We start from the raw sequence: 109,331 nt of genomic DNA, 5'->3' as shown, positions 1-109,331 counted from the left end.
AATTGTCGAGGCCGCCGATCAGCGCGCGCAGATGCGCGATTGCGGCGTCGAAGCCGGACCGATCGGCAAAATCCTCGCCGAGTCGCATCAGGACATCGGCCTGGCGCAGCGCCAGCTGGTGGCTGTGCTCGGCATCGGCCAATCCGACGATCGCCGCAGCCTCGCCAAGACGCTTGGCAGCCTCGCGGCAGGCCTCGGGCGACAATTCGAGCAGGCTGGCGGCGGCGCGGTCGGCGCGCGCATCGCCGGCGACCCGGCGGCGGTCGTCGGGCATCGCTCCGAGATCGGAAAGGCCGCCGAGAATCTGCAATTCGCTTTGAGCGAGCGCCTTGTCGAGTTCGGCGAACTGGCCGGCTTCGAGCGCTTGCGCCGCAGCAGCGCGCCAGCGCGCCAGCGCGCTGTCGGCAACCGGCTGGGCGAGGCTGCGGCGCAGCTTGAGAAAATCGCCGGCCTTGCGCGAGAGCAGGCGCTCCAGCGCGGCCGGCGACAATGTCGATGGCGTCTTCAGGAAGACGGCGACCATGGCGATCAAGGCCGCCGGAGGCACGCCGTGCCGGCGCGCGACGCGCGCCAGCATCGCAGCGAGATCATCCGGCTTGGTCAAGACATCGCCTCCGGGCCCGATCGCCATTCAGATCATTTCGCGGCGATGACCGCGATTTCGACAGTGAACTGCGGCGCGGCGAGCTTGGCCTCGACCGTGGCGCGGCCCGGCGTGGCGCCGGCGACGACCCACTTGTCCCAGACGCCGTTCATCTCGGCGAAGGTCGACATGTCCGACAGCCAGATATTGACCATCAGGAGCTTGGTCTTGTCGGTGCCGGCCTCGGCGAGCAGGCCGTCGATGATGCCGAGGATCTCTGCGGTCTGTTCGGCGACGCTCTTGCCGGCGGCCTTGTCGCAGACCTGACCGGCGAGATAGACCGTGTCGCCATGGACGACCGCCTTGGACATGCGCGGGCCGACTGCGATGCGCTTGATGCTCATAACTGTAATCTCCAGAAAAAGGGCGCCTGCTCGTAACCCGCGCACAAGCTTTGCGCAAACCTCGTTCACCGGCCGACCGTCCGTCGCGCTGATGTCGAAAGCGTTACCACCTCCGCGGAGAAGGCTTGCGCATATGGCCTATGCCATCTGGCCGATGTCTCAGATGAAAGCCGCCCAGCCCGCCCAGAGCGCGGCGTAACGCCCCGCTTTGCCGATGAAAACCAGCACGACGAAGCGGCCGAGCGGATAGTCGAGCGTGCCGGCCACGAATGTCAGGGGATCGCCGCCGATCGGCAGCCAGGCGAACAGTAGCGAGGGCCAGCCATAGCGCTCGAACCAGCCCTGCGCCTTCGCGAGCCGAACCGGATCGGGCCGCAGCCGGACCGGGAGGCGCTCGACGCCATGGCGGGCGATCAGCCGGCCGAGCCACCAGTTGAGCACCGAGCCCGCCGTATTGGCGACGCTGGCGACCAGGAAAAGCGCCAGTGGATCGACGGTCCGGGCGGCGAGCAGCGCGACGAAGACGGCCTCTGACTGCGCCGGCAGAAGCGTCGCCGCGACGAAGGCCGCGCCCGCCATGCCGGCGAGCGAAGCGAGGGCTTCGATCACGGCAGAATGCCGAAAGGGGGAAACTGGTGTTCGGACGACATCACGCCATCGCCTAAAGCCGCCGCAGCGCGACCTGCTGGATGCGGTGGCTGGCGCCCTTGGTCAGGATCAGGCTGGCGCGCTGGCGGGTCGGCAGGATGTTCTCCTGCAGATTGGGCAGGTTGATGCCGGACCAGAGGTTTTCGGCGATGGACAAAGCCTCGTCCTCGGCGATCTCGGCGTATTTGCGGAAGAACGAACGCGGATCGCGGAAGGCGGTCTGACGCAACGTCATGAAGCGGTTGACGTACCAGCGATGCAGATCGTTCTCGTCGGCGTCGAGATAGACCGAGAAGTCGAAATAGTCGGAGACGAAGGGGATCACCGTGCCGTCCCTGGGCATGCGGCTGGGCTGCAGCACGTTCAGCCCTTCTAGGATCAGGATATCGGGCCGCTCGACCGTGACCTCGCCGCCGGGCACCACGTCATAGACCAGATGCGAATAGACCGGCGCCGAGACCGAGGGCTTGCCCGCCTTGACGTCTGAGAGAAAGCGCAGGAGCGCCGAGCCGTCATAGCTTTCGGGAAAGCCCTTGCGCTGCATCAGTCCGCGCCGCTCGAGCTCGGCATTGGGCAGGAGAAAGCCGTCAGTGGTGACGAGCTCGACTTTCGGCGTGTTGGGCCAGCGCGAAAGCAAGGCCTTGAGTACGCGCGCCGTGGTCGACTTGCCGACCGCGACCGAACCGGCGACGCCGATGATATAGGGAACCTTGACCTGCGCCTCCGCCAATAGAAAACGCTGCGTCGCCTTGAACAGCCCTTGCGTGGCCGCAACATAAAGCGAGAGCAGGCGCGACAGGGGCAGATAGATCGCCACGATCTCGTCGAGCGAGATCGGGTCGTTGATCGACTGCAGCTTGGTGAGATCGTCGACCGAGAGCGTCAGCGGCGTGTCGGCGCGCAGATGCGCCCACTCGTCGCGCGAGAATGTGCGGTAGGGCGAGCCGAGATCGGGGTCGGCCGGGGCGGGGATCAGACGCTGGTCCATGAGGCGACCCGCATTCCAGGCTTCGAGGTTCAACGCAGGACTAGCCTCGACTTCTCAACGGGGTCGCGCGGCCTTCTCGGCGAGGCCGGAGCGCGCCGTGCGGGCCTCAAGCTGGCTCAAGACGTCTCGCAATGCAACATCGCGCGACAAAAGCACGACTAACAGATGATATAGCAGATCGGCGCTCTCGGCGATCAGCTCGTCACGATCCCCCTTAACCGCGGCGATGACGGCCTCGACCGCCTCCTCGCCGAGCTTTTTAGCAGCACGCTCGGGACCGGCGGCGAGGAGCTTGGCCGTCCAGGATTCCTCGGGCGAGGCCTTGGCGCGCTCGGCGATGCGGGCTTCGAGATCGGCGAGGGTGAAATCCGTCATCGCTCAATCCAGCCGCATGGCGAGGCCCGCCGCCGCCATATGCGCCTTGGCCTGTCCGATCGTGTAGGTGCCGAAATGGAAGATCGAGGCCGCCAGCACCGCCGAGGCATGGCCCTCGCGCACGCCATTGACGAGATCGTCGAGGCCGCCGACGCCGCCCGAGGCGATGACCGGCACCGAGACAGCATCCGCGATCGCGCAGGTCAGGCCGAGATCGTAGCCAACCTTGGTGCCGTCGCGGTCCATCGAGGTCAACAGAAGCTCGCCGGCGCCGAGCGAGACGACCTCGCGGGCGAAGGCGACAGCTTCGAGCCCGGTGGCGTTACGCCCGCCATGCGTGAAGATTTCCCAGCGGCCGGGCGAGACCTGCTTGGCGTCGATGGCGACGGTGATGCACTGGGCTCCGAACTTTTCCGCGGCCTCCCTGACGAACTGCCGGTTGGTCACGGCCGCCGTATTGATCGAAACCTTGTCGGCGCCCGCCAGCAGCAGGCCCCGGATGTCCTCGACCTTGCGCACGCCGCCGCCGACGGTGAGCGGCATGAAGCAGGCCTCGGCCGTGCGCGTGACCACGTCGAACAAGATGCCGCGATCCTCGTGGCTGGCGGTGATGTCGAGGAAGCAGAGCTCGTCGGCGCCGGCCGCGTCATAGGCCTTGGCGGCCTCCACGGGATCACCGGCATCGACGAGATCGAGGAATTTCACGCCCTTGACGACGCGGCCGTCCTTGACGTCGAGGCAGGGTATGATGCGTATCTTTAACATGCTCGCTCACCGCTAACAGCCCCGCGCCCATGCCAGCTTTCTCGGATTATGTCATCTATGTCGACGAGAGCGGCGACCACGATCTAACGTCCGTCGCGCAAAGCTATCCGGTTTTTGTTCTCGCGTTCTGCATTTTCAGGAAGGCAGACTACATCCAGATCGTTGTGCCCCAAATCCAGGATTTCAAGTTCCGTTGGTTTGGCCACGACAATATCGTCTTGCACGAACACGAAATCCGCAAGCAACGCCCTCCGTTCAAATTCCTGCAGAACGAGGCGCGACGAGCACTTTTTATGGGCGAGCTTACCGAGATTCTCGAAGCATGCCCGACCACCGTTATTGCTTCTGTTATCGATAAGCCTCGCCTCGCCCGGCGTTACGCCGAGCCGGACAATCCTTATCATATCGCGATGCAGTTCTGCATGGAGCGCACACATCGCTTCTTGGCCGAGCTAGGCCAAATCGGTCGCCTGACGACGGTGATGTTCGAAAAGAGGGGCGACAAGGAAGATGCGAAGCTTGAACTTGAGTTCAGGCGCATCAAGGATGGAGCTAATTTCAGAGGTGCCGCAATGGTGGAACTCGATATTCGTATGGTCGACAAAAAGGCGAATTCCTCAGGACTCCAGATAGCGGATCTCTTTGCCCGCCCGATCGGGATCAAGACATTACGTCCTGATCAGCCGAACCGGGCTTATGAAATCATCCAGACAAAATTCAGAAGAAGTCCGGCAGGAGAGATTCGCGGGTACGGCCTGAAGCTGTTCCCATAAGCGAAAGGCCCCGGTCGAAACCGAGGCCTAGCGCCGACCGAGAACAACCCCCAGTCCATTTAAGCAAGAAATAGCACCCCAAGCCCAAATAATCAAGAAATATCTTGACTCACCCGCCAATTCGAGTCCGCTCGCTGAGTCTTGCCAGTGCCTCGCCTGCGTCGATCCGCCCGTCATACAGCGCGCGCCCGGTGATCGCGCCCTCCAGGATCGCGGCATCGGGCGCGCAGAGCCGCTCGATATCGGCCATCGAGGCCAGGCCGCCCGAGGCGATGACGGGAATCGTCAGCGCATTGGCCAGCGCGATCGTGCCGTCCCAGTTGACGCCCTGCAGCATGCCGTCGCGCGCGATATCGGTGTAGACGATCGCCGCGACGCCGGCATCCTCGAACCGGCGGCCAAGTTCGTCCGCTGCCAGCGCCGAGGTTTCGGCCCAGCCCTCGACCGCCACATAGCCGTCGCGCGCGTCGATGCCGACCGCGACCTGACCCGGAAACGCCTTGGCCGCCTCACGCACGAAGCCGGGATCGCGCACGGCGGCCGTGCCAATGATGACGCGCCTGACCCCCTTGGAGATCCAGCCCTCGACGGTGGCCATGTCGCGGATGCCGCCGCCGAGCTGCACCGGAAAGGCGACGCCGGCCAGAATCGACTCGACGGCTGACGCATTCATCGGCTTGCCGGCAAAGGCGCCGTCGAGATCGACGACATGCAGCCAGTGGAAGCCCTGAGCCTCGAAGGCGGCCGCTTGCGCGGCGGGATCGTCGTTGAACACGGTCGCCCGACCCATGTCGCCCTGCTTCAGGCGCACGCACTGGCCGTTCTTGAGATCGATGGCGGGGAAGAGGATCACGGTGTCCAGCCCAGAAAATTGGCGATCAGCCGGAGGCCGAGCTTCTGGCTCTTTTCGGGGTGGAACTGCGTGCCGGCGATGTTGCCGCGCGCCACCATCGCCGTGACCGGCCCGCCATGGTCGGTCAGCGCCAAAGTATCCTGCGCCTGCTCCGGCACGAGCGCATAGGAATGGACGAAATAGGCGTGCAATCCGTCGGGACCGGTCTCGATGCCGTCGAGCAGAGCGTGCTCGTCCTGCTTGTGCAGGACGTTCCAGCCCATATGCGGAATCTTGAGGTTTTCGCCCTCGGGTACGATCAGCGCGACGTCGCCGGGAATCCAGCCGAGCCCCTGCGTCACCGTATATTCCAGCCCGCGCGAGGCCAGAAGCTGCATGCCGACGCAGATGCCGAGGAAGGGCCGCTGTTTCTCGCGCACGACCTCTTCCAGCGCCTCGACCATGCCGGGCACCGCATCGAGCCCGCGCCGGCAATCGGCGAAGGCGCCGACGCCGGGCAGTACGATGCGGTCGGCGGCGCGGACCTCCGCCGTGTCGCTGGTGACGCGGATCGTCGAACTGAGCCCGGATTCGGCGGCGGCACGCTCGAAGGCCTTCGCAGCCGAGTGGAGGTTGCCCGAGCCGTAATCGATGATGGCGACGCTCTGGCTCATCGCCCCTGCGCCTCGGGAAAGAGCCCGATCACCGGCACCGAACCCGCCGGCAGGGGCCGGCCGGCCGGCAAGGGGGCAAGGCGCGACGGCGGGACGTCGCCCGCCAGCGCGCGCTCGAAATAGCGTCGCTCGGCCTCGGGCAGATCGCGCGCCTCGACCACATCGGCCAGACGCCAGCCCTGCCGCGCCAGCTTGCGGACGATCAGGTTCTGGCCTTCAAGCCCGAGGAAGATGCCGAGCGCCCAATGGGCCAGCAGCAGCGCCCCGCCGCCAAGCCCGAAGCGGTTTTGCGCATAGAACAGCCCGCCCCAGATCAATCCGAGGATCAGGCTCGCCAGCCAGAGCCGTTTGCCCAGGAGCCAGAGCGGGCCGAAGACGAAGGCCGGCCAGGCGAAGCTCTCCGGCAGCAGGCGCGCCTGCTCGATCTCCTCGCGCGGCCCGCCGGAGCCCGGCGGCGGGATCATCACGGTGTAGAATGCCATGCTTTTGGCCCCTCAGAGCGCGCCCTTGGTCGAGGGCACGCGGCCGCCCTCGCGCGGATCGACTTCGAGCGCGATACGAAGCGCCCGCGCCAACCCCTTGAAACAGCTTTCGGCGATGTGGTGGGCATTGTCGCCATAGAGCGTCTCGACATGCAGGGTGATGCCGGCGTTCATCGCGAAGGCCTGGAAGAACTCGCGCACCAATTCGGTGTCGAAGGTTCCGATCTTCTGCGCCTCGAAACGGGTGCGGAAGACGAGAAAGGGCCGGCCGGAGACATCGACCGCGACGCGCGTCAGCGTCTCGTCCATCGGAAGATGCACGTCGGCATAGCGGCGGATGCCCTTCTTGTCGCCGAGCGCCTGCTTCAACGCCTCGCCGAGCGCGATGCCGGCATCCTCGACCGAATGGTGGTCGTCGATATGGGTGTCGCCCTTGACCTTGACGATGGCGTCGATCAGCGAATGGCGGGCGAACAGATCGAGCATATGGTCGAAGAAGCCGACGCCGGTCGAAATCTCGGCCTTGCCCGTGCCGTCGAGCCCGAGCTTCACCGAAATATCGGTCTCGTTGGTGCGGCGCTTCACTTCGCCAGAACGCATGACGGCCTCTGTGCCAGAGCGGATTTGGCGTGGCTTTAGCAGGAGGTTGGCGGGAAGGCCAATGCGATCGCTTGGCCACTGCGTCATGCTCGCCCTTGTGGCGAGCATCCACGTCTTGCGCGTAGCGCTCGACGCAGGAAGGCGTGGATGGTCGGGACAAGCCCGACCATGACGGAGTGTGCCGGGGCTAGCCTTCCGGAGGCGGCCCGAACCGCGCCAGAAATGCCTGCGCGCGCGGCGTCGCGTCATGCAGGAACTGGCCGGGCTCGCGCAGCCAGAGACCGTCATAGGTCTTCGATTTCGCCTCCGAGACCAGCACGTCCCGCGGCAGCGGCACGAGCGTGCCGTCCCAGCCCGGCCACCAGAGCCGGCCCTTGGCCCAGTGATGCGCGACCAGGGCCCGCTCGCAGTGATAACCGTGAAAATCGAAGGCCGTCTCGCCATTCGTGACGAAGACATGGTTTCCCGTGAAACCCGCAGCCGGCCTGATCCAGACCGCGCGGAAACCACGATCGGGATAGGCCTCCAGAAACGCATGAGCGAGGATGTGGCAGGCGCCGCAGGCGAAGAAGACGCGCTCGGAGAGATTCCAGCGTTTGACCGGATCGCTCTTGATACCGGGCTTCAGCCTGAACATGTTGGCGGCTCCCGCTAATTCCTCGACCCGAGCCCGAATCGACATGTCCGAGACTAGCAACGCCCCGGTGATGCACGCGACCACGATCCTGATGGTGCGCAAGGGCGGCAAGGTCGTCATCGGCGGCGACGGGCAGGTCTCGCTCGGCCAGACCATCATGAAGGGCAATGCCCGGAAGGTTCGCCGGCTCGCCAAGGGCGCGGTGATCGCGGGCTTCGCCGGCGCCACCGCCGACGCTTTTACGCTGTTCGAGCGTCTGGAGAGCAAGCTCGAGCAATATCCGACCCAACTCCTGCGGGCCTGCGTCGAACTCGCCAAGGACTGGCGTACCGACCGCTATCTGCGCCGGCTCGAGGCGATGCTGCTCGTCGCCGACAAGGAGGTTTCGCTGCTGATTTCGGGTACCGGCGACGTGCTGGAGCCGGAATCCAGCGAGCACGGCTCGGTCATGGCGATCGGCTCGGGCGGCAATTACGCGCTTTCGGCCGCTCGCGCGCTGATCGATGTCGAGGCCGACCCGGAGGCGATCGTGCGCAAGGCGATGAAGATCGCCGGCGACATCTGCGTCTACACCAACCACAGCCTCGTCATCGAGACGCTGGAGGCGTGATGTTCGAGGATATTCGCTCCGTGGCCGCAGTCGCGCGCGCCGAGCGGATCGTAGATGATAAATTTCGTTCGCTTCCGAAAGCTCGGGAGTGGACCATAACGGTCGTTTTCGGCTTCCTTCTGCTCAGTCTCGCTTTCCAGCTTCAGCAGGATGGCCCAATGGTTCTGGGCATTGGACTGGCCAGCGTCAGCTGGATACTGGCCGAAGTTACGACACGCCTTCTGAGACTGGGTTTGCCGAGCATCCCTCTGCTTGGGGGCTTTTTCGTCGGTAGCCAATTTATCAGCCTTGCAACGCTCAACGAAGGTGTAACGCGGCTAACCGAGCAGCGCGTCGTACTTGCATCGGGAATCGACAACTATGTGGCGCTGAACGTCGCGAGCGTGATGCTGCCGACCGTGATTTTCCTCGCTCTGCACTACTGGCGCTTTCGCGTGCCGCTGACAGTCGCTCTAGGCACCGCCTATCTGATGCTGGGAACGCTCTGCCTTTGCCTGTTCTTCTTCAAAGGCGCTTTCGTCGCGTGGATGGAGCCGCTCTTTTGGGCCAGTGGCATCGCGGTCCTTGGCCTCGCGATCCGCTTCGATCTATCGGATCGGCTTCGGGAAACAACACGAAGCGAGATCGCATTCTGGCTTTACATCCTGGCCGGATTCACAATTCTGCATCCGATTTTGGATGAGTTCCGCAATGCGGCGTCGGTGCCTGCATTAGCAACGCAGGCATGCCTGCTGGTCCTGCTCGTGGCGCTTGCCGTTTGTGCCCTTGCAGTTGATCGACGGATACTGATCTCGGGTGGCCTGTTCTATTCCGGGCTGTCTCTAGCCCATATGGTTTTCAAATCCGGAATCCCCGGCTTCGGCATCCCGCTTGTTCTGCTGATCACGGCCTTCTGCATGCTCGGCTTAGCGCTCTATTGGCCCTCCCTTCGTCGCTGGCTTGTTCTTAGATTGCCATTCCGCAGTTTGCGGGACAGGCTTCCCCCCTTAGATCCCGAGCTGGCGTAAAGCATTGCTCTCGGCCGCCCGACACCTATCACCTTCCAGAAACTGTGACTGAACGAATGACCTCCTTCTCCCCCCGCGAGATCGTCTCCGAACTCGACCGTTTCATCGTCGGCCAGAACGACGCCAAGCGCGCCGTCGCCATCGCGCTGCGCAACCGCTGGCGACGGCAGCAGCTCGAAGGGCCGTTGCGCGAGGAGGTCTCGCCGAAGAACATTTTGATGATCGGGCCGACCGGCTGCGGCAAGACCGAGATCGCGCGGCGGCTGGCAAAGCTGGCGAACGCTCCCTTCCTCAAGGTCGAGGCGACGAAATTCACCGAGGTCGGCTATGTCGGCCGCGACGTCGAATCGATCGTGCGCGATCTCGTCGAGGTCGCGATCGGGCTTACGCGCGAAAGCCGGCGCAAGGACGTGCAGGCAAAAGCCCATGTCGCCGCCGAGGAGCGCGTGCTCGACGCGCTGGTCGGCGCGACGGCTTCGCCCGGCACGCGCGACTCGTTTCGGCGCAAACTCCGCGCCAACGAGCTCGACGAGAAGGAGATCGAGGTCGAGATCGCCTCGGGCGGCGGCTCATCAGCGCCGATGTTCGAGGTGCCCGGCATGCCCGGCGCTTCGATCGGCGCGATCAATCTCGGCGACATGTTCGGCAAGGCTTTTGGCCAGAAGGGCAAGCCGCGGCGCGTGCTGGTCAAGGATGCCTATGGCCCGCTGCTGACCGAGGAGAGCGACAAGCTGATCGACCAGGACGCGATCGTGCAGGCCGCAATCCGCGAGGTCGAGGAGAACGGCATCGTCTTCCTCGACGAAATCGACAAGATCTGCGCCCGCGAGGGCAAGGGCGGCGCGGACGTGTCTCGCGAGGGCGTGCAACGCGACCTGCTGCCGCTGATCGAGGGCACCACGGTGGCGACCAAGCATGGCGCGGTGAAGAGCGACCATATCCTGTTCATCGCGTCGGGCGCGTTCCATGTCTCGCGCCCGTCCGACCTGCTGCCGGAGCTTCAGGGCCGTTTGCCGATCCGGGTCGAATTGCAGCCGCTCGACGTCGAGGATTTCAAGCGCATCCTGACCGAGACCGAAGCCAGCCTGATCAAGCAGACAGTGGCGCTGATGGCCACCGAGGAGGTCGCGGTCACCTTCACGCCAGACGCGATCGACGCCATCGCGCGCATCGCGGTGGATGTGAACTCGACTGTCGAGAACATCGGCGCGCGCCGCCTGCAGACGGTGATCGAACGCATCCTCGACGACATATCCTTCACCGCGCCCGACCGCTCCGGCGAGGCGGTGACGATCGACGCGGCCTATGTCGAGGCGCGCATCGGCGACCTCGCCAAGAACGCCGATCTGAGCCGGTTCATCCTATAGGTCGTCTGACCTCATTGCTCGTCTTCAAATTCTACATATATTGAAGACGCAGCATCCGGAGAATGAGCGATGGCCCGCACGACCACGATGACGGTAAGGCTCAGCGGGCCGCTCCGTGATTTCGTTTCCGCGAGTGTCGGAGAAGAGGGCGAATACGAGAACGTCAGCGAGTATCTGCGCGACCTTGTTCGACGCGACAAGCAGCGCATCGAGCAGGAAAAATTCGAGCGCTTGAGGGCGGAACTCGCTCATGCCTTTGCCGCGCCGGATGACGATTATCTGCCTTTGACGGCGGCCGAGGTCATCGCTCGAAACAAGACCTGATCCGATATGGCTGCCATCCGCGTCCAGAGGGCGGCGTCCCATCGCCTCGACGAGATCTACCGCTCCACGGGGGATCGATGGGGCGTGGAGCAGGCCGACCGCTACGTCGGTGGTTTGTTCGAGACATTCGGTCGAATCGAGGCGCACGCCGTTTTATCGCGTCCTGTCCCCGCCGCTTTCGGCGTCGATGGCTATGTTTGCCGATATGAGCGGCATTTCGTCTATTGGCGCAGGCTGGCGAACGGGGATATCGGCATCGTGACGATCCTGCATGAACGCATGCACCAGATCGAACGCTTCCGCGAGGATTTCGGCCGTTGAGCGACCGACCAAAGCTGCGCCGGTGAGTCCGCACGTGTCGCAACCCTCCCGCCTCGCCCGCGACTCCGCCATCGTCGGGGCGGCGACGATGCTGTCGCGGCTGCTTGGCTTCGCGCGCGACGTGCTGATCGCGCGCCTGCTTGGGGCGGGGCCGGTGGCGGATGCCTTCCTTGCCGCGCTGCGGCTGCCCAATCTGGTCCGGCGCGTGCTCGGAGAGGGCGGGCTGAATGCGCCGTTCGTGCCGCTCTATCTCGCGGTCAAAAGCGAGCAGGGCGGCCAGGTGGCGCAGCGCTTCGCCGGAGAAGCCGCGACGCATCTTGGCCTGCTGCTGCTGGCGATTGTCGGGCTCGGCGAATTGTTCGCGCCGTGGGTCGTGCTGGGGCTCGCCGGTGGCTTTGCAGGCGAGCCGGAGACCTTGGCGCTGGCGGCCCAGTACACAAGGCTGATGCTGCCCTTCCTGTTGCTGACGACGCTGGCCGCCATGCTGGCGGCGTTGCTCAATGCCGAGAAGGATTTCGCGCTGGCGGCGCTCGCGCCCGCGCTGATGAACCTGATCCTGGTCGGTTGCTTGTTCGCCATGCTGGCCGGTGGCAGCGAACCCGCGCCGGCGGCGCGATGGCTTGCCGGTCTGGTCAGCCTGACCGGCCTCGCCCATCTCGCGCTCATCCTGCTGGCGCTGCGCCGGATCGGCGTTCCGCGCCCGAGCCTGCGCTGGTCGCCGGAGATGGGCCGACTCCTGTCGACCGGCGGCGCGACGCTGCTGGCGGCCTCAGCCGCTCAGCTCGTGCTGCTGGTCGCGACGCAGATCGCCTCTTTCGAGCCCGGCGCTGTTTCGGCGCTGTATTATGCCGACCGCGTCTTCCAGCTACCCCTCGGCTTCGTCGGCGTCGCGATGGGCACCGTCGTACTGTCGGAGATGGCCGGCGCGGCCGCGACAGACGATCCCGATGCCGGGCTCGGACAGGCTTTGGCGCTGGGTCTGGCGCTGGCCATTCCCGCTGCCGCCGCGCTGTTCGTGCTGGCCGAGCCGATCGTCTCCGTGCTGTTCGAGCATGGCCGCTTCGGCGCGGAGGATCGCGAGCGCACGGCGACGGCGCTTGCAGGCTTTTCTCTGGGCCTGCCCTTCGCCGTCGCGGCCAAGGTTTTCGGACAGGTCTATTTCGCGCGCAGAACGCCGCGCCTGCCGCTGCTGGCGGGCGTTCTGGCGGTCGCTGTTGCCATTCTGGCGGGGCTGGCGGCGGTACGCACTGGTACAGCGGCAGGGATGGCGGCCCTGGCGGCGAGCCTTGCCTTTATGGTCCAGGCGACAGTGCTGGCCGCCGCCCTGATCCGCGACGGGCTGTGGAAGCCGCGTTTCGTCACCCTGCGCCCGGTCATCGCGGTCGTCTGCGCCAGCGCTACGATGCTGCTCGCGCTGCTTCTGGCTCGGGGCGTCATGGCCCCGGCCCTTGCACCGCAGGAACCGGCGCTCTGGCGCATCGGCGCGTTGGCGGCCTTGTGCGCGGGCGGAGCGGGCGTCTATGGCGCGGCCGGCTGGCTTCTGGGCGCGTTCGGGCCCCGGCCCTTGCGCAAGCCGCGGGCATGAGCCAGAACGCGCCTCCTTTTCCTCTCGTTCGTGACGACGGAGCGCCCCGATGACGGGTTTTCACCAGCGCGTCTTCTCCGGCATGCAGCCGACCTCGACGCTGCATCTCGGCAATTATCTGGGCGCGCTGACCAACTGGGTCGCGATGCAGGAGACGCATGACTGCATCTATTGCGTCGTCGACATGCACGCGATCACCGTCTGGCAGGACCCGACCGACCTGACGCGGGCGATCCGCGAGGTCACGGCGGCCTATGTCGCAGCCGGCATCGACACGAAGCGCAGCATCATCTTCAACCAGAGCCAGGTGCATCAGCACGCCGAACTCGCCTGGGTGTTCAACTGCGTCGCCCGCCTCGGCTGGCTCAACCGCATGACCCAGTTCAAGGAGAAGGCCGGCAAGGACCGCGAGAACGCCTCGATCGGGCTCTATGCCTATCCGGCGCTGATGGCGGCCGACATCCTGCTCTACAAAGGCACGCATGTGCCTGTCGGAGAGGACCAGAAGCAGCATCTCGAACTGGCGCGCGACATCGCGCAGAAGTTCAACAACGACTTTTCCGGCCAGATCGCGGAAAAGGGCCTTGGAACTGGTAATCTCGGCTTCTTCCCGCAGCCGGAGCCGATGATCCAGGGCCCGGCGCCGCGTGTGATGAGCCTGCGCGACGGCACCAAGAAGATGTCGAAATCCGACCCTTCCGATTATTCGCGCATCAACCTGACCGATGACGCCGAGACCATCGCCACCAAGGTGCGCAAGGCCAAGACCGACCCGGAGGCGCTGCCCTCCGAGGAGAAGGGGCTGGAGGGCCGTCCCGAGGCGGAAAACCTCGTCGGCATCTATGCCGGGCTGAGTGGCGCGACGAAGGCCTCGGTGCTGTCCGAATTCGGCGGCGGCCAGTTCTCCGGCTTCAAGGCGGCGCTGGTCGATCTGGCCGTGGCGAAGCTTGCGCCCATCGCCGGCGAAATGCGCCGGCTGCTCGCCGATGTCAGCCATATCGACGCGATTCTCGCCGATGGGGCCGGGCGCGCGCAGGCTATCGCGGCGCCGATCATGAACGACGTCAAGGACATCGTCGGTTTCGTCCGGCGCGGCTGATCTCCGCTTCGGGTGGGCTTGCTTTTCAGGGTGGGCTTGCGCTGACGTTGCGGCGCAGGTCACCATGCTTCTTCCTGGAAGCGGCGACAGGCAGAGCTCATGGTCAAGCGACGGCGGTCCTATGAAACGGGCCATCGCCCGAAATTCCTTGCGGTGGTCGACGACAGCGACGAATGCGCCAAGGCGGTTCGCTTCGCGGCGAGGCGTTGCGCCCGCGTCGGCGCGTCGATCGTGCTGCTCGGCGTGATCACGCCGCCCGAGCACGAGACCTGGCTCGGCGTCGGCGAGGTCATGCAGGCCGAAGCCGAAGCCGAAGCCGAGAAGCTGATCGACGAGGCCGCGGCCTCGGTCAGGGCGCTCGCCGGGCTCGAACCCGAGAAGATCGTGCGCACCGGAGTCAAGGCCGACGAGCTCGTCAAGCTGATCGAGGCCGACGAGGACATCTCCCTGCTTGTGCTGGCCGCCGGCACCAGCCGCGACGGGCCAGGCCCGCTCGTCAGCGCGCTGCTCGGCAAATCGGCGGGAACCTTCCCCATCCCGGTCGCGATCGTGCCGGCGCATCTGGAAGACGAGGAGATCGACGCGCTGGCGTGAGCCACACCGTGATGCTCGCCCTTGCGGCGAGCATCCACGCCTCGACCACAGGTCTCGCCCGGCAAAGACGTGGATGGTCGGGACAAGCCCGGCCATGACGGACAGGACGAGGCGCACTGGCGAGTTCTTCCCGCTGGAATCATTCCAGCGACGCGCCTATATCGGGAGCAGGAACGGCGGCCTTGACCCGCCGGCGCCGGAGGATTTTGCCATGTTTATCCAGACCGAAGCCACGCCCAACCCAGCCACCCTGAAATTCCTGCCCGGACGCACCGTGATGCCGGACGGCACGCTCGAACTGCGCGAGCCAGAGCAGGCGCAGCGTTCGCCGCTGGCCCAGCGCCTGTTCGGCGTCTCCGGCGTCTCCGGCGTCTTCCTCGGCTATGATTTCATCACCGTAACCAAGTCGGACGGTGAATGGCCCCATCTCAAGCCCGCGATCCTCGGCGCGATCATGGAGCATTTCATGTCCGGCGCGCCCGTCCTCTCGGACGGCTCGCAGGCCGATGTCATCGAGGAGGGTGAGTTCTTCGCTCCCGAGGACGCGCAGACCGTCGAGACCATCAAGGATCTGCTCGAAACCCGCATCCGCCCGGCGGTTGCCGGCGATGGCGGCGACATCACCTTCCGCGGCTTCAAGGATGGCACCGTCTATCTCGCGATGAAGGGCTCCTGCTCGGGCTGCCCGTCCTCGACCGCGACGCTGAAGCACGGCATCCAGAACCTGCTGCGCCACTTCCTGCCGGATGTGCGCGAGGTCGAGGCGGTCTGAACGGTCCCCTTTTTGGGCATTTCTCGCACTCTATCCACGCCGTCATTCCGGGCGCGGCGAAGCGAAGACCCGGAATCCATCGTAGAGCACGGCGCTTTGCGATGGATTCCGGATCGGCGCGGCCTCGCCGCTTGTCCGGAATGACGGCGCGTTTCATTTTGCTTCCGACACAACGGGTCCGACCCTGATGCGTATCCTCGCGATCGACACCGCGCTTGGCGCCTGTTCCGCCTGCGTACTCGACGCAGGCGAGGCGCAGCCGCTGGCTGGCGAGCAGACCGCCATGGATCGCGGCCACGCCGAGGCGCTGATGCCGATGATCGAGCGGGTGATGAACGCGGTCGAGGGCGGGTTTTCGTCGCTCGACCGGGTCGCGGTGACTGTCGGGCCCGGCAGCTATACCGGGCTTCGCGTCGGGATCAGCGCTGCCCGCGCGATCGCGCTCGCGGCCGGGATTCCGGCGATCGGCGTGACAACGCTGGCGGCAAGCGCCGCCCCTCTCGTCGGCCGCGAGCCCGGACGCGTGATCGCGGTCGCGCTCGACGCAAGGCATGGCCAGGTCTGGTTCCAGGCGATGAGTTCGCAGGGCAAGCCGCTGGTCTCGGTGCGGCAGGTCAACCACCGTGACGCCGCGCGCGCCATCGGGGCCGGGCCGGTCAGCATCGTGGGGTCGGCGGCGCTTGCCGTCGCCAACGAGGCCTGGGCGATCGGGCTCGACGCGCTGGTTCTCGACGAGAGCCGCGCACCGGACGTGGCGTGGGTGGCGCGTCTGGGCCTGATCGCCGACCCGGAGGCCGCGCCGCCGCGCCCGCTCTACCTGAAGGCGCCGGAGACGACGCCGCAGGATCGGGCGAGGCTGCCCAGACGCTGAAACAGCTTTCGCACTGAACCCCGGTTTCACGCCGATTTCGGCTTGCCTGCAAGCGACTATGTGCCATCAAGCGCCATGAACTGGTTGCGCCGCCTGCTCAGACCCGAATCAGCACCGGCGCGCACCGGCCGCCTCGACGTGACCCATGCCCGCCATGTCGCGGCGCTGCATCATCAGGGCGGCTTCGCGCGTGGCTGGGAGCCCGGCGAATGCGCGGCGCTGATCGCCGATCCCGGAAACGTCACCCAGGGCGTATTTCCTGGCAACGCCCCCCACCCGGCCGGTTTCGTGATCTCGCGCAAGGCGGCCGACGAGGCCGAAATCCTCAGCATCGTGGTGGCCAGCGGCCGGCGCGGCGACGGTCTCGGTCGGGCGCTGCTGCAGTCCCATCTCGGCACGCTCGCGGGCGGCGGCACGCGCCATGTCTATCTCGAAGTCGAGGAGGGCAATGTCGCGGCGCAGCGGCTCTACCGGCATTTCGGCTTCGAGGAGGTCGGGCGTCGCAAAGGCTACTATCCCAAGGCAGACGGCAGCCGCAGCGGGGCGGTGACGATGCGGCTCGATCTCGCGTGACAGCGGCAAACGGCGCGTTCATGAAACCGGCCCAGCCGCCACGGCGTAACCACCGCAAGAGCCCATGACCGGATCAAAGCGCGCATGAACGGCCTTCGTCCCGGCGCGATCCTTCGGCTGATCGCCCTGGCGCTGTGCACGCTCGTCCTGCTGCCGCTGCAGCTTCTGGCGATGCGGCTCGGACCCGGGCGCGGCGCCTTCATCCCGAGACTGTACCACCGCATCATCTGCCGCTGCATGGGCGTGCGCTGCACCGTCATAGGCGAGCCGCCACCGCCCGGTGCGGGCGGGCTGATCGTCTCCAATCATGTCTCCTGGCTCGATATCGCCGTGATCGGGGCGCAGCGCCCGCTCGCCTTCGTCGCCAAGAGCGAGGTGGCGGACTGGCCGGTGATCGGCCTGCTCGCAAAGCTGCAGCGCACGGTCTTCATCGACCGGATGCGGCGCTCCGCCACCGCCGAAGTCGCGACGCAGATGGGTGAGCGGCTCATGGCGGGCGAAGCGATCGTGCTCTTCGCCGAAGGCACGACCGGCGACGGCACGCGCATCCTGCCGCTAAAATCCTCGCTGCTGGGCGCTGCGCATGAAGCGCTGGGCAAGCGTGACGACACCGATATCCCGGTCTATCCGCTGGCGATCACCTATACCGGCTTTCACGGCATGGCGGGCGGGCGGACCGAGCGCACCATGCTGGCCTGGTATGGCGACGAGGAGCTCGCGCCCCATCTCAAGGCGATGCTCGATTCCGGCGCGATCGATGTCGAGCTCGCCTGGGGGGCGCCGATCGGCATGGGCCGGAAGACCTCGCGCAAGGAAGCGACGCGGCTGGCCGAAATCGCGATCCGACAGGCGCGGCAGGAGGCGGTGACCGGGCGGCGAGTGGGCTGATCCGCGAGCCGTCTCTCCGGCCTGTATCGAGACGCGCCAAGCGCGCTGGCGTTTCCGACGGTTTCGTGTATATCCCGCCTCAACCGGCGCAAATGCCGGCTGCGCAACCCCTCCCCGATGAGGCGGCTTGCGGGCTTCGGACCCTGCTGGACGACATCCCGGCTGCGGCCCGCCAGATCAACATCCAACCGAAGGATTTTCACGATGTCGATTACTGCCGAGCGCAAAACCGCGCTCATGAAAGAACACGCCACCAAGCTCAACGACACCGGCTCGCCGGAAGTCCAGGTCGCGATCCTGACGGAGCGCATCAACAACCTGACCGGCCACTTCAAGTCGCATGTCAAGGACAACCACTCGCGTCGCGGCCTGCTCAAGATGGTTTCCCAGCGCCGTTCGCTGCTCGACTATCTCAAGAGCAAGAGCGAGCAGCGCTACAGGACCCTGATCGAGAAGCTCGGCATCCGTCGCTGATCGACCAAACGACCGTTTCACGCCCGGTGCGACCTCGCTCCGGGCGGTTTTGCAAGACCTGAAGTCAAAACCAAATTCGGGACTGGCCGCAATGGGGCGGCGCGTTCCGATGTCAGCGCGGGGCCCGCATGGGGCGGCCTCCCCGCATGACCCGCCGGGCGTCCTTCAACGCCCATGGCAGGATTGCCAAGCGCTCGGGCAGCATTGTCTGGGCCATGATCCGACGGAAAACCGATTTCCACTTTTCCGGATCATGGCTTTCGCACCGAGCTCTTCGTCGTCTTGCCTATGGGCCGCAGAGGCACCGGACGGGTCGCATCCGATCCGAAAGACAAATCCATGTTCGATGTACAGACCGAAGAACTGATCTGGGGCGGGCGCAAGCTCGTGCTCGAAACCGGTAAGATCGCCCGCCAGGCCGACGCCGCCGTGCTCGCCACCTATGGCGAGACCGTCGTGCTCGCGACCGTCGTCTCCGCCAAGTCGCCCAAGGCCGGGATCGATTTCTTCCCGCTGACCGTGAACTACCAGGAAAAGACCTTCGCCGCCGGCCGTATTCCCGGCGGCTATTTCAAGCGCGAGGGACGCCCGACCGAGAAGGAGACGCTGGTCTCGCGCCTGATCGACCGGCCGATCCGCCCGCTCTTCGTCGAGGGCTACCGCAACGAGACGCAGGTCGTCTGCACCGTGCTGCAGCATGACCTCGAGAATGATCCCGACATCGTCGCGATGGTCGCGACCTCGGCTGCCCTGACCCTGTCGGGCGTGCCCTTCATGGGCCCGATCGGGGCTGCCCGCGTCGGCTATTTCGACGGCGCCTACAAGCTCAATCCGCTGGTCGACGAGATCAAGGAATCGCAGCTCGATCTCGTCGTCGCCGGCACCCCCGACGCCGTGCTGATGGTCGAGTCGGAAGCCAAGCAGCTCTCCGAGGAGATCATGCTCGGGGCCGTGATGTTCGGCCACAAGCACTTCCAGCCGGTGATCGACGCGATCATCCGCCTGGCCGAGAAGGCCGCCAAGGAGCCGCGCGACTACACCCCGGCCGACAACTCCGTCGTGCTCGAGGCCGTTCTCAAGCTGGTCGACAAGGACATCCGCGCCGCCTACCAGATCCGCACCAAGGCCGAGCGCTACAAGGCGCTGGACGCCGCCAAGGCCAAGGTCGCGGTGCTGATCTCGGACACGCCTGACGGCAAGAAGACCTTCACCAAGGAGCAGGTCGGCGGCCAGTTCAAGGAGGCGCAGGCCAAGGTCGTGCGCTGGATGATCCTCGACGATGGCGTCCGCATCGACGGCCGCGACCTCAAGACGGTCCGCAAGATCGTCTCGGAAGCCGGCATCCTGCCGCGCACCCACGGCTCGGCGCTGTTCACCCGCGGCGAGACGCAGGCGCTGGTCGTGACCACGCTGGGCACCGGCGACGACGAGCAGTACATCGACTCGCTGGAAGGCACCTACAAGGAGACCTTCCTGCTGCACTACAACTTCCCCCCCTATTCGGTGGGTGAAGCGGGCCGCATGGGTTCGCCCGGCCGTCGCGAAATCGGCCATGGCAAGCTCGCCTGGCGCGCGATCCGGCCGATGCTGCCGGCGAAGTCGGAATTCCCCTATACCATCCGCGTCGTCTCGGAGATCACCGAGTCGAACGGCTCCTCCTCGATGGCCACCGTCTGCGGCACCTCGCTGGCGCTGATGGATGCCGGCGTGCCGCTGAAGGCGCCGGTCGCGGGTATCGCGATGGGCCTGATCCTGGAAGGAAAGCGCTTCGCCGTGCTCTCCGACATCCTGGGTGACGAGGACCATCTCGGCGACATGGACTTCAAGGTCGCGGGCACCGCCGAAGGCATCACCTCGCTGCAGATGGACATCAAGATCGCCGGCATCACCGAGGAGATCATGAAGGTCGCCCTCGACCAGGCCAAGGGCGGTCGCGACTATATTCTGGTCGAGATGAACAAGGCGCTCTCGGTCTCGCGCGGCCAGCTCGGCGAATATGCCCCGCGCATCGAGACGATGAAGATCCCGGTCGACAAGATCCGCGAAGTCATCGGCTCCGGCGGCAAGGTCATCCGCGAAATCGTCGAGAAGACCGGCGCCAAGGTCAACATCGAGGATGACGGCACCATCAAGATCGCCTCGGCCGACGGCAAATCGATCGAAGCGGCGATCAAGTGGATCAAGTCGATCGTCTCCGAAGCCGAGCCGGGCATGATCTATGACGGCACGATCGTGAAGATCATGGAGTTCGGCGCCTTCGTGAACTTCTTCGGCGCCAAGGATGGTCTCGTCCACATCTCCGAACTCGCCGCCGCCCGGGTCCAGAAGGTCTCGGACGTCGTCAAGGAAGGCGACAAGGTCAAGGTCAAGTTCCTCGGCCAGGACGAGCGCGGCAAGATCCGCCTCTCGATGAAGGTCGTCGACCAGACGACCGGCGAGGACCTGACCGAGAAGCTCAAGGCCCAGCGCGACGCCGACAAGACCCGCGAGCGCCAGTCGGCCGAGTAATCTGCCGGCATGTGCGGCTGGCGAATGTGAGGCTTGCGAATGTGAGCCCCGGCTTCACGTGAAACATTGAAACGCCCCGCATCGCAGGATGCGGGGCGTTTTTTTCTGAGCGTTTCCGCCAACGATGTGACGCGTCGCTCCGCTCGGACGCCTGCCGTCATTCCTGGCGAAGCGAAGCGGGGACCGGGGAATCCATCATAGAGCGGCGGTCGCGCCTTATGATGGATTCCGGATCGGCGCGGTTTCGCCGTCTGTCCGGACTGACGCGCGTTCGGGAGAGGCGAGGAACTGCCAGAAATGACAAACGCATGGCTTTGTCACAGATATGGGTAGCGCTGTCGGCTCCGTAGGAATAGTCTAGACTTATACCGACCGGAGTTTTCGCCGTGACCGGATACGCCATCACCTCGCTCGACGACCTCGCGGCGCTCTACCCCAACGCCGCCGCGCCGGCTTCGCTCGCCAAGGAGATCGATCATGTCGACGCGAACTATGCGGCGCTGATTGCGGCGTCGCCGTTTTTCGTGCTCGCGACCAATGGTCCCGACGGTCTGGATTGCTCACCGCGTGGGGATCAGCCGGGCTTCGTCACGGTCCGGGACGCGAAAACGCTGCTCATTCCCGACCGAAAAGGCAATAACCGTCTGGATTCGTTGAAGAATATCCTGTTCGACGCGCGAATCGGAATGCTCTTCCTGGTGCCGGGTTACGGCGAGACGCTGCGCGTCAATGGAACAGCCGAGATTTCCTGCGATCCTGAGTTGTGCGCGACGTTTTCGGTGGCCGGAAGGCCGCCGGCCTGCGTCATCGTGGTTCATGTCGAGAGCGTATACTTCCAGTGCTCGCGCGCGGTGGTCAGGGCCGACCTCTGGAACGCCGGCCGGCATGTCGCCAAGGCGGATCTGCCCAGCCCCGGCACGATCCTGCGCGACATCACGGCGCGCGACGCTAATGTCGAGACGTTCGACGGCGCCGCTTACGACAAGGCTGCCGGAGCGGGTCAGGGCAACGCTGTATTGAGGGGATTACTTCCTTCTCCCCTCGGGGCAGAAGGTGGCATGGCGAAGCCATGACGGATGAGGGCAGCGCCGACTGAAAACAAGAAAGGGCCGCTATCGCGACCCTTCCCTCATCCGTCTCACTGCGTTCGACACCTTCTCCCCCGAGGGGAGAAGGAACAACTCACAGCAACCCGTTATTCCCCGCCAGCACCTTCAGGTTCACATCCGGGCGCGCGCCGACATGGCTGATGATCTCGGCCGCGGCGAGCGCGCCGAGCCGCAGGCAATCGCGAACCTCGCGGTTCGAGGTCAGGCCGAAGAGGAAGCCCGCCGCGAAGAGGTCGCCCGCGCCGGTCGCGTCGACCACACGATCGATCGGAAACACCGGCTCCTCGACGATGCCGTCGGGCGTCACGGCCAGCGCGCCCTTTTCCGAACGCGTCACCACAGCAAGGATGTTCTCGGCCCGCAGCGCCGCCAGCGCATCGTCGAAGGCAGCGGCCTGATACAGGCTCTTCAGCTCATGCTCGTTGGCGAAGACGATGTCGACCATGCGGTTGCGGACCAGGCCGAGGAACTCGTCGCGATAGCGGTCGACGCAGAAGGAGTCCGACAGCGTGATCGCGACCTTGCCGCCGGCCTTGTGGGCGATCTCCGAAGCTTTGCGGAAAGCGTCCTTGGCGGCCGGGGGATCCCAGAGATAGCCTTCGAGATAGACGATGTCGGCGTTCTCGACAGCCCTGGCGTCGACATCGGCCACGGTCAGCCCCTGGCAGGCACCGAGATAGGTGTTCATCGTGCGCTCGCCATCGGGGGTGACGATGATGAAGGAGCGCGCGGTGGCCGGCCCATCGGTCGCAGCAGCCGTGTCGAAGGCGACGCCCAGCGAGGCCAGATCGTGCCGATAGAGCTTGCCGAGTTCGTCGGCCTTGACCTTGCCGATGAAGGCGCCTTTGCCCCCGAAGGAAGCGAGGCCGGCGATGGTGTTGGCGGCCGAACCGCCGGAGATGATTTTGGCCGGACCCATGGCGGCGTAGAGCGCCTCGGCGCGCTCCTCGTCGATCAGCGCCATCGAGCCCTTGGCGAGCGAAAAGCGCTGGAGAAAATCCTCCTCCGCCGTGGCGATGACATCGACGATGGCGTTGCCGAGGGCGAGGACGTCGGTGCGCGCATTGCTCATGAGGCGAAGATCCGGATGTTGTTCTGACAGGAGGCTCGGCGCGCGTGTCGCATCCGCAAACCGTGGGGTCAAGCGGACTTGGCTGCGGTAGCCCGGCGCGTGGCCGCCTCGTCCAGCACGGTGGCGAGGCTGGCGAGTTCGTCCGGCTCCAGCGTGGCGATATCGCGGGCGAGGCGGTTGGCGAACAGGGTCGCGGCCGGCTCGAGGCCCGCCGTGTCGACCGTGACGCGCGGATGCGAGAGATCGGCCAGGCGCACGAGTTCGTCCGCTTCGTCCCAGATCACGCCCAGCACGTGAATGGCGCCCTGGATCAGGGTGAAGGTCGGGCGGCCGCGCTTGCCGTGCTCCAGCGCCGACAGATAGGCCGGGGTGACTCCGAGTCCGTCGGCCATCTCCGCCAGCGTGACGCCGCGCTGCGCCCGCAACTCCCGGACGCGATGTCCGAACGGCGTCACAGGCCGGCCTCGCGGGTGCGGCGCAGGCGGATATAGAGCGCGCCCGAGCCGCCATGGCGCTGCTCGGCCTCCTCGAAGCCGACGACGAGCGGGCGCAGATCGGGCAGCCGCAGCCAGTGCGGCACCATCCTACGCAATACGCCGCGCTCATCACCGAACAGGCTGTCGCCGGCCGCGCCCTTGCCGGTGACGACGAGGGCAAGCTTGGTGCCGCGCGCCTGCTCGCGGCGCAGGAATCCGCGCAAGGCGAGATGGGCCTCGTCCTGGCGCATGCCGTGCAGATCGATCACGGCCTCGACCGATTGCTGYCCGCGTCTCAGCTGCGTGCGCAGGCGGCGCTCCAGCGGCGCCAATGGAGGCGGGGTGGGCTTGTAGGCTGCCGCCTTGGCGATGACGACCAACGCCATCCCCGCCGGCTCCGGAGTCACAGGAGCTATTTTCTCCGGTGACGGCTCAGGCTCGACCGGTGGACGCCCCGGCAAGGGCGTCACCGAACGCGCCACCTCGCGCCAGAGCGCGATGTCGGCCGGCGTCAGGATCTTGCCCCGCCGCGCGCGCATGGTCAGCGCGGCCAGAGTACGGTGAAATCGAAGGGATGGCGCACGAGCCCGGCGCGATGGCCGGCCGCTGCACCCGAGCCGATGAAGAGATCGACCCGCGCAGCCCCCAGAATGGCCGAGCCGGTGTCCTGCGCGATCATCAACCGTGCCAGCCGCTCCATGCCCCCGACGCCATCCGGCACGGTCGCATCGATCCATGCGGGCATGCCATAGGGCCAGACCGTACGGTCGATGGCGAGGCTACGCAGCGGCGTCAGGGTTAGTCCCGCACCACCGATCGGCCCGGCGTCCGCCGGCAGGTCGTCGCGTCTGGCGAAGAAGACGAAGGAGCGGTTGAGGCGGATCAGGTCGCGGGCGAAGCCGGCATCGGCCTTCAGGCGCGCAATCAGTAGGTCCATCGTCATCTGCTGCGGCGGAATGGACTCGCGTTCGCTCAGGACGCGGCCGAGCGAGGTATAGGCGTGGCCGTTGCGGCCGGAATAGACCAGCCGCGTCACCGAACCGTCGGGCAGGCGAATGCGGCCGGAGCCCTGAACCTGCAGCACGAAGCGATCGACGGGATCGCGCATCCAAAGGATTTCGAGGTTCTGCCCGTCGAGCGCGCCGGTCTCGATCGCGGTGCGGTCCGGGAAGGGCTCGAGGCCGCCCGCGGTTCGCCTGGCGGCAGAAAGGGACGCGTCCATGCCCGGCCAGTCGTCACCGGGCATGCGCGTCACCAGATCGGCGGGGCGGTCGTAGAGCGGCGTCGGGAATGCGTCCGACTGCGTCAGCGAACCCTCGAACTCCGGCTCGAAATACGCGGTCATGAAGCCGGTGTCGCTGGCGGCGGGGCGAATACGCCAGAATGAGAAGCTGTCCTCGAAGAAGCGCCGGGCCGTGTCCCGACCAAGCTGCCCAGCCTTTTGCAGCGTGCGCGCGCGCTCGCAGATACGCAGAAGCGCATCGGGCGTCGGTACGGATGCGCGCAAGGGTGGGTTGGTCAGGCAGCCGCGCGCGAAGATCTCGAAAGCGATCAGGTGGTCGTCGGCCGCCCAGCCCGGCAAAGCCTCTGGAGCGATGGTGTCAGCCCTCACACCCGGCGGCAGCGGCGGCGATTGAGCCAGGCTCGGGCTCATGGCCGCGACACAGGCAGCAAGATGGAACGCCAGCACGACACCGGCGCGTCCGATCACGCCGCGGATTCGGTGGCGACCAGCAGCCAGTTCGGATCGCGGCTGCCGAGCTGGCGCGAGAAGGTCCAGATGTCGTTGACCTCGGAGACCGCCTCGGCGCTGCCGTCGACGACGACGCCCTGCGCATCGCGCACGACGCTGATCAGCTGCGAGACGAAGGCGATCGTGACCTGACCTGTCTTGCCCTTGACGTCCACGGCGGTGATCTCGGCCTTGTCGATCGAGACAAAAGACGACTCGGCCTTCTCGCCGCGCTTCTCGCGATCGGTGATCGCCTGCTCGAAGCCGTCATAGACCTCCTTGGCGAGCAGGCCCTTCAGCACCTTGAGGTCGCCACGCGCGAACGCCGTGACGATGGTCTCGTAGGCCGCCTTCGCGCCGCCGAGGAAGTCGCGAGGATCGAAGGACGATTCCTGACGGATGATCGCGTCGATCCCGCCGATAATCGGAGAATCCGGCGGGGCGATATCCTTCCAGCGATCGGCGGCGGGAGCCGCGCTCACCGCAGGGTCATTGGCGGCGCCGGGCAGGCGGATGACGTTGTCGCGCTTGGCCTCGCCGGCCGGTGACGCCTGGTCGGGCCGCATCGGCGGGGCTTCACGGCGCGCGAAGGGGTCGGCCGGCGGCTGTTCCTGGCCGGTTTTCTGACCGAGGACCGAGCGCAGCTTCCACGCGACGAAAACGGCAAGAGCCAGAAAGACGATCGTCGTCATGTCGAAGGAATTTTGCATCGAAACCTGATCCGAAGCTCCAGTGACCATTGTGCATCGGCTTGTCCCCGCAAGGTTTTCAGCCGCCGCGCCTTATATGGTGATCTAGGCTCGTAACATCCACCCCTGCACTTGTGAAGGCGGCTTCTTGTGCCGCGCTGGCGTCCATGATAGCCGACGCCCGCATTGCACCGGAAAGACGGTGCGAAAGTTCCCGATGTCCTCAACCGGCCCGGGACTTCCCCAGTTCAGCCCGCAGATGATGATGGGACCGATGGCCAACGAAATCCCCAACGGCAACGGCGCGCAAGCCGCCGAAGCGGCGCCGAGCATGAGCGCCCTGATCCAGTACATCAAGGATTTCTCGTTCGAGAACCCGAAGGCGCCGCGCGCGCTCAGCCAGCAGGGCCAGCAAGGCCCGCAGATGTCGCTGCAGGTCAACGTCTCCAGCCAGGTGCTCGGCGACAGCGACTACGAGACCGTGCTCCAGCTCGAGGGCAAGGCCGAGCTCGACGGCGAGACGCTGTTTGCCTTCGATCTGAGCTATGGCGGCGTGTTCCGGCTGATCAACATCCCGCAGGAGCACGTCCACCCCGTGCTGGTGATCGATTGCGCCCGGCTGCTGTTCCCGTTCGCACGCCAGATCGTCGCCGAAGCCGTGCAGAATGGCGGCTTCCCGCCCTTCTACGTGCCGCCGATCGACTTCGCGCAGCTCTATCAGCAGCGCATGAACGAGCTTCAGGGCCAGCAGGGCGCGCCCAACGCCTGAGCTCGACCCGTCCAAATGAAATCCGACGAAAGGGCCCGCAAGGGCCCTTTTTCGTTCGCGTCGGACAGGCGCCAGCCCTTGCGGCGCGCCCGTCAAGCCTCCATCTCGCGAGACAGTCGACGGCATCGAACACGCCGCTTGAAGGAGCCGGGATGGACTATCTGATGACGCTTGCCGCCGACCCCACCGTGTGGGCCGCACTCGGGGCATTGATCGCCATGGAAGTCGTTCTCGGCATCGACAACCTGATCTTCATCTCGATCCTGACCAACAAGCTGCCCGAAGAGCAGCGCGCGCGCGGCCGAAAGATCGGCATCGGGCTCGCGCTCATCCTGCGGCTCGGCCTGCTCTCGACGGTCGCCATCATCGTCCAGCTCACCACGCCGGTCTTCTCGATCCTCGGCAAGGCGTTCTCCTGGCGCGATATCATCCTGATCGCCGGCGGCCTGTTCCTGGTCTGGAAGGCGACGAAGGAAATCCATCACAAGGTCGATGTCGACCATGGCCCCGACTTCTTCGACGGCGGCAAGGCGGCCGCCGTCACCTTCGGCGGCGTCATCGTCCAGATCCTGATCCTCGATCTGGTCTTCTCGATCGATTCGATCATCACCGCCGTGGGCATGACCGACCATATCCCGGTGATGGTGATCGCCGTGATCGTCGCCGTGCTGGTGATGCTGCTGGCGGCCGACCCGCTGGCGAATTTCATCGAACGCAACCCGACGATCGTGATGCTGGCGCTCGGCTTCCTGCTGATGATCGGCGGTACGCTGATCGGCGAAGGCTTCGGCGCGCATGTGCCCAAGGGCTACATCTACGCCGCGATGGCGTTCTCGGCCGCGATCGAGGGGCTGAACATGCTGACGCGGCGCAAGAAGAGCTGATCAGGCCTCGTCGCTCAAGCCGAGATAGCCGGCCCAGAGCGGCGTCTTGCCGAGCGAGCGCACGAAGCTCTCATGGGCGGCGACCGTACCGGCGTCGAGGCGGGACGCCAGCGGCCGCTGTCGCCTGGGGCGCTCGACGGCCGCACCCGCAAGGCCGCCGGGCCCGCCACCGACGGTGGCGGCGCCAAGGCCGAGCGAGGTCTGCTTGCCGCCGATCAGCTCGATATAGACCTCGGCCAGGATCTCGGCGTCGAGGAGCGCTCCGTGCTTGGTGCGGCGGCCATTGTCGATGCCATAGCGCGAGCAGAGCGCGTCAAGGCTGTTGGACGCGCCGGGATGCTTTCGGCGCGCCATGGCAAGCGTGTCGACGACGCGGTGCTGCTCGATCGGCCCGCGTTCGAGGCGCTTCAACTCCATGTTGAGGAAGCCGATGTCGAAGGCGGCGTTGTGGATCACCAGCCTTGCATCGCCGATGAATTCCTCGAACGCATCAGCCACCGAGGCGAAGACCGGCTTGTCGGCAAGGAACGCATCGGACAGACCGTGGACCCTGAAGGCCCCGTCAGACATCGGCCGCTGCGGATTGATGTAGCAATGGAAGCTGCGCCCGCTCGGGCAATGATTGACCAGCTCGACGCAGCCGATCTCGACGACACGGTCGCCTGCATTGGCTTCGACGCCGGTGGTTTCGGTATCGAGGACGATCTCACGCATGGTCGGCACCCTCKGGGCGCAACCGGCCGGGCCGGCCGGCGAGCACGCTCAGGATAGAACCGACCTGGCGCTGCGCTGCCAGCAGCCCCCTGCCGGTGTCCACAAGGAAATGGGCATGGTTGCGCTTCTGCGCATCGGGCATCTGGCGGGCGAGGATCGCGGCAAATTTCTCCGCCGTCATCTCCTGCCGGGCGAGCACCCGGTCGCGCTGCACATCGGCTGCTGCCGTGACCACGAGCACGGCGTCGCAGCGCTCCTGTCCGCCAGTCTCCAGCAGCAGCGGCACATCGAGCACCGCAAGACCGTGACCGGCTTTCCGGCACCGATGCAGGAACGCCTGCTCGTCCTGGCGCACCAGCGGATGGATAACGGCCTCGAGGCGCTTCAGTGCTTCTGGCTTGCCAAGCACGGCGGCTGACAGCCTGGCGCGATCGACCGCGCCATCGGCGACGACACCGGGGAAAACCTGTTCGATCGCCGCGACCGCGCGGCCGCGATAGAGCGCATGAACGGCAGCGTCGGCATCGTGGACGGGCACGCCAGCAGCGCGAAAAAAACCCGAGGTGGTCGACTTGCCCATGCCGATCGAGCCGGTCAATCCGAGGATGAAGGTCATGCCAGCCTTGCTTTCCCCGCTCGCTCCAACCCGAATCAGGCCCCTACGATATCCGCTTCGAGCCGCGCCCGCAGCGCTGGCGTGACGCTCGGTACGACCCCGAACCAGCGCGCAAAACCGGGCACGGCCTGATGCAGCAGCATTCCGAGCCCGTCGACGACGACTCCGCCGCGCCTTTGCGCTTCGTCCAGAAGGGCGGTCCGCAGCGGCAGATAGACGATGTCGTCGACGATCGTACCGGGCCGCAAGGCAGCGAGATCGAGATCCAGCGCTGGCTGGCCCTTCATACCCAGCGAGGTCGTGTTGACGATCAGATCGGCGCTGCCGACCAGTTCGTGCCGGAGCGACCACTCCGTCGCTTCCAGCGGCGCGCCGAGCGCCTGCGCCAGCTCGTGCGCCCGCTCCAGGCTGCGATTGGCCAGGATGATCCGGGCGACGCCGCGAGCCTTCAGGCCGTAGGCGATGGCGCGCGCGGCGCCGCCGGAGCCCAGCAGCAGCGCCGTGCCGACGCGAGCCTGCCACTCGGGAACGGTCGTATCGAGATGGCTGATGAAGCCGGCGGCGTCGGTGTTGTCGCCGATCAGGCGGCCGTCCTCGACCCAGAGCGTATTGACCGCGCCCATGGCGCTGGCGACGTCGCTGACATGGTCGAGCAGTGGCAACGCAGCTTGCTTGAGCGGCACCGTGACATTGCCCCCGGTGAATTCCCCGGCCCGGATACGCGCAACGAATTCCGGCAGATCGGCGGGCGCGACGTCGATGCGCTCATAGGAGCCGGCAAGGCCGTGCTGCGCCAGCCAGGTCCCGTGGATCAGCGGCGAGCGGGAATGGGCGATCGGGTGACCGATGACGAAACAGCGGGAAGACATGGAGCAGGCCTTGGTCGATTACTCAGCAAGCAGGCCCTGATCGCGCAATGCCACGAGAACGGCAAGCAGCGGCAGGCCGAGGATGGTGAAATGATCGCCCTCGACCGCCTCGAAGAGCTGCGCGCCGAGACCCTCGATCTGGTAGCCGCCGACGCTCGCCAGTGCAGCGTCACCTGCAAGCGCCACGTAATCGGCGATGAAGCCGGCGCTCAGGCTGCGCATGGTCAGGCGCGCCGTCTGGACGCCTTCCGCAAGCACGACGCCGTCGCGAGCCAGCACGAAGGCCGAATGCAGGACGTGACTGCGGCCAGACAGCGCCGCGATCTGGTCCCGCGCGGCGGCGGCATCTTCCGGCTTGTGAAAGCTCCGGCCATCGCAGGCGAGCGTCTGATCGGCCCCCAGCACGACGCGACCCGACTTTGTGGCGGAGACGGCGAGCGCCTTGGCGCAAGCGAGCGCGGCAGCGATCGCGTCTGAAGACACCCCGTCCCGCTGGAGCGGGCTTTCGACCGCGCGTTCATCGATATCGGCCTTCAGCACCTCGACGGGAATGCCCACCGCCAGCAGCATGTCGCGCCTCGTCGCGCTTCCCGAGGCCAGCAGCAACGGCGCGTCGGACAGCCACAGCGTGGCCGCGCCGGTCATGTCGCGATGAACTTCATGCGGTGGTCGCGCAGCAGATCGAGGATCGCGGCCGCCGTCTCCTCGATCGAGCGGCGGGTGACGTCGATGACGGGCCAGCCCTTGCGGGCACAGAGACGCCGCGATTGCACCACCTCGTCGGCGACGGCGGCTGGATCGACATAGGGCGTCTCGTCATCGGCCTTGAGCGAGAGCAACCGGTTCTGCCTGATCTGGACGATGCGATCGGCGCTGGCGACGAGGCCGACGATCAGCGGCTTTTTCAGCCGCTCCAGCTCGGGCGGCAGCGCGACATTCGGGACGAGGGGAACGTTGGCGGTCTTGATGCCGCGATTGGCGAGATAGATCGAGGTCGGCGTCTTCGAGGTCCGGCTGATGCCGACCAGGATGATATCGGCGCTTTCGAGGTCGCCGCCGAGTTGTCCGTCATCATGCAGGAGCGTGTAGTTCATCGCATCGATGCGACGGAAATACTCGGCATTCAGGACGTGCTGGGCGCCAGGCTTCGGCGCCGAAGCCTGCCCGAGATAGGACTGGAACAGCGAAAGCACGGGCTGCAGCACCGAGAGACACGGGCAACCGAGCTCGCGGCAGAAATTTTCCAGCCGCGCCGACCATTCAGGCTCGACCAGCGTATAGAGTACGACACCGGGCGAGGCCTCGATCTCGGCGAGAACGCGGGCAAGCTGCGCCTCCGAGCGCACCAGCGGATAGACATGCTCGATCGCGGAGACGGTCTCGTACTGGGCCGCGGCGGCGCGGCTGACTGCGATCAGGGTCTCGCCGGTGGCGTCGGAGACAAGATGCAGGTGGAAATAATTGCGGGCCACGGCGGCTCCCGGGTTGGCGGACAGGCCACCTCTAGCGCGCCGGGCAGGCAATGCAAATCGAGCGGATCAGCGCTGCGGGCCCGATTGGGGATTTTGCCGGAGCTGGGGGTTGGTGTGGACAAACGAAGCGGCTTGGCAAGGCCGGCGCCGGGCTCTGTATAACCCCGGGATTCGATCAACAGGCGAGGGGCGGCGAGACGGTGGGCAGTGTTTCACGTGAATCATTTTTGGGTCCGTCGGCCTACCGCGGATTCGAATTGGTTAAGAAAGCCTTAACGATCCCGATTGACCCGCGTCTGGCGCGCGTTCGCCGGCGCAGCCCCTGTGGACAGGTTGTGGACGGGTTTGCGCCGGGCTATTTGCCCCTCTCCAAGAGTCAAAAAAGAAGATTCTCTCTATAATCATATTAAGAGAGATCGGGATGGATTTCAGCGACAGGAGGCCGGAGTAAGCATGGCGACGCGTKAAAAACAGATATTCTTGCGTGCGCTTGGCGGCGAAACGCTTCCCGTTCCTCCGATCTGGATGATGCGGCAGGCAGGGCGCTATCTCCCCGAGTACCGGGAGCTCCGAGCCAAAGCAGGCAGCTTCCTCGATCTCTGTTACAATCCCGCTCTTGCCGCCGAAGTCACACTTCAGCCGATCAGGCGCTTCGGCTTCGACGCCGCCATTCTGTTCTCGGACATCCTGGTGATCCCGCACGCGCTCGGCCAGAAGCTCTGGTTCGTCGAGGGTGAAGGCCCACGGCTGGAGCCGGTTCCAGACGAAGCCCGTTTCCGGGACCTGCTGGAGGAAACCGACCCTGCCGTGCTGGGGCCGGTCTACGAGACCGTGTCCAGGGTCAAGGCGGCACTGCCGCGCGAGACGGCGTTCATCGGCTTCTGCGGGGCTCCCTGGACGGTGGCGACCTATATGGTCGCTGGACGGGGCACGCCCGATCAGGGGCCGGCGAAGGCCCTGTTCTCGCGTGACCCGGCGCTGTTCCAGAAGCTGATCGACCGGATCGTCAGCGCGTCGTCCGACTATCTGTGCAAGCAGATCGAGGCGGGCGTCGATGTGGTGCAGATCTTCGACAGTTGGGCGGGTTCGCTGGGGCCTGAGGACTTTGAACGCTGGTGCATCGCGCCGACGAAGACGATCGTCGCCAATGTACGCGCCCGGCATCCCGATGCACGGGTTATCGGTTTTCCCAGAGGCGCAGGCCGGCTGATTCCGGCCTATGTCAAGGCGACGGGCGTCGATGCGGCCGGGCTCGAAACCGAGATCGACCGCGATTTTGCACGCTTGGAAATCCAGTCGCTGGTGCCGGTGCAGGGGCATCTCGACCCGCTGACGCTGCGCGCCGGCGGGCCGGAGCTCGAAGCCGAGGTAGCGGCGATCAGGGCTGCGTTTGGTGCGCGGCCCTTCATCTTCAACCTCGGCCACGGCATCCTGCCGGACACGCCGATCGCCCATGTCGAGCGGCTTCTCGCCGCCGTCCGAACCTGAAAGACCAGAGCGCATGTATGAGTGGATCAAGGCCTTCCATGTCATGGCGGTCATCGCCTGGATGGCGGCGATGCTCTATCTGCCCCGGCTGATGGTCTATCACGCCGAGGCGCCGGTCGGCTCAGCCCAGTCCGGGACCTTCAAAATCATGGAACGGCGGCTGCTTCGGGGCATCATGACGCCCGCGATGCTGGTGACCTGGGCGCTGGGGCTCTACCTCGCCTGGAGCGCATTCGGCTTCAAGGGCGGCTGGCTGCACGGCAAGCTGCTGCTGGTCTTCATCCTGTCAGGCATCCACGGCTATCTCGCCGGCCGGGTGCGTGCCTTCGCTGAAGACCGGAACGACCGGAGCCCGCGGTTCTATCGTATCCTCAATGAGGTTCCTGCCGTGCTGATGGCGCTGATCGTCATTCTGGTGGTCGTCAAACCCTTCTGAAGGCGGTTTGCGATTCCAGCTTGAGCAGCACGGCGATTCCAGCTATCAGATCGTGGCGCCTCTGTGGTGTCCTTCCCTGTCGTCGTTGATTCGTGGGCCGACTGCCGCTGCAGACGCCCATCGCCACGCGACAGTCACGCGGGTCCGTCCTGGACCTGACGTATCTTCCGACCATGTCCTGATCCCTGCCACACTCGAGCAGGGGCCTTTACGATCCAGGTGCCCCATGCGGGAAATCAAACTCCAAGACCTCAAGGTCAAATCCCCGACCGAACTCCTCGCCTTTTCCGAGGGTCTCGAAGTCGAGAACGCCAGTACGCTGCGCAAGCAGGAGCTGATGTTCGCCATTCTCAAGCAGCTCGCCGCCAAGGATACCGAGATCCTCGGAGAGGGCGTCGTCGAAGTCCTGCCCGACGGCTTCGGCTTCCTGCGCTCGCCCGATTCGAATTATCTGCCCGGCCCCGACGACATCTACGTCTCGCCGACGCAGATCCGGAAGTTCGGTCTGCGCACCGGCGATACCGTCGAGGGGCCGATTCGCGGACCCAAGGACGGCGAGCGCTATTTCGCGCTGCTCAAGGTCAGCACGATCAATTTCGAAGATCCCGAGAAGATCAAGCACAAGATCAATTTCGACAACCTGACGCCGCTCTATCCCGACGAGCGCCTGCGTCTCGAAGTCACCGATCCGACCAAGAAGGACTTCTCGGCTCGCGTCATCGACATCGTCTCGCCGATCGGCAAGGGCCAGCGCGCCCTGATCGTCGCGCCGCCGCGCACCGGCAAGACCGTGCTGCTGCAGAACATCGCGCAGTCGATCACCACCAATCACCCCGAATGCTACCTGATCGTGCTGCTCATCGACGAGCGGCCCGAAGAGGTCACGGACATGCAGCGCTCGGTGAAGGGCGAGGTCGTGTCCTCGACCTTCGACGAACCGGCGACACGCCACGTCCAGGTCGCGGAGATGGTGATCGAGAAGGCCAAGCGTCTGGTCGAGCATGGCCGCGACGTGGTGATCCTGCTCGATTCGATCACGCGTCTGGGCCGCGCCTACAACACTGTCGTGCCATCCTCGGGCAAGGTGCTGACCGGCGGTGTCGACGCCAACGCCCTGCAGCGGCCCAAGCGCTTCTTCGGCGCCGCCCGAAATATCGAGGAGGGCGGCTCGCTCACCATCGTCGCGACCGCGCTGATCGATACCGGCTCGCGCATGGATGAGGTGATCTTCGAGGAGTTCAAGGGTACCGGCAATTCGGAAATCATTCTCGACCGCAAGGTTTCCGACAAGCGCATCTTCCCGGCGATCGACATCCTCAAATCGGGCACCCGCAAGGAAGAGCTCATCACGCCCAAGGACGTGCTGGCCAAGACCTATGTGCTGCGCCGCATCCTGAACCCGATGGGCCCTCAGGACGCGATCGAGTTCCTGATGGACAAGCTGCGCCAGACCAAACAGAACTCGGACTTCTTCGACTCGATGAACACCTGAGGTCGGTTTTCGGTTGGCCAAGGCGAGCTCCGCGTCGATCGATTCGGATCCGTTATGGGCAAAGCCCGGCTGGTGTTTTAGGCTCCGTCGGGGTCCATGGTGGGAAGTCCGCCTCGGTATGACCGGGAATTCCCGGGTTCTTGCGTCAGCCATACCGGAATCGATCCTCCCACCGCGGTAGTGCTGGCTTGGTATGGCCAGGATATTGGCAGCGATGACCGTGACGTCGAGCAATCCGACAATTGTCGCGCTATCGTCCGGCAGCGGACGTTCCGGTGTCGCGGTCATCAGGATATCCGGCCCGCGCGTTCGATTCGTGCTCGAAACGATGACGGCGGGCGTGCCGCCTCCGCGCCAGGCGGCGCTGCGGCGGCTCCGCGCCGACGATGACGATGTCATCGACACCGGGCTCGTCCTGTTCTTTCCGGCGCCTGCGAGCTTCACCGGCGAGGATGTCGCGGAGCTTCAGGTTCACGGCTCGCGGGCCGTGCTCAGCCGCCTGCTCGGCATTCTTACGGCGATGCCGGGCGTCAGGTTTGCCGAGCCGGGCGAATTCACGCGGCGCGCTTTCGAGGCCGGCAAGCTCGACCTTGCTGCCGTTGAAGGTCTGGCCGACCTGATCGATTCGGAAACGGAATGGCAGCGCAAGCAGGCGCTTCGGCAGATGGAAGGCGCTCTCGGCGAAATGGCTGCGCGCTGGCGGCGGGCGCTCATCGAAGCCATGGCGCTGGTGGCGGCCGAGATCGATTTTTCCGACGAAGGCGATGTCTCCGGCCCGCTCGTCGAACAGGCAGGGGCGATCGTCGCGGGCATAGGCGATGAGCTTCGCCGGGCGCTGGGCAGCTTCGAGACGGGCGAGCGCGTCCGCGAAGGCTTCGTGGTCGTGCTGGCTGGTCCGCCCAATGCGGGCAAGTCGAGCCTGCTCAATGCGCTGGCGCGGCGCGAGGTCGCCATCGTCTCTGCAGTGGCTGGAACGACGCGCGACGCGATCGAGGTGCGGCTCGATCTTGCCGGCCTGCCGGTGATTCTGATCGATACCGCCGGATTGCGCGAGAGTAGCGATCCCGTCGAGGCCGAAGGCGTCCGGCGGGCGCTCGGGCTGGTGGCGCGCGCCGATCTCGTGCTGGGCCTGCGCTCAATCGATTCGGAGCCGGAGCGATCCTATCCCGGCCAATCCGTGCTCGCGATCGCGACGAAATGCGATCTGCCGGGCGATCTGCTGCCTGATGAGATGGGTGTATCCGCATTGACGGGGGACGGGCTCGCCCGGCTGCTCGAGACTATCGTCGCGCGGCTTGGCGCCTTTTCCCAGGCGGAGCCGGCCTTGTTGACGCGGCAGCGGCACCGTGTCGCCGTCACCGACGCTCTCGTTGCGCTGGAGCGCGTATCGGCCGCCGCGCACGGGCAGATCGAATTGATCGCCGAGGACGTCCGGCTCGCGGTCGTCGCGCTTGAACGTCTCGTCGGCCGGATCGGCGTCGAGGATGTGCTCGACCAATTATTCTCGGGATTTTGCATCGGAAAGTGAGAAAGGACGGCGCGAAATCACGCGTTCGTCCGATTTCGCGCATAAATCGTTGACCCCGCCACGGGGCTTCGCTAGCCAAACCGCATGTCACATCATCAGGCAGGATACGACGTGATCGTCGTCGGCGGCGGCCATGCCGGCGTCGAGGCTGCGGCGGCGTCCGCCAGGCTTGGTGCGCGCACGGCCTTGCTGACACACCGTCCCGAGACCATTGGCGTGATGTCGTGCAATCCCGCAATCGGCGGGCTCGGCAAGGGCCATCTCGTCCGCGAGATCGACGCGCTCGACGGGTTGATGGCGCGCGCCGCCGACCGGGCCGGCATCCAGTTCCGCATGCTCAATCGCCGCAAGGGCCCCGCCGTGCGCGGGCCAAGGGCGCAGGCGGACCGCAAGCTGTACCGAGAGGCTGTGCAGGATTTGCTGGCCGAGCAGGCCAATCTCGATATCGTCGCCGGCGAAGCCTTCGACATCGAGATCGACGCGGGGCGGGTGAAAGCCGTTCTGCTGGCGGATGGACGTCGATTCGCTACCGGAACGGTCGTGCTGACCACCGGAACCTTTCTGCGTGGCCTGATCCATATCGGCGAAGCGAAGATCCCGGCTGGCCGGGTCGGCGAGGCGCCGTCGCTGGGGCTGTCTGCGACGCTGGAGCGCCATGGTTTTCCGCTGGGCCGACTCAAGACAGGCACGCCACCGCGTCTGGATGGCCGCACGATCGACTGGGCGGTGCTGGAGATGCAGGCGGGCGATGATCCGCCGGAGCCGTTCTCGGCGCTGACTGAGGCGATCACGACGCCGCAGATCTCCTGCGGGATCACGCGCACGACGCTGGCGACGCATGACCTGATCCGGGCGAACCTGCATCGCGCGCCGATGTTCTCCGGCCAGATCGAGGGTCGCGGGCCGCGTTATTGCCCGTCGATCGAGGACAAGGTCGGCCGTTTCGGGGATCGCGACGGGCATCAGGTCTTCCTGGAGCCGGAGGGGCTCGACGATGATACGGTCTATCCCAACGGCATCTCGACCTCGCTGCCGGAGGATGTCCAGCTCGGCGTGCTCAAGACGATTCCGGGCCTGGAGCGCGCGACGATGCTGCGGCCGGGTTATGCGATCGAGTACGATTTCGTCGATCCCCGCGCTCTCAAAAATACACTGGAGACCCGGGCCGTGCGCGGGTTGTTTCTGGCGGGGCAGATCAATGGCACCACTGGCTATGAGGAGGCCGGGGCGCAGGGGCTGTTTGCCGGGCTGAATGCCGCGCGCCACGCCGGTGGCTCCGAGCCGGTCGTGCTGGAGCGCTCGGCGTCCTATATCGGCGTGCTCGTCGACGACCTCGTGACGCAAGGCGTTACGGAGCCGTATCGAATGTTCACGTCGCGGGCCGAATTCCGGCTTTCGCTGCGTGTCGATAACGCCGATGAGCGGCTAACAGGGCTCGGCGTAGGGCTTGGGCTGGTCGGATCGACCCGTCAGCGCCATTTCCAGGCACGCTCCGACGCCATCGCAGAGCTGCAGGCCCGATTGCGCGAATTGTCGCTGACGCCGCAACAGGCCGAGGCCGGTGGTGTTCACGTCAACCGCGACGGCCTGCGCCGCAGCGCCTACCAGCTGCTGTCTTATCCCGACATTGGCTATGAGCGACTTGCCGCGATCTGGCCCGAGCTTGCCGCCTACGCACCTGCGGTCGTCTCGCGGGTCACGGCCGATGCGGTTTATGCCGTGTATCTCGATCGGCAGGCCGCGGAAATCCAGTCCTACAAGCGTGATCAGGCGCTCAAGGTTCCGGAGCACCTCGATTTCGACGGTATTTCAGGGCTGTCCAACGAGCTGAAGCTCAAGCTCGGCGCCGAGCGCCCTGCGGATCTGGCACAGGCGGCCCGGATCGAGGGGATGACGCCGGCGGCGCTGACATTGCTCGCGGCCCATGCCCGACGGAGCAAGCCGGCCCTTGCCGCCGAGCCGATCGCGTGATTCGTGATTGTGGATAACGAAGATCGTGCCAATGCTTTGCGCTTGACGCCTGTTTCACGTGAAACAGAGGAGCGTCTGGCGCTGCTGGTCGCCGAGTTGAGGCGCTGGCAGCTGGCCAAGAATCTGGTCTCCAACGCGACCCTGAGCGATGTCTGGACGCGCCACATCGCCGATTCGCTCCAGCTCTTTGCTCTCGCGCCGGACGCGGAGACCTGGCTCGATCTCGGCTCGGGAGGTGGATTTCCCGGCCTTGTGATCGGTATCTGCCTGGCTGAGCGGAGCCATGGGCATATCCATCTGGTCGAGAGCAACGCCCGGAAATGCGCTTTCCTGCGCCATGCGGCCCGGCTGACGCATGCGCCGGTGACAGTCCATAACGCTCGGATCGAAGATGTCATCGACTATTTCAGCGGTAAAATCGACGTCGTCTGCGCCCGCGCGCTGGCGCCGCTGCCGCTGCTGTTGGACTGGTGCAAAGAGCTGTTGAGAACAGGGGCGCTTGGTCTCTTTCCCAAAGGACAACATCTAGATGCGGAATTGACCGACGCGTCTAAATATTGGAAGATTCAGGCCTCAGCGGTTTCATCCGTGACCGATGCCGCCGCCCGGATCCTGATGGTTCGCGCGGCCGAGAAACAGGCCTGATCCATGACCGATCTTACGCCGATCGCGCTGCCCCGCCGCCCGCGGGTGCTGGCGCTCGCGAATCAGAAGGGCGGCGTCGGCAAGACGACAACGGCGATCAATCTTGGAACGGCGCTGGCCGCGATCGGCGAGAAGGTGCTGATCGTCGACCTCGATCCGCAAGGCAATGCTTCGACCGGGCTCGGGATCGACCGCAAGAGCCGGCGCTCGTCGACCTATGATGTGCTCTGCGGCGATGTCGGCCTCGGCCAGGCCATGCAGGAAACCGCTGTTCCCGGCCTGTTCCTGGCGCCGTCGACGCTCGACCTGCTTGGCGTCGAGCTGGAGATTGCCTCGGCGAAGGACCGCGCCCAACGGTTGAAGCATGCCATCGACGAGCTGGTCTACGACCAGCGCTGCTCGGACCTGACCTATATCCTGATCGACTGCCCACCTTCGCTGAGCCTGATCACGATCAACGCGATGACGGCGGCCGACGCGGTCCTGGTGCCGCTGCAATGCGAATTCTTCGCGCTGGAGGGCTTGAGCCAGTTGCTGAAGACCGTCGAGCAGGTTCGCAACGGCCTCAATCCGCGCCTGATCATTCAGGGCGTGGTGCTGACGATGTACGACCCGCGCAACAATCTTTCCGGGCAGGTCATGGCCGACGTCCGCGATTTCCTTGGCGACAAGGTCTATGAGACCGTGATTCCGCGCAATGTCAGGGTCTCCGAAGCGCCGTCCTACGGCAAGCCGGCCTTGCTCTACGATCTGCGCTGCTCAGGGTCGCAGGCCTACCTCAAACTGGCCTCCGAAGTGATCAAGCGCGAGCGCCTGCTTCGGGCCGCTGCGTAACCACCGATTCAAGACGAGGATTCAAGAGGATGGCGATGGCCGAAGAACAGGGGCGTTCACGCCTGGGCCGTGGTCTGGCGGCGCTGATCGGCGATGTCGGCGAGGAAATCGGCGCGATCGACCGGGCTCGCGGTCAGCGGCGCGTTCCCGTCGAGTTCCTGCGTCCGAGCCAGCGCAACCCGCGCCGCGCCTTCAAGGAGGAGGAACTCGAGGAGCTGACGGCTTCAGTCCGGGAGCGCGGCATCCTGCAGCCGATCATCGTCCGCACGATCAGCGGCATGCTCGATGCCTATGAGATCATCGCCGGCGAAAGGCGCTGGCGCGCGGCGCAGCGCGCCGGGTTGCACGATGTTCCGGTGATTCTGGTCGAGGCCAACGATCGCGAAGCACTTGAGATCGCGATCGTCGAAAATGTCCAACGCGCCGATCTCAATGCCATCGAAGAGGCTGCAGGCTATGAGCGCCTGATCGCCGAGTTCAGCTATACCCAAAACGACCTGGCGCGCGTCATCGGCAAGAGCCGCAGCCATGTCGCCAATACGCTGCGATTGTCGAAGCTGCCCGAAACCGTGCGCAACATGGTCAGCGAAGGCACCGTGTCGGCCGGCCATGCGCGTTCGCTGTTATCTGTTTCGGACCCGGAACTGATGGCGCGCAAGATCGTCGACGAAGGCCTGAGCGTTCGCGATATCGAGCGCATCGTCCAGGGCGAAGCGCGTGGCGAAAGCAAAAGCGTGTCGGGCAAGCCAAAGCTCGACAAGGATCCCGATACGCGGGCCGTCGAGAAGGCGCTGGAGGAGGCGCTTGGGCTTTCGATTTCGATCACACATCGCGCCAATGGCAGCGGCGAGGTCAAGATCGGTTACAAGACGCTCGAACAGCTCGATGCGCTTTGCCGCCGGCTGAAGGCCTGATCAGTCGCCGCGTGCGCCAACTCTCGCCATGCGCGCTAGCGTCCACAGGGCGCGCGCCGCCGTTGGGCGCGCCATTTCACCGTCGCGACGGACGGCGGCCGTGGCCGTCCCAAGCAAGGCAGCGGCTTCGGTCAGCTTCGGCGATGTCCAGGCCGTCAGCGCCGCTTCAGTGGCGGCGACGCGCGGATAGGGTAGCCTCATGCCGGCGACCGTGTCCTTGACGCCCCGCCCGCCATCGATCGCCTGCCGCAGCTTGAGATAGGTTAGTGCCTGGCGCAGGACCGCGCCGAGCATGACGCCGGCGTCGAGACCCTCGCCGCTCAGCTTGGAAAAGGCGAGATCGAGCGCCGGCAGCTTACCGGCGAAGACCGCCTCGACGAGCGCCGCCTGTTCGCGCTGGGCGGTGTCACCGACGATCGCCTCGATATGCTCGTCGGTGATGGCGGCATCGGGGCCGGCATAAAGCAGCAATTTCTCCACCTCGCGCCGCGAGGTCTGGCGATCGCCGCCAAGCAGGCCAGCGAGATGGTCGCGGGCTGTGCGGTCGATCGTCTTGCCGGCGGCTCGGACCATTTCGTCGATGAGCCCGCCGAGATCGCGCGCGCCATCGCCATAGCAGGGCACCGCGAGGGCCGTGCGCGCGCGCTCGCAGGCGGTGCGGAGCGGGTTGGTGCGCTGGAGATCGCCGGCCTCGACGATGACGATAGCGTCGCGAGATGGGGTCGCGAGCAGCGGCTCGACGGCCGCCGTCAAAAGCTTGCCGGTGGGCGAGACCCGAATCGCGCGCCTGCCGCCGAACAGACCGATGGTGTTGGCCTCGTCGACGAGTTTCAGCGGATCGGCGGCAATCTCGTCGCCACTCATCCGGACGAGCTGGAAAGCGTCGTCGGCGTCGTCGACATTGGCCCGGGCGAGCGCTGCGGCACGTTCCGAAACGAGACCTGCGTCGGGGCCATAGAACAGGAACAGCCGCCAGGCCGGGTCGAGCCGGGCCAGCGTGCGATCGGCCTCATGCGCCTTGACGGCTGCCATGCCAGGCGCTTCCGCGTCAGCTGGAGGTGAGGTCGGCGGCGATCTGCCCCTTGATCAGCTGGGCGAGACTCTTGGCCGCCCGGATCTGGGCATCGCGCGCGGCGCGGACCGTGGCGAAACGCTGCGACGAGCGCTCATAGGTGGCGCGCGCGGTGTTCGTGCCGTAGGCGACCGTCTGGCCGTTGTCGATTCGCTTCAGAGTCCAGGTTGCAGTCGCAACGAGGACTGCCGAATCGGCGCGCCCATTGGCGTAATCGACGGTCACGACCTGGATCGATTCGGCGACGGCCGTGTTGAACGTCAGACGCTTCTGCGCATCTGGATCGCCGCCGCCATCAAACTCGAATGCGAGCTCATTGCGCAGATAGTGGCCGACCAGCCCTTTGATCTCGGGGATGTYGATGCTCTTCAGCGCGGAACCGACGCTGCCGCCGATGGCGCTCGTCGTGCTCTCGGCATAAAGCGGCCGCAGACAGCCGCCCGCGAAGGCAGCCGCCAGCAGCGCGCCTACGAGCAACATGCGGCGAGCCGGAACCGGCGCTCGCAAACCCTGCGTTTCGGCGTCAGGCAACGACATTCACGATTCTCCCGGGCACCACAATGATCTTCCGGATCGCCCGGCCGTCGAGCGCCTTGATCACGGCCTCCGACGCACGCACGATCGCCTCGACGACGACAGTATCGGCATCGGCCGGTACGGTCACCTCCGCGCGCTTCTTGCCGTTGAACTGCACGGGCAGCAGCAGGCTGTCATCCTTGAGCAGGGCCTCGTCGGCCACCGGCCAAGCAGCTTCACCGACAAGCTCGGGCTGTCCCAACGCCTGCCAGCAGGATTCGGCGAGGTGCGGCATCATCGGCGCAACAAGCTGCGTTGCGATGATGGCGGATTCATGCAGCGCGAAGGCGACATCGGGTGCAAGCGCGGCCTGCTCGGCAGCGGCGTCGAGCGCTTTGCCGATCGCATTGGTCAGCGTGTAGATATGGGCGACGCAGCGGTTGAAGCCGAGCCTCTCGATATCGCCACCGACGGCATGCAGCGCGCGGTGGCTGGCCTTGCGAAGAGTGAGCGCGGGTTCGCCGATCGCTGCCGGCTTCGCGACAGCATTGCCGGTGCGCTCGGCGATCTCGCCGATCAGCCGCCAGAGCCGCTGGACGAAGCGCGCGGCGCCCTGGACGCCTTCGTCGGTCCAGATCACGTCGCGATCGGGCGGCGAATCCGAGAGCATGAACCAGCGCGCGGTGTCGGCGCCGTATGAAGCAATAATATCGTCGGGATCGACGACATTCTTCTTCGACTTCGACATCTTCTCGATCGCGCCGATCTCGACCGGAGCTCCCGTATCGACATGGAAGCCGCGCCGCTCGGACCCGGTAGCCTCGATGCGGACATCGCCGGGTTCGACCCAGGTCCCATCCACAGCGCGATAGGTCTCGTGTACCACCATGCCCTGCGTGAACATGCCGTCGAAAGGCTCGTCCAGCCCGGCATGGCCGGTCGCCTTCATGGCGCGGGTGAAGAAGCGCGAATAGAGCAGGTGCAGGATCGCGTGCTCGACGCCGCCGATATACTGGTCGACGGGCAGGAAGCGATCGACCACGGTGCGGTCGGTCGGCGTATCCGTCCGCCAGGGGTCGGTGAAGCGGGCGAAATACCAGGACGAATCGACGAAGGTGTCCATCGTGTCCGTCTCGCGGCGCGCATCCTTGCCGCATTGCGGGCAGGTGACATGTTTCCATGTCGGATGGTGGTCGAGCGGGTTGCCCGGCTTCTCGAAGGAGACGTCGTCGGGCAGCGTCACCGGCAGATCGGCGTCGGGCACCGGCAGCGTGCCGCAATCGGCGCAATGGATCACCGGGATCGGGCAACCCCAGTAGCGCTGGCGCGAGACGCCCCAGTCGCGCAGGCGGAAATTGACCTTGCGCTGCGCCACCGGGCGATTGCCGCGCGTCTTGCCTTCGAGCTTCAGTGCGACGTTCTCTTTCGCCTCCGGAATGGTCAAGCCGTCGAGGAAGCGCGAATTGATCATGCGGCCATCGTCAACATAGGCCGTGTCGGTGATGACGAAGCCTGCCGGATCGGCGCCTTCTGGCGCAACGACCGGGAGATTGCCGAGGCCGTATTTGTTGACGAAGTCGAGGTCGCGCTGGTCATGGGCCGGGCAGCCGAAAATCGCGCCGGTGCCATACTCCATCAGGATGAAATTGGCGACATAGACCGGTAATGTCCAAGACTTATCAAGCGGATGCACGGCGCGCAGGCCAGTGTCGAAACCGAGCTTCTCCGCCTTGTCGATCGCCTCCTGGGCGGTGCCGGTGCGCTTGCAATCCTCGATGAAGGCCTGCAGCGCCGGGTTGGTCGCGGCCGCCGCCTTGGCGAGCGGATGGTCGGGCGCCACCGCCATGAACTTCGCGCCAAACAGCGTGTCGGGCCTTGTCGTGTAGATCTCCAGCTCGTCGAAGCCCAAGGCATTCGATTCGAGAGCGAAACGAATCAGCAGCCCCTCCGAGCGGCCGATCCAGTTCTTCTGCATCAGGCGGACCTTGTCGGGCCAACGCGACAGGCCTTCCAGCGCGTCGTGCAGTTCCTGCGCATAGGCGGTGATCCTGAAGAACCACTGCGTCAGCTCGCGGATCTCGACCTGGGCGCCGGAGCGCCAGCCGCGGCCGTCAATGACCTGCTCATTGGCGAGCACGGTCTCGTCGACGGGGTCCCAGTTGACCCGCGCGGTCTTGCGGTCGACCAGCCCGGCCTTGAGAAAATCGAGGAACAGCTTCTGCTGGTGCTTGTAGTAGCTCGGGTCGCAGGTCGCGAGTTCCCGGCTCCAGTCGAGCGACAGGCCCATCGACTGCAATTGCGTGCGCATCGCCGCGATATTGGCGTAGGTCCATTCGCGCGGATGGACCTTGTTGGCCTTGGCGGCGTTCTCCGCCGGCAGCCCGAACGCATCCCAGCCCATCGGATGCAGGACGGCAAAGCCTTTGGCGCGCTTGTAACGCGCGACCACGTCGCCCATCGCATAGTTGCGGACATGACCCATATGGATGCGCCCCGACGGATAGGGGAACATCTCGAGGACGTAATAGCTCGGCCGCGTATCGTCGTTGCGGGTCTCGAAGAGCTTGCGCTCTTCCCAGACGCGGCGCCATTTCGGCTCGGATTCCTTGGGATTGTAGCGTTCGACGGCCATGAGAGCATGCAATTGTTGCGTGAGCGAAGTGAGCCGGACTAGGACACGATTGCGCGCGCGGGGTCAACGCCGCGTGCGGGCTGGAAGGATTGCAGATGAACGACACCGTGCAGCGCCTTGCCGCGACGAAAAGCGCGATCGCGCGAGCGGCCGATGATTTCGGGCGCAAACCCGAAGAGGTCACGCTGATCGCCGTGTCCAAGACCATGCCGGCCGAGGTGATCGAGCCCGCGCTCGCCGCCGGGCAGCGCATCTTCGGCGAAAACTACGTCCAGGAAGCCAAGGCCAAATGGCCGGCCCTGCGCGAGCGTTTCCCCGATGCGCAGGTCCACATGATCGGGCCACTGCAGTCCAACAAGGCGCGCGACGCCGTCGAACTGTTCGATGCGATCCATTCGCTCGACCGAATCAGCCTCGCCAAGGAACTGGCCCGCGAGATCGCGCGCAGCGGCAAGGCCCCGCGCCTCCTCGTCCAGGTCAACACCGGCGACGAGCCTCAGAAAGGCGGCGTGAGTCCTGCCGAAATCGATACCTTTCTCGAGACCTGCCGTGTCCATCACGGCCTCGTCGTCGAAGGTTTGATGTGCATTCCGCCCGCCGATGAGCCGCCATCGCCGCATTTCGCGCTGCTGGCGAAGATCGCGGCGCGCCACGGCCTGCGCGAATTATCGATGGGCATGAGCGCCGACTACGAGGCCGCGATCCAGCTGGGCGCGACCTATGTTCGCGTCGGCAGCGCGATCTTCGGCGCGCGCGGCTAGCCGATCCGCATCGTGCAATGCCGCGCTAGACGCGGCAGCACCTTCGCGAAGACATGGCCCTCGACCGCGACGCAGCCGGCCGTGGGCGTGAAGCCTGGCCGGGCGAGATGCCAGAAGATCGCGCTGCCGCGCCCGCGCCGCACCGGTGCGTCGTTCCAGCCGAGTTCGACGATGACGTCGTAGAGATGGTCCTCGCGCTGGAGCCGTTCCTCGGCCTGCCCCGGCGGGCGGTCTATCAGCCGGTTGTAGCGGCGGTCGGCAGTGTCATCGCACCAGGCGTCGCGGGCGGTGATGGCGCGGACGGGCAGGAGGGTGCGCGGTCGGGGCAGACGTCCGGCGCGATAGAGCACGCTGCGCAGCGGCAGGCGGGCTTGGGGCGTGCCGCCATCGCCCTCGCGCTTGGCGACGACCACACCGGAGCGACCGAGCGCGCAGGGAAAGATCGCATTGCCGGCGATCAGGAAGCCCCGCCTGCGGTCGGTGACGGAGACCACGACGCGCAGCCAGGTCAGCCGGCGTCGGGGCGAGCCGGGTTCCTGCGTGACGGCGCGCTCAACTATTCTCACGGTATTTCCATCCGGCGTGACTTGCGGTCACGAATCAGCGGGCTCATGGTGCCTCACCCGCAACATTTCGATCGATCTTTCATGTCCGCCGTCCATCATATCCTCCTTGTCGACGACGACCAGACATTGCGCGAGGCGCTGGCCGAGCAGCTTTCGCTCTATGACGAGTTCAAGATCTCGACTGCGGGCACCGCGACGTCCGCGGTCAAGGCCGTGCAGGCCGAGCGCATGGACCTCGCGGTGATGGATGTCGGCCTGCCCGACATGGATGGGCGCGAAGCCGTCAAGATCATGCGCAAGAACGGCTTCAAGAGCCCGGTGATCATGTTGACCGGCCAGGGTTCGGACGCCGATACGGTGCTCGGCCTTGAAGCCGGCGCCAACGACTACGTCATCAAGCCGTTCAAGTTCGCCGTGCTGCTGGCGCGGATTCGCGCTCACCTGCGCCAGTACGAGGCGAGCGAAGACGCGGTCTTCCAGGTCGGCCCCTACACCTTCCATCCCGGCTCGAAGCTGCTTGTCAGCGAGAAGGGCTCGAAGACAAAACTGACCGAGAAGGAAACCGCGATCCTGCGCTTCCTCTATCGCGCCGGCCGCAAGCCGATCGCCCGCGAAATCCTGCTCCAGGAGGTCTGGGGCTATAATTCGCAGGTCACGACCCATACGCTCGAGACGCATATCTACCGGCTGCGCCAGAAGATCGAACCCGATCCGGGCAATGCGCGCCTGCTCGTGACGGATGCGGGCGGCTACCGCCTCAATCCCTAGACCTTATGGCGCTTGACGACGATATCGCCCTGCTGGCCCGGCAGCCGCTGCTGGGCCTGATGGAGCGCGATGCTCTGCGGCTCGTCGCCTTCGCCGCCGAAAGCCGCATCCTGCGCGCAGGCGACGTGCTGTTTCGCAGCGGCGACATGTCGGACGGCGCGCTGCTGATCGTTTCGGGCGCTGTCGCGCTGATGACGGGCGATGACGGCGCACCGGCCGACGAGATCGTCGGGCCGGGTGCGCTGATCGGCGAGCTCGCCTTGTTCACCGCGATCCAGCGGCCGCTGACGGCGGTTGCGCGCGAGCCGACGCAGATGATGAAGCTGTCGCGCAGCGTGATGCGGCGGGTGCTGGCCGAATTTCCGGGTTCGGCGCAGGCGCTGGCCGACGCCGTTTCCGACCGGCTGCGTCAGTTCGCGGCCGAACTCGGGCCGATCGGCGACGCGCTGGCGGCGATCGACCGGCCCTGATCGGGGTTCAAAGCTCCAGCGTCACCGTGACGGGCACGTGATCGGAGGGGCGCTCCCATCCGCGCGCCTCGCGCAGGAAGGTGAGATCGCGCAGGGCCGGCTTCAGGCCGTCCGAGAGCCAGATATGGTCGAGGCGGCGGCCGCGATTGGACGCCTCCCAGTCGGCGGCGCGGTAGCTCCACCAGCTGTAGAGTTTTTCCGGCTCGGGGCGCAGCGTGCGGGCGGCGTCGGTCCAGCCGAGCTCGGAGCGCAGCTTCTCCAGCGTCGTGGTCTCGATCGGGGTATGGCTGACCACGTCGAGCAATTGCTTGTGGCTCCAGACATCGTGCTCATAGGGCGCGATGTTGAGGTCGCCGAGCAGGATGCTGGGACGGTTGGTCGGCTTCTTCGTCATGCCCCAGACGCCGATCTCGTCGAGGAAAGCGAGCTTGTGGGCGAATTTGACGTTCTTCTCGGGGTCGGGAATGTCGCCGCCGGCCGGAATGTAGAAATTGTGGATCGCGACGCCGGCAGCCGCGCCCGCGCCCTTGTCGAGCACGACGGTCATGTGGCGTGCGTCGTTCCTGCCGCACATCGCCATCGCGTCCTTCTCGCTGAAGGGCAATTTCGAGACGATGGCGACGCCGTTATAGCCCTTCTGGCCGATAAAAGCCTGATGGACGTAGCCGAGCTTCTCGAACGCTTTTGCGGGATACTGCTCGTCGGGTGTCTTGGTCTCCTGCAGGCACAGGACGTCGGGCGCATGCGTGGTCAGGAATTCTCCGACCATGCCGATGCGGAGCCTGACGGAGTTGATGTTCCAGCTGGTGACGGTGAGTTTCACGCAAGGTTTCCGGGCTCGAAGGGCTGCCGGAAACTGGTTCGGGGCGTGGGGAAAAGCAAGCGTCCTGTCTCTACCCGCGCCGTCATTCCGAACAAGCCGCGCTTCGCCCGGAACGACTACGCGTCAGGGACGAAAGAGCGATTTGACCCGCGCGCCCTACAGAACCCGCTCGTAGTTGATCACGAAGTTCTTCGGGTCGGGCCGGCGCTGGGTGTCGAGATTGTAGAGCGAGACCGAGGTCTCGTAGCCCTGCGGGTCGATCACCACCCATTGCCGGAGTTCGTTGGCGGCGAGGTCGTAGTTCAGCGTGATTTTCGAGGTTCCGCCCAGCGTCGAGCGGTCCTCGATCTTGACCGAGAGCATGTCGCCCTTGGTGCTGACGCCGGTGACGATCGAATCGCGCGACAGATCCATGCGTTCCTTGAGCAGGAACTTCAGCGGGGTCTGGCCGATCGAATAGAGATCCTGCGTCGCCAGCTTCTTGTCGCGGATGGCGACGGAGGTGCCGTCGGCGATCACCTCCATGGTCACCGGCGGGCGATATTCGAAGCGCATCTTGCCGGGGCGCTGGATGTAGAGCTTGCCCTCGAAGCGGCGGCCATCGGCGGCGAACTGGATGAAATCACCCTGCAGATTGGCAAAGCCGTTGAAATAGCCGTTCAGCTTCTCGACCGCGTCGGCCTGCGACAGCGGCGTCGACGAGCGCGCGGCCGGCTTGGCCGGTGCGGCCGCGACCCGGACCGGTTCGGCGGCCGCGGTCTGGACCGGGGCGTCTTGCGCCGAAGCCGTGGCGCTGCGCGGCAGGCCGAGCCCTTCCGGGCGGACAGGTGGCAGTCGCGCACCGCGCAGCGCCGTGGGCTTGGCAGCCGCGATCGCCTGCTTCGACGGCTGCAGATTGAGCGGCTGGGCCGAGAGCCCGCCGGCGGACGCGGCGAGGCCAAGCACGACAAGCGCGCTGAGCCTGGTCCGCATCGAGGATTTGCTGGTCATGAGCATGAAGCTCCAGTGCTTTCGGCCAGTCCGGCCCTGATCATCACGCCTTTGCGGGCGCATCGCAACGTATGGGGTCGTGGAACGAACCCGCCGCTCCGGTCAACGCGCCGCGAAGCCCCGAGGTTGCAGCGCCGTCGTGGCAATTTGAGGACGGGCCCGTCGCTGTTCTGGCGCGGGCCTCCGATCGCGCTCAATCCTCGTCCTCGCGGGCGCGGCCGGTCTCGACCAGGATCTCGCGCTTGCCGGCATGGTTGGCCGGGCCGACGATGCCCTCGTTCTCCATCCGCTCCATGATCGACGCCGCGCGGTTGTAGCCGATCTGGAGGCGGCGCTGGATATAGGAGGTCGAGGCCTTCTTGTCGCGCAGCACGACCGCGACGGCCTGGTCGTAGGGGTCGTCGCTCTCGGCCTGGCCCATACCGGTCTTGTCGAAGACCGCGCCGTCCTCGGCCTCCTCGCCTGCCGGCTCCTCCTCGGAGGTGACGGCTTCGAGATATTGCGGGCGTCCCTGCGTCTTCAGATGCGCGACGACCTTCTCGACCTCGGCGTCCGAGACGAAGGGGCCGTGGACGCGGGTGATGCGTCCGCCGCCGGCCATGTAGAGCATGTCGCCCTGGCCGAGCAGCTGCTCGGCGCCCTGCTCGCCGAGGATCGTGCGCGAATCGATCTTGGAAGTGACCTGGAAGGAAATCCGGGTCGGGAAATTCGCCTTGATCGTGCCGGTGATGACGTCGACCGAGGGCCGCTGCGTTGCCAGCACGACATGAATGCCGGCCGCGCGCGCCATCTGGGCGAGGCGCTGGATCGTGCCCTCGATCTCCTTGCCGGCGACCATCATCAGATCGGCCATCTCGTCGACGATGACGACGATGTAGGGCAACGGATCGAGGTCCATGACCTCTTCCTCGTAGATCGCCTCGCCGGAATGCTTGTCGAAGCCGGTCTGGACGGTCCGGGTGATGACTTCGCCCGCCGCCTTGGCCTCGCCGACGCGGGTGTTGAAGCCGTCGATGTTGCGGACGCCGACCTTCGACATCTTCTTGTAGCGCTCCTCCATCTCGCGCACGGCCCATTTCAGGGCGACGACCGCCTTCTTCGGGTCGGTGACGACGGGGGTGAGGAGGTGCGGGATGCCGTCATAGACGGAGAGTTCGAGCATTTTTGGATCGACCATGATCAGCCGGCATTCCTCCGGCTTCAGCCGGTAGAGCAGCGACAGGATCATGGTGTTGATCGCGACCGACTTGCCCGAGCCGGTAGTGCCGGCGACGAGCAGATGCGGCATCTTGGCGAGATCGACGATCACCGGCTCGCCGCCGATGGTCTTGCCCAGCCCGAGTGCGAGCTTGTGCTTGGAGCTCTCGAAATCCTGGCTCGCCAGCAATTCGCGCAGGAAGACGGTTTCGCGCTTGGCGTTGGGCAGTTCGATGCCGATGGCGTTCTTGCCGGGAATGACGGCGACTCGCGCTGCGATCGCGCTCATCGAGCGGGCGATGTCGTCGGCGAGCGAAATCACGCGCGAGGATTTGGTTCCGGGCGCGGGTTCGAGCTCGTAAAGCGTCACGACCGGGCCGGGCCGGACCTGCGTGATCTCGCCGCGCACGCCAAAATCCTCGAGCACGCCTTCGAGCAGCGTCGCGTTCTGCTCCAGCGCGTCGGTCGAGATCGCGTTGGCGGGCAGCTTCTTGGGCTCGGCGAGATAGGTCAGGGGCGGCAACTCGAACGCGTCGCGGTCGAGCAGCGAGGGCTGCGCCTCGCGCAGGATGCGCTTGCCGGGCTTGGGTGCGACCGGCATGGCGGTGACGCGCGGCGCGTTCAGATCGCGCAGATCGGTCGGCTCGTCGTCGTCCTCGGGGAAATCGGCGGGTTCGGGCCGCGCTGCGCGGGACACGGGCAGCGGCTCCGGTGCAAACGGCGCCATGGCTGGCGCGCGCGCCGAGGGCTCGGCGAATTGCGGCTCGCGGCGTACGCGACCCGCGGCAGGCGCCGCGCCCGCCGATCCGGCGTTGGTGACGGGTTCGGGAGCCTGGGGCAGGCGGCGCAGGATCATGCCCCGCAGCGCCATTGCGCCATGGGCGAGCCAGCCGATCAGGATGACGGCGATGCCGGGCTCGTCATTGCGCCGGTCCTCGCTCTCATTCCAGGATTCGTCGTCGCTCTCGGCTTCGGCGACCGGGTCCTCGTCGGTGACGAAGCCGAAGCCGGCGGCAGCCGTGACCGCGAGAATGGCGATGCCGGCATAGAGGAAGCCGACAAGGCCGCCGAGCGCATTGCCGGCTATGCCGGCGAGGTTACGTGTGCCGAACAGGAGCCCATCGCCGATGACGCCGCCCATGCCGGTCGGCAGGGGCCAGCGCGGCGTGGCGGGCAGGGCGCTGGCGACGGCCGCGGTCGCGGCGATGCCGACGATCCAGAGGCCGAGCTTGAGCGCGCCACGATCGAACAGGTGAATCCGGACCAGCCGCAGCGCCCAGGTCAGTGGCGGAAACAGCATCGCGACGACGCCAAGGCCGAGCAGCTGCATGGCGAGGTCGGCGACCATCGCGCCGGGTCGGCCGAGCCAGTTCCTGACCGCGCCGCTGGTGGCGTTGTTGATGCTGGGGTCGTCGACTGACCAGGTCGCAAGCGAGACGGCGACGGCCGCAGTCAGGGCAAGCAGGCCAAGGCCTGTGAGTTCGGCGGCGCGACGCGACAGGAACTCCCGCACCGGATCGGGCAGGCGGTCCATCAACGAGGAGGAACGTCTTGTCGTGCGCATGCAGGGTGCCGTGTTTCGCAACGTCGGGCCGCAACGGTCCGGCCCGTCCGGTCACGTTAGGAAGCGCAGGTTAAGACCCGCTTAACCTTGGCCTGTGCGGCGCATCCGATACCGGCTCCGCAATGAAAAACCCCGGCGGTTGCCCGCCGGGGTCGATGTTTCACGTGAGACGTTGAGCGAGGCTGGCTCAGTCGTGATAGGCGCGCTCGCCATGCTCCGCGATATCCAGACCTTCGCGCTCCTGATCGGGCGTGACGCGCAGGCCGACGATGACGTCAACGATCTTGTACAGGATCAGCGAGCCGACGCCGCTGAAGACCAGCGTGACCAGCACCGCCTTGACCTGGGACAAGAATGCGTCTCCCAGCACATAGGCGCCGACGGCGAGCTCGCCGGGCTTGGTCGAATAGTCGGGGATGCCGACGCCGCCGAGATCGACGTTGACGAGGATGCCGGTCGCGAGCGCGCCGATGATGCCGCCGATGCAGTGGATGCCGAAGACATCGAGCGAGTCGTCATAGCCGAGCGCATTCTTGACGCTGGAGCAGAAGACGAAGCAGACGATGCCGACGACGAGGCCGAGCACGATCGAGCCCATCGGGCCGGCAAAGCCCGAGGCCGGCGTGACCGCGACGAGGCCGGCGACCGCGCCCGAGACCATGCCGAGCATCGAGGGCTTGCCCTTGACCGCCCATTCGACGAAGAGCCAGGCAACCGCCGCCGCCGCGGTGGCGACGAAGGTATTGACCATGGCGAGCACTGCGGTGCCGTTGGCCTCGAGGTTCGAGCCGGCATTGAAGCCGAACCAGCCGACCCAGAGCAGCGCGCCGCCGATCAGGGTCATGGTCAGGGAGTGCGGAGCCATCAGCTCCTTGCCGAAGCCGATGCGCTTGCCGAGCAACAGGCAGCCGACCAGGCCGGCGATGCCGGCATTGATGTGCACGACCGTGCCGCCGGCGAAGTCGAGCGCGCCCCACTTGAACAGCAGGCCGGCATCGGCGTTGACGGCGTCGAGCGCCGCCTGGGCCGCGGCCTTGCCATCGGCGGGAGCCTCAGCCAGCGCCTTGGCGGCGGCGCCGACGGCGTCCGGGCCGCCCCAGTACCAGACCATATGGGCCATCGGGAAATAGATGAAGGTGACCCAGAGCACGGTGAAGAGCAGCAGCGCCGAGAATTTCATGCGCTCGGCGAAAGCGCCGACGATGAGGGCCGGCGTGATGCAGGCGAAGGTCATCTGGAAGCAGATGTAGAGCAGCTCGKGGATGACGACGCCGTTGGAGAAGGTCGCGGCTGTCGAGTTCGGGTCGATGCCCTTCAGGAAGGCCTTGGAGAAGCCGCCGACATAGTCGTTCAGGCCGCCGCCATTGGTGAAGGCGAGCGAGTAGCCGTAGATCACCCAGATCAGGCAGACGATGCTGACGATGGCGAAGACCTGCGTCAGGACGGAGAGCATGTTCTTGGTGCGCACGAGGCCGCCATAGAACAGCGCCAGGCCCGGAATGGTCATGAGCAGGACGAGGACCGTCGAGCTCATCATGAAGGCGACGTCGCCCTTGTTGGGCACGAGCGCGGGGGGCGTTGCAGGCGCCGCTGCGGTCTGGGCGAGCGCGGCGCCGGCGACCGCGGCAAGCGCGAGCCCCGCAAGTCCGGCCCGGCTGAGGGTCTTGAAATTCATTGCTGGAAACTCCTGAAGGATCGCTGGCTCAAAGGGCGTCGCTGTCGGTTTCGCCGGTGCGGATGCGCACGGCTTTCTCGATCGACGAAACGAAGATCTTGCCGTCGCCGATCTGGCCGGTCCTGGCTGCCGCCGTGATCGCCTCGATCACCTTGGCGACGAGTTCGTCGGACACGGCGACCTCGATCTTGATCTTCGGCAGGAAGCTCACGGCGTATTCGGCGCCACGGTAGATTTCCGTGTGGCCCTTCTGGCGGCCATAGCCCTTCACTTCGGTCACGGTCAGGCCGTGCACGCCGATGGCGGTGAGCCCGTCGCGCACCTCCTCCAGCTTGAACGGCTTGATGATAGCCATCACGATCTTCATTGCAGGGTTTCCCCGTTTACGCCGCCCGGAAGTCAGCCCCGGCGATCTTGTTGCGCCTCGCGCACCTGTCGGAAGCCGGCGCGCGTCGTGGGTCGTCAATTCAAGGCGCGTGCCAACTGCCGCATTGCAGCATCAGCGGTTGAATCGCCGAATCAGTGCCGACGCCCGACGTTGAACAGTCGGGCGCGCTCAAGGATTGTGCAAATGGCTAATGATTGAGCGGATGCTTAGAAAGCATTCAGCCCCGGTCGGGCCGTGGCCGGATCAGGCCTTCCTGCGCCACGGACGCGACAAGCCGTCCCTGCCTGTCGAAGACCAGCCCGCGCGAAAAGCCGCGCGCGCCCGAGCTGGAAGGGCTGTCCTGCGAATAGAGCAGCCAGTCGTCGGCGCGGAAGGGGCGGTGGAACCAGAGCGCGTGGTCGAGGCTGGCGCCCTGGATCGTCTTGTCGAAGACGGTGGTGCCGTGCGCGATCAGGCTGGAATCGAGCAGCATCAGGTCCGACGCATAGGCGAGTACGCTCTGGTGGATCGCGGGCTCGTCCGGTAAGGGCTGCATCGCCTTGATCCAGACATTGAACTTCGGCTCCATCTTGCCGCCGGTGATGTAGCGCTCGATCTCGACAGGCCTGAGCTCGATAGGCCGTTCGCGCTCGTAATAGGCCCGTACGAGCGCGGGCATGTGCGGCAGCACGCTGCGTTTCATCTCCTCGCGGTCGGGCAAATCCTCGGGCATCGGCACGTCGGGCATGGGCATCTGGTGCTCATAACCCTCCTCCGCGACCTGGAACGAGGCCGACATCGCAAAGATCGCCTCGCCCTTCTGGATCGCCAGTACGCGCCGCGTCGTGAACGAGCGGCCGTCGCGCAGCCGGTCGACCTCGTAGACGATCGGGATCTGCGGATCGCCCGGCAGCAGGAAATAGGCGTGCAGCGAATGCGGCTCGCGTCCCTCGACCGTCTTGCAGGCGGCGTAGAGCGCCTGGCCGATGACCTGTCCGCCGAAGACGCGGCTCCAGCCGACATCGGGGCTGCGACCACGGAACAGATTGCGTTCGAGCGGCTCGAGGTCGAGAATCGACATCAGGGAGTCGCTGATCTGGGACATGTTCCGGAGGCTCGTTGACGGGCTGGCCGAAAGGCCTGACCGCATCAGCACCAACGCGCCGGGCGTCGTCAAGCCGTTGCGGCTGCGGAGGCCGTCATCGGCTGGGGAGTGTGAAGACATGGGATCTCGGGCGGATTTGCCGCGCAACCGGATCGTGATCGCGGGCGGCGGCATTGCCGGCCTCTCGCTGGCGCTGGCGCTGAAGCAGGCGCTGGGCGAAGCGTTCGACATCGTGCTGGCCGATCCGGCGCTGGCTGGTCCGGTTGCTGCTCCGCCGCGCCCCGACAACCGCGCCTATGCTGTCGCCGCCGCGGCGCAGAGGATGCTGCAGTCGCTGGGAATCTGGGAGGCGATTGCCGCCACCGCGCAACCGATGACGCAGATGCTCGTCACCGACAGCCGCGGCACGGATGTGGTGCGCCCGGTCTTCCTGACCTTCGACGGCGAGGTCGAGCCCGGTCAGCCTTTCGCCCATATGGTCGAGAACGCCGCGCTTCTGGCGGCGCTGCTCGAAGCCTGCCGCGCAGCCGGGGTGGTGTTGCGGCCCGAGGGCGTCAGGCGCTTCGAGAGCGGGGAAGCGCAGGTCGATCTGCTGTTCGCCGGCGGCGAGCGCTTGCAGGCGGCGCTGCTCGTCGCTGCCGATGGGGCGCGCTCGAAACTGCGAGAACAGGCGGGCATAGGCTGGGTCGGCTGGGCCTATGAGCAATCGGGGCTGGTTGCGACGCTTGGCCACGAGCGGCCCCATGGCGGCCGCGCCATCGAGCATTTCCTGCCGTCGGGACCGTTCGCGATCCTGCCGCTCAGCGATGGCGGCAGCCTTGGTCACCGCTCATCGATCGTCTGGACCGAACGCACGGAGAATGTCCCGGCGCTGCTCTCGCTTGATGACGCCGACATGATGGAGGAAATCGAGCGTCGCTTCGGGCTCGAACTCGGCGAAATCGCGCTTGAAAGCCGCGTCCAGGCGCTGCCGCTCGGTTTTGGGGTGGCGCGGCGCTTCGCTGGAGAGCGGCTGGCGCTGCTCGGCGACGCGGCGCATGTCATCCACCCGATCGCGGGCCAGGGCCTCAATCTCGGCCTCAAGGACGTCGCGGCGCTGGCCGAGGCGATCGTCGACGCCGCCCGGCTCGGGCTCGATGTCGGCGCGGCTGATGTGCTTGAAGACTATGAGCGGGCGAGACGCTTCGACACGGTCGCCATGGGCGCGGTGACCGATGGGCTCAACCGGCTGTTTTCAAACGACGCGACGCCGCTCAGGCTGGCGCGCGATCTCGGCCTCGGCCTGGTCGACCGTCTGCCGGGGCTGAAGCGTTTCTTCATCCGCGAGGCGGCGGGAATCGCGGGCGAAACGCCACGACTGCTGCGCGGCGAGGCGCTGTGAGCGCGCATTTTGCAACAACTTCGCCGTCATCCCGGGCTTGACCCGGGATGACGGCGTGTTTCCGCGTTAAACTTCCAGCGCCCTTGCTTCTTCCGGCAGCATGATCGGGATGCCGTCACGGATCGGATAGGCGAGTTTCGCCGCCCGGCTGATCAGTTCCTGCGCGGCTGCGTCATATTCCAGCGTGGTCTTGGTCACCGGGCAGACCAGGATTTCCAGCAGTTTCGGGTCGATGCGGGTCGAAATCGATTCGGATCCGGTGTCTGTCATGACGTTGTCTGGCCTTGGTTTCGTCTGGGTCAGGTCTTCCTGCGCGGCAGGTCGGCGAGCATGCCGGCGGCCACCATCAGCTTTGGCAGGGACAGGCCGGACATGGCAATGGCCTGCACGGTCGCGCGGGTGCGCTGGGCCTCGTCGCCGCGCTGCTCCAGCCAGCTGTCGAGCGTGCCCTTGCCGGCGGCGGCCCCGGCGATCTCCTGCGTCAGGCCGGCATGGGCGTCGACCAGCGTCTCGACGGCGCGCTCGCGGGCGAGGCGTTCGTAATCGTCCGTCGCCGGCACGGCCGCGGCGGAGTCTGCCAGGCTCGACAGGCCGAAAACCGAATCGACTCCGAAATGAATCTGCGCGACCTCGGCAATCCCGCGCTTGGTGCGTTCGGCGATGTCGACGATGTCGGTCGCCTGCGACAGCGCCGGCAGGCTGGCGATGCGGGCGGCCAGCACGTCCGGTACGCCCTCCGAGACCAGCACCGCGATGCGGGCCGTGCGCGCCTGCGCGACGGCATCGGGCAGGAGGCCATCGAGTTGGGCCGAGAGCGCGGCGACGCCCTTTGCGTAATGCGCGATCGTCTGTTCGATTGCGCCCGGTTTGGCGACGCCACGGCGCAGGAACCAGCTCATCCGGTCGGTGACGAGCTCCTGCGCCGCGCCGTAGAGCCCGAGCTGCGTCTTGCCGGGCACCTTTGCATCGAGCGCATCGATCGCGCCGTTCAGCGCGATCAGGTCGAAAGAATCGCGCGCGATCGCATAGGCTGCGGCAATGGCCGGCGCCTCGGCGCGGGTCTGGTCCTTCAGGGTCGAGACGATGGCTGGGCCGCCACGGTTGACGATGGCGTTGGCGAGCTGGGTCGCGACGATTTCACGGCGCAGCTTGTGGGCGGCGATTTCGGGTCCGTAACCGTCACGCAGCGCCTTGGGGAAATAACGGACCAATTCGCTGTTGAGGTAGAGATCGTCTGGCACGGGCGAATCGAGCAGCGCGTCGTGCAATGCGAGCTTGGCATAGGCGAGCAGGACGGAGAGTTCCGGCCGGGTCAGGCCCTCGCCGCGCTTCTCGCGCTCGGCGATGACGGCGTCGCTGGGCAGGTATTCGACCGAACGGTCGAGCCTGCCTTCGCTCTCCAGCGTCTGCATCAGGCGGCGCAGGCCCGGCGTCGCGCCAAGCCCCTGCGCTTCCGTCAGGGAGAGCGCCAGCGTCTGAAGATAGTTGTTGCGCAGCACGAGCAGGCCGACCTCGTCGGTCATCGTGGCGAGTAGCGTGTTGCGGTCGTCTTCCTTGAGGCGGCCATCCTTGACCGGGCCGGCAAGCGCGATCTTGATGTTGACCTCGACGTCGGAGGTGTTGACGCCTGCCGAATTGTCGATCGCGTCGGTGTTGAGCTTCACGCCCTTGCGCGCCGCCTCGATGCGCCCGCGCTGGGTCGCGCCGAGATTGGCGCCCTCGCCAATGACGCGGGCCCGGAGATCGCCGCCGGTGACGCGGATCGCATCGTTGGCGCGGTCGCCGACCTGCGCATCGGTTTCGTCGGAGGCGCGGATATAGGTGCCGATGCCGCCAAACCAGAGCAGGTCGATGCGGCTTTTAAGGATCGCCGTCATCAGCTCGGGCGGCGTGACCTCGGCTTTGGGCAGATCGAGCGCCGCCTGCATCGCCGGCGAGAGCGGGATGCTCTTGGACTGGCGCGAGAACACGCCGCCGCCAGCCGAGATCAGCGACTTGTCGTAGTCAGCCCATGACGAGCGCGGCAGGGCGAAGAGGCGCTGGCGTTCGGCCAGCGATTTCGCCATGTCCGGCTCGGGATCGAGAAAGATGTCGCGATGGTCGAAGGCGGCGAGCAGCCGGATCGCCGGCGAGAGCAGCATGCCGTTGCCGAAGACGTCGCCCGACATGTCGCCGACGCCAGCCACCGTGAAAGGCGTCGTCTGGATGTCGATGTCGATCTCGCGGAAATGGCGCTTGACCGCCTCCCAGGCGCCGCGCGCCGTGATGCCCATCTTCTTGTGGTCGTAGCCTTGGCTGCCGCCGGAGGCGAAGGCGTCGCCGAGCCAGTGGTGCTTTTCCAGCGAGAGCGCATTGGCGGTGTCGGAGAAGGTCGCGGTCCCTTTGTCGGCGGCGACGACGAGATAGGGGTCGTCGCCGTCATGGCGCACGGTGTCGGCAGGCGGGATCACGGTCTCGCCGTCGAGATTGTCGGTGAGTTCGAGCAGGGTGCGCACGAAGATGCGGTAGCTTTCGGTGCCCTCGGCGAGCCAGGCGGCGCGGTCGGAGGCCGGCGGCAATTGCTTGGGCACGAAGCCGCCCTTGGCTCCCACTGGCACGATCACGGCGTTCTTGACCTGCTGCGCCTTGACGAGGCCGAGCACCTCGGTGCGGAAATCCTGAGGCCGGTCGGACCAGCGCAGACCGCCGCGCGCGACCTTGCCGAAGCGCAGATGGATGCCTTCGACCCGCGGCGAATAGACGAAGATCTCGTAGAGCGGGCGCGGCAAGGGCAGCGAATCGAGCTTGGCGCATTCGTATTTGATCGAGATCGTGCCGCGCGGATGGCCGTCGGGACCGATCTGGAAGAAGTTGGTGCGCAGGCCGGCGTCGATCAGGTTGACGAGGCGGCGCAGGATGCGGTCCTCGTCGAGGCTGGTGACGTCGTTCAGCGCGGTCTCGATGCGCTCGCGCTCGGCCTTGACCTTGCCGTCGCGCTCAGTCTTGCCGAGGCGCGGGTCGAACTTCGCCAGGAAAAGCGCAACGAGGCCCGACGCGATGCCGGCATGGCGGGTCAGGGCGTCGGCGATGTAATCCTGTGCGTAGGGCGCGCCGACCTGCCGGAGATAGCGGCCAAGCGAGCGCAGCAGCGCCGCCTCGCGCCAGGCCAGCCCTGCCGCGAGCACGAGCTGGTCGAAGCGGTCGGATTCGGCGAGGCCCCGGAACTGCGCCATCAGCGCGGCCTCGATCGTCGGATCGAGGCGCTCGACGTCGATCGCGCTGTCGTCGGCGCGCTCCAGCGTCATGTCGTGCAGCCAGACGCGGGCGCCCTCCGAACCCTCGCCGGCTGCCGGCTGCGGCAGGATGTTGTAGGTTCGCTCGTTGACGACGCGGAAGCCCATGTTTTCGAGCACGGGCACGCGGGCCGACAGCGAGATCGCCGCGCCACGCGAAAACACCTTGAGGTTGGCGCGCGTCGCCGGGTCGCCCTCGCGGCGGTAGAGGTTGACCGCGCGCGAGCGCTCGTCGCTGAGCATCTGTAGCGTGTCGATGTCGACCAGTGCGTCGTCGGCCGAGAAGCGCTCGCGATAGGCTGCTCCGAAGGCTTCTGTGTAGCGCTCGACAAGCGCGCGCGCGGAGGGGCCGGCCTTCTGGCGATCGAGCACGTCCTTGAGCCCGTCGCCCCAGGTGCGCACGATCGCGCTGATGCCGGCTTCGAGCGTGGCGCGGTCGATCTTGGGGGTTTTGCCCTCGTCGCGGCCGATGATGTAATGGGTTCGCGCCAGCGGGCCGTCCGGATAGGTCGGATAGGCGGCGGAGATGCGGCCCTGGTAGATCCGGGCGAGGAACTCGCCGACGCGGCGGCGGACCTGCGTATCGTAGCGATCCTTGGGAATGAAAACGAGGATCGAGACGAAGCGGTCGAACTCGTCGACGCGGGCGAGCGCACGAATGCGGGGCCGCTCGGTCAGCTGCAGGATGTCGACGGCGAAGCTTTCGAGCGTGTCGGTGTCGATCTGGAAGAGTTCGTCGCGCGGGAAGGCGTCGAGCACATTGAGCAGCGCGCGGCCGGAATAGCTCGCGGCGTCGAAGCCGGTGTTCCTGGCGACGCGGGCGACCTTGAGGCGCAGATAGGGGATCGCGCGGGCGCTGCCGGTATAGGCGTTGGAGGTCAAAAGGCCGACGATGCGCAGTTCGCCGTCGAGCCGGCCATCGGGCGTGAACAGCTTCACGCCGACATAGTCGAGATGGACGCGACGATGGACGCGGCTCTTGACGTTCGCCTTGGTGATGATGAGCGCCTGCGGCTTGGCCAGGAACGCGCGGATCTCCGGCGTCGTGACGACCATTTCCTTGTTCTTGCGCAAGACGCGCACGGAGGGGTCGCGCAGGATGCCGAGGCCCGAGCCGTCGATCGGGTCGGCGGCGGCATCGCCGCCGGGGAAGCGGTAGGCGCGGATGCCGAGCAGGGTGAAGTTGTCGCCGGCGATCCATTCGAGGAACTGCAGGGCCTCTGTGACCTCGTCCTCGGCCAGCGGCGGCGGATTGGCGCGGTAGGCCTGGATCACCTCGGTGATTCGCCCGCGCATGGCGGCCCAGTCCTCGACCGCCAGCCCGACATCGGCATAGACGCGGTCGAGCCCAGTCTTGAGCTTCTCGCGCGTCTCGGCCGAATCGATCCGGTCGAGATGGATGTGGATCAGGCTTTCGCGGCGGGTGCCTTCGGGTGCGCGGCCTGCCGCCTCCCCGGCCAGCGACAGGAACTTGCCCTGCTCGTCGCGCGCGACGGCCAGGATCGGATGGGCGACGAGGCGGGGCTCGAAGCCCTGTTCGGCGAGTTCGGCCAGTGTCGAATCGAGCAGGAAGGCCTTGTTGTCGTTGACGACTTCGAGGATCGTGCTCTGGCGCTGGCGACCCTCGCTGTCGAAGGCCTCGTCGCGGAAACGCAGATTGATGGTTTCCGGCGGGCGCGCCGCCGTCAGGTGCTCGTAGGCCGCCGCCGCCGCCCGCGCCAGCATGTCCGGCGGCAGGGCGACCAGATCCTCGGCAACGACGCGCCCGAACAGCAGGCTCGGGAAGGTCGCCGGCATCGGTCCGCCCGCCTGTTGGGCTGCCGTCTCGATCGCCGCGACGGCCGCAACCGTCGCACTCGTTACCCGCTTGGCCATGCCTGCCCCCCACTGTTCTTTTGCCGCAGCGATGACATAGGCTGCGCGGCCTTTCAACTTTCGTCGCGATCAAGATCGCGGCAAGGCCAAATCCGACCCGCGACCCGACCGATCCGGCCGAGTTCCGGGCAAGAGACGACGCTGCAGGAGGAACCATGACGATCAAGCATGACAAACCGAAGGTGGGGGAGAGCCCGGCCCGTCAGGATGCGCCGCCGGCCGTGATGGCGCTGCCGCTTTCGCAGGGCGAACTCTCGGCGGAGAACCGGGCCTATTTCGACAAATGCCAGGAAAAGCTCGGCTTCGTGCCGAATGTGCTGGCGGCCTATGCTCATGATGACGCCAAGCTGACGGCGTTTGCGACCCTCTACAACGACCTGATGCTGGCGCCGTCGGGCCTGTCGAAGCTGGAGCGCGAGATGATCGCGGTCGCCGTTTCGGCGGTGAACCGCTGCTATTACTGCCTGACCGCCCATGGCGCGGCGGTGCGGCAGCTCTCGGGCGATCCGGTGCTAGGCGAACTGATGGTGATGAACTACCGCGCCGCCGAGCTCTCGACGCGCCATCGCGCCATGCTCGATTTCTCGGTGAAGCTGACGGAGACGCCCCATCTCATTGGCGAATCGGACCGCGATGCCTTGCGCAAGGCAGGCTTTGGCGAGCGCGACATCTGGGATGTCGGCGCTGTCGCCTCGTTCTACAACATGTCGAACCGGATGGCTTCGGCCGTCGATATGCGGCCCAACGCCGAATATCACCAGCAGGTGCGTTGACGAAAACGAACTTTGGCAAAGAAAAACGGCCAGCGCGGGCGCCGGCCGTGAGGTAGCCTCGAACTCGATTGGCCCGGCCCGCCTGAACTCCGGGGGGCTGGGGGGCTGACAAATCCGAAGATCGGCAGACCGGGCCGTCGAGGCAACATCGTCAGTTGAGCTTTCCAGTTTGGCCGTCGCTTGTCGCGTTTCGGGCGAAATTGCGGCAGTGCTGACGAAGCCGTGATGGCCGCGACGGGCAGGCGGCGGCGATGCCTTGCCAGCGCAGCATCGCGGGAGCATCATCGGCTGCCCAACAGCGTGGCGACCGGAGGCGGTCGTCGATCGGGAGGCGCAATGAGCGAAAGCGATACGCCGCAATCGCAAGCAGATGCCGGGGTCGTCGCCTTCCCCAGTCCCATTCGACACAGCCAGGCCCCGCCCGCCCCGGCACCGCCGGCGACGGTCACCTTCGACCGGCGCGAGCTTGCGGAATTGCTCAATCTCTATGGCCGCATGGTCGCGGCCGGCGAGTGGCGCGACTACGCGATCGATTTCCTGAAGGACCAGGCGCAGTTCTCGGTCTACCGGCGCTCTTCGGAGGTGCCGCTCTATCGCATCGTCAAGGATCCGGCGCTGGCCAGGAAGCAGGGCGCCTATTCGGTCGTGGCGGCGACGGGGCTGGTGCTGAAGCGCGGTCCCGATCTCGGACGCGTGCTGCGGGTGCTGGACAAGAAGCTGAGCGTGGTCGGCTGAGTTTTACAGCGCCGGCGGCGAGCGTTCCGCGTCGCCCAGTTCCTTCTGCATCAGCATCTGGTCGAGCCAGCGGCCATGTTTCCAGCCGACCTTCTCGGCGACGCCGATCATGCGGAAGCCGGCGCGCTCGTGCAGCCGGCGCGAGCCGACGGACGCGCCCGTGCCATCGCCGATCACCGCGATCATCTGGCGGAAGCCACGCGTCGTGCAGGCGTCGATCAAGGCCGTCAGCAGCGCACTGCCGATGCCCGCGCCCTGTGCCGACGGCGCGATATAGATCGAGTTCTCGACAGTCGAGCGGTAGGCCGGGCGCGGGCGATAGGCGCTCGCATAGGCATAGCCGAGGAGCACGCCGTCGCGTTCAGCCAAGAGATAGGGATAGCCGCCAGCGAGAATTGTCTCATGGCGGCGCAGCATCTCGGCCTCGTCTGGCGGATCGACCTCCCAGGAGGCCGTGCCGTGGAGGACGGCGTGAGCATAGATCGCCGCGATGGCGGGAATGTCGGCGGGTCCGGCCGGGCGAATGTCGAGCTTCGTCATGGCCCGATGATGACCGGGCGGGCGCCCAAAAGAAAAGCCCCGGCCTTGCGGCCGGGGCTCAGCATCTCCCGCATGAAGCGTGCGATCAGGTCACTGGTTGCGGTTGCCGAACAGCGACAGCAGCATCTGGAACATGTTGATGAAGTTCAGGTAGAGCGACAGGGCGCCGTTCACCGAGAGCTTCGCAGCCGATTCCTGGTCCAGGTCGGAATAGAGATACATTTCCTTCAGGCGCTGGGTGTCCCAGGCGGTCAGGCCGGCGAAGACCAGCACGCCGATCGCCGAGATGGCGAAGGACAGCGCGCTCGAGGCCAGAAAGATGTTGACCACCGAGGCGATCATCAGGCCGATCAGGCCCATGATCAGGAACGAGCCCATGCCCGATAGCGACTTCTTCGTGGTGTAGCCGGCGAGGCTGAGAGCCCCGAAGGCCGCAGCCGTGATGAAGAACACCTTGGTGATCGACTCGCCCGTGTAGACCACGAAGATCGACGACATCGACACGCCCATCACCGCCGCGAAGGCGAAGAACATGGCGCGTGCGGTCGAAGAGCTCATGCTCTCGGCCTTGAACGAGAAGAAGAAGATGAAGGCGAGCGGGGCCAGCATCACGACCCATTTCAGCGGGCTGAGATAGATCGCCTGGCCGAACGCCGTCAGCGCCGTGACCTTGCCGGTCGGCGAGACGCCGGCGACGGCCAGCATGGAGATGCCGATCGCGGCGAGACCGGTGATGGCCAGGCCGATCGACATGTTGTTGTAGACGCCGAGCATGAACGAGCGCAGGCCCTGATCCATCTCGACGGCGCTGGTCTGCTGGGCGCGGCCGGCACCCCAGACTGGAGCATTGCGGTCGAAGTTGCTCATAAAGAGGTTTCCCCTGACGTTGATTCCGAAGACGGGCGCCGCCTCCGCGACGGCCCGTTATCGCCCAAAATCGTGGCGATAGCGAGAATATGAGGGGGATCGCCGGCGCTTACAAGGGGCGCTTATGGTTAAGAGCGGCCGCTCCAAGAAACGCGACGCCGAAACGATGCAAAGCGGCGCGCGCCTTATGTCTATCGCCGGCCTATTTGGACAGTCATCATAAATTCCGCAGGTGAGAAGCTGGTGCTTTCGACAGTATCTGGAGCGTTCCCGTAAGGCCGAACAGGACGGTAACGCCGATTGCGGCAGTCGCTGCCAGTAAAGCCCCCGTGGGATCACTGACGAATTCGATCTTCATCACTTGCGTGACGACGCCCCAGCCCGCCAGAGCGCCCGCGACAACCCCGAACAGCGCCGATACGAGGCCGATGACGGCGTATTCGAGGGCGTACGACGAAAGTATGAAGCGGCGTGTTGCCCCAAGCGTCTTGAGGATCATCGCGTCATAGAGCCGCGCCCGCTGCCCGGCCGCCAGCGCGCCGCCCAGCACGAGCAGGCTGGCGGCGATGGCGAGCCCCGAGGCGCCGCGGATCGCGGTCGCGAGCTGACCGACGATGGTGTTGATCGCCTCCAGCGCGTCCTTGACCCGGACGGCGGTCACGGACGGGAATTCGACCGCGAGCCGCCGCATCAGCGTGGCGTCGTTTCCGGCAGGCGCGCCGGCGGCCGGCGTCACCGTCGCGAGATTGGTGTGGGGCGCTCCCGCGAAGGTGTTGGGCGAGAACAGCATGACGAAGTTGATGCCGAGCGAGCGCCATTCGACCGCGCGCAGATTGGCGACCCGGGCGGTGATGTTGCGGCCGAGCACGTTGACGGTCAGCGTGTCGCCGACCTTGAGGCCGAGGCCCGCCGCGATCGGGGCATCGAAGGAGACCAGCGGCTCGCCCTTGTAGTCGGCCGGCCACCATTCGCCCGCCGCGAGCTTCGAGCCGTCCGGGATGGTCTGCGCATAGGTGATGCCGCGATCGCCCTCGAGCACCCAGGCGGCCTGTTCGCTGGCCTTGATGTCCTCGGCCTTGATGCTGTTCAGGCTGACGATGCGGCCGCGCATCATCGGTACGCGTTCCAGCACGGATCCTGGCCGCTCCTCGTGAAGAAAGGCGTCGAAGCGGGCCGATTCGGCGTTGGGAATGTCGAGGAAGAAGAAGCTCGGCGCCTTCTGCGGCAAGGCCTGCGTCAGTTGCCGGGTCAGGCTGACATCGATGAAGGCGAGCGCCGAGAGCAGGGCGACGCCCAGCCCCAGCGAGAGCACCAGCGATGGCGTCAGCGCGCCCGGCCGGTGGCTGTTGGCCAGCGCCATCCGCAAAGAGGGATTTCGCGGACGGGGCAGGCGTCTCGCCAGCGCCATCAATCCGGTCGAGACTGAGCGCAGCAGCAGGAAGACGCACAGCATCACGCCGATATAGATCAGCGCGATCCGGCGCTCATAGGCGAAGGCAAGCGCGACGCCGATCAGGCCGGCGAGCGCGAGGCCGCAGATGACGAGATAAAGCGCACGCGGTCGGCGCTGGTCGGGGGAGATCTGGTCGCGAAACAGCGCGGAGACCGGCACGTCATGAGCGCGGCCGAGCGGCAGGATGGCGAAGACCAGCGCCGTGAGCAGGCCATAAAGTGCGGCGATGCCGAGTTCACCGGGAGCCAGCGTCGGTTCGAAAGGCAGCGGCAGGATGCCGCCGAGCACCGCGCCCAGTGCGAAGGGGGCGGCTGCGCCGAGCGCGAGGCCGATCGCGGTGCCCAGCGCGGCAACCAGCATGACCTCGGTCAGATGGATGGCGACGACGCGTCCGCCGGTTGCGCCAAGCGCCTTCATCGTGGCGAAATCGAGCTTTTTGGCCTCGACGAAGCGCCTGACGGCATTGGCGACGCCGACGCCGCCGACCAGAAGCGCGGTTAGGCCGACCAGCGTCAGGAACTGGGTGAAGCGTTCGAGATTGCGCTGAAAGCCGGGATTGGCGTTGGAGCGGGAACGGATCTCCCAGCCCGCGTCGCGGGTCTGCGTACCGGCGTCCGCGATCAGGCGCTCCAGCGACTGATCATCGGCGGCCGTCGCCGGCAGAATGACGCGATAGGTCCAGCGCACGAGACTGCCGGGCTGGAGCAGGCCGGTGGCGCGCAGAGCCGCCTGAGGCATCAGCAGACGAGGGCCGAAGCCGACGCCGGCTGCAATCTTGTCGGGCTCGGAGACGAGATTGGCGCGCAGTTCGAGCTTTGCCGCGCCGACCATGATGACATCGCCGACCTTGAGGTCGAGCCGGCCGAACAGGACGGGGTCTGTGACCGCGCCGAAGACGCCGTTGCGCTCGGCGAGCAGCTCCGGCAGCGACGCCAGCGGGTCGGTCGCGACCGCGCCGATGCTCGGGTAGCCGGAATCGACCGCCTTGATCTCGACCAGAGCCGCGCCCTTGTCGCCAGCATTGGCCATGCCGCGCATGGTCGCGATGGTGGAAACCGCGCCGCGCGAGGTCAGGAAGGCCAGTTCGGCCGGGGTCGCCTCGCGGTGGATCAGGCTGAAGGCGGCGTCGCCGCCCAGGATTCGCCGGCCCTCGCGCGACAGCCCCTCGGTCAGGCCGCGCGAGGCCGAGGCGACGGCGGCGATCGTCATGACGCCCAGCGCCAGGCAGGCGATGAAGACGCCGAAACCGCGCAAGCCGCCGCGCAGATCGCGCCAGGCAAGCTTGAAGGCGAGCGGCAGGAAAGCAAAGGGGAGGAAGGCTGCGCCGGAGGGCGGCTCGCTCGGGTGCTTGACGGTCGCGTGCATGGTCAGGCCACCGCCATATCGGCGTCGACCTCGATGCGCCCGGCGCGCAGCCTGACTGTGCGGTCGCAGAGCGCCGCCAGTGCGAGATCGTGGGTGACGAGCACCAGTGTCGCGCCGCGCTCGCGCCGGAGCGCGAAGATCAGGTCGACGATCGAGCGGCCGGTGCTTTCGTCGAGATTGCCGGTCGGCTCGTCGGCGACGAGGATGGCGGGGTTTGGCGCAACCGCACGCGCGATGGCGACGCGCTGCTGTTCGCCGCCCGAGAGCTGGGCTGGATAATGGTCCATGCGACCGGCGAGACCGACATTGCGCAATTCGGCTTCGGCGCGGGAAAAGGCGTCGCCTGCGCCGGCCAGCTCCAGCGGCAAGGCGACGTTCTCGCGCGCCGTCATCGTGGGAACGAGGTGGAAGGACTGGAAGACGATGCCGATGCGCCGGCCGCGAAACACGGCAAGCCCATCCTCGTCGAGGGCGCCGAGATCCTGGCCCGCGACCCTGACCAGGCCGGAATCAGGCCGCTCCAGCCCGGCCATGGTCATCAGCAAGGTGGATTTGCCGGAGCCGGACGGGCCGACCAGTCCCGTCGCCTGGCCGGAGGCCAGCGACAAAGAAACACCCTGGAGGATATGGACGCGGGCAGCCGCGCGCCCCAGACTAAGGTGAACATCCTGCAATTCGATCGCAGGCAACTCGATCCCCGGGGCGGGCACTGCGCTCATCATCATATGACCTTGCATCCTGATCTTCCGACGCCCTCTCGCACCGCATCATGGAGCGAGTGGGGCAATGCCGCGTTGCACCCAGCCCTGCGGCGATATGGGCGCGATCTTGCGCCTGTCCAATCGTTCGCCCTGGTTTTTCTGCTGACGCTCACTTTCGCACTGTCCTTCGCAACCATGACGCAAGCCCAGAACACCGTCCGCCCGCTGAAGCTCGTCGCGTTCGGCGACAGCCTGACCGCCGGCTATGGCCTGTCGGCGAGCGCGGCCTTCCCGGTCGTGCTGGAGCAAGCGCTGCGCCAGAAGGGCGTCGCTGTCGAGATCGTCAACGCCGGCGTGTCGGGCGATACGACCCAAGGCGGACTCGACCGGCTCGACTGGTCGGTGGCGGACGGCACGGATGGCGTCATCCTCGAACTCGGCGCCAATGATGCGCTGCGTGGAACCGATCCGGCTGCAACCGAGAAGGCGCTCGACGCGATCATTTCCCGGCTCAGGGAGCGTCGCATTCCGGTGCTGCTGGCGGGCATGTATGCGCCGCGCAATCTCGGGCCGGACTACACCGGCCGCTTCGACGGCCTGTTCCCGAAGCTTGCGCAAAAATACGGACTGGTGCTTTACCCGTTCTTTCTGGACGGCATCGCGGGCGACCGCGCGCTGAACCAGCCCGATCTCCTCCACCCCACCCCTGAGGGCGTCCGCGTCATCGTCCAGCGCATCCTGCCGACGGTCGAGCGCTTCCTCGCGACGCTGCCGCCCAAATCCTGAACGGCCTTTCCGGCCTGAATATCGCTTTCCACCTCGCGGCGCGCCGTCGCGCGCCCGTTCCTGCGGAGTTGCATCGCCATGGAATATCGCCGTCTCGGCCGGACCGATCTCAAGGTCTCGGTGATCTGCCTGGGAACCATGACCTATGGCGAGCAGAATACGGAAGCCGAAGGCCATGAGCAGATGGACTACGCGCTCGATCAGGGCGTGAATTTTTTCGACACCGCCGAGCTGTATTCGATCCCGCCCAAGGCCGAGACGCAAGGGGCGACGGAGCGTGTCATCGGCAGCTGGTTCAAGGCGCGCGGCAATCGCGACAAGGTGATCCTCGCCTCCAAGATCTGCGGGCGCGGCGGCAACACCTGGTTCCGCGACGACCAAAGCCCGACCCGCGTCACGCGCAAGCAGATCACCGAGGCCGTCGACAAAAGCCTGAAGCGGCTGCAGACCGACTATATCGATCTCTACCAGATCCATTTTCCCGAGCGGCCGATGCCGTGGGGCTCGAACCCGACGCGTTTCAGCAAGGCGGCCTTCGAGATCCCTGCCGACGAAACGTCGATCGCCGAGCAACTCGACGCCTTCGCCGACATGGTCAAGGCCGGCAAGATCCGTCATCTCGGCCTTTCCAACGAGAGCGCCTGGGGCACGATGAGTTTCGTGCGGGATTCCGAGGTTCGGGGCGGCCCGCGCGTTCAGTCGATCCAGAATGCCTACAGCCTGCTCAACCGCACCTTCGAGACGGCGCTGGCCGAGGTGGCGATCCGCGAGCATGTCGGACTGCTCGCCTATTCGCCGCTGGCGCAGGGCTTCCTGACCGGAAAATATCTCGATGGCGCGCGGCCTGCCGGCACACGCACGACCCTGTTCAACCGGGCCCAACGCTATGAGACGGCCGGCTCGGAGGATGCGATCAAGCGCTACATCGCGCTCGCCAGGGAGGCCGGGCTCGATCCGGCCCAGATGGCGCTTGCCTTCGTCAATGCGCGGCCTTTCGTCACGGCCAACATCATCGGCGCGACGAAGATGGAGCAGCTGAAGACCGACATCGCCTCGATCGGCGTCACATTGTCGGCCGAGGTCGAGGCGAAGATCGACGCGATCCACCAGCTCGTCGGCAATCCCTGCCCCTGATATCGGACGTCATTCCCGGGCTCGCCCGGGAATGACTTGCTCGCGATTGTCGGGTCGAGCCCGACCATGACGGCGCTGGCTGTGTCGCGCCCTGTGGGGAGCATCGGCTGCCCGGCATTTCGTCTCGCCAGAGTCACAAAAAACTGGCACTGATTCGGACATGCCGAGGCTGTTCACAGCTCTGGAGATTCCCGCCGACGTCGCGGCGGCGCTGACGCTGCATCGTGGCGGGCTCAACGGCGCACGCTGGATCGACCCGGCCGATTATCACATCACCCTGCGCTTTCTCGGCGATGTCGACCGGCGCATGGCGCGTGACGTCGACGCTTTTCTCGCCGATATCCAGTCCTATCCCTTCGAGGTCACGCTCGACGCGCTCGGCAGCTTCGGGGGCGACAAGCCGCGCGCCGTCTTCGCCCGGGTCCAGCCGAGCGCCAGGCTGACGGAGCTGCAGGGCGATCTCGAACGGATGCTGCGCAAACTCGGACTGCCGCCCGAGAGCCGCAAGTTCGTGCCCCATGTCACGCTGGCCCGCCTGCGCGACACCTCGCCGGTCGATCTCGCGCATTTCCTCGGCCAGCATCCGATCGTCAGGCCGATCGGCTTCACGGCGCGGCGGCTGGCCCTGATGTCGTCGCGCGATTCGATCGGCGGCGGGCCTTATGTCATCGAGGCGGCCTATCCGCTCGGGCCAGCCTATCCCAACCGGCTTCCGAGCCGCACGGCCCAGCGGAGATGACCATGCCCAAGCGGTTGAGCCCCGAGGCGCGTAACGAGGCGCTGGTGACCTTGTCTGGATGGAAGCTCGTCGAGGGCCGGGAGGCGATTGCGAAACGCTTCGTCTTCCGCGATTTCAACGAGGCTTTCGGCTGGATGAGCCGCGTCGCGCTGCTGGCCGAGAAGATGGACCACCATCCGGAATGGTCGAATGTCTACAAGACCGTCGAGGTCACGCTGGCGACGCACGACGTCGACGGCCTGTCCGAGTTCGACGTCAGGATGGCCCGCGCCATGGACGCGATGGTGGGCTGAAACGCTTCAGCCCTTCGCGCCTCGGCTCCAGACGGCGATCCGACGAGCGACGCCGCTGGGGAGATGCTGGGCAGCCGCCTTCAGCACGGGGCGCAGGTTCTGGAGACCAAGCGCGCAGAGCAGCCGCCCCTTCAGTGTCAGCGGAAGAACGAGGTCGCTGACGGCGGTCAGCCCGTCGGCATGGTCGAGCTTGTAGGCATCGGCGGGGCTGAGCAGGTCGAACCGGCTGCTGCCGCGCGCCTTTGCCGAGGCAAAGCTGTGAATCGCGAGAATCTTGCCGACGCCGCCGCGCTCGTGGTCGGGGTGGGTCGCGATTACGTGGCCGAAGCTGGTCCCCTTGCAGTCGAGCGAGAGATCGATGCCGATCGGCTCGCCGTCGCAGGTCAGCAGCGCTACTCGCAGCGGCGAATCCCCGGCCGCATCGCCGGCGAGGTCGCGGAAGAAGGCGGCAAAGCGCGGATCGGTCACTGTCGGTGCGATGACGCCATGCCGCAGGAGCGCGGCCTGCTTCATCGCGATGGCCGCGTCGGCTGCTTTTGCTGCCTGCGGCCCCGGCTGCAAAGTCGAGAATGCGAGCGCGCCGCGTTCGGAAAGCCTGCGCAGACGGCGGCGATGGTTCGAGCGCTCGCGGGCCGGGTAGACGCCAGCCGGGCCATCAGGGCCGATTCGCGCGTCGAGATCAGCGAAAGGCGCGTCCTGCCGCTGGAGCAGGCGTGCATCGGCGAGCAGGCCCGAACGCGCCAGCACGGAATCGGCGCGCAGCTTGCGAGCTTCGAAGACATCGGCTCCAAGCGCGCGGACGGCGTCCCAGCCGGCTTTCAGCAGCGCGCCTTCGTCGCCCTGGCGCTCGACCAGCACATCGCCGAACTGGGCGACGGGAACACCCATGAAGCGCAGGGTCGTCAGGCCGAGGCGTCGCCTCCGCAGCAGCGGCCAGAGCATGACGAGCCGGCCGTCGCGCCGGCCTGCGACGATGCAGAGCGTCTCGGCCGGGTCGGCATAGTGCGTCGCCCAATGGCGCAGGAAGGCATGCGTCTGGAAGACCTGGTGGGGCAGGCCGGCGCGGGCGAAAAGCGCGTCCCATTCCGGCTGTAGTGCGAGGAAATCGTCATGATCTGCGACGATGTCGAGCGCGTGCCGTCGGGCGGACACCTCCGATGCGGCCGTCAGGCCCTCGATCCGCAGCAGCGTCGCTATCGTCATGTCGAAGCGCCGCCTCGAAAATGGGCCAGCAGACGCCTGGCGCCCGCGAACGGGAAGCGCACCAGGTAAGGCAGCAGCAGCAGCGGATGGCGGGCCGCGAAGGGCGCATCGTGCTCGACCATGTGGCGGATCGCCAGCACCGGCAGCGGCGCGCGCAGCGGCCGGAATTCAGGGTTCCACAGGCCCGGCGCGTCGGAATCGGCATACATCAGGCCGATCATGCGGTTGCGGGCGAGCGAATAGAATTTGTGGCGGTTCTGGACGCGCTTGAGCATGGCGATGCCCTCGTCAGAAGCGCAGCCCGGGAAGCCGACGATCACGGTGCGGAAATGCGTCATGCTCGGCTTGGCCGGAATCTCGTCCAGCGCGCGGAACCCACCACGAATCAACGCGAAGGCGGCGTCTTCGTCCGCGGGACCTGCGTCGCAGATGCCGAGACGAACGGTGTCGAGCCGGGCGGCCTGGCGGGTGAAAGGGCAGACCGCGCCGGTGCGGCCGAGATCGGGGTGACCTGCCATCAGATAGCCCTCGACCCAGCCGAGCAGCGTCGCCATGGGGGCTTCTGGCGCGGCCGCCGATTTGTCCCGGGCCGCCGTGATGGTCAGCAGCGTACCGGTTTGGGGCGCGAGGACCGTGTCTTCGATCGAGCTTGCCGCGTCAGGAGCTGTCAGCGTCTGGTGCATCGGTCCGCCGGAATCTGCGTGAACCCAAGCCCTAGCAGGCAGAGATTAGGGAAGGGTTTCCCGCATGCCGGAGCGAACCGCGCAGCGCGTTAGGGTTTTGGCAAGGCTGTCGGCCAGCCGCACAGCGTCAACGCTTCCTGCATATGGGCAGGCGGCGGTGCTTCGACCTGAATGGGTGCGCGCTTGCGGTAGAGCGGAATCGCGATGCCGCGGGCGTGAAGCTGGAGGCCGGGGCCGCCTTCGCGCGGGGCCGAGCCATAAATCTCGTCGCCGAGCATCGGCCAGCCCATGGCGGCGCAATGCACGCGCAACTGATGGGTGCGACCGGTCAGAGGCTCCAGAGCCAACCAGGCCAGCGGACCCGACGCGCCCTGTCCGCGCCCCAGCACACGATATCGTGTCTGCGAGGGCAGGCCCTCGGGATCGACCTTCATCCACCAGCCGCGATCGGGCGCGCGCTTGGACAGAGCGAGGTCGATCAGGCCAGCGTCCTGCTCCGGATCGCCCTCGACGATCGCCCAATAGGTCTTGTCGATTGCGCCCTCGCGGAACATCTGGTTGAGCTCGGCCATGGCGCGGGGATGGCGGCCGAGGACGAGGCAGCCGGAGGTGTCCTTGTCGAGCCGGTGCGCGGCTTCGGGCCGGCGCGGCAGGCCAAAGCGCAGCGCGTCGAGATGGTCGGTCAGGACGGGGATGACCTTTCGCTTCGCCTGGGGGCCGCGATGCGAGGGCAGGCCGGCGGGCTTGTCGATGACCAGGATCATCGCGTCGCGATAGAGCAGCGGCACGGGCAGGGCCGCATCGTCGTGCGGTTGTGAAATGTCTGGTCGGTCGGGCGCTGTCATGGCATTGCGCTAGCGAAGGCCGGGCGGACACGCAACCTGACGCGCGCAAACCCCTGCCAGCAGGACGGATGATGAGCGAGACGCAACCGAAGAAACGCGGCTTCTTCTCGAAGCTTTTCGGGCTGGAGGACGAGCAGGCGAGGCCGGCCGCGCAGCCGGCGACGCAGCCGCCACCGGAACCCGAGGCCGACGCCCTGATCGCGCCGGACGTGCTGATGGGCGAGGCCGGGCCCTTGCCGCTCGCCGAAGCTTTGCCGATTGCCGATTCCTTGCCGATTGCGATGCCTGAACCCGCGCCGGTCCAGGCTCCGCCGGTGCTGACGCCGCCGGTCGTGGCTGCGCCCGAGCCCAGACGGAGCTGGTGGCGTCGGCTGACCGAGGGCCTGTCGCGGACCTCGTCGGCGCTGACGACGGGGATCAGCGACCTCTTCACCAAGCGCAAGCTCGACGCCGGCACGCTGGAGGATCTCGAGGACATCCTGATCCAGGCCGATCTCGGCATCGCCACCGCCGGGCGCATCGCCAGGGCGGTCGGCGAGGGCCGCTACGACAAGCAGATCGATCCCGCCGAGGTGAAGGCGATTCTCGCCCGCGAGGTCGAGGCGATCCTGACCCCGGTGGCGCTGCCGCTGTCGATCGACGCCACGAAAAAGCCCTTTGTCATTCTGATGGTCGGTGTCAACGGCTCGGGCAAGACGACGACGATCGGCAAGCTCGCGGCGAAATTCAGGGCCGAGGGCAAATCGGTGATGCTGGCGGCGGGCGACACCTTTCGCGCGGCGGCGATCGAGCAGCTCAAGGTCTGGGGCGAGCGCACCGGCGCGGAGGTGGTCTCGGGCCAGCAGGGCGCGGACGCCTCGGGGCTGGCCTTCGAGGCGTTGCAGAAGGCGAAGGCGGCCGGCACGGACGTGCTGCTGGTCGACACCGCCGGGCGGCTGCAGAACAAGACGGGACTGATGGACGAACTGGCCAAGGTCGTGCGCGTGATCAGGAAGCTGGACCCCGAGGCGCCCCATTCGGCACTGCTGGTGCTCGATGCGACTGTCGGCCAGAACGCGTTGAGTCAGGTCGAGGCCTTTCAGCATACGGCCGGCGTCACCGGCCTGGTCATGACCAAGCTCGACGGCACGGCGCGCGGCGGCATCCTCGTGGCGCTGGCGGCGAAATTCGGTCTGCCGGTGCATTTCATCGGCGTCGGCGAAAGCGTCGACGATCTCGAGCCGTTCTCGGCGCAGGACTTTGCGCGGGCGGTGGCGGGTTTGGGAGAAGCGGCGTGAGCCAGGACGTGATCGAAACGCCAAAGCCCAAGGTCAACCCCCTGCTCAAGCTCGCGCTCGAATTCGGGCCGCTGGCGATCTTCTTTTTCGCCAATTCCTATGGCGACCGGCTGTTCGGCGTCGCCGCCGACCGGCGCATCTTCGTGGCGACCGGTATCTTCATGGTCGCCTCGCTCGTGGCGCTGGCCCTGTCGCGGATCGTGCTCGGCTATCTCCCGCGCATGGCGATCGTGAACGCGGTCGTCGTCAGCGTCTTTGGCGGGCTGACGATCGCGCTCGACGACGCCTTCTTCATCAAGGTCAAGCCGACCATCGTGAACGCGCTGTTCGGCTGCGTGCTGCTGGGCGGACTCTATTTCGGCCGCTCGCTGCTTTCGCTGGTGCTGGAGACGGTGCTGCAGCTCGACGAGGAAGGCTGGCGCAAACTGACCTTCCGCTGGGGCCTGTTCTTCTTCGTGCTCGCGGCCCTCAACGAGGTGGTCTGGCGCACGCAGACGCAGGATTTCTGGGTCGCCTTCAAGGTCTGGGGCGTGATGCCGCTGACCATGGCCTTCGCGCTGGCGCAGACGCCGCTGATCCTGAAGCACGAGGTCAAGCAGGTGGAAGCCGGCGAGTAGACGCCCGCGCCCTACTTCGCCGCTAGCCTGATCGCGCCGTCGAGCCTGATCGAGGTGCCATTCAGCATCTCGTTCTCGACGATGGCCTGCACCAGAGCGGCGTATTCGGTCGCCTTGCCGAGCCGCGAGGGGAAGGGGATCGAGGCGCCCAGCGAGTTGCGCGAATCCTCCGGCAGGCCGTCGAACATCGGCGTCTCGAACAGGCCGGGCAGGATCGTCATGACGCGAATGCCATAGGCGGCGAGTTCGCGCGCGATCGGCAGGGTCATGCCGACGATGCCGGCCTTGGAGGCGGAATAGGAGGCCTGGCCGATCTGGCCATCCTCGGCGGCGACGGAGGCCGTGTTGACGATGACGCCGCGGCCGCCATCGGCAGTGACCGGCTCCAGCGCAGCCAATGCCACAGCGGATTTGGCGATGACGCGGAAGGTCCCGGTCAGATTGATCGCGACGCCCTTCTCGAAGGTCGCCATGTCATGGGCGACGAGTTCGCCGGTGTCGCGCTTCTTCGAGATGACACGGCGACCCGGCGCGATGCCGGCGCAGTTGATGACGATGCGGGCGACGCCATGGGCGGTGCGCGCCCCGGCCAGCGCCGCGTCGACGGAGGCGTCATTGGTGACGTCGCAGGAGCAGAAGACGCCGCCGATCTCGGCGGCAACCTTCTCGCCGCGCTCGGCGTTGAGATCGAGCAGGGCGACCTTGACGCCAAAACCCGCCAGCATGCGCGCGGTCGCTTCACCGAGGCCGGAGGCGCCGCCGGTGACGATGGCCGAGAGCGATGAGTCGAGTTTCATGGGTATGTCCTGTTCACAAAAATCTTTGAAACAGCGTTTAGAGGCCGCGCGGCCGGGCTCCAAGCCTGATTCTTCGCGGGCCTCTTGTGCAGGGTTTCGGGCGGGGCCACATTTTCCAGCATTCACAGCCCGACTCGACTCGGGGTTGAGCTTGCACCGTGATTGAGCCCATCAGGAGGGGCAGGGATGAGCGACACGTTCCATTCGCGCTTTTCGGCCGAGGAGATGGCGGCGATCCGCAAGAGCCTGCGCGACGAGGCGCGGTTTGGCGGCGAGTTCCTGCAGCGGCTGAAACGAGTCGCGAAGCGGATACCGTTCGCGGAGGACATGCTGGCCGCGTGGTTCTGCACGCGCGATCCCGCGACACCACGGCGTGTCCGCCTGACGCTTATGGCCGCGCTCGGCTACTTCGTGCTGCCGATCGACGCCATTCCCGACATCCTGCCCTTCATCGGCTTCACCGATGACGCCGCGGTGATCGCGGCTGCGATCGCGGCGGTGGCGGGCTCGATCACGCCTGGGCATCGCGAGCAGGCGAGGCAGGCGCTGGCGGAGCTTTGACAGTCCGATCACCTCAGCCCTCATCCTGAGGAGCCGCGTGAGCGGCGTCTCGAAGGATGCTCCAGAGTGCACTGAAGCATCCTTCGTGACGCGAGCCTTGCTCGCTCCTCAGGATGAGGGCTGAGAGTTGGACGAAGACCGCCTCACAGCGTCAGCACGATCTTGCCCTTGGCCTTGCGGTCGCCGATCAGGGCGTAGGCCTCGGTCCAGCGTTCGAGCGGCACCGCTGCATGGACATGGGCGCGGATGTGGCCGGCCGCCGCCCAGTCGAGCAGGCGCTCCATGTTGGCGCGATGGGCGGCTGGTTCGCGCCGGACGAACTCGCCCCAGAACACACCGCGCAGGTCGCAGCCCTTGAGCAGCAGCAGGTTGAGCGGAATTTTCGGGATCGCGCCGCCGGCGAAGCCGACCACCAGATAGCGCCCTTCCCAGGCCATGGCGCGCACCGCCGGTTCGGCCAGATCGCCGCCGACGGTGTCGTAGAGCACGTCGACGCCGCGCCCCTCCGTCAGCCGGCGCAGGCCGGCCTTCACATCCTCCTGCGTATAGTCGAGCACTTCCTGCGCGCCGTGCTCGCGGGCGAGCGCCAGCTTGTCGGCCGACGAGGCGCAGGCGATGACATGGGCGCCGAGCAGCGCGCCGATCTCGACGGCGGCCAGCCCTGCGCCTCCCGCTGCGCCCAGGATCGCCAGCGTCTCGCCCGGTTGGACGACGCCACGCTGGATCAGGCCGTGCATCGCGGTGCCATAGGTCACGAACAGGCCCGCTGCCTGCGCGTCGTCGAGCGCATTGGGCACCCGCACGATCGCTTCGGTCGAGACCACGACCTTTTCGCGGGCCGCGCCATGCCCGACCCAGGCCGCGACCCGCTCGCCGATGCGCCAGCCGGTCACGCCCTCGCCGATCGCCGAAATCGTGCCGGCGCATTCCGCTGATGGCGAGAACGGCAGGGCTGGTTTGGTCTGGTAGCGGTTCTCGATGATCAGCGTGTCGAAGAAGTTCAGCGCGGCCGCCCTGACCGCGACCACGACCTCGCCGGGACCGGGCTCAGGCTCCGGCAGATCGCGGATGACGAGGGTCTCGGCCGGACCATGGGCCTCGCAGAGCAATGCTTTCATCGGTTTACTCCGCCTCGACCACGCCATCGGCCTCCAGCACCCGGCGCAGCCGCGTGAAGGCGAGCCTGATCCGGGATTTGACCGTGCCGAGCGGCAACCCGGTGCGCTCGGCGACCTGCGCATGCGACAGGCCGTCGAAGAAGGCGAGCCTGACCAGCCGCAACTGTTCGTCCGGCAGGCTTTCCAGCGCCAGCCGCAAGGCTTCCTCACGCTTCTGGGCGTCCATCACCCGGTCGGGGCTGATCTCCGGCGCGGGGTGGAGGATCGGATCCTCCGGATCGATTCGGTCGGACCGGTCGCGGCGCGCCAGGTCGATGCGGCGGTTGCGGGCGATGCGGTAAAGCCAGGTCGAGACCGAGGATTTGCCCGGGTCGAACAATTCCGCCTTGCGCCAGAGCGTGGCGAGCGTGTCCTGCACGACCTCCTCGGCCAGGGCCGCGTCGCAGCCCTGCCGCAGCAGGAAACCGTTCAGGCGCGGCGCGAAATGGTCGAACAGGGCGGTGAAGGCGGCGCGGTCACGGCGCTTTGCGACAGCCTCCACGAGACGGGCATGATCCTGGGCGGGCAGCGCGACGGTCATCTTAGGGAATGCGGCGTCGCCTCGTGATGGTGCGGAGCCTGATCCCCGTCGCCCGATGCCGCTGCCTGTGTCGCTGGTGTCATGCGGACAGTCTGGCATGGGGCACGCCGGAACGGAACCGATCGAATCCGGCTCCGTTCGCATTTTCGCCAGGATCGTGACACTCTATGCGTCATGTCCTGACTGATGCCGATGGGTAAATCGGTGGTAAAGACGGCGTTAAGATTTTTACTAGTTGATGGCGGTCCATGATTCTCAGCTTGCTCCGCGCCGGTTCCATCGCATCCCGGTTTATGATCATCGCGCCTCTGCTGGCCGCCGGCGCCATCGGTGCTGCCTTGCCGGCGCTGGCCCAGCCGAAGCCCGCGCCTCAGCGCGCTGCCGCCGGAGGGTCCGGTCAGGCGCAGGCGCTGCTGCTCGAAACGGCCGGCAAATGGCAGGCCTTCTCCTCGCAGCAGGGCCGCACCAAGGTCTGCTACGCGCTCGCCAAGGCGGAGTCGCGGCTTCCCGCCAATCTCAAGGATGTCGAGGGCATGCTCTTCGTGTCCAGCCGGCCGGGCGAGGGGGTTCGTAACGAGATCAGCTTCGTGATGAATTTCGACCTCAAGGAAGACGTCGAGCATCAGGCCATCATCGGCGACGAGCGTTTCGCTCTGGTCGCCAAGGGCCAGAACATGTGGTTGAAGAATCCGGCCGAGGAGCCGCGCATGCTCGATGCGCTGCGCAAGGGTGCGGGGCTCGAGGTCAAGGGCACCTCGAAGAAGGGCAATCCGACGGCGGATAAATATTCGCTTGCCGGGCTGTCGCAGACGGTCAAGCGCGCCGAAGACGCCTGCAAGTAGGACGGCGCGGAATCCGCGAGCGCGACCGTCCGGCGCGCCTCTCGGTGCTTCCGGTGCTCACGGACTGATGTCCGCTCCGCTCCGGTGCTTGAAAACCACGCCAGCCGACCCAGGCTGGCGAATTCCAGCCGCCGCCCTGCGTCGCGGGCTTTGATGCCGTGATTTCACGGGTGGCCGTTCCCGTGCTATGAGGCGGGTCAATCCGGGCGTTCGCCGCCCGATCCGAGCCAGAGTTCCGATGACCGTGTCCGTTCTTGAACCCGCCGCGCCTGCGGCCGAAGCCGTTTTGCAGCGCCGTTCGCTGGTTGGGTGCACGCGCGCCGGCCTCGCCGAGGCGCTGGCCGAGATCGGTATTCCCGAGAAGGAGCGGCGCATGCGCGTCGGCCAGCTCTGGAACTGGATCTACCATTACGGCGTGCGCGATTTCGCTGTCATGACGACGATCGGCAAGGGGTTGCGCGGGGCTCTGGCCGAGCGCTTCACGCTCGACCTGCCGGAGGTGACGGCCGAGCAGGTCTCGACCGACGGCACCCGCAAATGGCTGATCCGGATGGCGCCGACCGGCCCGCGCGACCGCGGCGCCGAGATCGAATGCGTCTACATCCCGGAAGTCGATCGTGGCACGCTCTGCGTCTCCAGCCAGGTCGGCTGCACGCTGACCTGCACTTTCTGCCACACTGGCACCCAACGTCTGGTCCGCAATCTCACCACCGAGGAGATCGTCGCGCAGCTGATGGTGGCGCGCGACCGGCTGGGCGATTTTCCCAACCGCAGCGCGCCGGGCGGAGCCTTCGTGCCCAATGACGGCGGGCGCTTCGTCTCCAACATCGTCTTCATGGGCATGGGCGAGCCGCTCTATAATTTCGACGGCGTGCGCGACGCGATCGACGTCATCTCCGACAATGAGGGGCTGTCGCTCGGCCGCCGCCGCATCACCGTCTCGACCTCGGGCGTGGTGCCGCAGATCGGCCCGCTGGGCACGCAGATGAGCACGATGCTGGCGATCTCGCTGCATGCGGTGCGTGACGAATTGCGCAACGAACTCGTGCCGCTGAACCGGAAATATCCGATCGCGGAGCTGATGGAGGCCTGCCGGACCTATCCGGGCGTCTCCAACGCCAAGCGCATCACCTTCGAATACGTGATGCTGAAGGGCGTCAACGACAGCGACGCCGAGGCGCGCGATCTGGTGCGGCTGCTCAAGGGCATCCCGGCGAAGATCAACCTGATCCCGTTCAATCCCTGGCCCGGCACCCAATACGAATGCTCGGACTGGGACCGGATCGAGCGCTTCTCCGAGATCGTCTTTCGCGCCGGCTACGCCTCGCCGGTGCGCACCCCGCGCGGGCGCGACATTCTCGCCGCCTGCGGCCAGCTCAAAAGCGAGACCGAAAAGCTCTCGGCCCGCGCCAGGCTGATGCTGGACGAGGCCGACGCTTCGGCCTCGCTCGCCGGCTGACGCTCCATGCTGCGCTGGTTCCTGCTGATTCCCTTCGCGCTCGTCGTCGCCATGGGCGCGGGCGTATTCGCCATGATGATCGCCAGCGTCGCCTCGGCCGAGATCGCGCTGCTGATCGGCGGCGGTTTCGAGCGGCTGATGGATGCGTTGTTCGGGCTCGTCGACTCAGGTGTCGATCCAGGCCCTGCGGCTGCCGCGGCGTTCAGCCTGCTCGGGCGGCTGGGCCTTTCGATCATCATCGCGCCAGTCGTTCTGGTGGCGGTCTTCAGCGAGCTTTTCCGCGTCCGCAGCGGCCTGATTCAGACCGGTCTCACCGGCCTGCTGGCGGCGCTGCTGCCGCTCGCCATGCTGCGCCTGTCGCGCGCGCCGAGCGAGGCCGAGACCCGGGTGATCGGAGCGCTGTTCCTGATCGGAGCCGCGACAGGTTTCGTGTACTGGCTGATCGCCGGTCGCGGGGCTGGCGGCGAACGCGTCGTCGATAGCCCCCGATAGAGCTGAAATCAGAGCCCGAGCAGCTTGCGCAGCTCCGCCTTGGCCACGGCGAATTCAGTCTGGAAATCCTGCTGCTCCATGATCCTGGCCGCGATGACAGTGCCGGCGATGCGGCCGGCCTCGATGTCGGCACGGAAATGGATGCCGCCGACGAGGCGGTTCTCGCCATAGGCCCAGGCGCGGGCCATGATCTCGGATCGTTTTTCCGGCACCATGTTCGAAAGGATGACGCCCATCAGCGTTCCGACCGTCGTGTGGCCGGAGGGGTAGGCGCCGGAATTCGAGAGTTTTACAGCAGGCTTGACCAGCGGGCTGTACTGATGCGGGCGCGGGCGCTTCCACGTATCCTTGGCGGGGTCGACGACCTCGCCTTCGGTGGCGACGACGCGATCGAAGAAGGCGGAGAAGGCCGGCAAGCCCTCGGTCTTGAACTTCGGCCCCATGACGTCAGCGAAGCGCCAGACGTTCTCGACCACGTCCGCCTGCGCCTGCGCCTCCATCTCCGGCGTGCGCGTGACCTGCACGCTCAGCACCTCGGCGAGTTCGGCCTTCATCGCGGCCGAATCGAGCGCTGGCGGCGGTTTCAGAAAGGTTAGAAGGTCAATGGTCCTGGCCGTGGCGAAGGGCTTGGCCTCCTCGGCATGGGCTGGCGAGAAGGCCAGCGCTGCCGTCATCAGGGCGGCGATAAGAATATGGCGCATCGGGATCGTCCTCGAAAAGGGGACGGAACCGACGCGCCAGCAAGATGACGGGGTGATGAAGCCTCAATCACCGATCGCAACGCCCTCGCGCCGTCCATCCGCGCCGCCAACGAAGCCTTCTGGCGTCTTGACGATCGCCTGGATGCCCGAGGTCATCTCCAGTAACCGGACCTCGTGTCCCTTGGCTTCGAGCGCGGTCTTCCAGGGCTCGGCCTCCGTGCCTTTCTCCAGTTCGGTCGGGCCGTTGCGGCTGGCGAAATTGGCGAGGTCGACGGCGTTTTGCGGGTCCATCTTCCAGTCGAGCAGCGCCACCAGAGCCTTGGCGACATAGCCGATGATCTGGCTGCCACCGGGCGAGCCGACGACCGCATAGAGCCGCCCGAACGCGTCGAAAACCAGTGTCGGGGCCATCGAGGAGCGCGGGCGCTTGCCGGGCTCGACGCGGTTGGCGACGGGCTTGCCGTCCTCCTCCGGTGCAAAGTTGAAGTCGGTCAGCTCGTTGTTGAGCAGGAAGCCGCTCTTCGTCATCAGGCGCGAGCCAAAACCGTCCTCGATCGTCGTGGTCATCGAGACGGCGTTGCCGTCCGCGTCGATCACCGAGATGTGGCTGGTGCCGTTCTCGATGCCGTCGGAGGGCGCGAGCAGCTGCGCGCGCTTGTTGGGCGGATCGCCGGCCTTGGCGCGGCCCATCGACTTCTCGGGGCTGACGAGCTTCGCGCGAGAGGCGACATAGTCGCGGTCGATCAGGCCGGAAACCGGCACGCTGAGAAAGGCGGGGTCGGCGAGGTAGAGCGCCCGGTCGGCAAAGGCGAGCCGCCCGGCCTCGCTGAACCAGTGCACGGCCTCGGGGCCTGCGCCCATGCGGGCGATGTCCTTGGTCTCGAGGATCCCGAGCATCTGCTGCACGGCGATGGCGCCCGAACTCGGCGGACCCATGCCGCAGATGCGCCAGACCCGGTAGCTGCCGCAGACGGGTGCGCGCTCGACGATCCTGTAGGCGGCGAGATCGGCCAGTGTCATGTCGCCAGGATTGGTCTTGTGGCCGGTGACGGTCGCGACGATGTCCTGCGCGATCGGCCCGGCATAGAAGGCCTGCGAGCCCTCGGTAGCGACGGCCCGCAGCGTCGCGGCGAAGGCCGGATTCTTCAGGATGGTTCCGACAGCCTTGGGCCTGCCGTCCGCCTCGTAGAAATAGGCGGCGGCCAGCGGGTTGGCGATCAGGTTCTTTTCGCCGGCGAGCAGGCCGTTGAGCCGCGGCGAGATCGCAAAGCCGTCCTCCGCCAGCCTGATCGCCGGCGCGAGCACGGCGGCCCAGGACAGCTTGCCCCAGCGCTGATGCGCGCCTTCGAGCAGCTTCAGCGTGCCGGGTACGCCGACCGAACGGCCACCGACCACGGCGTCGATGAATTTCATCGGCTTGCCATCGACGCCGATGAACCGGTCGGGCTTCGCGGCCGCAGGCGCGGTTTCGCGGCCGTCCAGCGTCGAGACGGCCTTCCTGGCCTCGTCCCAGTAGACGAAGAAGGCGCCGCCGCCGATGCCGGAGCTTTGCGGCTCGACCAGGTTGAGAACGAGCTGGATCGCGATCGCGGCGTCGGCCGCACTGCCCCCAGCGCGCAGGATTTCGCGGCCGGCATTGGCGGCGAGCGGGTTGGCGGCCGCCGCCATATAGCGCTGGGCGCTGCCGGAAACCTTGGCGATGCGCCCGGTTCCAGCCTCTGGGGCCGGCGCGAGCGTCTGCGCGGTGGCCGGCGCGACGAACAAAGCGAATGCGAGGCTCGCGAGGGTCAGGCCGCCTCTCGATATCGACAGGGTCATCACACGATCCTTCCAGCATGGCATCGGCAGCAGCGAGACTAGCTCCAGATCGGGCCGTCGCGCCATGGCGTCGTCGCAGGCGCGCCGTTGTCTCCGTCACAGGCGTTCGCCTTGGAGCGGGAGCGGGGGCAGGCTAAGGTCGCCGGATCGATTGCTTGCAAGACGTCGTCAACCAGGGGCCCGGCATGTCGCCTTCGTTCTCCATCGCTCTCCGCCGTGGCCTCGCCGCTGCGCTGCTCTCCTGCCTCGGCCTCGTGCTGGCCGGCTGCGGCTACAACAGCGTTCCGACGCTGGAGGAGGCCGCCAAGGCCAAATGGGCCGATGTGCAGAACCAGTATCAGCGCCGCGCCGACCTGATCCCCAATCTGGTCGAGACCGTGAAGGGGTTTGCCGCGCAGGAGCGCGAGGTTCTGACGGCGGTGGTCGAGGCCCGCGCCAAGGCGAGCCAGGTCAAGGTCGATGCCTCCACGATCACCGATCCGGCGAAGTTCAAGGAGTTCCAGGACGCGCAGAACCAGCTCAGCGGAGCGCTCGGGCGATTGCTGGTGACTGTCGAGCGTTATCCGGACCTGAAGTCGAACCAGAACTTCCTGTCGCTGCAGTCGCAGCTGGAAGGCACCGAGAACAGGGTCGCGGTGGCTCGGCGCGACTACATCCAGGCCGTACAGGCCTTCAACACGGAGATCCGGACGTTTCCGGGCGTGATCTGGGCAAAACTGTTCTGGGGCGCAAAGCCGATGGAGACCTTTGCCGCCACGGCCGGGGCCGAGCGTCCGCCGGCGGTGAAGTTCTGAAGCGCCGGTCCCTCGCTCGTCGATGTCCAGCAAGCGCGTGAAGCGCGGGGAACCCTCTCCCGCAGGGAGAGGGCAGGGTGAGGGGTCGGCCCTTCTCCGCAAAAGGCGTGTCCCTGCCGTTTCGCGTCGTTGGCTCGGCGCATCACTGGTCCAGGGGCCATCACCTCACCCCTGCCCCTCTCCTGACAGGAGAGGGGTTCTCTGGTGCGTTTCTGTGTTTCTACTGGCGATTGTCAGCTTCGCTGCCGCCGCCGACCCGTCCTATCCCGCTCTCACCGGCCGCATCGTCGACGGCGCCAGCCTGATCGCGCCCGAAGCGCGCCAGCGCATCGAGGGCAAGCTCAAGGCGCATGAGGACAAGACCTCGGACCAACTCGTGGTGGCGACGGTGCCGTCGTTGCAGGGGGTCGTCATCGAGGACTTCGCCAACGGGCTGTTCCGGTTCTGGAAGCTCGGCGAGAAGGCGCGCAACAACGGCGTGCTGCTGCTGGTCGCGCCAAGCGAGCGCAAGGTCCGCATCGAGGTCGGCTATGGCCTTGAAGGGGCGCTGACGGACGCGCTCTCCAAGGTCATCATCACCACGGCGGTGACGCCGAAGTTCAAGACCGGCGACTTCGCTGGCGGAATCGAGGGCGGCGTCGACGCGATTCTGTCGATTCTCGCCGGCGACGCCGAGGAATGGCAGCGCCGCGCCACCGTGCGCAGCGACGAGAGTTCGACGGGCGAGATGATCGCGGTGCTCGTGGTCTTCGCCATCGTCTTCGTCATTCTGGTCTTTTGGGTTCGGGGCCTGTTCCGGCAGGCCATGGGCCAGCAGCATCGCACCCGTGGCGGGCGCTGGATCACCGCGCCGACCTCGACATCCTCGACATCGAGCTGGAGCACGGGCTCGTCGGGTGGCAGCTGGAGTTCGGGCAGCAGCAGCTCCGACAGCTTCTCCGGCGGTGGTGGTTCGTCGGGCGGCGGCGGCGCCTCGGGAGACTGGTGATGGACTCAGGCGACACGGATGCGATCGCGGAGGCCGTGGCCCAGGCCGAGCGCCTGACGTCGGGCGAGATCGTGGTGGTGATCGACCGCGCGGCGTCGAGCTATCGCAGCCTGCCGATGGTGCTGGCGCTCGTGCTGGCGCTGTTCGTGCCATGGCCGCTGCTGGCGCTGACGGCGACGAGCGCGCCGCGCATCTTCCTGATCCAGCTGATCTGCGCCGTGCTGCTGATGGGCGCGATGCTCTGGTATGGCCGCGGCGGGCGCTTCGTGCCGAGCTTCGTCAAGCGCGGGCGCGCCCATGACGTGGCGTTGCGCGAGTTCACGGCGCGGGGCGTGATGCGCACGCGCGGCCGCACCGGCGTTCTGCTCTATGTCGCGCTGCGGGAACGTTATGCCGAAATCCTCGCCGATAGCGGCATCGACGAGAAGGTCGATGCCGAGATCTGGCGCGGCGTGATCGTCCCACTTCTCGAAGCGGCCAAGCAGGATCGTTTGCGGATGGGTTTGATCGAGGCTGTCGGGGCAATCGGGCAAATCCTCGCGCAGCACGCGCCGCCGGCCGCCGATGATAGCGACGAGCTGCCCAACAAGGTTATTTTGCTTTAGAGCCGTTCAGCGTCCGCTGCGGGCGGCGCCCAGCACCAGACCAGGCATGATGCCGTATTTGCTCTGCTGGTCGGCCTGGACGATGACGACATAGCCGTCGGATTCCGGCGCGCGCGTCGCCGCGAGTGGCGTGGTGAGCGTCGCGTCCTTGCCGTCCCAATCGCCGACCTTGACCATACCGCGCACGACATTGGCGTAGGAGATCGTGCGTCCCTCGTTCTCGCCGCGCGCGATCGGAACAGTGACCATCCGCGTCGTCGGCAAAAGCCAGACGCCGCCGGCCTTGCCGGCCTCCGTCGATGCGAGCTTGATCTTCAGGGTTCCGGCGTCTTCCTGCAGCGAAACCCGCACCGGCAGGGCGGCGGTGGTCTGCTTGTGCAGGCTGCGGTCGATCTCGCGTGAATCGGAGCCAACGAAATGCGCCGCCCCGTTGACCACGGCCTGGGGCGTATAGACCTGACCGTCACCGCGCGCCTTGGCGTAGAACTTCTGGCGTCTGGTGAAGATGTCCTGGCCGAGCGTGTCCTTCCAGCCGAGATAGTCCCAATAGGTCACCGGAAGGGTCAACGCGATGACGCTGGGATCCTTGGCGAGTTCGACAAAGAGCGCATCGGCCGGCGGGCAGGAGGAGCAGCCCTGGCTGGTGAAGAGCTCGACGACGGCCTTGGTCTGTACAGCCGGTGTCTGGGCGTGCGCCGTCGCGCCGCAAAGCGTGAGCGCAGCAAGGGAGGCGGAAAGCAGGCTGACGCGAAGGACCATGTCTTGAACTCTGAAGGCGATACTGCACCGCCATGGGTTACCAAAGCGCCCAACGCCTCTCACTTGGAAATCACGTTGCCTTGAAAACCGGTTGAACGGCCGTGACCGGGTCGCTGCCGCCCTTGGCGTTGGCGATCAGGCCGGGCCGCCAGCGCCGGTGCATCCAGAGCCATTGCTCGGGGTGTTCGCGGACCCAGCCCTCGACGACCGCCGTCATCATCGCCATCGCTCCCCGGACGTCGATCTCGCCCGTGGCATCGCGCGGCAGGTCGAGCGGTGGCGTCAGCTCCAGACGGAAGCGCTGGTTCGGCAGCCGGATGACGCGCACGCCATGAACCGGGCATTCGAAACGGCGTGCGAATTTGCCGAGGATCGGATTGGTCAGCGCCGGCCGGCCCATGAATGACACCACGACACCCCGGGTAAAATGCTGGTCGATCAGCATGCCGAGATGGCCGCCCTTCTCCAGCACGCCCTGCATGGCGAAGGCCGCGCCCTGTTTGGCCGCCGCGAGCCCGTCCATCGCGCCGGAGCGGATTTCGTGGATGATCGCGGCGATGGCGGGATCATTGGGCGCGCGGAAGACGGCCGTGGTTTCCAGGTCGTAGGCGGCGGCGCAGATCGCCGGCAGCTCCCAGTTGGCGAGATGGGCCGAGAAGATCAGGCCGGGCTGCTCGTCGTCCTTGAGCGCGATGAAGTGCTCGATGCCGGAAACCTCGACGCGCGAGGGCTTGTCGGGGTTCAGATAGTCGTAGTCGAACAGCGTCTTGAGATGGGCGTATTCGGCGGCGGTCCGGCCGAGATTTTCCCAGGCGCCGCGCGCGATCGCCTTGACCTCCGGCTCCGGCATCTGCGGGAAGGCTTCGCGGATATTGGCCAGCGCGACGCGATTGACCGGGATCAGCGGGCTGACGCGGGCCAGCAGCCCGCCGCCGAGATCGCTGGCGCGCTCGGGCCCCAGCCAGCGCAGGAAACCAAACAGCGCCCGGATCAGGCCGATCATGGCCAAAGCGCCCGCGCGCGTGGCCAGCGATTTCAATCGTCTCAAGGTCAGCCCGGTTCGGTCTCGCCCGTGCATTGAGCATTGTCGGGCAGGAACCGGCGACTTGCGGCAGGAAAACCGCTCCGTCAAGCCTTGCGCGCACTTTGACCGAGGTCAGAGGGTCACGACGACCTTGCCGAAAACCTTGCGGCCTTCGAGCCGGGCGAGCCCTTGCTCGAAATCCGCGAGCGGAAACACCGAATCGATCACCGGCTTCATGCCTCCGGCGATTTTTTCCAGCGATTGCGCGATATTTTCGATGCGGCAGCCGAAGGAGCCGGTGATGCGGTATTGCTGCTGGAAAAGCTGCATCAGGTTCATCGTGGTCGATGCGCCCGAGGTCGCGCCGCAGGTGACGAGCCGGCCGCCGCGCTTCAGGCAGAGCAGCGAGCCATTCCAGGTGTCGGCGCCGACATGCTCGAAGACCACGTCGACGCCCTTGCGCTTGGTCAGGAGGCGAACCTCGCCCTCGAAGCGCTCGGTCTTGTAGTTGACGACGAAATCGGCTCCGAGCGCCCTGGCTTTCTCGCCCTTCTCGTCGTCGCCGACGGTGGTGTAGACCGTGCAGCCGATCGCCTTGGCCATCAGGATCGCGGCCGTGCCGATGCCGGAGCCGCCGGCGTGGACCAACACGGATTCGCCGGGTTCGAGCCTGGCATTGTCGAACAGCATGTGCTGGACGGTGCCGAAGCCGATCGGCGCGCAGGCTGCGTCCTCGAAGGAGACGCCGGCGGGGGCCTTGATGACGAGGCGGGCCGATTTGTTGATCAGCTCGCGGGCGAAACCGTCGATGTGGAAGCCCATGATGCCGGCGACGTTCTCGCAGAGATTGTCGCGGCCTTCGACGCAGGCCTTGCAGTGTCCGCACGTCTCGGCGCCATAGGCCGTGACCGTGTCGCCGACCTTCAGATCCGTCACGCCCTCGCCGACGCAGACGATCTCGCCCGCCGCCTCGACGCCGGCGGCCTGGGGCATCTTGCGCTTGGCGAAGGCCATGCCGCGAAAACCCCAGATGTCGAGATAGTTCAATCCGATCGCGCGGATGCGAATCTGCACTTCGCCTGCGGCGGGCGGCGGCGGCGGATCGATCTCCTCGAGACGGAGATCGCGGTCGCCATGGAGCTGAAGTGAACGCATGGGAAATTCAGTCTTTCAGAGTTCGTCCGGCCATTCGCGTGAGGCGTGCAGCGCGGCCAGGATTTCGACGCGGCCATCACGGACGCGGTAGGGCAGGATATAGCTTGTGCCAGAGACCACGAGTTCGCGCGTTTCATCGACCCGGCCCGGCCGGCCTATGGCGGGATGATCGGCAAGCACCTTAGCTGCAAGCCGAAGCTTTCGGGCCAGCGCAAGTGCAGCAGTCGGATTGAAATCAGCGATATAGTGGCCGATCTCACGTAAGTCGTCCTTGGCGCGAGGCGTCCAGATCAACCTCATCGAGCGGCATCGATGCGTGCTTGCAACTCCGCTTCAATCTCGTCGAGCTCTTCCTCGGTCGCGAACTCGCCGCGATCGGCTTGAGCGATGCCCTCCTTGATCTTGGCGATCTGCCAGGCATTCAGCTCGACATAACTCTCGATAGCCTTGGCCGCGATCCAGCTGCGCGAGCGGTCGGTGTCGGCGGCGAGCGCGTCGAGCTTGGCCAGCATCTCGTCGTCGAGGCGGATGGTGAAGGCTGCTGTCATGGCGGTTCACTCCGGTTCGGAGCGAACTTAGCATAACCGCCGCGCAAGGTCGATCTCAGCGATGCACGCCGAGATGGGCGGTAACGCCGCCGTCGATCGGAATGACGGTACCGGTGATATAGGCCGCAGGCTCGCTCATCAGGAAGGCGGCGAGACCAGCGACCTCCCCAGGCTTCGCGAAACGCCCGGCCGGAATCTGTCCCTGCATCTTGTCGCGATAGGCGGCATAGGGCGCCATCATGTCGGTATCGACGAAGCCCGGCGCGATGACGTTCACGGTGATGCCGCGCTTGCCGGTCTCGACTGCGAGCGTCTTGGCGTAGGAGATCAGCGCGCCCTTGGAGGCGGCGTAGGCGGCATTGCCGGGATTGCCGCGCAGCGCCGCGACCGAGCCGATCGCGACGATCCGGCCCGAGCGGGCGCGGATCATGTTGCGCATCAGGCTCTTGGCGAGGCGGGTAAAGGCCCAGAAATTGACCTGCATCGCGGCCTCGGCCTTGTCCTGCGCCATCATTGCGGCGAGCGAATCATAGGGCTGGCCGGCATTGTGGATGAAGCCGAAATAGCTTTCGGACTCGCGCTCCTCGCAGAAGGCGTCGAGCGCCGCCTTGTCGGCGAGATCGAGCGGCATGGCGTTGATGCTGCGCCCGGGGTGGGCCGCGCCGATCTCGGCCGCCAGCGCCAGCGCCTGTTCGGCCGAGGAGCGATAGGTGAAGTCGACATCGTGGCCGGCTACGACAAGCGCCCGGACGATCGCGGCGCCGACGCCCTTGCCGCCGCCCGTGACGAGAACCCGGGTCACGCGTTTTTTTCCGACATTTGCGGCCCGGCCGTCAGGACCAGGCTGGTGTTCTGGCCGCCAAAGCCGAAGGAATTCGAGATCACGGTGCGGACACTGGCGTCGCGGGCCGTGTTGGGCACGACGTCGAGCGCGATCGCCGGATCGGGATTGACGTAGTTGATCGTCGGCGGCAGGCGGCCATGGGCGATCGTCATGAAGGATATCACCGCCTCGACCGCGCCCGCCGCCGTCAGCGTATGCCCGATCATCGACTTGTTGGAGGAGATCGGGATCGTCGCCATGCGTTCGCCGAAGACGGCGGCGCAGCTCATCGCCTCCATCTTGTCGTTCTCGGGCGTCGAGGTGCCGTGCGCGTTGATGTAGTCGACGTCACCGGGCTTCAGGCCGGCATCGTCGAGGGCGTCCTGCATGGCGAGGATCGCGGGCTTGCCGTCCGGGCTCGAGCGGGTGCGATGAAAACCGTCGCCGCGCTCGCCGCAACCGGCGACGATTCCGAGGATCGTCGCGCCGCGCGCCAGAGCATGGTCGTAATCTTCCAGCACGAGCGCGCCCGCGCCTTCGCCCATGACGAAGCCGTCGCGATCTTTCGAGAACGGCTTTGCCGCGGCTTCGGGCAGCTCGTTCCGGGTCGAGAGCGCCGAGAGCAGCGAGAACCGGATCAGCGCCTCGGCATGGACCGAGCCGTCGGTGCCGATGCAGAGTGCGGCTTCAGTCTCGCCCCGCCGGATCGCCTCGACGCCCATCTGGATCGCGGTCGCGCCCGAGGAGCAGGCGGTCGAGAGCGAGATCGGCGAGCCCTTGGTGCCGAATTTTTCTGCTATGTGGTCGGCGACCGCACCGAACAGGAAGAGTTCGTGCATGGCCTTGAATTTTTGCGTGGCGGCGGCGCGCAGCAGCCCGTCATAGTCGACATCGCCATCGACGGCCTGCGCGAGCTCCTGCTTCTGCGGCCATTCCATCTCGACGGGCGGGACCGCCATGAAGAGTTCGCCGGGGAAATCGCCGGCTACGCCGAGTCCGCTCTGGCTCACGGCCTCGCCGGCCGCCAGCGTCGCGAGTTTCTCGGAGAGTTCCGGCGCGCTGAAGCTGCCGTCGAAGAGATAATCGACCGTGCCGGCGATGGTGGTGCGCAGGCCTTCGGTCGGAAAGCGCTCGATGCGGTGGATGCCGGACTTGCCCGATGTCAGCGCATCCCAGTTGGCGTCCTTGCCCTGGCCGAGCGAGGTGACGATGCCGAGCCCGGTAACGGCGACGATGGGGCGGCCCCGGGCGTCGCGATGCTGTGTGCTCATGATCCGACCCTCACGCTGCGACGAGGCGCGCCGCGCCCTCGCCGCGCCAATGCCCCGCGCCGGTGACGACGGCCTCGCTTGCCTGCCCGACCGAGATCGCGGCAGCGGCCAGCGCGACCGAAACCGGGAATGCCGCCTCCATCGCATGTCCGACGAGATCGCCGGTGGCGATGCGACGCGCTTGCGCCAGGCTGCCGATGGCGGCGGCTTCCTCGGCGGTGATGCCGGCCGCGCCGGTGGCGGCGGAGATGGCGAGCGCGCCTGGCGAAGCCGGGCCGAAGCCCGAGACCAACCCGCGCAGAGCGGTCTCGACGCTGCCCGAGGCGCGCTTGCTGCGTGCCGCCCCGACATGGCTGAGACGGGCATGGGCTCTGGCCCCGCGCGCGGCGGCGCGTTTTGCCGATTCCAGCACGAGGAAGGCCGAGGCGCTGCCGGTGATGATCCCCGGCCCGTCGTCGCGGGCGAAGACAGGGGCGAAATCGCCGGTGCGGAGGAAGCCGCCGAGTTCGAGCAGCAGCAGCATGTCGCGGCGCTCGGCATTATAGGCCCCGCCGACCAGCATCACATCGGCCTGTCCGGCGGCGATGCGGGCATGTGCGGTGCGGATCGCGTCGACGCCGGCCTGCTCCTCGCCCATGAAGGTGCGCGAGGCGCCGGTGACGCCATGGACGATGGCGATGTTGCCGGCGAGCAGATTCGAGAGCTGGGCGAGGAAGAGCGTGGGCCTGAGGTCACCCATCAGCCGCTCGTTCAGGAAGCTGCCGGGCTGGTTGGCGCCGCGCAGGCCGGTGAGAATGGCGCCGTCGACGGCATGATCGCGTTCGCCGCCGCCGGCCGCGACGATGACCTGCAACTGGCTTTTGGCCTCGGCGTCGTCCTTCAGCCCAGCGGAATCGAGCGCGAGGCCCGCCGTATAGACGCCCAGCCGCTGCCATGGCTCCATCTGGCGCTGGTCGGACTTCTTCGGAATCTGGCGATCGAGTTCGAGAGGCTTCAGCGGGTGGACCGGGTAGGGTGCGAAGCTCGTCGTATCGACGATGGCCCGGCCGCCGGCGCCAAGCGCCGCCGCATGGGTCTCGATGCCCTCGCCAAGGCTGGAGGCGAGGCCGATCCCGGTGATGACGACGTCGCGCAGCATGGTCAGGCCTGTTCCGGCACGAGGCCGATCGCCGCGAGGCGGGCCTCCATCAGGGTTTTCATGTCGGCTGGGAAAGGCATCAGCCGGAAGCGCAGTTCGGCATCGCAGATCGGCTTGCCGGCGATGGCGATCTTCGCCTTGGTCGCGGCATAGCCCGAGCCCTCGATCACCAGTTCGGCAGTGACGTCGAGGACGGCGTCAGGCTCGACGAAGGTGCGGAAGCGCGCCTTGTCGACCGTCATCAGGAAGGGCATCTGCGTCAGACCGTTCAGCCCGAGCAGCAGGTAGCCCGAGGCCTGCGCCATGGTCTCCGTCAGCAGGACGCCGGGCACCAGCGGGTGGCCGGGGAAATGGCCCTCGAAGACCGGGCTTGCATCGGCGGCCGGCACGGTCGAGCGCGTCGCGATGCGCTTTTCCGAGGGCTCGAAAGCCACGACCTGATCGATCATGTCGAAATATTCGAGGCGCATGCGATCCCTGGTCATGTCGGGCGCGACCGGAACGGCGCGCGCACGCCGTGCGGACCTAAGGTCGCCGCGCCGCGTGCTGGTATGCTCTATCGGGAGAGTGTGCCCGGCTCAAGACCGGGCGACAATGAGCGCGGTCACGCCTTCTTGGCGGCGACCAGATCGTCGATGCGCTGGCACAGGTTCTCGAGCACGAAATACTGCTCGGCCGGCGCCTTGCCCTCGTTCACTTCCTGCGTCCACTGCTCCAGCGGCAGCTTGATGCCGAAGGCCTTGTCGATGGCGAAGGCGATGTCGAGGAAGGCCAGCGAGTCGATGCCGAGATCCTCGATGGCGTGGCTTTGGGGCGTGATCTTCTCGCGCGGAATGTCGCAGGTCTCGGAAATGATTCCGGCGACCGTCTCGAAGGTTGCGGACATGCGGGTGCTCCGTCTTGGGTGGATGGTGGCGGACGACATCCGGGCGCGGGTGTGTACCCTGCGCCTGCCCCAAGCCCCCCGCCAAGGATGACTGTGACGCCCCCTTACACCGCGTGGTGAAAGAGGACAACCTTGCGCGGTTCCCTTCCCCCCTTGCGGCGGAAGGTGGCGCGGCGGAGACGTGGCGGATGAGGGGTCGCGCCACGCCTGTCCAGAAGCCGTGGATTTGAAGACGAGCCGGAAAAGGCGGCGCGACCCCTCACCCCAGCCCTCTCCCGCGAGGGGAGAGGGGGAATGTCGACGCCTTACGCCGCGATGCCGCGCAACACGTAGTGCAGGATGCCGGCGTTCTTGAAGTAGTCGATCTCGTCCAGCGTATCGATGCGGCAGAGGATCGGGACCTTCTTGACCTTGCCGTCGGCCGAGGTGATCTCGGCTTCGAGCATCTGGCGCGGCTTGACGGTGGCGAGACCCTTGATCGAGACGGTTTCGTCGCCCTTCAGGTCCAGCGTCGCCCAGCTCGTGCCCTCGGCGAGCGTGAACGGGACCACGCCCATGCCGACCAGGTTCGAGCGGTGAATGCGCTCGAAGCTCTGGGCGATCACGGCCTTGACGCCGAGGAGGTTCGTGCCCTTCGCGGCCCAGTCGCGCGAGGAGCCGTTGCCGTATTCGACGCCAGCGAACACGACCAGCGGCACCTTCTCCTGCTGGTAACGCATCGAGGCGTCGTAGATCGGCAGCTCTTCCTTGCTCGGGTAGTGGATGGTGTAGCCGCCCTCACGCCCGTTGGGGCCCATCATGTGGTTGCGGATGCGGATATTGGCGAAGGTGCCGCGCATCATCACCTCATGATTGCCGCGCCTTGTGCCGTACTGGTTGAAGTCGGCGATCTCGACGCCGTGCTCCATCAGATACTTGCCCGCGGGCGAGGCCGCCTTGATCGAGCCCGCCGGCGAGATGTGGTCGGTGGTGATCTTGTCGCCGAAGAGGCCGAGGATGCGGGCGCCGACGATCTCGGTGACAGGCGAGGGCGTCTTGCTGATGCCCTGGAAATAGGGCGGGTTCTGGACATAGGTCGAGGCGTCCTCCCAGGCATAGGTCTGGCCCGTGGGCACCTTGACCTTCTGCCAATTGGCGTCGCCCTTGAAGACGTCGGCATATTTCGCCTTGAAGATCGCCTTGGTGACGTTCTTGGCGATGAAGGCCTGGATTTCCTTGTTGGTCGGCCAGATGTCCTTGAGGAAGACCGGCTTGCCGGCCTTGTCCATGCCGAGCGGCTCGCTCGTCAGGTCGATCTGGACCGAGCCGGCCAGCGCATAGGCCACGACCAGCGGCGGCGATGCGAGATAGTTCGCCTGCACGTCGGGCGAGACGCGGCCTTCAAAGTTGCGGTTGCCGGAGATAACGGCCGCCGCGATCAGGCCCTGGTCGTTGATCGTCTTGGAAATCTCGGTCGGAAGCGGGCCGGAATTGCCGATGCAGGTGGTGCAGCCGAAGCCGACGAGGTTGAAACCGAGCTTGTCGAGATCCTTCTGCAGGCCGGCTTTGGCGAGATATTCGGCCACGACCTGCGAGCCCGGCGCGAGCGACGTCTTGACCCAGGGCTTGACCTTCATGCCCCGGGCGACCGCGTTGCGGGCGAGCAGGCCCGCCGCCATCAGCACCGAGGGGTTGGAGGTGTTGGTGCAGGAGGTGATGGCGGCGATCACCACGTCGCCATGGCCGAGATCGAAGTTCTTGCCCTCGACCTTGACGCGGCGCGAGAGCTCGACGGCCTTCTTGTATTCGGTGTCCATCGCGCCGGCGAAGCCCGCCTTGATCGCGCCGAGATCGGCGCGGCCTTCGGGACGCTTGGGGCCGGCCATCGAGGCCTGTACCGTCGCGAGGTCGAGTTCGAGCGTGTCGGTGAAGACCGGATCGGGCGTGGCGCGCGTCGCGAACAACCCTTGCGCCTTCGAATATTTTTCGACGAGGGCGACACGGGCGGGCTTGCGGCTGGTCGTCTCCAGATAGTTCAGCGTCTCGGTGTCGACCGGGAAGAAGCCGCAGGTCGCGCCGTATTCCGGGCCCATATTGGCGATGGTGGCGCGGTCGGCCAGCGTCAGCGCGAACAGGCCGGCGCCGTAGAACTCGACGAATTTGCCGACGACGCCCTTCTTGCGCAGCATCTGCGTGACCGTCAGCACGAGGTCGGTCGCGGTGATGCCTTCCTTGAGCTTGCCGACGAGCTTGAAGCCGATCACCTCGGGCAGCAGCATCGATTGCGGCTGGCCGAGCATCGCGGCCTCGGCCTCGATGCCGCCGACGCCCCAGCCGAGCACGCCGAGGCCGTTGACCATGGTCGTGTGCGAATCGGTGCCGACGACGGTGTCGGGATAGGCGACCTCGACGGTCGTGGTGGTCTTGCCCTTCTTGACCTTCTCCTTGGCGGTCCAGACCGTCTGGGCGAGGTATTCGAGATTGACCTGGTGGCAGATGCCGGTGCCGGGCGGAACGACGCGGAAATTGTCGAAGGCGAGCTGGCCCCATTTCAGGAAGCGGTAGCGCTCGCCATTGCGCTGGTATTCCAGATCGACGTTCTGCTTCAGCGCCTTGGGCGAGCCGAATTCGTCGACGATGACGGAATGGTCGATGACGAGATCGACCGGGACCAGCGGGTTGATCTTCTTGGGATCGCCGCCGAGCGTCTTGACGCCGTCGCGCATCGCGGCGAGGTCGACGACGGCGGGAACGCCCGTGAAATCCTGCATCAGCACGCGGGCGGGGCGGAAGCCGATCTCCTTGCCGGCCTTGCCCTTGTCGGTCAGCCAGCCGACGAACGCCTCGATATCGGCTTTCACGACCGAGCGGCCATCCTCGAAGCGCAGCAGGTTCTCGAGCAGCACCTTCATCGAGAAGGGCAGTTTCGAGATGCCGGGCAGGCCGTTCTTCTCGGCGATCTTGAGGGAGTAATAGACATATTTCTTCGTGCCGACGGTGAGCGTCTTGCGGCACTTGAAGGAATCGAGCGAAGCCATGCGGGCTATCCTGATCAAGGGGTTGCGGTCGCGAGCCGCCCGAAGCCTTGCGGCCAGAACGGATCGAAGGCCTATTGCGCATGACGCGCGCGCCGCCCCGGGAGTGCCCGAGCCCCGCGCCGGATCGGCGTGCGGCGTAGCCACGGGTTCTATAGATCAATTCCAAGAAGCCCGCTACATCAACCGCGCGGGAAGCGCGAAGACTCTGACGCTTGGGAAGACGCGGACGCCTTGACGCCATTTTCATTCCCGCCGCTGGTCCTGACCGCCGAAAACCTTGCCTGCCGACGCGGCGGGCGGCTGGTGTTCGAGGGTCTGGGCTTCCGGCTCGGACCTGGCGAGGCGATCGCGCTGACGGGGCGCAACGGCGCGGGCAAATCGAGCCTGATCGCGATGCTGTGCGGGCGTTTGCAGCCCGACGCCGGCGACATCGCCGTTGCGGGCGCGGGCGAGACGCCGCTGGCGGAGCTCAGCCATCTCGTCGGCCATCGCGACGGGCTCAAGACCGCGCTGACGGCACAGGAGAATCTGGGCTTCGCGCAGGCTATGCTCGGCGCGGCGGCATTGTCGCCGCAGGACGCCCTGTCGGCCGTCGGCCTCTCGCATGCCGCTGCGTTGCCGGTCGCTTATCTCTCGGCCGGGCAGCGCCGCCGCGTTGCGCTGGCGCGCTTGCTGGTGGCGCGGCGGCCGTTCTGGCTGCTCGACGAGCCGATGGCCGCGCTTGATCTGGCGGCGCAGGCGATGCTGGTCGGGCTGATGCGGGATCATCTTGCCGAGGGCGGGGCGATTCTGGCCGCGACGCATGGGCCACTCGGGCTGGAGGGCGTGCGCGAGGTGAGGATCGGGCCATGAGGCGCGCATTCCTTGCCATCCTCAAGCGCGATCTGGCGCTCGCCGGCCGGTCCGGCGGCGGCGGCGAACTGGCGCTCGTCTTTTTCCTGACGCTCGTCGTGCTGGTGCCGTTCGCGCTCGGGCCCGATCTCAACCTGCTGTCGCGCATCGGGCCGGCGATCCTGTGGCTGGGCGCGCTGCTCTCGACGCTGATCGGTCTCGACCGGCTGTTTCAGGCCGATGAGGACGATGGGTCGCTCGACCTGATCCGTGCATCGGTGCTGCCGCTCGAACTCGCCGTGCTGGCCAAGGCGTCGGCGTACTGGCTGACGACGGGGCTGCCGCTGGCGCTCGCCGCGCCGCTGCTGGGATTGCTGGTCGCGCTGCCATCGGAGGCGATGCTGCCGGTCGCCGCGACCCTGCTGGTCGGCACGCCCGCGCTCAGTTTCATCGGGGCTGCCGGGGCGGCGCTCACGGCGGGCTTGCGGCGCGGCGGGCTGATCCTGCCCGTGCTGGTCGCGCCATTGACCGTGCCGGTGCTGATCTTCGGGGTCTCGGCCGCAAACAGCGCGGTGGGCGGAACGATCCCGTTTCTGACGCCGTTCCTGATCCTGTGCGCGCTCTCGCTCGGCGCGATCGTCATTGGCACTATCGCCGCAGCCGCGGCTCTGCGGCAAGCCTAGTCCGACTGGCGGTCCATCACCACGTTGGCGCGGCCGCCGAACTCGACCGCGCAGCCGCATTGCGTCGCGAGATGCGCGATCGACGCTGCGATCTGCTCAAGCGGAAGATCCTCGGCGGCATGGCGGCGACGGATTTCTTCCGCAGTCGCATAAACATCGACGATCCGGGACTGGCTGACCTTGGTCCGGATCGTCGTCTCGACCTCACGTCGGATCGCATCGGAGAGTTGAATCAGCATGACTGCTCCTCGGGTTGATCCGGAAATTATGGTCTCCAAGGCCAGGCAGCAATGTCAAAAGACACAAAAAATCTAATATATTCAATTAGTTAGTAGATTGCACCAAAGACTGGGCCGGTGCCATCGACGCAAACGGCTTGAATACCGTCAAACACACCAAATGTTGCTTCTCAGCAAAGTGCGCCTATATCATCACCTACTCATTCGAGGGGGGAGGGTGGCCATGTCGGATCTGGAGCGCCCCGAGCGCCTTCAAATCATGTTGAATCAGAACGAGCTGCGCGCTGTCGACAACTGGCGTTTCGACAAGAGGATGCCCAGCCGTGCGGCGGCGGTCCGCGAATTGCTGCGTCGCGGTCTTGCGGCTGATGGCTTCGAACTCGCAGGCGAGGGTGTTCGCTCGCAGGATTTCGGCGTCGTCGGCAAAGGCGGAAACGGTTCGTCTCGCTCCGACGCAAGCTGACGGCGTCATTGTCGCAGCGCGGTCTGTCGGATTGCTGGCGGCGGCCGCCATTGCTAGAAGCGAAGGCGGCAGCTGTGGGGCGGCCCCGAGACCACCGTTGATCGCGACATGGCCAGCCTGATCGATTTCGCGAATCCGACGCGCTTCATGCGCCTGTCGCGCATGCTGCTGCCGTGGATGGCCTGCGTCGCGCTGGCCCTGCTAGCGGTCGGGTTCTATCTCGCCTGGTTCGTCGCGCCGGCCGACTATCAGCAGGGCGAGACCATCCGGATCATGTTCGTGCATGTACCCGCCGCCTGGCTGGCGCTGATGTTCTACACGCTGATGGCGGTGGCCGGGCTCGGCACGCTGGTCTGGCGGCATCCGCTGGCCGATGTCGCGCAGAAGGCCGCGGCGCCGATCGGGGCGTGCTTTGCGCTGGTCTGCCTGCTTACCGGGGCGTTCTGGGGCAAGCCGATGTGGGGCACCTACTGGGTCTGGGACGCGCGATTGACCTCGGTGCTCGTGCTGTTCCTGATCTATCTCGGCATCATCTCGCTCTGGCGCACGCTTGACGATCCCGGCCGCGCCGGACGCATGGTCGCGATCCTGACGCTGGTCGGCTTCGTCAACGTGCCGATCATCAAGTTCTCGGTCGACTGGTGGAACACGCTGCATCAGCCGGCCTCGGTGTTTCGCGTCGGCGGCCCGACGATCCATCCGAGCATGCTCTGGCCGCTGCTGATCCTGGCTGTTGGATTCACGCTGCTGGCGCTCAGCCTGCACATGGTGGCGATGCGGGCCGAGATCATGCGCCGGCGGGTGCGCACGCTGACGATCCTGGAGAGCGAGCGGCTCGACGCGCTGGCGGCGCAGGGCGTCGCCGCATGAGCGATCTTGCGTCATGAGTGCTCTTGGGCCGCATGCCGGCTTCATCCTCGCCTCCTATGGCGCCGTCGTGGTGGTGCTCGGTGGGCTGATCGCATCGATCCTGCTCGATCACCGGGCCCAATCTCGCGCGCTCGCCGCGCTGGAAGAACGTGGCGTGGGGCGACGCCAGAACCGGACCGGGTCATGAGCGAGGTCGAGATGGCGCCGCGGCGGCGCTCGCCGCTGGTCTTCCTGATCCCGCTGCTCCTGTTTGGAGCGCTGTCGCTCGTCTTCCTGACCGGGTTGTTCTCGGGCAATGCCAGCAAGGTGCCCTCGGCCCTGATCGGGAAGCCCGCGCCGGCGATCTCCCTGACTGCGCTGGAAGGTTTGCAGCGCAACGGCCAGAGCGTGCCGGGCTTCGCGATGGCCGATCTCTCCAAGGGGCGCGGCACCATCGTCAATGTCTTCGCGAGCTGGTGCGCGCCTTGCCGGGTCGAGCACCCGCTGCTCGTCGCAATGGCCGATTCGGCGGCGGTCAAGGCCGGCAAGGTCGCGGTCGTCGGGATGAACTACAAGGACGAGGCCGAGAATGCGCGTCGCTTCCTCGGCGCGCTCGGCAATCCGTATTCGGCGGTCGGGGTCGATCGGACCGGCCGGTCGGCGATCGAATGGGGCGTCTACGGCGTGCCCGAGACCTTCGTCATCGGGCCCGACGGGCGCATTCTGGAAAAGCATGTCGGTCCGCTCGATGCGGAGGCGGCAGGGCGTCTGCTGGCGAGGGCTGCGGCTGGGAAGTGACGACAGACGGGGTCGCCTTGTCAGGCCGCCTTGCCCATCAGGCTCTCGAACATGCCGCGCCCGTCGGTGCCGCCGGTCAGGGAATCGATCAGGTTCTCGGGGTGCGGCATCAGGCCGAGCACGTTGAGGCCTGGCGAATAGATGCCGGCGATGCTGTTCAGCGAGCCGTTGGGGTTGGCGGCGGGCGTGACCTGCCCTTTCGCATCGGCATAGCGGAAGGCGACGAGGCCCTCGCCTTCGAGCCGCGCCAGCGTCTCGTCGTCGGCGATGTAGTTGCCCTCGCCATGGGCGATGCAGACGTCGATGACCTCGCCTTTGACGTAGCGGCTGGTATAGGGGCTGTCGTTGCGCTCGACCACGAGGTTCTGGCGCCTGCAGACGAATTTCAGGTCGGCATTGCGCCGGAGCACGCCGGGTAGAAGCCCGGCCTCGCAGACGATCTGGAAACCGTTGCAGATGCCCAGCACATAGCCACCGCGGGCGGCGTGGGCACGCGTCGCGTCCATGATGTTGGCGCGGGCCGCGATCGCGCCGGTGCGCAGGTAGTCGCCATAGGAGAAGCCGCCGGGCAGGACGACGAGGTCGGTTCCATCAGGCAGTTCGGTGTCGGCGTGCCAGATGTGCTCGACATTCGCACCGGCCTGCTTCAGCGCCCTGGCGACGTCGCCGTCGCGGTTGGAGCCGGGAAAGGTGATGATGGCGGCTTTCACGGGCTGCTGCTCCTGCGATTCCGGTCACGAAAGGTCTCGGCGTCGATCGACATGATCGTCATCCAGGCCGGCGCGCCGTTTCTCTGCGCTTCGCTGCGCCCGTCCTCACGCATGCCGAGGCCGCTGTAAAGAGCCATGCCGCGCGCATTATGCGGCCAGACCCGGAGCCACGCCTTTTTCGCGCCGAGTTCCCCGAAAATGACGCCAAGCGCATGCCCGAGCAGTCCGCGGCCGAGGCCGCGCCCCTGCTCGCGGATGGCGATGCGGCGCACGAGCACGGCGTCGCCCGTGCCGATCTGCTGCATGATCAGGAAGCCAATGACCGCATCGTCGGCCGCGACGACCGCGAGATAGCGCTGGCTTGGATCGCCCATTCCCGCTTCGTGCTCGGCGGCGGTCCAGCGACCGACGGTGTCCTCGTAGCCGGGCTGGCGTTCGCAGGTCATGATCGCGTCGATATCGGCTGGCGTCGCCTGGCGGATCGCGATCGTCGCATAGTCGGTCATGATCGTGGCGGCTTCGGCGGTAACGCTCAGACCCCGGTCTCGACGCGATAGTTCTCGATCACGGTGTTGGCGAGGAGCTTTTCGCAGGCGTTTTTCAGGGCGGCCTCGGCGGCGGCCTTGTCGGAGCCGGCGATCTTGATGTCGAAGACCTTGCCCTGACGCACCGATTCGACGCCGTCGATGCCGAGCGATTTCAGCGCGCCCTCGATCGCCTTGCCCTGCGGATCGAGCACGCCGGTCTTCAGGGTGACGGTGACGCGGGCTTTCATGAGGTTCTCCGGAGCTGTTTGGGCGTGGCTTAGCGGCGAATGCGGCCTGGCTCAACCTTTTGTCGCGCGTAGCGCCTGCAAATCAGCGATCGTGCCAGGCGGCGCGGGCGCTGGCGCGGGCCGCATCCGCATCGGGGCTGACCGCCAGCGCCAGAACCAGCCTGTCGCCATCGCGGCCGGACAGAATCGCGGTGAAGGCGCGCTTGCCGCCGGGATCGAGCGCGCGGATCTCTACGAGAAGGCCGTTTGCGCCATCGTCCTGGTATCGCGTGACGGTGGTCGCGCTTTTCGGGACGAGCGTCCTGCGGGCTTTTTTGGCCGCCTTGATCGTCTCGGGCGTGGGGCTGCCGAATTCTTGCGCGAGGCGGACGGGGTCGGTCGCCAGCGTGCGCGCCATCGCATCGGCCTCGCGGCCCTCGACGGTGACGAGCGCGGCGAAGCCCTGTCGCGTGCAGGTCGCGCGCGGGCAAAACGACATCGCCCTGGCGGCGAGGCCGTCATTCAGCACCCAGGCCTCGATCGGCAGCGGTTGCCACCCGCGCTCGGCGGGAAGCTCGGTGATGCCGGCGCCGTAATAATTGCTGCAGCCCGATAGCCAGATCGCGCCGGCCAGCGTGAGGGCGACACGAAAACGGGAGCGCGAAGGCTCCCGTTCCCGATTGTGCGATGTCGAACGCAGGCTCACGGCGCTGGTTGCGCTGATTACTGCACCAGCCGCGGCCCGGCCGGTCCGGCCTTCTCGTTCTCGCCGAGAATGCCGAGGCGGCGCGCCACTTCGGTATAGGCTTCGATCAGGCCGCCCATGTCGCGGCGGAAGCGGTCCTTGTCCATCTTGTCCTTCGACTTGATGTCCCAGAGCCGGCAGGAATCGGGGCTGATCTCGTCGGCGACGACGATGCGCATCATCTCGCCTTCCCAGAGCCGGCCGCATTCGATCTTGAAATCGACGAGCCTGATGCCGGCGCCCAGAAACAGGCCCGACAGGAAGTCGTTGACGCGGATGGCCAGCGCCATGATGTCGTCGATTTCCTGCGGCGTCGCCCAGCCGAAGGCGGTGATGTGCTCCTCGGAGACCATCGGGTCGTTGAGCGCATCGTTCTTGTAGTAGAACTCGATGATCGAGCGCGGCAGCTGCGTGCCCTCTTCCAGCCCGAGACGGGTGGAGAGCGAGCCGGCGGCGACATTGCGCACGACGATCTCGAGCGGAATGATCTCGACCTCGCGGATCAGCTGCTCGCGCATGTTCAGCCGGCGGATGAAATGCGTGGGAACGCCGATATCGTTGAGATTGGTGAAGATGTGCTCGGAAATCCTGTTGTTCAGGACGCCCTTGCCATCGATCACTTCGTGTTTCTTGGCATTGAACGCGGTCGCGTCGTCCTTGAAATGCTGGATCAGCGTACCCGGCTCTGGTCCTTCATAGAGGACTTTCGCCTTGCCTTCGTAGATGCGACGGCGGCGATTCATTGGGATGTACCGTGGCTTGAGGAAATCCAAAGGTCGGCCTTTCTCTGGTCGCGGTCACCCGCGGCGGGATCGGGGCCTCTGATCGGCTGGACCTGCGCAAACTGTACTGATTCCAGCATGATCGGAATCAGCCTAGACCGCGCTGTCTGCCGGCTCAATGCGCAGGCGACCGTCGAGGCCGCCTTCGTGCCCGCTATATGGCCCTTCTGCACTGCAAACGCAACAAATCCGCTCCTGCTGGCTTTGCCCCGCAGGTTCCCCAGCGGGGATCCGTCATGCACGGCGATCGGGTCTGGCCCTGCGCCGGCGGCTATCTTATATGCTGGAACGGACGTCTTCCCGAGCCCGCCAGGGCACGCTCCGCGAAAGGACTGAACCCGCATGTCGACCTTCGATCAGCGCAAGGACGCCTTCGAGAACAAGTTTGCCCATGACGAGGAGCTGCGCTTCAAGGCCTCGGCGCGGCGCAACAAGCTGCTCGGATTGTGGGCGGCCGAGAAGCTCGGCAAGAGCGGCGCCGAGGCCGACGCCTATGCCAAATCAGTCGTGGTGGCCGATTTCGAGGAGGCTGGAGACGAGGATGTGGTGCGCAAGGTCAAGGCCGATTTCGCCGCCGGAAGCGTCTCGGTTGACGATGCCGAGATTCGGCGCGTGATGACGGAATTGCTGATCAAGGCGGCCGAAGAGATTCAGGCCGGGCGCTGAGCCGGCTGCGCCGTTCGGCGTGATACTGCTGCAAACGCAGGGCGAGATTGAAACGGGCGCATGGGCGCCCGTTTGCTTTTCCGTGGCCTGCCGGTCCACCTTGCCAGACCCGCCGCCTCCCAAGAGCGGGCACAGGACCGGATGAACGCGCCCATGTCGAAATCCACGACCCTTTCCTCGCTCGCCGACCGTCTGGCCAAGGGCGACACGATCCTTTCGGCCTGGTGCGGCATCGCCGACCCGAGCATCAGCGGCATCCTGGCGCAGGAGGCGTTCGATGCGGTGACGCTCGACATGCAGCACGGGCCGATCACGCTGGGCGAGGTCATCCGGTCGATTCCGCTGATCAATGCGGCGGGCAAGCCGGCTCTGGCGCGGATTCCGGTCGGCGAGTTCCAGAACGTCTCGAAGCTGTTCGATTCCGGAGCTTCGGGCGTGATCGCGCCGATGATCAACACCATGGCCGATGCGAAGACCTTTGCGGCCTATGCGAAATATCCGCCGATGGGCGAGCGCAGCTGGGGCAGCTATGGCGGGCTCGGTGCGTCCGGCCTCGACCCCAACGCCTATCTCAAGGAGGCCAACCGCTTCTCGCTATCCTTCGCGATGATCGAGACGCGCGAGGCGATGGCGATCCTCGACGACATCCTGGCGCTCGACGGCATCGATGCGGTCTTCATCGGGCCGTCCGATCTCTCGATCGCGCTGTTCAATGGCCAGCGCGTCGATGCCGGCTCGCGGGAGGTCGACGAAGCCATCGCTCACATCATCGCGCGGGCCTCGGCGGTGAAGAAGCCCGTCGCGATCTACGCGCAATCGGCCGAACGGGCCAAGGCCTTCGTCGGCATGGGCGCCAAAATGGTTACCGTGATGAGCGATACGGCCTTCCTGCGCACGGCGGCGCAGACCGCTCTGAAGACGATCAGGGGGTGACGCCCTCGCGCGCTTTCAGGGCGGCGTAGTAAGCCCAGAGCAATCTGGCAGCGACGCCGCGCCAGGGCCGCCAGTCTTCCGCCAGCAGCGCCAGTTCGGCGGCTTTCGGCCGCGCCGGCAGGTTGAAAGCGACGCGCGCTGCCTCCTGGATGGCGAGGTCGCCGGCGGCGAAGCCGTCGCGATGGCCGAGGCAGAACAGGATATAGACATCGGCCGTCCAGGGGCCGATGCCAGACACCGCCGTCATATGGGCATGGATCTGTTCGGGCGTCGCCTGCGCCAGCGAATCGAGATCGAGCCGGCCCTCGACGATGGCGCCCGCCACCGCGCGAAGCGTGCGCTGCTTGGGGCGCGACAGCCCCGACAGACGCATCTCCTCGTCGCTGGCCGCGAGCACGCGCTGCGGCGTGAGGGCCGCCAGCACAGTGCCGACGCGGGCCCAGACGGCGCGCGCGCTGGCAACGGAGAGCTGTTGCGCCACGATGATCGAGGCGAGTTCCGTGAAGCCGGCCTCGCGTCGGCGCAGCGGCGGCAGCCCGACACGCGCGATGATCGCGCGCCAGTGGGGATGGAGCGCGTGCAGCGCGGCCATGCCCTCCTCGAGATCGGCGTCGCAGGTGATCAGCGTCATTGGTCCCCTGATGGCGGCAAAGCCGTGACGGTGGCTGTCAGCAGTCGCGAGATCAGCCTTGGCCCGATCGTGGCGGGACCATAGACAGGCGCGATGACGACGTCCTCTCCCGATTCGCCGCAAACCATCCTGCGCTTCGCGCCGAGTCCGAACGGCCGGCTGCATCTCGGCCACGCATTGTCGGCGCTGACCAATGAGCGGCTGGCGGCGCAAATGGGTGGCCGACTGCTGCTGCGGATCGAGGATATCGACGGCACACGCTGCCGGCCGGAGTTCGAGCAGGCGGTGCATGACGACCTTGCCTGGCTCGGCCTGCAGTTTGACGGCGCTACAAGACGGCAATCCGAACATTTTCCCGATTATGCCGCCGCGCTCGGGCAGCTGCAGGCGCGCGGGCTGGTCTATCCCTGCTTCTGTTCGCGCAGTGAGGTGAAGCGGGCACTGGCCGCGCGTCGGGCGCAAGCAGGCGGCGACTGGCCTGTCGATCCCGACAATGCGCCGCTTTATCCCGGCGCCTGCCGGATGCTGAACCCAGCCGAGGCGGAGGGGCGGATCGCGTCAGGCGCGCCGCATGTGCTGCGGCTGGCGATGGACCGGGCGATCGAGGCAGCCGGCGCGCCGTTTATCTATCGCTGCTTCGACGAGGCCGGGCGGGAAACACCCGTCATTGCCGATCCCGCGCGCTGGGGCGATGTCGTCGTGGCGCGCAAGGACACGCCGACGAGCTATCATCTGGCGGTGGTGGTCGACGACGCGTCGCAGGGCGTCAGCCATGTCGTGCGCGGGCGCGATCTCGAAGCCGCGACCGATATTCACGTGGTGCTGCAAAGGCTTCTGGATCTGCCGGCGCCACTCTACCATTTCCACGCGTTGCTGCTCGACGAGGAGGGCGGGAAGCTGGCGAAAAGCCGGCTGTCGGAGAGCCTCGACGATCTCAGGGCGCGGGGCGCGACGGCGGAGCAAATCCGGAAAATGCTCGGCTTCGCCTGATCGGCACCCGCTTCAGCCGACGCCGAGCCAGGTCAACCAGGCGGCGGTGGTGAAGAGCGAGAGCATTGTGGAGAGCGCGATCGCGCTCGATGCGTCGGCGACGCCCTGCTTGTAGCGCTCGGCGAAGAGATAGGCGTTGATCCCGCAGGGGCAGGCGGCGAAGAGTACGGCGACGCCCGACCAGTGCGCCGGCATCGCGAAGACCCTGGTCGCCAGCACATAGACGATCAGCGGATGCAGGCCGAGCTTGAGTCCGCTCAGGATGGCGGGCAAGGCGAGCCCCGAGGTCAGTCCGTAGCGGCGCATCGCGATACCCAGGCTGATCAGGGCGCAGGGCACGGCGGCGCCGGCCAGCAGGTCGACGATGGTCCAGAACGGTTGCGGGATCAGGCCGATGACCGGGCGCACGGCCGAGCCGAGGATGATGCCGATGATGATTGGATGGCCGAACAGCCGCTTCAGCAGCATCGAGACCGAGGTCGAGCGGCCTTCCGCCAGCATCGTCGCGAAGGTCATGGTGACCGGCAGGTGGACAGCCAGCAGCAGGCCGAGCGGCACCGCCCCGGCGTCGCCATAGGCCTTCAGGATCATCGGTACGCCGACGAAGACGGTGTTGGACTGCGCCGCAGCGAAGCCCGACACCACGAGTTCGGGGCCTTTGCGCGCGAAAAGCTTGCTCGCGACCAGCATGGCCAGAGCCCAGACGATACTCAAGCCGGCGAAATACGCGATCCAGTAACCCCAAGGCTGGGCGTCGGGGATATCGGCCTTGGCCAGCGTGCGAAACAGCAGGCAGGGCACCGCCAGCACGAAGACGAAATCGGASAGGCCTTCGCCGGTCGTTTCGCGCACGATCTTGGCCCAGCGCGCGGCGAAGCCGAGGGCGATCAGGCCGAAAACGGGCAGGACGACCAGAAGGGAGGCGAGCATGGGCCCTGGGACTCGCAGGCGGCGCGGGAGAAGCGATCCTGCTCCGGTGTGCCCTTGTCGGCCTTGAGTCAAGCGCTGGATGGGGCCTGACGGCTGATCGGATGCCCTATCATGCGCTCAGCGCAGCTGTGCGAGCGTCCCGCCGGCCTTCACGTTGAGATCCTGGATGGTGTCGCGCTGGCGCTTGAACTCGGCGAGCGCCCGGCCGTCGAGTTCGCGTCCGCGGGGCACGCGGATCTTCATCGGATTGACGAAGTTGCCGTTGACGAGGACTTCGTAATGCAGATGGGGGCCGGTCGAGAGGCCAGTCGAGCCGAGATAGCCGATAACCTGACCCTGCCGCACCTTTGCGCCGGGCACGATGCCGTTGGCGAAGTTCGACTGGTGGGAATAGGTCGTGACATAGCCGTTGGCGTGCTGGATCTCGGTGTGCTTGCCATAGCCGGACGACCAGCCGGCCTCCAGCACGGTGCCGTTGCCGGCGGCGAGGATCGGCGTGCCGATGCGATTGGCCCAGTCGACGCCGGTGTGCATCTTCGAATAGCGCATGATCGGGTGGTAGCGCATGCCGAAGCCCGAGCGCATCTCCGCCTCGGCGATCGGCTTGCGCAGCAGGAATTTCTTGAGCGATTTGCCCTCTTCGTCAAAATATTCGATCAGCCCGTCCTCGGGGGCCTGATAGCGGAAGACGCGCCGCGTCTCGCCGCCGACCGTGAGCGAGGCCGAGAGAATTTCGGCGCGTTCGCCCTCTTCCTCTTCGGTGAAGATCACCTCCAGCGCGTCGCCGCCACGGACACGCTGCTGGAAGTCGAGGTCGTAGGAGAAGATCCGGACGAGCTCATCGATCAGGGGGCGGGGCATGTCGTGGCGCATCCCGGTCTCGTAGAGGCTGTCATAGAGGCGCGCGCCCGAACCGGTCGTGTCGTCCTCGTCGTCGCCTTCGTCGTCCTTTGCCGTGGCCTTGCGCTGCGGCCTTTGCGGGCCGACGAGCTCCTGCCGCGGCAGCGTCACCGGGACGAAGGCGCCAGCGTCGTTGATCGCGACCATGCCGTCCGACTGGCCATTGGTCAGAAAGGAGACGCGGACGATCTGGCGGGGGTCGCCGGCGCGCGGTCCCGGCGCATAGAGGATCTGCAGGACCTGCCCATCCGGCAGCGCGGCGATCCGAACCTTGCCGGCGAAAGCCTGGACCATGCCGCGAATCTGGTCGGGCGTGGCGCTGGCGGTGCGCATGACCTGCTCGAAATTCTCGCCGCGCCGGGCGATCACCAGTTTTTCCTCGACGAGCGGCTCGCGCGACGCCGGAATCGGCGTCTTGGGCGCGTTGGTGACGTTCTCGGGGACGACGCGGACCTCGATGCCGGAGAAGCGCGTATCGGTGGCGGCAGGTGCATAGCCCAGAATGCCGCCATTGGCCTGAGCCGCGCCGTTGAGCGTGCGGC

General features: G+C 66.4%; 119 protein-coding genes (2 of these 119 only partly in view). 54 read left to right on the top strand and 65 right to left on the bottom strand.

Annotated elements, in window-relative coordinates:
* From AC1DZY_RS12370 to hisF, 6 genes are all read right to left on the bottom strand, one after another.
* Positions 1-604 carry the start of a hypothetical protein gene (locus AC1DZY_RS12370; protein WP_476820409.1) on the bottom strand. It extends 788 nt beyond the left edge of the window, so the window shows 604 of its 1,392 coding nt (coding positions 1-604); the start codon lies at positions 602-604; its stop codon lies beyond the left edge, outside the window.
* A 32-nt stretch (positions 605-636) separates the two neighbouring features.
* Positions 637-987 (bottom strand): RidA family protein, encoded by a 351-nt coding sequence (locus AC1DZY_RS12365; RefSeq protein WP_476820408.1) that lies wholly within the window; start codon positions 985-987, stop codon positions 637-639.
* Between the two features lie 159 nt (positions 988-1,146).
* Positions 1,147-1,596, bottom strand: a complete 450-nt coding sequence (locus tag AC1DZY_RS12360; protein WP_476820407.1) for a YqaA family protein — start codon at positions 1,594-1,596, stop codon at positions 1,147-1,149.
* A gap of 52 nt (positions 1,597-1,648) precedes the next feature.
* On the bottom strand, positions 1,649-2,623 hold the full coding sequence (gene coaA / locus AC1DZY_RS12355) for a type I pantothenate kinase (protein WP_476820406.1): 975 nt from the start codon (positions 2,621-2,623) through the stop codon (positions 1,649-1,651).
* A gap of 54 nt (positions 2,624-2,677) precedes the next feature.
* Positions 2,678-2,998: a phosphoribosyl-ATP diphosphatase gene (locus tag AC1DZY_RS12350; protein WP_476820405.1), complete on the bottom strand. Its 321-nt coding sequence runs from the start codon at positions 2,996-2,998 to the stop codon at positions 2,678-2,680.
* A 3-nt stretch (positions 2,999-3,001) separates the two neighbouring features.
* The gene (hisF, locus tag AC1DZY_RS12345; RefSeq protein ID WP_476820404.1) at positions 3,002-3,763 is read right to left on the bottom strand and encodes an imidazole glycerol phosphate synthase subunit HisF; all 762 of its coding nucleotides are present in this window, start codon (positions 3,761-3,763) and stop codon (positions 3,002-3,004) included.
* A gap of 29 nt (positions 3,764-3,792) precedes the next feature.
* Here hisF and AC1DZY_RS12340 point away from each other — a divergent pair, with 29 nt between their 5' ends.
* Positions 3,793-4,536 (top strand): DUF3800 domain-containing protein, encoded by a 744-nt coding sequence (locus tag AC1DZY_RS12340; protein WP_476820403.1) that lies wholly within the window; start codon positions 3,793-3,795, stop codon positions 4,534-4,536.
* A gap of 109 nt (positions 4,537-4,645) precedes the next feature.
* Here the strand turns inward: AC1DZY_RS12340 and hisA are convergent, their stop codons facing one another.
* The 5 genes from hisA to AC1DZY_RS12315 form a co-directional block, all read right to left on the bottom strand.
* Positions 4,646-5,398, bottom strand: a complete 753-nt coding sequence (gene hisA, locus AC1DZY_RS12335; protein WP_476820527.1) for a 1-(5-phosphoribosyl)-5-[(5-phosphoribosylamino)methylideneamino]imidazole-4-carboxamide isomerase — start codon at positions 5,396-5,398, stop codon at positions 4,646-4,648.
* A complete protein-coding gene (gene hisH / locus AC1DZY_RS12330) occupies positions 5,386-6,042 on the bottom strand; it encodes an imidazole glycerol phosphate synthase subunit HisH (RefSeq protein WP_476820402.1) in 657 nt (218 codons plus the stop codon). The genes hisA and hisH overlap by 13 nt, the downstream gene beginning before the upstream one ends.
* Entirely contained in the window at positions 6,039-6,524 is a 486-nt protein-coding gene (locus AC1DZY_RS12325) for a DUF2628 domain-containing protein (protein ID WP_476820401.1), read from the bottom strand. Before AC1DZY_RS12325 ends, hisH begins: the two co-directional genes overlap by 4 nt.
* A gap of 12 nt (positions 6,525-6,536) precedes the next feature.
* Positions 6,537-7,124, bottom strand: coding sequence for an imidazoleglycerol-phosphate dehydratase HisB (hisB, locus tag AC1DZY_RS12320; RefSeq protein WP_476820400.1), 588 nt, complete (start codon positions 7,122-7,124; stop codon positions 6,537-6,539).
* Positions 7,125-7,311: 187 nt separating this feature from the next.
* A complete protein-coding gene (locus tag AC1DZY_RS12315; protein ID WP_476820399.1) occupies positions 7,312-7,761 on the bottom strand; it encodes a hypothetical protein in 450 nt (149 codons plus the stop codon).
* Positions 7,762-7,804: 43 nt separating this feature from the next.
* Here AC1DZY_RS12315 and hslV point away from each other — a divergent pair, with 43 nt between their 5' ends.
* The 15 genes from hslV (at position 7,805) to AC1DZY_RS12240 (ending at position 21,827) form a co-directional block, all read left to right on the top strand.
* Positions 7,805-8,371, top strand: coding sequence for an ATP-dependent protease subunit HslV (gene hslV / locus AC1DZY_RS12310; protein WP_476820398.1), 567 nt, complete (start codon positions 7,805-7,807; stop codon positions 8,369-8,371).
* A complete protein-coding gene (locus AC1DZY_RS12305; protein WP_476820397.1) occupies positions 8,371-9,378 on the top strand; it encodes a hypothetical protein in 1,008 nt (335 codons plus the stop codon). The genes hslV and AC1DZY_RS12305 overlap by 1 nt, the downstream gene beginning before the upstream one ends.
* Before the next feature lie 56 nt (positions 9,379-9,434).
* Complete coding sequence (gene hslU / locus AC1DZY_RS12300) at positions 9,435-10,745, top strand: ATP-dependent protease ATPase subunit HslU (RefSeq protein ID WP_476820396.1); 1,311 nt, start codon at positions 9,435-9,437, stop codon at positions 10,743-10,745.
* Positions 10,746-10,814: 69 nt separating this feature from the next.
* Positions 10,815-11,069, top strand: a complete 255-nt coding sequence (locus tag AC1DZY_RS12295; RefSeq protein WP_476820395.1) for a ribbon-helix-helix domain-containing protein — start codon at positions 10,815-10,817, stop codon at positions 11,067-11,069.
* 6 nt (positions 11,070-11,075) lie between these two features.
* Complete coding sequence (locus tag AC1DZY_RS12290) at positions 11,076-11,390, top strand: type II toxin-antitoxin system RelE/ParE family toxin (RefSeq protein ID WP_476820394.1); 315 nt, start codon at positions 11,076-11,078, stop codon at positions 11,388-11,390.
* A 34-nt stretch (positions 11,391-11,424) separates the two neighbouring features.
* A complete protein-coding gene (murJ, locus tag AC1DZY_RS12285; protein ID WP_476820393.1) occupies positions 11,425-12,975 on the top strand; it encodes a murein biosynthesis integral membrane protein MurJ in 1,551 nt (516 codons plus the stop codon).
* Positions 12,976-13,024: 49 nt separating this feature from the next.
* Complete coding sequence (gene trpS, locus AC1DZY_RS12280; protein WP_476820392.1) at positions 13,025-14,074, top strand: tryptophan--tRNA ligase; 1,050 nt, start codon at positions 13,025-13,027, stop codon at positions 14,072-14,074.
* Between the two features lie 99 nt (positions 14,075-14,173).
* Positions 14,174-14,668, top strand: a complete 495-nt coding sequence (locus tag AC1DZY_RS12275) for a universal stress protein (protein ID WP_476820391.1) — start codon at positions 14,174-14,176, stop codon at positions 14,666-14,668.
* A 211-nt stretch (positions 14,669-14,879) separates the two neighbouring features.
* Positions 14,880-15,440: a NifU family protein gene (locus tag AC1DZY_RS12270; RefSeq protein ID WP_476820390.1), complete on the top strand. Its 561-nt coding sequence runs from the start codon at positions 14,880-14,882 to the stop codon at positions 15,438-15,440.
* 187 nt (positions 15,441-15,627) lie between these two features.
* Positions 15,628-16,311, top strand: a complete 684-nt coding sequence (tsaB, locus tag AC1DZY_RS12265) for a tRNA (adenosine(37)-N6)-threonylcarbamoyltransferase complex dimerization subunit type 1 TsaB (protein WP_476820389.1) — start codon at positions 15,628-15,630, stop codon at positions 16,309-16,311.
* A 75-nt stretch (positions 16,312-16,386) separates the two neighbouring features.
* Entirely contained in the window at positions 16,387-16,884 is a 498-nt protein-coding gene (locus AC1DZY_RS12260; RefSeq protein ID WP_476820388.1) for a GNAT family N-acetyltransferase, read from the top strand.
* Positions 16,885-16,968: 84 nt separating this feature from the next.
* On the top strand, positions 16,969-17,772 hold the full coding sequence (olsA, locus tag AC1DZY_RS12255) for a lyso-ornithine lipid O-acyltransferase (protein WP_476820387.1): 804 nt from the start codon (positions 16,969-16,971) through the stop codon (positions 17,770-17,772).
* A 204-nt stretch (positions 17,773-17,976) separates the two neighbouring features.
* Entirely contained in the window at positions 17,977-18,246 is a 270-nt protein-coding gene (rpsO, locus tag AC1DZY_RS12250) for a 30S ribosomal protein S15 (RefSeq protein ID WP_476820386.1), read from the top strand.
* Positions 18,247-18,585: 339 nt separating this feature from the next.
* A complete protein-coding gene (gene pnp, locus AC1DZY_RS12245) occupies positions 18,586-20,754 on the top strand; it encodes a polyribonucleotide nucleotidyltransferase (protein WP_476820385.1) in 2,169 nt (722 codons plus the stop codon).
* Positions 20,755-21,140: 386 nt separating this feature from the next.
* Positions 21,141-21,827: a pyridoxamine 5'-phosphate oxidase family protein gene (locus tag AC1DZY_RS12240; RefSeq protein WP_476820384.1), complete on the top strand. Its 687-nt coding sequence runs from the start codon at positions 21,141-21,143 to the stop codon at positions 21,825-21,827.
* A gap of 109 nt (positions 21,828-21,936) precedes the next feature.
* Here the strand turns inward: AC1DZY_RS12240 and AC1DZY_RS12235 are convergent, their stop codons facing one another.
* From AC1DZY_RS12235 to AC1DZY_RS12215, 5 genes are all read right to left on the bottom strand, one after another.
* On the bottom strand, positions 21,937-22,935 hold the full coding sequence (locus AC1DZY_RS12235) for an adenosine kinase (RefSeq protein WP_476820383.1): 999 nt from the start codon (positions 22,933-22,935) through the stop codon (positions 21,937-21,939).
* A gap of 68 nt (positions 22,936-23,003) precedes the next feature.
* The gene (locus tag AC1DZY_RS12230) at positions 23,004-23,390 is read right to left on the bottom strand and encodes a helix-turn-helix domain-containing protein (protein ID WP_476820382.1); all 387 of its coding nucleotides are present in this window, start codon (positions 23,388-23,390) and stop codon (positions 23,004-23,006) included.
* Positions 23,387-23,950: a Smr/MutS family protein gene (locus AC1DZY_RS12225; RefSeq protein WP_476820381.1), complete on the bottom strand. Its 564-nt coding sequence runs from the start codon at positions 23,948-23,950 to the stop codon at positions 23,387-23,389. Before AC1DZY_RS12225 ends, AC1DZY_RS12230 begins: the two co-directional genes overlap by 4 nt.
* A 2-nt stretch (positions 23,951-23,952) precedes the next feature.
* Positions 23,953-25,122 (bottom strand): murein transglycosylase A, encoded by a 1,170-nt coding sequence (gene mltA / locus AC1DZY_RS12220; RefSeq protein WP_476820380.1) that lies wholly within the window; start codon positions 25,120-25,122, stop codon positions 23,953-23,955.
* A complete protein-coding gene (locus AC1DZY_RS12215) occupies positions 25,119-25,853 on the bottom strand; it encodes a Tim44/TimA family putative adaptor protein (RefSeq protein WP_476820379.1) in 735 nt (244 codons plus the stop codon). The genes mltA and AC1DZY_RS12215 overlap by 4 nt, the downstream gene beginning before the upstream one ends.
* A gap of 253 nt (positions 25,854-26,106) precedes the next feature.
* On the opposite strand from AC1DZY_RS12215, the gene secB reads away from it, so the two are divergent.
* Positions 26,107-26,601: a protein-export chaperone SecB gene (gene secB / locus AC1DZY_RS12210; RefSeq protein ID WP_476820378.1), complete on the top strand. Its 495-nt coding sequence runs from the start codon at positions 26,107-26,109 to the stop codon at positions 26,599-26,601.
* 152 nt (positions 26,602-26,753) lie between these two features.
* Positions 26,754-27,485, top strand: a complete 732-nt coding sequence (locus AC1DZY_RS12205; protein WP_476820377.1) for a TerC family protein — start codon at positions 26,754-26,756, stop codon at positions 27,483-27,485.
* Here AC1DZY_RS12205 and dnaQ read toward each other — a convergent pair whose 3' ends face one another.
* The 5 genes from dnaQ to AC1DZY_RS12180 are packed head-to-tail and all read right to left on the bottom strand — an operon-like array spanning position 27,486 to position 31,156.
* The gene (gene dnaQ, locus AC1DZY_RS12200) at positions 27,486-28,199 is read right to left on the bottom strand and encodes a DNA polymerase III subunit epsilon (protein WP_476820376.1); all 714 of its coding nucleotides are present in this window, start codon (positions 28,197-28,199) and stop codon (positions 27,486-27,488) included.
* Positions 28,192-28,815: a dephospho-CoA kinase gene (gene coaE, locus AC1DZY_RS12195; RefSeq protein ID WP_476820375.1), complete on the bottom strand. Its 624-nt coding sequence runs from the start codon at positions 28,813-28,815 to the stop codon at positions 28,192-28,194. The genes dnaQ and coaE overlap by 8 nt, the downstream gene beginning before the upstream one ends.
* Positions 28,816-28,850: 35 nt before the next feature.
* A complete protein-coding gene (locus AC1DZY_RS12190) occupies positions 28,851-29,684 on the bottom strand; it encodes a shikimate dehydrogenase (RefSeq protein WP_476820374.1) in 834 nt (277 codons plus the stop codon).
* A gap of 18 nt (positions 29,685-29,702) precedes the next feature.
* On the bottom strand, positions 29,703-30,329 hold the full coding sequence (locus AC1DZY_RS12185) for a Maf family protein (RefSeq protein ID WP_476820373.1): 627 nt from the start codon (positions 30,327-30,329) through the stop codon (positions 29,703-29,705).
* Positions 30,326-31,156, bottom strand: a complete 831-nt coding sequence (locus tag AC1DZY_RS12180; RefSeq protein ID WP_476820372.1) for a pyruvate, water dikinase regulatory protein — start codon at positions 31,154-31,156, stop codon at positions 30,326-30,328. The genes AC1DZY_RS12185 and AC1DZY_RS12180 overlap by 4 nt, the downstream gene beginning before the upstream one ends.
* Positions 31,157-31,609: 453 nt before the next feature.
* Between AC1DZY_RS12180 and hemE the strand changes: the two genes are divergently transcribed.
* The 8 genes from hemE (at position 31,610) to AC1DZY_RS12140 (ending at position 40,464) form a co-directional block, all read left to right on the top strand.
* Positions 31,610-32,644, top strand: coding sequence for a uroporphyrinogen decarboxylase (hemE, locus tag AC1DZY_RS12175; RefSeq protein ID WP_476820371.1), 1,035 nt, complete (start codon positions 31,610-31,612; stop codon positions 32,642-32,644).
* Positions 32,610-33,080, top strand: coding sequence for a protoporphyrinogen oxidase HemJ (hemJ, locus tag AC1DZY_RS12170; protein ID WP_476820370.1), 471 nt, complete (start codon positions 32,610-32,612; stop codon positions 33,078-33,080). Before hemE ends, hemJ begins: the two co-directional genes overlap by 35 nt.
* 226 nt (positions 33,081-33,306) lie before the next feature.
* Positions 33,307-34,572, top strand: coding sequence for a transcription termination factor Rho (gene rho, locus AC1DZY_RS12165; RefSeq protein ID WP_476820369.1), 1,266 nt, complete (start codon positions 33,307-33,309; stop codon positions 34,570-34,572).
* A 220-nt stretch (positions 34,573-34,792) separates the two neighbouring features.
* Positions 34,793-36,100, top strand: coding sequence for a tRNA uridine-5-carboxymethylaminomethyl(34) synthesis GTPase MnmE (mnmE, locus tag AC1DZY_RS12160; RefSeq protein WP_476820526.1), 1,308 nt, complete (start codon positions 34,793-34,795; stop codon positions 36,098-36,100).
* An 84-nt stretch (positions 36,101-36,184) separates the two neighbouring features.
* On the top strand, positions 36,185-38,071 hold the full coding sequence (mnmG, locus tag AC1DZY_RS12155) for a tRNA uridine-5-carboxymethylaminomethyl(34) synthesis enzyme MnmG (RefSeq protein WP_476820368.1): 1,887 nt from the start codon (positions 36,185-36,187) through the stop codon (positions 38,069-38,071).
* A gap of 9 nt (positions 38,072-38,080) precedes the next feature.
* Complete coding sequence (gene rsmG / locus AC1DZY_RS12150; RefSeq protein ID WP_476820367.1) at positions 38,081-38,716, top strand: 16S rRNA (guanine(527)-N(7))-methyltransferase RsmG; 636 nt, start codon at positions 38,081-38,083, stop codon at positions 38,714-38,716.
* Between the two features lie 3 nt (positions 38,717-38,719).
* On the top strand, positions 38,720-39,550 hold the full coding sequence (locus AC1DZY_RS12145) for a ParA family protein (protein ID WP_476820366.1): 831 nt from the start codon (positions 38,720-38,722) through the stop codon (positions 39,548-39,550).
* A 35-nt stretch (positions 39,551-39,585) separates the two neighbouring features.
* On the top strand, positions 39,586-40,464 hold the full coding sequence (locus AC1DZY_RS12140) for a ParB/RepB/Spo0J family partition protein (RefSeq protein ID WP_476820525.1): 879 nt from the start codon (positions 39,586-39,588) through the stop codon (positions 40,462-40,464).
* Here the strand turns inward: AC1DZY_RS12140 and holA are convergent, their stop codons facing one another.
* From holA to leuS, 3 genes are read right to left on the bottom strand one after another with little or no spacing between them, the layout of a single operon-like run.
* The gene (gene holA / locus AC1DZY_RS12135) at positions 40,465-41,496 is read right to left on the bottom strand and encodes a DNA polymerase III subunit delta (protein ID WP_476820365.1); all 1,032 of its coding nucleotides are present in this window, start codon (positions 41,494-41,496) and stop codon (positions 40,465-40,467) included.
* A 16-nt stretch (positions 41,497-41,512) separates the two neighbouring features.
* Positions 41,513-42,016, bottom strand: a complete 504-nt coding sequence (locus AC1DZY_RS12130; protein ID WP_476820364.1) for a hypothetical protein — start codon at positions 42,014-42,016, stop codon at positions 41,513-41,515.
* 43 nt (positions 42,017-42,059) lie between these two features.
* Complete coding sequence (gene leuS / locus AC1DZY_RS12125) at positions 42,060-44,684, bottom strand: leucine--tRNA ligase (protein WP_476820363.1); 2,625 nt, start codon at positions 44,682-44,684, stop codon at positions 42,060-42,062.
* 95 nt (positions 44,685-44,779) lie between these two features.
* On the opposite strand from leuS, the gene AC1DZY_RS12120 reads away from it, so the two are divergent.
* Entirely contained in the window at positions 44,780-45,445 is a 666-nt protein-coding gene (locus AC1DZY_RS12120) for a YggS family pyridoxal phosphate-dependent enzyme (protein WP_476820362.1), read from the top strand.
* Here the strand turns inward: AC1DZY_RS12120 and AC1DZY_RS12115 are convergent.
* Positions 45,442-46,011 carry a L,D-transpeptidase family protein gene (locus tag AC1DZY_RS12115; protein ID WP_476820361.1) on the bottom strand — a complete coding sequence of 190 codons (570 nt, stop codon included), beginning with the start codon at positions 46,009-46,011 and terminating at the stop codon, positions 45,442-45,444. The genes AC1DZY_RS12120 and AC1DZY_RS12115 overlap by 4 nt on opposite strands.
* Positions 46,012-46,092: 81 nt before the next feature.
* On the opposite strand from AC1DZY_RS12115, the gene AC1DZY_RS12110 reads away from it, so the two are divergent.
* A complete protein-coding gene (locus tag AC1DZY_RS12110; protein ID WP_476820360.1) occupies positions 46,093-46,779 on the top strand; it encodes a response regulator transcription factor in 687 nt (228 codons plus the stop codon).
* Between the two features lie 5 nt (positions 46,780-46,784).
* Positions 46,785-47,249: a cyclic nucleotide-binding domain-containing protein gene (locus AC1DZY_RS12105; protein WP_476820359.1), complete on the top strand. Its 465-nt coding sequence runs from the start codon at positions 46,785-46,787 to the stop codon at positions 47,247-47,249.
* Positions 47,250-47,256: 7 nt separating this feature from the next.
* Here AC1DZY_RS12105 and xth read toward each other — a convergent pair whose 3' ends face one another.
* From xth to tesB, 6 genes are all read right to left on the bottom strand, one after another.
* Positions 47,257-48,072 (bottom strand): exodeoxyribonuclease III, encoded by an 816-nt coding sequence (gene xth, locus AC1DZY_RS12100; protein WP_476820358.1) that lies wholly within the window; start codon positions 48,070-48,072, stop codon positions 47,257-47,259.
* A gap of 156 nt (positions 48,073-48,228) precedes the next feature.
* Complete coding sequence (locus tag AC1DZY_RS12095; protein WP_476820357.1) at positions 48,229-49,062, bottom strand: outer-membrane lipoprotein carrier protein LolA; 834 nt, start codon at positions 49,060-49,062, stop codon at positions 48,229-48,231.
* Between the two features lie 193 nt (positions 49,063-49,255).
* Positions 49,256-51,823 carry an FtsK/SpoIIIE family DNA translocase gene (locus AC1DZY_RS12090; protein WP_476820356.1) on the bottom strand — a complete coding sequence of 856 codons (2,568 nt, stop codon included), beginning with the start codon at positions 51,821-51,823 and terminating at the stop codon, positions 49,256-49,258.
* Between the two features lie 187 nt (positions 51,824-52,010).
* Positions 52,011-53,498, bottom strand: coding sequence for an ammonium transporter (locus AC1DZY_RS12085; RefSeq protein WP_476820355.1), 1,488 nt, complete (start codon positions 53,496-53,498; stop codon positions 52,011-52,013).
* A gap of 28 nt (positions 53,499-53,526) precedes the next feature.
* Positions 53,527-53,865 (bottom strand): P-II family nitrogen regulator, encoded by a 339-nt coding sequence (locus tag AC1DZY_RS12080; protein WP_476820354.1) that lies wholly within the window; start codon positions 53,863-53,865, stop codon positions 53,527-53,529.
* 238 nt (positions 53,866-54,103) lie between these two features.
* Complete coding sequence (tesB, locus tag AC1DZY_RS12075) at positions 54,104-54,970, bottom strand: acyl-CoA thioesterase II (protein ID WP_476820353.1); 867 nt, start codon at positions 54,968-54,970, stop codon at positions 54,104-54,106.
* A 118-nt stretch (positions 54,971-55,088) separates the two neighbouring features.
* Here tesB and AC1DZY_RS12070 point away from each other — a divergent pair, with 118 nt between their 5' ends.
* Positions 55,089-56,351 carry a ubiquinone biosynthesis hydroxylase gene (locus tag AC1DZY_RS12070; protein ID WP_476820352.1) on the top strand — a complete coding sequence of 421 codons (1,263 nt, stop codon included), beginning with the start codon at positions 55,089-55,091 and terminating at the stop codon, positions 56,349-56,351.
* Positions 56,352-56,417: 66 nt separating this feature from the next.
* Here AC1DZY_RS12070 and AC1DZY_RS12065 read toward each other — a convergent pair whose 3' ends face one another.
* Entirely contained in the window at positions 56,418-56,621 is a 204-nt protein-coding gene (locus AC1DZY_RS12065) for a Trm112 family protein (RefSeq protein WP_476820351.1), read from the bottom strand.
* A 29-nt stretch (positions 56,622-56,650) separates the two neighbouring features.
* Positions 56,651-61,498, bottom strand: a complete 4,848-nt coding sequence (locus tag AC1DZY_RS12060; protein WP_476820350.1) for an NAD-glutamate dehydrogenase — start codon at positions 61,496-61,498, stop codon at positions 56,651-56,653.
* A 224-nt stretch (positions 61,499-61,722) separates the two neighbouring features.
* Here AC1DZY_RS12060 and AC1DZY_RS12055 point away from each other — a divergent pair, with 224 nt between their 5' ends.
* Entirely contained in the window at positions 61,723-62,271 is a 549-nt protein-coding gene (locus AC1DZY_RS12055; RefSeq protein ID WP_476820524.1) for a peroxidase-related enzyme, read from the top strand.
* A gap of 336 nt (positions 62,272-62,607) precedes the next feature.
* Entirely contained in the window at positions 62,608-63,006 is a 399-nt protein-coding gene (locus AC1DZY_RS12050) for a DUF2794 domain-containing protein (protein ID WP_476820349.1), read from the top strand.
* Positions 63,007-63,009: 3 nt separating this feature from the next.
* Here AC1DZY_RS12050 and AC1DZY_RS12045 read toward each other — a convergent pair whose 3' ends face one another.
* From AC1DZY_RS12045 to AC1DZY_RS12030, 4 genes are all read right to left on the bottom strand, one after another.
* The gene (locus AC1DZY_RS12045; RefSeq protein ID WP_476820348.1) at positions 63,010-63,546 is read right to left on the bottom strand and encodes an N-acetyltransferase family protein; all 537 of its coding nucleotides are present in this window, start codon (positions 63,544-63,546) and stop codon (positions 63,010-63,012) included.
* A 90-nt stretch (positions 63,547-63,636) separates the two neighbouring features.
* A complete protein-coding gene (locus AC1DZY_RS12040; protein ID WP_476820347.1) occupies positions 63,637-64,413 on the bottom strand; it encodes a Bax inhibitor-1/YccA family protein in 777 nt (258 codons plus the stop codon).
* Between the two features lie 217 nt (positions 64,414-64,630).
* Positions 64,631-67,231 carry an ABC transporter permease gene (locus AC1DZY_RS12035; protein ID WP_476820346.1) on the bottom strand — a complete coding sequence of 867 codons (2,601 nt, stop codon included), beginning with the start codon at positions 67,229-67,231 and terminating at the stop codon, positions 64,631-64,633.
* Positions 67,232-67,233: 2 nt separating this feature from the next.
* On the bottom strand, positions 67,234-67,953 hold the full coding sequence (locus AC1DZY_RS12030) for an ABC transporter ATP-binding protein (protein ID WP_476820523.1): 720 nt from the start codon (positions 67,951-67,953) through the stop codon (positions 67,234-67,236).
* A gap of 174 nt (positions 67,954-68,127) precedes the next feature.
* Between AC1DZY_RS12030 and AC1DZY_RS12025 the strand changes: the two genes are divergently transcribed.
* From AC1DZY_RS12025 to AC1DZY_RS12010, 4 genes are all read left to right on the top strand, one after another.
* Positions 68,128-68,718: an arylesterase gene (locus AC1DZY_RS12025; RefSeq protein WP_476820345.1), complete on the top strand. Its 591-nt coding sequence runs from the start codon at positions 68,128-68,130 to the stop codon at positions 68,716-68,718.
* A 78-nt stretch (positions 68,719-68,796) separates the two neighbouring features.
* A complete protein-coding gene (locus AC1DZY_RS12020) occupies positions 68,797-69,852 on the top strand; it encodes an aldo/keto reductase (protein ID WP_476820344.1) in 1,056 nt (351 codons plus the stop codon).
* A 160-nt stretch (positions 69,853-70,012) separates the two neighbouring features.
* Positions 70,013-70,591: an RNA 2',3'-cyclic phosphodiesterase gene (gene thpR / locus AC1DZY_RS12015; protein ID WP_476820343.1), complete on the top strand. Its 579-nt coding sequence runs from the start codon at positions 70,013-70,015 to the stop codon at positions 70,589-70,591.
* 2 nt (positions 70,592-70,593) lie between these two features.
* On the top strand, positions 70,594-70,884 hold the full coding sequence (locus AC1DZY_RS12010; RefSeq protein ID WP_476820342.1) for a 4a-hydroxytetrahydrobiopterin dehydratase: 291 nt from the start codon (positions 70,594-70,596) through the stop codon (positions 70,882-70,884).
* Between the two features lie 6 nt (positions 70,885-70,890).
* On the opposite strand, the gene AC1DZY_RS12005 is transcribed toward AC1DZY_RS12010, so the two are convergent.
* From AC1DZY_RS12005 to AC1DZY_RS11995, 3 genes are all read right to left on the bottom strand, one after another.
* Positions 70,891-72,087, bottom strand: a complete 1,197-nt coding sequence (locus AC1DZY_RS12005; protein ID WP_476820341.1) for a GNAT family N-acetyltransferase — start codon at positions 72,085-72,087, stop codon at positions 70,891-70,893.
* Positions 72,084-72,770: a DUF6875 domain-containing protein gene (locus AC1DZY_RS12000; RefSeq protein WP_476820340.1), complete on the bottom strand. Its 687-nt coding sequence runs from the start codon at positions 72,768-72,770 to the stop codon at positions 72,084-72,086. The genes AC1DZY_RS12005 and AC1DZY_RS12000 overlap by 4 nt, the downstream gene beginning before the upstream one ends.
* Positions 72,771-72,859: 89 nt before the next feature.
* Positions 72,860-73,615, bottom strand: coding sequence for an RluA family pseudouridine synthase (locus tag AC1DZY_RS11995; protein WP_476820339.1), 756 nt, complete (start codon positions 73,613-73,615; stop codon positions 72,860-72,862).
* 71 nt (positions 73,616-73,686) lie between these two features.
* Here AC1DZY_RS11995 and ftsY point away from each other — a divergent pair, with 71 nt between their 5' ends.
* Both ftsY and AC1DZY_RS11985 read left to right on the top strand, forming a co-directional pair.
* On the top strand, positions 73,687-74,892 hold the full coding sequence (gene ftsY / locus AC1DZY_RS11990; RefSeq protein ID WP_476820338.1) for a signal recognition particle-docking protein FtsY: 1,206 nt from the start codon (positions 73,687-73,689) through the stop codon (positions 74,890-74,892).
* Positions 74,889-75,509 carry a septation protein A gene (locus tag AC1DZY_RS11985; RefSeq protein ID WP_476820337.1) on the top strand — a complete coding sequence of 207 codons (621 nt, stop codon included), beginning with the start codon at positions 74,889-74,891 and terminating at the stop codon, positions 75,507-75,509. The genes ftsY and AC1DZY_RS11985 overlap by 4 nt, the downstream gene beginning before the upstream one ends.
* Positions 75,510-75,520: 11 nt before the next feature.
* Here the strand turns inward: AC1DZY_RS11985 and AC1DZY_RS11980 are convergent, their stop codons facing one another.
* Positions 75,521-76,306, bottom strand: a complete 786-nt coding sequence (locus tag AC1DZY_RS11980; protein WP_476820336.1) for an SDR family NAD(P)-dependent oxidoreductase — start codon at positions 76,304-76,306, stop codon at positions 75,521-75,523.
* 186 nt (positions 76,307-76,492) lie between these two features.
* Between AC1DZY_RS11980 and AC1DZY_RS11975 the strand changes: the two genes are divergently transcribed.
* Positions 76,493-76,867 carry a YkvA family protein gene (locus AC1DZY_RS11975; RefSeq protein ID WP_476820335.1) on the top strand — a complete coding sequence of 125 codons (375 nt, stop codon included), beginning with the start codon at positions 76,493-76,495 and terminating at the stop codon, positions 76,865-76,867.
* A 143-nt stretch (positions 76,868-77,010) separates the two neighbouring features.
* On the opposite strand, the gene AC1DZY_RS11970 is transcribed toward AC1DZY_RS11975, so the two are convergent.
* A complete protein-coding gene (locus AC1DZY_RS11970) occupies positions 77,011-77,985 on the bottom strand; it encodes an NADPH:quinone oxidoreductase family protein (protein ID WP_476820334.1) in 975 nt (324 codons plus the stop codon).
* A 4-nt stretch (positions 77,986-77,989) separates the two neighbouring features.
* On the bottom strand, positions 77,990-78,565 hold the full coding sequence (locus AC1DZY_RS11965) for a sigma-70 family RNA polymerase sigma factor (RefSeq protein WP_476820333.1): 576 nt from the start codon (positions 78,563-78,565) through the stop codon (positions 77,990-77,992).
* A 293-nt stretch (positions 78,566-78,858) separates the two neighbouring features.
* On the opposite strand from AC1DZY_RS11965, the gene AC1DZY_RS11960 reads away from it, so the two are divergent.
* From AC1DZY_RS11960 to AC1DZY_RS11950, 3 genes are all read left to right on the top strand, one after another.
* Positions 78,859-79,407 (top strand): invasion associated locus B family protein, encoded by a 549-nt coding sequence (locus tag AC1DZY_RS11960; RefSeq protein WP_476820332.1) that lies wholly within the window; start codon positions 78,859-78,861, stop codon positions 79,405-79,407.
* 238 nt (positions 79,408-79,645) lie between these two features.
* Positions 79,646-80,866 carry a dual-specificity RNA methyltransferase RlmN gene (gene rlmN / locus AC1DZY_RS11955; protein ID WP_476820331.1) on the top strand — a complete coding sequence of 407 codons (1,221 nt, stop codon included), beginning with the start codon at positions 79,646-79,648 and terminating at the stop codon, positions 80,864-80,866.
* 6 nt (positions 80,867-80,872) lie between these two features.
* Positions 80,873-81,358, top strand: coding sequence for a hypothetical protein (locus AC1DZY_RS11950; RefSeq protein ID WP_476820330.1), 486 nt, complete (start codon positions 80,873-80,875; stop codon positions 81,356-81,358).
* 8 nt (positions 81,359-81,366) lie between these two features.
* On the opposite strand, the gene AC1DZY_RS11945 is transcribed toward AC1DZY_RS11950, so the two are convergent.
* Both AC1DZY_RS11945 and ggt read right to left on the bottom strand, forming a co-directional pair.
* On the bottom strand, positions 81,367-82,059 hold the full coding sequence (locus tag AC1DZY_RS11945) for an acid phosphatase (RefSeq protein ID WP_476820329.1): 693 nt from the start codon (positions 82,057-82,059) through the stop codon (positions 81,367-81,369).
* A 63-nt stretch (positions 82,060-82,122) separates the two neighbouring features.
* Positions 82,123-83,877 (bottom strand): gamma-glutamyltransferase, encoded by a 1,755-nt coding sequence (gene ggt / locus AC1DZY_RS11940; RefSeq protein WP_476820328.1) that lies wholly within the window; start codon positions 83,875-83,877, stop codon positions 82,123-82,125.
* A 185-nt stretch (positions 83,878-84,062) separates the two neighbouring features.
* Here ggt and AC1DZY_RS11935 point away from each other — a divergent pair, with 185 nt between their 5' ends.
* The 3 genes from AC1DZY_RS11935 (at position 84,063) to AC1DZY_RS11925 (ending at position 86,264) form a co-directional block, all read left to right on the top strand.
* Positions 84,063-84,671: a LemA family protein gene (locus tag AC1DZY_RS11935; RefSeq protein WP_476820522.1), complete on the top strand. Its 609-nt coding sequence runs from the start codon at positions 84,063-84,065 to the stop codon at positions 84,669-84,671.
* 214 nt (positions 84,672-84,885) lie between these two features.
* Positions 84,886-85,659, top strand: a complete 774-nt coding sequence (locus AC1DZY_RS11930; RefSeq protein WP_476820327.1) for a TPM domain-containing protein — start codon at positions 84,886-84,888, stop codon at positions 85,657-85,659.
* The gene (locus tag AC1DZY_RS11925) at positions 85,659-86,264 is read left to right on the top strand and encodes a TPM domain-containing protein (RefSeq protein ID WP_476820326.1); all 606 of its coding nucleotides are present in this window, start codon (positions 85,659-85,661) and stop codon (positions 86,262-86,264) included. Before AC1DZY_RS11930 ends, AC1DZY_RS11925 begins: the two co-directional genes overlap by 1 nt.
* A gap of 6 nt (positions 86,265-86,270) precedes the next feature.
* Here the strand turns inward: AC1DZY_RS11925 and AC1DZY_RS11920 are convergent, their stop codons facing one another.
* The 11 genes from AC1DZY_RS11920 to acnA form a co-directional block, all read right to left on the bottom strand.
* Positions 86,271-87,023, bottom strand: a complete 753-nt coding sequence (locus AC1DZY_RS11920) for a DUF1223 domain-containing protein (RefSeq protein WP_476820325.1) — start codon at positions 87,021-87,023, stop codon at positions 86,271-86,273.
* 70 nt (positions 87,024-87,093) lie between these two features.
* The gene (locus tag AC1DZY_RS11915) at positions 87,094-88,101 is read right to left on the bottom strand and encodes a lipid A biosynthesis lauroyl acyltransferase (protein WP_476820324.1); all 1,008 of its coding nucleotides are present in this window, start codon (positions 88,099-88,101) and stop codon (positions 87,094-87,096) included.
* Positions 88,102-88,179: 78 nt separating this feature from the next.
* Complete coding sequence (locus tag AC1DZY_RS11910) at positions 88,180-89,202, bottom strand: zinc-binding dehydrogenase (RefSeq protein WP_476820323.1); 1,023 nt, start codon at positions 89,200-89,202, stop codon at positions 88,180-88,182.
* Between the two features lie 15 nt (positions 89,203-89,217).
* Entirely contained in the window at positions 89,218-89,502 is a 285-nt protein-coding gene (locus AC1DZY_RS11905; protein ID WP_476820322.1) for a type II toxin-antitoxin system RelE/ParE family toxin, read from the bottom strand.
* Positions 89,499-89,750 carry a CopG family ribbon-helix-helix protein gene (locus AC1DZY_RS11900; protein WP_054211787.1) on the bottom strand — a complete coding sequence of 84 codons (252 nt, stop codon included), beginning with the start codon at positions 89,748-89,750 and terminating at the stop codon, positions 89,499-89,501. Before AC1DZY_RS11900 ends, AC1DZY_RS11905 begins: the two co-directional genes overlap by 4 nt.
* Before the next feature lie 55 nt (positions 89,751-89,805).
* Positions 89,806-90,552, bottom strand: coding sequence for an SDR family NAD(P)-dependent oxidoreductase (locus AC1DZY_RS11895; RefSeq protein WP_476820321.1), 747 nt, complete (start codon positions 90,550-90,552; stop codon positions 89,806-89,808).
* Positions 90,549-91,844 (bottom strand): beta-ketoacyl-ACP synthase, encoded by a 1,296-nt coding sequence (locus tag AC1DZY_RS11890; protein ID WP_476820320.1) that lies wholly within the window; start codon positions 91,842-91,844, stop codon positions 90,549-90,551. The genes AC1DZY_RS11895 and AC1DZY_RS11890 overlap by 4 nt, the downstream gene beginning before the upstream one ends.
* A gap of 10 nt (positions 91,845-91,854) precedes the next feature.
* On the bottom strand, positions 91,855-92,982 hold the full coding sequence (locus AC1DZY_RS11885; protein ID WP_476820319.1) for a beta-ketoacyl-ACP synthase: 1,128 nt from the start codon (positions 92,980-92,982) through the stop codon (positions 91,855-91,857).
* A gap of 2 nt (positions 92,983-92,984) precedes the next feature.
* Complete coding sequence (locus AC1DZY_RS11880; protein ID WP_476820521.1) at positions 92,985-93,452, bottom strand: ApeI family dehydratase; 468 nt, start codon at positions 93,450-93,452, stop codon at positions 92,985-92,987.
* 134 nt (positions 93,453-93,586) lie between these two features.
* Positions 93,587-93,868 (bottom strand): acyl carrier protein, encoded by a 282-nt coding sequence (locus AC1DZY_RS11875; RefSeq protein ID WP_043242327.1) that lies wholly within the window; start codon positions 93,866-93,868, stop codon positions 93,587-93,589.
* Positions 93,869-94,173: 305 nt separating this feature from the next.
* Positions 94,174-96,885, bottom strand: a complete 2,712-nt coding sequence (acnA, locus tag AC1DZY_RS11870; RefSeq protein ID WP_476820318.1) for an aconitate hydratase AcnA — start codon at positions 96,883-96,885, stop codon at positions 94,174-94,176.
* A gap of 255 nt (positions 96,886-97,140) precedes the next feature.
* Between acnA and ccmA the strand changes: the two genes are divergently transcribed.
* Positions 97,141-97,737, top strand: a complete 597-nt coding sequence (gene ccmA / locus AC1DZY_RS11865; protein WP_476820520.1) for a heme ABC exporter ATP-binding protein CcmA — start codon at positions 97,141-97,143, stop codon at positions 97,735-97,737.
* A complete protein-coding gene (gene ccmB / locus AC1DZY_RS11860) occupies positions 97,734-98,399 on the top strand; it encodes a heme exporter protein CcmB (protein ID WP_476820317.1) in 666 nt (221 codons plus the stop codon). The genes ccmA and ccmB overlap by 4 nt, the downstream gene beginning before the upstream one ends.
* Here ccmB and AC1DZY_RS11855 read toward each other — a convergent pair.
* Positions 98,396-98,638, bottom strand: coding sequence for a hypothetical protein (locus AC1DZY_RS11855; RefSeq protein ID WP_476820316.1), 243 nt, complete (start codon positions 98,636-98,638; stop codon positions 98,396-98,398). The genes ccmB and AC1DZY_RS11855 overlap by 4 nt on opposite strands.
* 223 nt (positions 98,639-98,861) lie before the next feature.
* Here AC1DZY_RS11855 and AC1DZY_RS11850 point away from each other — a divergent pair, with 223 nt between their 5' ends.
* From AC1DZY_RS11850 to AC1DZY_RS11835, 4 genes are all read left to right on the top strand, one after another.
* Positions 98,862-99,101: a hypothetical protein gene (locus AC1DZY_RS11850; RefSeq protein WP_476820315.1), complete on the top strand. Its 240-nt coding sequence runs from the start codon at positions 98,862-98,864 to the stop codon at positions 99,099-99,101.
* A gap of 108 nt (positions 99,102-99,209) precedes the next feature.
* Positions 99,210-99,971 (top strand): heme ABC transporter permease, encoded by a 762-nt coding sequence (locus tag AC1DZY_RS11845; protein ID WP_476820314.1) that lies wholly within the window; start codon positions 99,210-99,212, stop codon positions 99,969-99,971.
* A 13-nt stretch (positions 99,972-99,984) separates the two neighbouring features.
* A complete protein-coding gene (gene ccmD / locus AC1DZY_RS11840; protein WP_476820313.1) occupies positions 99,985-100,158 on the top strand; it encodes a heme exporter protein CcmD in 174 nt (57 codons plus the stop codon).
* On the top strand, positions 100,155-100,748 hold the full coding sequence (locus AC1DZY_RS11835; RefSeq protein ID WP_476820312.1) for a DsbE family thiol:disulfide interchange protein: 594 nt from the start codon (positions 100,155-100,157) through the stop codon (positions 100,746-100,748). Before ccmD ends, AC1DZY_RS11835 begins: the two co-directional genes overlap by 4 nt.
* A 20-nt stretch (positions 100,749-100,768) precedes the next feature.
* Here AC1DZY_RS11835 and purQ read toward each other — a convergent pair whose 3' ends face one another.
* From purQ to purC, 5 genes are all read right to left on the bottom strand, one after another.
* Positions 100,769-101,458 (bottom strand): phosphoribosylformylglycinamidine synthase subunit PurQ, encoded by a 690-nt coding sequence (gene purQ / locus AC1DZY_RS11830; RefSeq protein WP_476820311.1) that lies wholly within the window; start codon positions 101,456-101,458, stop codon positions 100,769-100,771.
* Positions 101,455-101,964 carry a GNAT family N-acetyltransferase gene (locus AC1DZY_RS11825; protein WP_476820310.1) on the bottom strand — a complete coding sequence of 170 codons (510 nt, stop codon included), beginning with the start codon at positions 101,962-101,964 and terminating at the stop codon, positions 101,455-101,457. Before AC1DZY_RS11825 ends, purQ begins: the two co-directional genes overlap by 4 nt.
* A gap of 26 nt (positions 101,965-101,990) precedes the next feature.
* Positions 101,991-102,233, bottom strand: a complete 243-nt coding sequence (gene purS / locus AC1DZY_RS11820) for a phosphoribosylformylglycinamidine synthase subunit PurS (RefSeq protein ID WP_476820309.1) — start codon at positions 102,231-102,233, stop codon at positions 101,991-101,993.
* Positions 102,234-102,315: 82 nt separating this feature from the next.
* Entirely contained in the window at positions 102,316-102,918 is a 603-nt protein-coding gene (locus tag AC1DZY_RS11815; protein WP_476820308.1) for a hypothetical protein, read from the bottom strand.
* 17 nt (positions 102,919-102,935) lie between these two features.
* Positions 102,936-103,730 (bottom strand): phosphoribosylaminoimidazolesuccinocarboxamide synthase, encoded by a 795-nt coding sequence (gene purC, locus AC1DZY_RS11810; protein WP_476820307.1) that lies wholly within the window; start codon positions 103,728-103,730, stop codon positions 102,936-102,938.
* Between the two features lie 351 nt (positions 103,731-104,081).
* Between purC and AC1DZY_RS11805 the strand changes: the two genes are divergently transcribed.
* Together AC1DZY_RS11805 and AC1DZY_RS11800 are read left to right on the top strand one after the other, a co-directional pair.
* Positions 104,082-104,405, top strand: a complete 324-nt coding sequence (locus tag AC1DZY_RS11805; protein WP_476820306.1) for a DUF1476 domain-containing protein — start codon at positions 104,082-104,084, stop codon at positions 104,403-104,405.
* 153 nt (positions 104,406-104,558) lie between these two features.
* A complete protein-coding gene (locus tag AC1DZY_RS11800; RefSeq protein WP_476820305.1) occupies positions 104,559-105,338 on the top strand; it encodes an HpcH/HpaI aldolase family protein in 780 nt (259 codons plus the stop codon).
* Here AC1DZY_RS11800 and AC1DZY_RS11795 read toward each other — a convergent pair.
* On the bottom strand, positions 105,328-105,969 hold the full coding sequence (locus AC1DZY_RS11795) for a DNA-3-methyladenine glycosylase family protein (protein ID WP_476820304.1): 642 nt from the start codon (positions 105,967-105,969) through the stop codon (positions 105,328-105,330). The two genes, AC1DZY_RS11800 and AC1DZY_RS11795, sit on opposite strands and share 11 nt — an antisense overlap.
* Before the next feature lie 93 nt (positions 105,970-106,062).
* Here AC1DZY_RS11795 and gluQRS point away from each other — a divergent pair, with 93 nt between their 5' ends.
* Positions 106,063-106,959, top strand: coding sequence for a tRNA glutamyl-Q(34) synthetase GluQRS (gene gluQRS, locus AC1DZY_RS11790; protein ID WP_476820303.1), 897 nt, complete (start codon positions 106,063-106,065; stop codon positions 106,957-106,959).
* 12 nt (positions 106,960-106,971) lie between these two features.
* Here the strand turns inward: gluQRS and AC1DZY_RS11785 are convergent, their stop codons facing one another.
* Entirely contained in the window at positions 106,972-107,889 is a 918-nt protein-coding gene (locus AC1DZY_RS11785) for an AEC family transporter (RefSeq protein WP_476820302.1), read from the bottom strand.
* 117 nt (positions 107,890-108,006) lie between these two features.
* On the bottom strand, positions 108,007-109,331 hold the 3' portion of the coding sequence (locus AC1DZY_RS11780; protein WP_476820301.1) for a peptidoglycan DD-metalloendopeptidase family protein. 718 nt of this gene lie beyond the right edge of the window; 1,325 of the gene's 2,043 nt are visible here — the last part of the coding sequence; its start codon lies off the right edge, out of view; its stop codon occupies positions 108,007-108,009.

The sequence above is a fragment of the Allobosea sp. P2_A10 genome (assembly GCF_056405115.1).
The sequence above is the reverse complement of the archived record's forward strand: the minus strand, read 5'-3'. Positions and strand labels throughout refer to the sequence as shown.

Coding starts and splice junctions, on each gene's coding strand:
- AC1DZY_RS12350 (WP_476820405.1), bottom strand. CDS start 2,998: ATGACGGATTTCACCCTCGCCGATCTCGAAGCCCGCATCGCCGAGCGC.
- secB (WP_476820378.1), top strand. CDS start 26,107: ATGGCCAACGAAATCCCCAACGGCAACGGCGCGCAAGCCGCCGAAGCG.
- AC1DZY_RS12365 (WP_476820408.1), bottom strand. CDS start 987: ATGAGCATCAAGCGCATCGCAGTCGGCCCGCGCATGTCCAAGGCGGTC.
- tsaB (WP_476820389.1), top strand. CDS start 15,628: ATGCGTATCCTCGCGATCGACACCGCGCTTGGCGCCTGTTCCGCCTGC.
- AC1DZY_RS12060 (WP_476820350.1), bottom strand. CDS start 61,498: ATGGCCAAGCGGGTAACGAGTGCGACGGTTGCGGCCGTCGCGGCGATC.
- AC1DZY_RS12275 (WP_476820391.1), top strand. CDS start 14,174: ATGGTCAAGCGACGGCGGTCCTATGAAACGGGCCATCGCCCGAAATTC.
- AC1DZY_RS12020 (WP_476820344.1), top strand. CDS start 68,797: ATGGAATATCGCCGTCTCGGCCGGACCGATCTCAAGGTCTCGGTGATC.
- rho (WP_476820369.1), top strand. CDS start 33,307: ATGCGGGAAATCAAACTCCAAGACCTCAAGGTCAAATCCCCGACCGAA.
- tesB (WP_476820353.1), bottom strand. CDS start 54,970: ATGTCCCAGATCAGCGACTCCCTGATGTCGATTCTCGACCTCGAGCCG.
- AC1DZY_RS11855 (WP_476820316.1), bottom strand. CDS start 98,638: ATGCTGATTCAACTCTCCGATGCGATCCGACGTGAGGTCGAGACGACG.
- AC1DZY_RS12030 (WP_476820523.1), bottom strand. CDS start 67,953: ATGATGAGCGCAGTGCCCGCCCCGGGGATCGAGTTGCCTGCGATCGAA.
- AC1DZY_RS12190 (WP_476820374.1), bottom strand. CDS start 29,684: ATGTCTTCCCGCTGTTTCGTCATCGGTCACCCGATCGCCCATTCCCGC.
- AC1DZY_RS12295 (WP_476820395.1), top strand. CDS start 10,815: ATGGCCCGCACGACCACGATGACGGTAAGGCTCAGCGGGCCGCTCCGT.
- AC1DZY_RS11970 (WP_476820334.1), bottom strand. CDS start 77,985: ATGAAAGCATTGCTCTGCGAGGCCCATGGTCCGGCCGAGACCCTCGTC.
- hisH (WP_476820402.1), bottom strand. CDS start 6,042: ATGAGCCAGAGCGTCGCCATCATCGATTACGGCTCGGGCAACCTCCAC.
- AC1DZY_RS12035 (WP_476820346.1), bottom strand. CDS start 67,231: ATGCACGCGACCGTCAAGCACCCGAGCGAGCCGCCCTCCGGCGCAGCC.
- AC1DZY_RS12010 (WP_476820342.1), top strand. CDS start 70,594: ATGCCCAAGCGGTTGAGCCCCGAGGCGCGTAACGAGGCGCTGGTGACC.
- gluQRS (WP_476820303.1), top strand. CDS start 106,063: ATGACGACGTCCTCTCCCGATTCGCCGCAAACCATCCTGCGCTTCGCG.
- ccmD (WP_476820313.1), top strand. CDS start 99,985: ATGAGTGCTCTTGGGCCGCATGCCGGCTTCATCCTCGCCTCCTATGGC.
- AC1DZY_RS12040 (WP_476820347.1), bottom strand. CDS start 64,413: ATGAGCAACTTCGACCGCAATGCTCCAGTCTGGGGTGCCGGCCGCGCC.
- AC1DZY_RS12025 (WP_476820345.1), top strand. CDS start 68,128: ATGACGCAAGCCCAGAACACCGTCCGCCCGCTGAAGCTCGTCGCGTTC.
- AC1DZY_RS12260 (WP_476820388.1), top strand. CDS start 16,387: ATGAACTGGTTGCGCCGCCTGCTCAGACCCGAATCAGCACCGGCGCGC.
- AC1DZY_RS12315 (WP_476820399.1), bottom strand. CDS start 7,761: ATGTTCAGGCTGAAGCCCGGTATCAAGAGCGATCCGGTCAAACGCTGG.
- hslV (WP_476820398.1), top strand. CDS start 7,805: ATGTCCGAGACTAGCAACGCCCCGGTGATGCACGCGACCACGATCCTG.
- AC1DZY_RS11950 (WP_476820330.1), top strand. CDS start 80,873: ATGCTGCGCTGGTTCCTGCTGATTCCCTTCGCGCTCGTCGTCGCCATG.
- AC1DZY_RS11915 (WP_476820324.1), bottom strand. CDS start 88,101: ATGCACGGGCGAGACCGAACCGGGCTGACCTTGAGACGATTGAAATCG.
- AC1DZY_RS12045 (WP_476820348.1), bottom strand. CDS start 63,546: ATGACGAAGCTCGACATTCGCCCGGCCGGACCCGCCGACATTCCCGCC.
- leuS (WP_476820363.1), bottom strand. CDS start 44,684: ATGGCCGTCGAACGCTACAATCCCAAGGAATCCGAGCCGAAATGGCGC.
- AC1DZY_RS11945 (WP_476820329.1), bottom strand. CDS start 82,059: ATGCGCCATATTCTTATCGCCGCCCTGATGACGGCAGCGCTGGCCTTC.
- AC1DZY_RS12095 (WP_476820357.1), bottom strand. CDS start 49,062: ATGACCAGCAAATCCTCGATGCGGACCAGGCTCAGCGCGCTTGTCGTG.
- AC1DZY_RS11890 (WP_476820320.1), bottom strand. CDS start 91,844: ATGAGCACACAGCATCGCGACGCCCGGGGCCGCCCCATCGTCGCCGTT.
- AC1DZY_RS12065 (WP_476820351.1), bottom strand. CDS start 56,621: ATGACAGACACCGGATCCGAATCGATTTCGACCCGCATCGACCCGAAA.
- rpsO (WP_476820386.1), top strand. CDS start 17,977: ATGTCGATTACTGCCGAGCGCAAAACCGCGCTCATGAAAGAACACGCC.
- AC1DZY_RS12290 (WP_476820394.1), top strand. CDS start 11,076: ATGGCTGCCATCCGCGTCCAGAGGGCGGCGTCCCATCGCCTCGACGAG.
- AC1DZY_RS11875 (WP_043242327.1), bottom strand. CDS start 93,868: ATGTCCGCAACCTTCGAGACGGTCGCCGGAATCATTTCCGAGACCTGC.
- AC1DZY_RS11925 (WP_476820326.1), top strand. CDS start 85,659: ATGGACTCAGGCGACACGGATGCGATCGCGGAGGCCGTGGCCCAGGCC.
- hemJ (WP_476820370.1), top strand. CDS start 32,610: ATGTCGAGCGGCTTCTCGCCGCCGTCCGAACCTGAAAGACCAGAGCGC.
- AC1DZY_RS12055 (WP_476820524.1), top strand. CDS start 61,723: ATGGCGCTGCCGCTTTCGCAGGGCGAACTCTCGGCGGAGAACCGGGCC.
- AC1DZY_RS12050 (WP_476820349.1), top strand. CDS start 62,608: ATGAGCGAAAGCGATACGCCGCAATCGCAAGCAGATGCCGGGGTCGTC.
- AC1DZY_RS12110 (WP_476820360.1), top strand. CDS start 46,093: ATGTCCGCCGTCCATCATATCCTCCTTGTCGACGACGACCAGACATTG.
- ftsY (WP_476820338.1), top strand. CDS start 73,687: ATGAGCGAGACGCAACCGAAGAAACGCGGCTTCTTCTCGAAGCTTTTC.
- AC1DZY_RS12340 (WP_476820403.1), top strand. CDS start 3,793: ATGCCAGCTTTCTCGGATTATGTCATCTATGTCGACGAGAGCGGCGAC.
- AC1DZY_RS11800 (WP_476820305.1), top strand. CDS start 104,559: ATGTCGAAATCCACGACCCTTTCCTCGCTCGCCGACCGTCTGGCCAAG.
- purS (WP_476820309.1), bottom strand. CDS start 102,233: ATGAAAGCCCGCGTCACCGTCACCCTGAAGACCGGCGTGCTCGATCCG.
- acnA (WP_476820318.1), bottom strand. CDS start 96,885: ATGGCTTCGCTCGATTCCTTCAAGTGCCGCAAGACGCTCACCGTCGGC.
- AC1DZY_RS12270 (WP_476820390.1), top strand. CDS start 14,880: ATGTTTATCCAGACCGAAGCCACGCCCAACCCAGCCACCCTGAAATTC.
- AC1DZY_RS12140 (WP_476820525.1), top strand. CDS start 39,586: ATGGCCGAAGAACAGGGGCGTTCACGCCTGGGCCGTGGTCTGGCGGCG.
- AC1DZY_RS12120 (WP_476820362.1), top strand. CDS start 44,780: ATGAACGACACCGTGCAGCGCCTTGCCGCGACGAAAAGCGCGATCGCG.
- AC1DZY_RS11795 (WP_476820304.1), bottom strand. CDS start 105,969: ATGACGCTGATCACCTGCGACGCCGATCTCGAGGAGGGCATGGCCGCG.
- AC1DZY_RS12185 (WP_476820373.1), bottom strand. CDS start 30,329: ATGACCGGCGCGGCCACGCTGTGGCTGTCCGACGCGCCGTTGCTGCTG.
- AC1DZY_RS11975 (WP_476820335.1), top strand. CDS start 76,493: ATGAGCGACACGTTCCATTCGCGCTTTTCGGCCGAGGAGATGGCGGCG.
- AC1DZY_RS12305 (WP_476820397.1), top strand. CDS start 8,371: ATGTTCGAGGATATTCGCTCCGTGGCCGCAGTCGCGCGCGCCGAGCGG.
- AC1DZY_RS12000 (WP_476820340.1), bottom strand. CDS start 72,770: ATGCACCAGACGCTGACAGCTCCTGACGCGGCAAGCTCGATCGAAGAC.
- AC1DZY_RS12215 (WP_476820379.1), bottom strand. CDS start 25,853: ATGCAAAATTCCTTCGACATGACGACGATCGTCTTTCTGGCTCTTGCC.
- thpR (WP_476820343.1), top strand. CDS start 70,013: ATGCCGAGGCTGTTCACAGCTCTGGAGATTCCCGCCGACGTCGCGGCG.
- ccmB (WP_476820317.1), top strand. CDS start 97,734: ATGAGGCGCGCATTCCTTGCCATCCTCAAGCGCGATCTGGCGCTCGCC.
- AC1DZY_RS11880 (WP_476820521.1), bottom strand. CDS start 93,452: ATGCGCCTCGAATATTTCGACATGATCGATCAGGTCGTGGCTTTCGAG.
- AC1DZY_RS11920 (WP_476820325.1), bottom strand. CDS start 87,023: ATGGTCCTTCGCGTCAGCCTGCTTTCCGCCTCCCTTGCTGCGCTCACG.
- AC1DZY_RS11850 (WP_476820315.1), top strand. CDS start 98,862: ATGTCGGATCTGGAGCGCCCCGAGCGCCTTCAAATCATGTTGAATCAG.
- hisB (WP_476820400.1), bottom strand. CDS start 7,124: ATGCGTTCTGGCGAAGTGAAGCGCCGCACCAACGAGACCGATATTTCG.
- AC1DZY_RS12145 (WP_476820366.1), top strand. CDS start 38,720: ATGACCGATCTTACGCCGATCGCGCTGCCCCGCCGCCCGCGGGTGCTG.
- AC1DZY_RS11835 (WP_476820312.1), top strand. CDS start 100,155: ATGAGCGAGGTCGAGATGGCGCCGCGGCGGCGCTCGCCGCTGGTCTTC.
- pnp (WP_476820385.1), top strand. CDS start 18,586: ATGTTCGATGTACAGACCGAAGAACTGATCTGGGGCGGGCGCAAGCTC.
- AC1DZY_RS11935 (WP_476820522.1), top strand. CDS start 84,063: ATGTCGCCTTCGTTCTCCATCGCTCTCCGCCGTGGCCTCGCCGCTGCG.
- AC1DZY_RS11825 (WP_476820310.1), bottom strand. CDS start 101,964: ATGACCGACTATGCGACGATCGCGATCCGCCAGGCGACGCCAGCCGAT.
- AC1DZY_RS11980 (WP_476820336.1), bottom strand. CDS start 76,306: ATGAAACTCGACTCATCGCTCTCGGCCATCGTCACCGGCGGCGCCTCC.
- mnmG (WP_476820368.1), top strand. CDS start 36,185: ATGTCACATCATCAGGCAGGATACGACGTGATCGTCGTCGGCGGCGGC.
- hslU (WP_476820396.1), top strand. CDS start 9,435: ATGACCTCCTTCTCCCCCCGCGAGATCGTCTCCGAACTCGACCGTTTC.
- AC1DZY_RS11965 (WP_476820333.1), bottom strand. CDS start 78,565: ATGACCGTCGCGCTGCCCGCCCAGGATCATGCCCGTCTCGTGGAGGCT.
- AC1DZY_RS12080 (WP_476820354.1), bottom strand. CDS start 53,865: ATGAAGATCGTGATGGCTATCATCAAGCCGTTCAAGCTGGAGGAGGTG.
- AC1DZY_RS12005 (WP_476820341.1), bottom strand. CDS start 72,087: ATGACGATAGCGACGCTGCTGCGGATCGAGGGCCTGACGGCCGCATCG.
- AC1DZY_RS11905 (WP_476820322.1), bottom strand. CDS start 89,502: ATGAGGTTGATCTGGACGCCTCGCGCCAAGGACGACTTACGTGAGATC.
- AC1DZY_RS12205 (WP_476820377.1), top strand. CDS start 26,754: ATGGACTATCTGATGACGCTTGCCGCCGACCCCACCGTGTGGGCCGCA.
- AC1DZY_RS11805 (WP_476820306.1), top strand. CDS start 104,082: ATGTCGACCTTCGATCAGCGCAAGGACGCCTTCGAGAACAAGTTTGCC.
- rlmN (WP_476820331.1), top strand. CDS start 79,646: ATGACCGTGTCCGTTCTTGAACCCGCCGCGCCTGCGGCCGAAGCCGTT.
- AC1DZY_RS11885 (WP_476820319.1), bottom strand. CDS start 92,982: ATGCTGCGCGACGTCGTCATCACCGGGATCGGCCTCGCCTCCAGCCTT.
- AC1DZY_RS11910 (WP_476820323.1), bottom strand. CDS start 89,202: ATGCGTTCACTTCAGCTCCATGGCGACCGCGATCTCCGTCTCGAGGAG.
- trpS (WP_476820392.1), top strand. CDS start 13,025: ATGACGGGTTTTCACCAGCGCGTCTTCTCCGGCATGCAGCCGACCTCG.
- AC1DZY_RS12070 (WP_476820352.1), top strand. CDS start 55,089: ATGGGATCTCGGGCGGATTTGCCGCGCAACCGGATCGTGATCGCGGGC.
- AC1DZY_RS12235 (WP_476820383.1), bottom strand. CDS start 22,935: ATGAGCAATGCGCGCACCGACGTCCTCGCCCTCGGCAACGCCATCGTC.
- AC1DZY_RS11845 (WP_476820314.1), top strand. CDS start 99,210: ATGGCCAGCCTGATCGATTTCGCGAATCCGACGCGCTTCATGCGCCTG.
- AC1DZY_RS11995 (WP_476820339.1), bottom strand. CDS start 73,615: ATGACAGCGCCCGACCGACCAGACATTTCACAACCGCACGACGATGCG.
- AC1DZY_RS11900 (WP_054211787.1), bottom strand. CDS start 89,750: ATGACAGCAGCCTTCACCATCCGCCTCGACGACGAGATGCTGGCCAAG.
- AC1DZY_RS12090 (WP_476820356.1), bottom strand. CDS start 51,823: ATGCGCACGACAAGACGTTCCTCCTCGTTGATGGACCGCCTGCCCGAT.
- AC1DZY_RS12105 (WP_476820359.1), top strand. CDS start 46,785: ATGGCGCTTGACGACGATATCGCCCTGCTGGCCCGGCAGCCGCTGCTG.
- AC1DZY_RS11960 (WP_476820332.1), top strand. CDS start 78,859: ATGATCATCGCGCCTCTGCTGGCCGCCGGCGCCATCGGTGCTGCCTTG.
- dnaQ (WP_476820376.1), bottom strand. CDS start 28,199: ATGCGTGAGATCGTCCTCGATACCGAAACCACCGGCGTCGAAGCCAAT.
- olsA (WP_476820387.1), top strand. CDS start 16,969: ATGAACGGCCTTCGTCCCGGCGCGATCCTTCGGCTGATCGCCCTGGCG.
- ggt (WP_476820328.1), bottom strand. CDS start 83,877: ATGACCCTGTCGATATCGAGAGGCGGCCTGACCCTCGCGAGCCTCGCA.
- coaA (WP_476820406.1), bottom strand. CDS start 2,623: ATGGACCAGCGTCTGATCCCCGCCCCGGCCGACCCCGATCTCGGCTCG.
- AC1DZY_RS12325 (WP_476820401.1), bottom strand. CDS start 6,524: ATGGCATTCTACACCGTGATGATCCCGCCGCCGGGCTCCGGCGGGCCG.
- holA (WP_476820365.1), bottom strand. CDS start 41,496: ATGGCAGCCGTCAAGGCGCATGAGGCCGATCGCACGCTGGCCCGGCTC.
- hisF (WP_476820404.1), bottom strand. CDS start 3,763: ATGTTAAAGATACGCATCATACCCTGCCTCGACGTCAAGGACGGCCGC.